At 71.6% G+C, this 81,990-nt stretch carries 82 protein-coding genes and 1 tRNA gene; 40 read left to right on the plus strand and 43 right to left on the minus strand.

Annotated elements, in window-relative coordinates; all coding sequences use genetic code 11:
- The first annotated feature begins 841 nt into the window (after window positions 1-841).
- Both IEY82_RS33540 and IEY82_RS33545 read left to right on the plus strand, forming a co-directional pair.
- On the plus strand, window positions 842-1,126 hold the full coding sequence (locus tag IEY82_RS33540) for a hypothetical protein (RefSeq protein WP_189128291.1): 285 nt from the start codon (window positions 842-844) through the stop codon (window positions 1,124-1,126).
- Window positions 1,127-1,992: 866 nt separating this feature from the next.
- Window positions 1,993-2,559, plus strand: coding sequence for a hypothetical protein (locus IEY82_RS33545; RefSeq protein ID WP_225264175.1), 567 nt, complete (start codon window positions 1,993-1,995; stop codon window positions 2,557-2,559).
- On the opposite strand, the gene IEY82_RS33550 is transcribed toward IEY82_RS33545, so the two are convergent.
- Window positions 2,549-3,124: a Uma2 family endonuclease gene (locus IEY82_RS33550; RefSeq protein WP_189128292.1), complete on the minus strand. Its 576-nt coding sequence runs from the start codon at window positions 3,122-3,124 to the stop codon at window positions 2,549-2,551. The genes IEY82_RS33545 and IEY82_RS33550 overlap by 11 nt on opposite strands.
- A gap of 58 nt (window positions 3,125-3,182) precedes the next feature.
- Window positions 3,183-3,788: a hypothetical protein gene (locus tag IEY82_RS33555; RefSeq protein WP_189128293.1), complete on the minus strand. Its 606-nt coding sequence runs from the start codon at window positions 3,786-3,788 to the stop codon at window positions 3,183-3,185.
- Between the two features lie 177 nt (window positions 3,789-3,965).
- Between IEY82_RS33555 and IEY82_RS33560 the strand changes: the two genes are divergently transcribed.
- Entirely contained in the window at window positions 3,966-4,730 is a 765-nt protein-coding gene (locus IEY82_RS33560) for a glucose 1-dehydrogenase (protein WP_263648797.1), read from the plus strand.
- A gap of 106 nt (window positions 4,731-4,836) precedes the next feature.
- Here the strand turns inward: IEY82_RS33560 and IEY82_RS33565 are convergent, their stop codons facing one another.
- Window positions 4,837-5,433, minus strand: a complete 597-nt coding sequence (locus tag IEY82_RS33565) for a DUF4126 domain-containing protein (protein WP_189128295.1) — start codon at window positions 5,431-5,433, stop codon at window positions 4,837-4,839.
- A 4-nt stretch (window positions 5,434-5,437) separates the two neighbouring features.
- A complete protein-coding gene (locus tag IEY82_RS33570; protein ID WP_189128296.1) occupies window positions 5,438-6,343 on the minus strand; it encodes a choline/ethanolamine kinase family protein in 906 nt (301 codons plus the stop codon).
- A 69-nt stretch (window positions 6,344-6,412) separates the two neighbouring features.
- On the opposite strand from IEY82_RS33570, the gene IEY82_RS33575 reads away from it, so the two are divergent.
- Window positions 6,413-8,800: a GcvT family protein gene (locus IEY82_RS33575; RefSeq protein WP_189128297.1), complete on the plus strand. Its 2,388-nt coding sequence runs from the start codon at window positions 6,413-6,415 to the stop codon at window positions 8,798-8,800.
- Here the strand turns inward: IEY82_RS33575 and IEY82_RS33580 are convergent.
- The 3 genes from IEY82_RS33580 to IEY82_RS33590 are packed head-to-tail and all read right to left on the minus strand — an operon-like array spanning window position 8,757 to window position 11,360.
- Entirely contained in the window at window positions 8,757-9,533 is a 777-nt protein-coding gene (locus tag IEY82_RS33580; RefSeq protein ID WP_189128298.1) for a GntR family transcriptional regulator, read from the minus strand. The genes IEY82_RS33575 and IEY82_RS33580 overlap by 44 nt on opposite strands.
- Window positions 9,534-9,549: 16 nt before the next feature.
- Window positions 9,550-10,674, minus strand: coding sequence for an NAD(P)H-dependent flavin oxidoreductase (locus IEY82_RS33585; RefSeq protein ID WP_189128299.1), 1,125 nt, complete (start codon window positions 10,672-10,674; stop codon window positions 9,550-9,552).
- A 59-nt stretch (window positions 10,675-10,733) separates the two neighbouring features.
- Window positions 10,734-11,360 (minus strand): DapH/DapD/GlmU-related protein, encoded by a 627-nt coding sequence (locus IEY82_RS33590; protein WP_308016014.1) that lies wholly within the window; start codon window positions 11,358-11,360, stop codon window positions 10,734-10,736.
- 139 nt (window positions 11,361-11,499) lie between these two features.
- Here IEY82_RS33590 and pyrG point away from each other — a divergent pair, with 139 nt between their 5' ends.
- The 12 genes from pyrG to aspS all read left to right on the plus strand — a co-directional run bounded on the left by pyrG (window position 11,500) and on the right by aspS (window position 25,039).
- Window positions 11,500-13,164, plus strand: coding sequence for a CTP synthase (gene pyrG, locus IEY82_RS33595; RefSeq protein WP_189128301.1), 1,665 nt, complete (start codon window positions 11,500-11,502; stop codon window positions 13,162-13,164).
- A gap of 35 nt (window positions 13,165-13,199) precedes the next feature.
- The gene (locus IEY82_RS33600) at window positions 13,200-13,808 is read left to right on the plus strand and encodes an NUDIX domain-containing protein (protein WP_189128302.1); all 609 of its coding nucleotides are present in this window, start codon (window positions 13,200-13,202) and stop codon (window positions 13,806-13,808) included.
- 15 nt (window positions 13,809-13,823) lie between these two features.
- A complete protein-coding gene (locus tag IEY82_RS33605) occupies window positions 13,824-14,729 on the plus strand; it encodes a site-specific tyrosine recombinase XerD (protein WP_189128303.1) in 906 nt (301 codons plus the stop codon).
- 116 nt (window positions 14,730-14,845) lie between these two features.
- On the plus strand, window positions 14,846-15,787 hold the full coding sequence (locus tag IEY82_RS33610; protein WP_189128304.1) for a ParA family protein: 942 nt from the start codon (window positions 14,846-14,848) through the stop codon (window positions 15,785-15,787).
- Window positions 15,784-16,596: a segregation and condensation protein A gene (locus IEY82_RS33615; protein ID WP_189128305.1), complete on the plus strand. Its 813-nt coding sequence runs from the start codon at window positions 15,784-15,786 to the stop codon at window positions 16,594-16,596. Before IEY82_RS33610 ends, IEY82_RS33615 begins: the two co-directional genes overlap by 4 nt.
- A gap of 415 nt (window positions 16,597-17,011) precedes the next feature.
- Window positions 17,012-17,545 (plus strand): SMC-Scp complex subunit ScpB, encoded by a 534-nt coding sequence (gene scpB / locus IEY82_RS33620; RefSeq protein WP_263648803.1) that lies wholly within the window; start codon window positions 17,012-17,014, stop codon window positions 17,543-17,545.
- Window positions 17,542-19,599: a pseudouridine synthase gene (locus IEY82_RS33625; RefSeq protein ID WP_189128306.1), complete on the plus strand. Its 2,058-nt coding sequence runs from the start codon at window positions 17,542-17,544 to the stop codon at window positions 19,597-19,599. Before scpB ends, IEY82_RS33625 begins: the two co-directional genes overlap by 4 nt.
- 67 nt (window positions 19,600-19,666) lie before the next feature.
- The gene (aroH, locus tag IEY82_RS33630; protein ID WP_189128307.1) at window positions 19,667-20,026 is read left to right on the plus strand and encodes a chorismate mutase; all 360 of its coding nucleotides are present in this window, start codon (window positions 19,667-19,669) and stop codon (window positions 20,024-20,026) included.
- A gap of 82 nt (window positions 20,027-20,108) precedes the next feature.
- Window positions 20,109-21,197, plus strand: a complete 1,089-nt coding sequence (locus IEY82_RS33635) for a prephenate dehydrogenase (RefSeq protein WP_189128308.1) — start codon at window positions 20,109-20,111, stop codon at window positions 21,195-21,197.
- Window positions 21,198-21,332: 135 nt separating this feature from the next.
- Window positions 21,333-22,049, plus strand: coding sequence for a (d)CMP kinase (gene cmk, locus IEY82_RS33640; RefSeq protein WP_225264177.1), 717 nt, complete (start codon window positions 21,333-21,335; stop codon window positions 22,047-22,049).
- A gap of 29 nt (window positions 22,050-22,078) precedes the next feature.
- On the plus strand, window positions 22,079-23,479 hold the full coding sequence (gene der, locus IEY82_RS33645) for a ribosome biogenesis GTPase Der (RefSeq protein WP_189128309.1): 1,401 nt from the start codon (window positions 22,079-22,081) through the stop codon (window positions 23,477-23,479).
- A gap of 297 nt (window positions 23,480-23,776) precedes the next feature.
- Window positions 23,777-25,039, plus strand: coding sequence for an aspartate--tRNA(Asn) ligase (gene aspS, locus IEY82_RS33650; RefSeq protein ID WP_189128310.1), 1,263 nt, complete (start codon window positions 23,777-23,779; stop codon window positions 25,037-25,039).
- Window positions 25,040-25,147: 108 nt separating this feature from the next.
- On the opposite strand, the gene IEY82_RS33655 is transcribed toward aspS, so the two are convergent.
- The 15 genes from IEY82_RS33655 to IEY82_RS33725 form a co-directional block, all read right to left on the minus strand.
- A complete protein-coding gene (locus IEY82_RS33655) occupies window positions 25,148-26,725 on the minus strand; it encodes an MFS transporter (RefSeq protein WP_189128311.1) in 1,578 nt (525 codons plus the stop codon).
- Window positions 26,722-27,372: an LppX_LprAFG lipoprotein gene (locus tag IEY82_RS33660; RefSeq protein WP_189128312.1), complete on the minus strand. Its 651-nt coding sequence runs from the start codon at window positions 27,370-27,372 to the stop codon at window positions 26,722-26,724. Before IEY82_RS33660 ends, IEY82_RS33655 begins: the two co-directional genes overlap by 4 nt.
- A gap of 60 nt (window positions 27,373-27,432) precedes the next feature.
- The gene (locus tag IEY82_RS33665) at window positions 27,433-27,891 is read right to left on the minus strand and encodes a MarR family winged helix-turn-helix transcriptional regulator (protein WP_189128313.1); all 459 of its coding nucleotides are present in this window, start codon (window positions 27,889-27,891) and stop codon (window positions 27,433-27,435) included.
- Between the two features lie 475 nt (window positions 27,892-28,366).
- Window positions 28,367-28,543, minus strand: coding sequence for a hypothetical protein (locus IEY82_RS33670; RefSeq protein ID WP_189128314.1), 177 nt, complete (start codon window positions 28,541-28,543; stop codon window positions 28,367-28,369).
- Window positions 28,544-28,552: 9 nt separating this feature from the next.
- Window positions 28,553-29,140 (minus strand): 4'-phosphopantetheinyl transferase family protein, encoded by a 588-nt coding sequence (locus IEY82_RS33675; protein ID WP_189128315.1) that lies wholly within the window; start codon window positions 29,138-29,140, stop codon window positions 28,553-28,555.
- Between the two features lie 21 nt (window positions 29,141-29,161).
- A complete protein-coding gene (locus tag IEY82_RS33680; protein WP_189128316.1) occupies window positions 29,162-30,118 on the minus strand; it encodes a hypothetical protein in 957 nt (318 codons plus the stop codon).
- Entirely contained in the window at window positions 30,115-31,449 is a 1,335-nt protein-coding gene (locus tag IEY82_RS33685) for an MlaD family protein (RefSeq protein ID WP_189128317.1), read from the minus strand. Before IEY82_RS33685 ends, IEY82_RS33680 begins: the two co-directional genes overlap by 4 nt.
- Complete coding sequence (locus IEY82_RS33690; protein ID WP_189128318.1) at window positions 31,446-32,465, minus strand: MCE family protein; 1,020 nt, start codon at window positions 32,463-32,465, stop codon at window positions 31,446-31,448. Before IEY82_RS33690 ends, IEY82_RS33685 begins: the two co-directional genes overlap by 4 nt.
- The gene (locus IEY82_RS33695; RefSeq protein WP_189128319.1) at window positions 32,462-33,490 is read right to left on the minus strand and encodes an MCE family protein; all 1,029 of its coding nucleotides are present in this window, start codon (window positions 33,488-33,490) and stop codon (window positions 32,462-32,464) included. Before IEY82_RS33695 ends, IEY82_RS33690 begins: the two co-directional genes overlap by 4 nt.
- On the minus strand, window positions 33,487-34,515 hold the full coding sequence (locus IEY82_RS33700; RefSeq protein WP_225264179.1) for an MlaD family protein: 1,029 nt from the start codon (window positions 34,513-34,515) through the stop codon (window positions 33,487-33,489). Before IEY82_RS33700 ends, IEY82_RS33695 begins: the two co-directional genes overlap by 4 nt.
- Entirely contained in the window at window positions 34,512-35,570 is a 1,059-nt protein-coding gene (locus IEY82_RS33705; protein ID WP_189128320.1) for an MCE family protein, read from the minus strand. The genes IEY82_RS33700 and IEY82_RS33705 overlap by 4 nt, the downstream gene beginning before the upstream one ends.
- Before the next feature lies 1 nt (window position 35,571).
- A complete protein-coding gene (locus IEY82_RS33710) occupies window positions 35,572-36,591 on the minus strand; it encodes an MlaD family protein (protein ID WP_189128321.1) in 1,020 nt (339 codons plus the stop codon).
- Window positions 36,592-36,594: 3 nt separating this feature from the next.
- Window positions 36,595-37,449, minus strand: coding sequence for an ABC transporter permease (locus IEY82_RS33715; protein WP_189128322.1), 855 nt, complete (start codon window positions 37,447-37,449; stop codon window positions 36,595-36,597).
- A complete protein-coding gene (locus IEY82_RS33720) occupies window positions 37,449-38,240 on the minus strand; it encodes an MlaE family ABC transporter permease (RefSeq protein ID WP_189128323.1) in 792 nt (263 codons plus the stop codon). Before IEY82_RS33720 ends, IEY82_RS33715 begins: the two co-directional genes overlap by 1 nt.
- A gap of 211 nt (window positions 38,241-38,451) precedes the next feature.
- Window positions 38,452-39,855, minus strand: a complete 1,404-nt coding sequence (locus IEY82_RS33725; protein WP_189128368.1) for an aminopeptidase P family protein — start codon at window positions 39,853-39,855, stop codon at window positions 38,452-38,454.
- A 174-nt stretch (window positions 39,856-40,029) separates the two neighbouring features.
- On the opposite strand from IEY82_RS33725, the gene IEY82_RS33730 reads away from it, so the two are divergent.
- The 4 genes from IEY82_RS33730 to IEY82_RS33745 all read left to right on the plus strand — a co-directional run bounded on the left by IEY82_RS33730 (window position 40,030) and on the right by IEY82_RS33745 (window position 43,722).
- Complete coding sequence (locus IEY82_RS33730; protein WP_189128324.1) at window positions 40,030-40,458, plus strand: CBS domain-containing protein; 429 nt, start codon at window positions 40,030-40,032, stop codon at window positions 40,456-40,458.
- 25 nt (window positions 40,459-40,483) lie between these two features.
- Window positions 40,484-40,981, plus strand: a complete 498-nt coding sequence (locus IEY82_RS33735) for an Rv1352/Rv1906c domain-containing protein (protein WP_504784269.1) — start codon at window positions 40,484-40,486, stop codon at window positions 40,979-40,981.
- A 64-nt stretch (window positions 40,982-41,045) separates the two neighbouring features.
- Window positions 41,046-41,828: a cyclase family protein gene (locus tag IEY82_RS33740; RefSeq protein WP_189128326.1), complete on the plus strand. Its 783-nt coding sequence runs from the start codon at window positions 41,046-41,048 to the stop codon at window positions 41,826-41,828.
- 28 nt (window positions 41,829-41,856) lie between these two features.
- Window positions 41,857-43,722 carry a thiamine pyrophosphate-binding protein gene (locus IEY82_RS33745; protein ID WP_189128327.1) on the plus strand — a complete coding sequence of 622 codons (1,866 nt, stop codon included), beginning with the start codon at window positions 41,857-41,859 and terminating at the stop codon, window positions 43,720-43,722.
- On the opposite strand, the gene IEY82_RS33750 is transcribed toward IEY82_RS33745, so the two are convergent.
- The 3 genes from IEY82_RS33750 to dhaK are packed head-to-tail and all read right to left on the minus strand — an operon-like array spanning window position 43,709 to window position 45,698.
- Entirely contained in the window at window positions 43,709-44,092 is a 384-nt protein-coding gene (locus IEY82_RS33750; protein ID WP_189128328.1) for a PTS-dependent dihydroxyacetone kinase phosphotransferase subunit DhaM, read from the minus strand. The genes IEY82_RS33745 and IEY82_RS33750 overlap by 14 nt on opposite strands.
- Entirely contained in the window at window positions 44,092-44,718 is a 627-nt protein-coding gene (gene dhaL / locus IEY82_RS33755) for a dihydroxyacetone kinase subunit DhaL (RefSeq protein ID WP_189128369.1), read from the minus strand. The genes IEY82_RS33750 and dhaL overlap by 1 nt, the downstream gene beginning before the upstream one ends.
- Window positions 44,718-45,698 carry a dihydroxyacetone kinase subunit DhaK gene (dhaK, locus tag IEY82_RS33760; protein ID WP_189128329.1) on the minus strand — a complete coding sequence of 327 codons (981 nt, stop codon included), beginning with the start codon at window positions 45,696-45,698 and terminating at the stop codon, window positions 44,718-44,720. Before dhaK ends, dhaL begins: the two co-directional genes overlap by 1 nt.
- Before the next feature lie 116 nt (window positions 45,699-45,814).
- Here dhaK and IEY82_RS33765 point away from each other — a divergent pair, with 116 nt between their 5' ends.
- Window positions 45,815-46,561: a lysophospholipid acyltransferase family protein gene (locus tag IEY82_RS33765; RefSeq protein ID WP_189128330.1), complete on the plus strand. Its 747-nt coding sequence runs from the start codon at window positions 45,815-45,817 to the stop codon at window positions 46,559-46,561.
- Here IEY82_RS33765 and IEY82_RS33770 read toward each other — a convergent pair.
- Together IEY82_RS33770 and IEY82_RS33775 are read right to left on the minus strand one after the other, a co-directional pair.
- A complete protein-coding gene (locus IEY82_RS33770) occupies window positions 46,558-47,364 on the minus strand; it encodes a serine/threonine-protein kinase (protein WP_189128331.1) in 807 nt (268 codons plus the stop codon). The two genes, IEY82_RS33765 and IEY82_RS33770, sit on opposite strands and share 4 nt — an antisense overlap.
- Before the next feature lie 56 nt (window positions 47,365-47,420).
- Window positions 47,421-48,728: an MFS transporter gene (locus IEY82_RS33775; RefSeq protein WP_225264182.1), complete on the minus strand. Its 1,308-nt coding sequence runs from the start codon at window positions 48,726-48,728 to the stop codon at window positions 47,421-47,423.
- A gap of 67 nt (window positions 48,729-48,795) precedes the next feature.
- Between IEY82_RS33775 and IEY82_RS33780 the strand changes: the two genes are divergently transcribed.
- The 3 genes from IEY82_RS33780 to IEY82_RS33790 all read left to right on the plus strand — a co-directional run bounded on the left by IEY82_RS33780 (window position 48,796) and on the right by IEY82_RS33790 (window position 51,522).
- Window positions 48,796-49,395, plus strand: coding sequence for a helix-turn-helix domain-containing protein (locus IEY82_RS33780; RefSeq protein ID WP_189128332.1), 600 nt, complete (start codon window positions 48,796-48,798; stop codon window positions 49,393-49,395).
- Window positions 49,396-49,522: 127 nt separating this feature from the next.
- Entirely contained in the window at window positions 49,523-50,149 is a 627-nt protein-coding gene (locus tag IEY82_RS33785) for a nitroreductase family protein (protein WP_189128333.1), read from the plus strand.
- A gap of 206 nt (window positions 50,150-50,355) precedes the next feature.
- The gene (locus tag IEY82_RS33790; protein ID WP_189128334.1) at window positions 50,356-51,522 is read left to right on the plus strand and encodes a PP2C family protein-serine/threonine phosphatase; all 1,167 of its coding nucleotides are present in this window, start codon (window positions 50,356-50,358) and stop codon (window positions 51,520-51,522) included.
- Here IEY82_RS33790 and IEY82_RS33795 read toward each other — a convergent pair.
- Window positions 51,517-52,512 (minus strand): GlxA family transcriptional regulator, encoded by a 996-nt coding sequence (locus IEY82_RS33795; protein ID WP_189128335.1) that lies wholly within the window; start codon window positions 52,510-52,512, stop codon window positions 51,517-51,519. The genes IEY82_RS33790 and IEY82_RS33795 overlap by 6 nt on opposite strands.
- A gap of 98 nt (window positions 52,513-52,610) precedes the next feature.
- Between IEY82_RS33795 and IEY82_RS33800 the strand changes: the two genes are divergently transcribed.
- The 4 genes from IEY82_RS33800 (at window position 52,611) to IEY82_RS33815 (ending at window position 57,685) form a co-directional block, all read left to right on the plus strand.
- On the plus strand, window positions 52,611-53,441 hold the full coding sequence (locus IEY82_RS33800; RefSeq protein ID WP_189128336.1) for a hypothetical protein: 831 nt from the start codon (window positions 52,611-52,613) through the stop codon (window positions 53,439-53,441).
- A gap of 143 nt (window positions 53,442-53,584) precedes the next feature.
- The gene (locus IEY82_RS33805) at window positions 53,585-56,002 is read left to right on the plus strand and encodes a glycoside hydrolase family 65 protein (protein ID WP_189128337.1); all 2,418 of its coding nucleotides are present in this window, start codon (window positions 53,585-53,587) and stop codon (window positions 56,000-56,002) included.
- A 29-nt stretch (window positions 56,003-56,031) separates the two neighbouring features.
- Entirely contained in the window at window positions 56,032-56,823 is a 792-nt protein-coding gene (locus tag IEY82_RS33810; RefSeq protein ID WP_189128338.1) for an HAD family hydrolase, read from the plus strand.
- A gap of 97 nt (window positions 56,824-56,920) precedes the next feature.
- On the plus strand, window positions 56,921-57,685 hold the full coding sequence (locus IEY82_RS33815; RefSeq protein ID WP_189128339.1) for a VOC family protein: 765 nt from the start codon (window positions 56,921-56,923) through the stop codon (window positions 57,683-57,685).
- Between the two features lie 40 nt (window positions 57,686-57,725).
- On the opposite strand, the gene IEY82_RS33820 is transcribed toward IEY82_RS33815, so the two are convergent.
- Window positions 57,726-58,727, minus strand: coding sequence for an ArsR/SmtB family transcription factor (locus tag IEY82_RS33820; protein WP_189128340.1), 1,002 nt, complete (start codon window positions 58,725-58,727; stop codon window positions 57,726-57,728).
- A gap of 219 nt (window positions 58,728-58,946) precedes the next feature.
- On the opposite strand from IEY82_RS33820, the gene IEY82_RS33825 reads away from it, so the two are divergent.
- Window positions 58,947-59,924, plus strand: coding sequence for an endonuclease/exonuclease/phosphatase family protein (locus tag IEY82_RS33825; RefSeq protein ID WP_189128341.1), 978 nt, complete (start codon window positions 58,947-58,949; stop codon window positions 59,922-59,924).
- Window positions 59,925-59,963: 39 nt separating this feature from the next.
- Here IEY82_RS33825 and IEY82_RS33830 read toward each other — a convergent pair whose 3' ends face one another.
- Genes IEY82_RS33830 through IEY82_RS33845 form a run of 4 tightly spaced genes read right to left on the minus strand, consistent with a single transcriptional unit; the run spans window position 59,964 to window position 63,604 of the window.
- Window positions 59,964-60,644, minus strand: a complete 681-nt coding sequence (locus tag IEY82_RS33830) for a hypothetical protein (protein WP_189128342.1) — start codon at window positions 60,642-60,644, stop codon at window positions 59,964-59,966.
- Between the two features lie 11 nt (window positions 60,645-60,655).
- On the minus strand, window positions 60,656-61,483 hold the full coding sequence (locus IEY82_RS33835) for a hypothetical protein (RefSeq protein WP_189128343.1): 828 nt from the start codon (window positions 61,481-61,483) through the stop codon (window positions 60,656-60,658).
- Entirely contained in the window at window positions 61,473-62,657 is a 1,185-nt protein-coding gene (locus IEY82_RS33840; RefSeq protein ID WP_189128344.1) for an ATP-grasp domain-containing protein, read from the minus strand. Before IEY82_RS33840 ends, IEY82_RS33835 begins: the two co-directional genes overlap by 11 nt.
- Window positions 62,654-63,604 (minus strand): NAD-dependent epimerase/dehydratase family protein, encoded by a 951-nt coding sequence (locus IEY82_RS33845; RefSeq protein WP_189128345.1) that lies wholly within the window; start codon window positions 63,602-63,604, stop codon window positions 62,654-62,656. The genes IEY82_RS33840 and IEY82_RS33845 overlap by 4 nt, the downstream gene beginning before the upstream one ends.
- Before the next feature lie 147 nt (window positions 63,605-63,751).
- Here IEY82_RS33845 and IEY82_RS33850 point away from each other — a divergent pair, with 147 nt between their 5' ends.
- The 6 genes from IEY82_RS33850 (at window position 63,752) to IEY82_RS33875 (ending at window position 69,346) form a co-directional block, all read left to right on the plus strand.
- A complete protein-coding gene (locus IEY82_RS33850) occupies window positions 63,752-64,774 on the plus strand; it encodes a GNAT family N-acetyltransferase (protein ID WP_189128346.1) in 1,023 nt (340 codons plus the stop codon).
- The gene (locus IEY82_RS33855; protein ID WP_189128347.1) at window positions 64,771-65,781 is read left to right on the plus strand and encodes a hypothetical protein; all 1,011 of its coding nucleotides are present in this window, start codon (window positions 64,771-64,773) and stop codon (window positions 65,779-65,781) included. Before IEY82_RS33850 ends, IEY82_RS33855 begins: the two co-directional genes overlap by 4 nt.
- A 48-nt stretch (window positions 65,782-65,829) precedes the next feature.
- Window positions 65,830-66,594, plus strand: coding sequence for a hypothetical protein (locus IEY82_RS33860; RefSeq protein ID WP_189128348.1), 765 nt, complete (start codon window positions 65,830-65,832; stop codon window positions 66,592-66,594).
- Window positions 66,591-67,808 (plus strand): hypothetical protein, encoded by a 1,218-nt coding sequence (locus IEY82_RS33865; protein WP_189128349.1) that lies wholly within the window; start codon window positions 66,591-66,593, stop codon window positions 67,806-67,808. The genes IEY82_RS33860 and IEY82_RS33865 overlap by 4 nt, the downstream gene beginning before the upstream one ends.
- Window positions 67,805-68,776 carry a glycosyltransferase family 2 protein gene (locus IEY82_RS33870; protein ID WP_189128350.1) on the plus strand — a complete coding sequence of 324 codons (972 nt, stop codon included), beginning with the start codon at window positions 67,805-67,807 and terminating at the stop codon, window positions 68,774-68,776. Before IEY82_RS33865 ends, IEY82_RS33870 begins: the two co-directional genes overlap by 4 nt.
- 102 nt (window positions 68,777-68,878) lie before the next feature.
- Window positions 68,879-69,346: a flavodoxin family protein gene (locus IEY82_RS33875; RefSeq protein ID WP_189128351.1), complete on the plus strand. Its 468-nt coding sequence runs from the start codon at window positions 68,879-68,881 to the stop codon at window positions 69,344-69,346.
- 132 nt (window positions 69,347-69,478) lie between these two features.
- Here the strand turns inward: IEY82_RS33875 and pruA are convergent, their stop codons facing one another.
- Complete coding sequence (gene pruA / locus IEY82_RS33880) at window positions 69,479-71,104, minus strand: L-glutamate gamma-semialdehyde dehydrogenase (RefSeq protein ID WP_189128352.1); 1,626 nt, start codon at window positions 71,102-71,104, stop codon at window positions 69,479-69,481.
- Between the two features lies 1 nt (window position 71,105).
- Window positions 71,106-72,023: a proline dehydrogenase family protein gene (locus IEY82_RS33885; RefSeq protein ID WP_189128353.1), complete on the minus strand. Its 918-nt coding sequence runs from the start codon at window positions 72,021-72,023 to the stop codon at window positions 71,106-71,108.
- 76 nt (window positions 72,024-72,099) lie between these two features.
- On the opposite strand from IEY82_RS33885, the gene IEY82_RS33890 reads away from it, so the two are divergent.
- Complete coding sequence (locus IEY82_RS33890) at window positions 72,100-73,194, plus strand: PucR family transcriptional regulator (protein ID WP_189128354.1); 1,095 nt, start codon at window positions 72,100-72,102, stop codon at window positions 73,192-73,194.
- A gap of 64 nt (window positions 73,195-73,258) precedes the next feature.
- Here the strand turns inward: IEY82_RS33890 and IEY82_RS33895 are convergent, their stop codons facing one another.
- The 3 genes from IEY82_RS33895 to IEY82_RS33905 form a co-directional block, all read right to left on the minus strand.
- Window positions 73,259-73,852: an FMN-binding negative transcriptional regulator gene (locus tag IEY82_RS33895; RefSeq protein ID WP_189128355.1), complete on the minus strand. Its 594-nt coding sequence runs from the start codon at window positions 73,850-73,852 to the stop codon at window positions 73,259-73,261.
- A 27-nt stretch (window positions 73,853-73,879) separates the two neighbouring features.
- Window positions 73,880-74,983: a glycosyltransferase gene (locus IEY82_RS33900; protein ID WP_189128356.1), complete on the minus strand. Its 1,104-nt coding sequence runs from the start codon at window positions 74,981-74,983 to the stop codon at window positions 73,880-73,882.
- A 121-nt stretch (window positions 74,984-75,104) separates the two neighbouring features.
- Entirely contained in the window at window positions 75,105-76,940 is a 1,836-nt protein-coding gene (locus IEY82_RS33905) for a SpoIIE family protein phosphatase (protein ID WP_225264184.1), read from the minus strand.
- 89 nt (window positions 76,941-77,029) lie between these two features.
- Here IEY82_RS33905 and IEY82_RS33910 point away from each other — a divergent pair, with 89 nt between their 5' ends.
- The gene (locus IEY82_RS33910; RefSeq protein WP_225264185.1) at window positions 77,030-77,716 is read left to right on the plus strand and encodes a GAF and ANTAR domain-containing protein; all 687 of its coding nucleotides are present in this window, start codon (window positions 77,030-77,032) and stop codon (window positions 77,714-77,716) included.
- On the opposite strand, the gene IEY82_RS33915 is transcribed toward IEY82_RS33910, so the two are convergent.
- Window positions 77,713-78,069, minus strand: a complete 357-nt coding sequence (locus IEY82_RS33915) for an STAS domain-containing protein (RefSeq protein ID WP_189128372.1) — start codon at window positions 78,067-78,069, stop codon at window positions 77,713-77,715. The genes IEY82_RS33910 and IEY82_RS33915 overlap by 4 nt on opposite strands.
- Window positions 78,070-78,250: 181 nt before the next feature.
- Between IEY82_RS33915 and IEY82_RS33920 the strand changes: the two genes are divergently transcribed.
- Window positions 78,251-79,021 (plus strand): SigB/SigF/SigG family RNA polymerase sigma factor, encoded by a 771-nt coding sequence (locus IEY82_RS33920; RefSeq protein ID WP_189128358.1) that lies wholly within the window; start codon window positions 78,251-78,253, stop codon window positions 79,019-79,021.
- A 14-nt stretch (window positions 79,022-79,035) separates the two neighbouring features.
- A complete protein-coding gene (locus IEY82_RS33925; RefSeq protein ID WP_189128359.1) occupies window positions 79,036-79,452 on the plus strand; it encodes an ATP-binding protein in 417 nt (138 codons plus the stop codon).
- A 73-nt stretch (window positions 79,453-79,525) separates the two neighbouring features.
- On the opposite strand, the gene IEY82_RS33930 is transcribed toward IEY82_RS33925, so the two are convergent.
- From IEY82_RS33930 to IEY82_RS33945, 4 genes are all read right to left on the minus strand, one after another.
- Window positions 79,526-79,723: a hypothetical protein gene (locus tag IEY82_RS33930; protein WP_189128360.1), complete on the minus strand. Its 198-nt coding sequence runs from the start codon at window positions 79,721-79,723 to the stop codon at window positions 79,526-79,528.
- 6 nt (window positions 79,724-79,729) lie between these two features.
- A complete protein-coding gene (locus IEY82_RS33935; protein ID WP_189128361.1) occupies window positions 79,730-80,482 on the minus strand; it encodes a hypothetical protein in 753 nt (250 codons plus the stop codon).
- A gap of 7 nt (window positions 80,483-80,489) precedes the next feature.
- The gene (locus tag IEY82_RS33940; RefSeq protein WP_189128362.1) at window positions 80,490-81,035 is read right to left on the minus strand and encodes a hypothetical protein; all 546 of its coding nucleotides are present in this window, start codon (window positions 81,033-81,035) and stop codon (window positions 80,490-80,492) included.
- A 67-nt stretch (window positions 81,036-81,102) separates the two neighbouring features.
- Window positions 81,103-81,528 carry a helix-turn-helix domain-containing protein gene (locus tag IEY82_RS33945; protein WP_189128363.1) on the minus strand — a complete coding sequence of 142 codons (426 nt, stop codon included), beginning with the start codon at window positions 81,526-81,528 and terminating at the stop codon, window positions 81,103-81,105.
- 92 nt (window positions 81,529-81,620) lie between these two features.
- On the opposite strand from IEY82_RS33945, the gene IEY82_RS33950 reads away from it, so the two are divergent.
- Window positions 81,621-81,694, plus strand: a tRNA-Pro gene (locus tag IEY82_RS33950).
- Window positions 81,695-81,990 lie beyond the last annotated feature (296 nt).

The raw sequence follows: 81,990 nt of genomic DNA on the forward strand, positions 1-81,990 counted from the left end.
CGATGCTGAAGCGCCCGCTTCCGGCCCTTTGGGCCTGCTCGCCGTAGCTGAAGCCGTCACTTGCCGGCACAGTGCGGGCCGGGCGCCGTAGCCGTGGCTCTTGCATTCGCGGACCTGGCCCGCTTCCTAGCAGCGGACAGGCCGCCGTCGCACGGGCGGATCTGGCCGATGCCGCGGCAGGTGCGACGGTGGAGGCTCCCGCTCATGCGGGGCGCATCTACGAACTCGTCGGTGAGTAGCCCATCGGCGGCACCGATCTGGCCCACGCGCACGGCCCGCACGTCACCCATGAGCCGGAGACCCTCGCCCAGGCCCGTATGCGTATTGCCGCTTCCGGCGCTGAGCCGTTCCAGGTGCCGATGCTGGTGGGCACCTACTCCGCCATCGCGCGGCCGGCTTCATGTCCCCGTACCGGCGGTGACCTGCGTCAACTGCTGGATCGCACATCCCGCTCCGCGCTCGCAGCAGCCCTCGAATAGCTCACACCGCACCAGTCCGCGCCGCCAGGAAATGCCATGCCCTGCGCAGCCGCTTCGGTGGTGGTGGAACTTGTCGAGTCGGTGTGTCCATGCCCGCACAGGTCTCGGCAGGCACTCCCGCCCCGTATCCAGGGGCGGTAGGTGCGCGTCGCAGTAGTGGCCTCCGTATCCGGAGTCGTCTGGTCGCACCGCGCGATCGCCGTGTAGGTGGCGGGCACGCCGTCTTCGCCGCGATCTCGCCGTCCCGGTCGGTCGACTCCGGGCGGATCTGGATGTGAACCGCACCGGGTGCGCGGCTGCTGACCCGCGGGGACATCCCGAACTTCTGGCTGCGGACAGCCGACGAGATCGGGCACGCTTGCGTGACCACCGAGTCCTACACCCGGCGGCCACCGCTGGAGACCAGGGAGTGGGAGAAGGTGGTCGAGGTCGCCTACGAAGGCCCGACCGGTTCGCTGACACTTATCGACGGCAAGGGAATCACGTTGCCCAAGCTGACGACCAGCGGTCCCGGGGCCTACCGAGTGCGGGTTCACCTGCGCGGTCGTGATCTCGTCTACCAGGCCCCCTACCCTCCGGACGGCGCCGTGGAGCTGCTGATCATGGTGTTCCCCGGCGAGTGGAGGGAGCCGACCGTACACCGGTGACGTCGTGCTTCAGAAGGCGTCACCGGATAAACAGGGCAGGGCATGCAGCGGGTTGCGGAATAACGTTCGTCGTCTGGCATGGCGATCGGGATCTCTGCCCGAGGTGGGCCGCGATCGATGGGTCCGACTCAGGGACCCTTTCCAAGGTCCCAGCGACACATCAACGGATTTAAGCGTAAGGGCGTCGCCAAGTAGTGCGGCCAGGCCCGCGAGCGCAAGAGCCACGGCTACGGCGCCCGGCCCGCACTGTGCCGGCAAGTGACGGCTTCAGCTACGGCGAGCAGGCCCAAAGGGCCGGAAGCGGGCGCTTCAGCATCGGCGGGAAGGAAGGCGACGGTCCCCGGCCCGTTCTGCGGTGGGCAGGCAGCACGGCGGGGGCGGTGAAGCGGAGGTGGGTGGGCGTTCCGGCCGACTTAAGACCGTGCCAAGTACCCCCGCGCCCGAAACAACGCCGAAGGCGAACATCACCAGACCCCAGGCAATCGCGGTCGGCCGGAACGCCCACCCACCTCCGCGGCCACCCAGACCAACCCAGACCAGGGGCCACCCAGACCAACTCAGAGCAGGGGCCACCCAGACCAACTCAGAGCAGGGGCCACCCAGACCAACTCAGAGCAGGGGCGGCCCAGGCCAGCTCAGGCCAGCTCAGATCTGCGGCCTCTGGGGCGACCCGGAGCAGCTCGGGGCCGGCCAAGGTGTACGGACGGTCAGGTTGGTCAAGGGGGCGGGCGTGCAGGTCAGCCCGGTCTCGCGGCGCCCACGGCTCGGAGATGGGCGGCGGCAACTCGGCAAACCCAGGCAGGGCACGGAGGGGTCGCCGATCAAGGAGGTGAAGGGCCAAGCCGGGCCAGGCTACGGTGCCAGGTATGCGGCGTTGTGATGCCTGCAAAAACTGGGAACCGGCCGGAGCCCCCGGCTGCGCCGGCTGCGCGGCCGTGGTCGACGAACTCGTCGAGGCGGGATGGCGGGAATTCGTGGCGGGGGAGTTCGCCGGGGCGAGCGCGGCCGAAGAGCGGGACCTCGCGGAGATGGTCGTCGACGAGCCCGACAAGCATCTGTGGCGGGTCGTCGACGCCGCCTACGACCGGCTGACCTGCGCCGAGTGCGGCGGCAGGCTGAGCCGGGGCCCGGCGGGCTGCACCGGGTGCGATCTGGCCAACGGCTTCAGGTACGTGGCGATCGAGATCGACCGTCCGGGAGTGCCCCCGGGCAACGAGCACGCGCTCAGGGTCAACGTGTCCGTGGTGCGCAGGCCGTACGGGATCTCGGAGGGTGAGCTGTTGCTGCGCCGGCTGTCGTTGCCGGTGCTGCTGGAAGGGCTGCTTCCCACTGTGAAACAGGCGCAGGCGACGAAAGCCCTCTACAACAAGGGCGCCGGCATCGACGAGCTCACTGCCGCCGTCTATGACGGGTGGGGCGGGGTCAGCCCATGACCCGGTCGAGGTCGAGATCGATCTCCACGTCGAAGCCGATGTTGGCGCACAGCCGCTTGCGGTGGATGCCGGTCGGCACGTAGGCCCGCACGACGGGTTCGAGCTCGAACGTGTAGACGACAGGGTTGGTGTCCTCCGCCTCCACTCGCCAGAAGTGCTGGATGCCGGCGTTGGAGTATTTGATCGGCTTGGTGACGCGGTCCCTGTCTCTGGACTCCTCCGACACCACCTCGACGACCAGGTGGACGTCCTCGGGCTTGAACGAGGTCACCTTCGGCGCGAGAGCCGACCGGTTGACCAGGAGAATGTCCGGCTCGGGCCGCTGACGCAGGCCCAGCGTGACCGCCATCTCGCGGGCGACGACGAACTGCTGGGGCGGTCGGAGTGACTGCTCCAGCAACCGGAGCGTGAGCATGTGGAAAGCCGTCTGTGGCGACATCATGATGAGGGACCCATCGATCAGCTCGACGTGCGGGGGCGCGTCGGGGGGAAGGTGATCGAGCATGTCGGCGGTCCAGCCGCCGGGAGGGCCGGGATAGAACCACTCCGGAAGGGCGGTGCTCATCGTGGTGCCTCCTCGGACATGTCACGCCGTGGATCCATCGTGTCACGTAAGGTAGCGCTCAGGGGAGATCTTTTCGTTCCTGCACGGTGCGCCTGTAGAGCTCGTCGATCTCGTCGAGCGGGTCGGGGGCGCGGCGGCGTGACTCGATCTCCAACTCGGTGCGCGAGTGGAGGTCGTCGATGCCGGTCGCGGTGTGGTGGACCTGGTCGCTGAGCAGGTCGGCGCGGATGCGGGCGCACATCGCGGTGAGTTTGGCCTGGTGCTCGCGGAGCCGGTCGAGGGTGACGTGGTCGACGTAGGGGGAGACGCGGCGCTGCTGGGCGTACATCGCGAGCTGCCCGTCGTGCACGTCGGCCTGGCGGACCAGGTCGGACAGCAGGTCGGGCAGGTCGCCGAGGCCCCAGCCCTGGCGCTGGGCCTGGTCGACGGCCTGGCGGGTCAGTGACACCTCGCGGCGCAGGTCGAGACGGAGACGTTCGACCTCGGCGGCGTCGCCGGTGCCCATGGCGTTGACGTGGGTGGTCAGCCGCGTCGTCGCCTGCCTGGCCTTGGTCGCCGCCTTCCGGCCCACTTTGACCAGGAAGTAGACGCCGACCCCGGTGAGCAGGAGGAAGAACGCCAGGATCACCAGCACGATGAGAAGGAGCTCGCTGATGGTGCCCACCTCCTGATTGGTCGCTGCCTTCGAGGATAGTGCGCCCGGCGGGTCCGTTGACGGGTGCGGCGGTGGCCCGGCGACTGCTCTTGATCAACTGGTGCCGCTGTGGTTCAGTCCTCGTACTTACCGCCACGGCTCGTCGGAGGTGTGGGGGTGCTCGCGGGATCCGGGTGAGGAGTGGGCATGCTGGACGGCAAGGTAGTGATCATCACGGGTGGCGCGCGGGGGATGGGCGCCGCGACGGCCCGGAGGTGCGTCGCCGCGGGAGCGCGGGTGGTGATCACGGACGTGCTCGCCGAGGAGGGCGCCGCCACGGCGAAGGAGCTCGGCTGCCGCTTCCTCGTTCACGACGTGACGCAGGCCGAGGGATGGGCCTCGGTGGTGGCGACCGTGCTGGAGGAGTACGGACGGATCGACGGCCTGGTCAACAACGCGGGCGTCTCCACGGTGGCCTTTCTGGAGGAGCAGTCGGCCGAGGACTTCGAGCGGGCGATCAGGGTGAACCTGGTCGGGCCGTTCCTCGGGGTGAAGGCGGTCATCGAGCCGATGCGGGCAGGGGGCGGCGGCTCGATCGTGAACCTGTCGTCGGTGGCCGGTCTCACCGCGCTCCCGGCCACGGGCGGCTACGGCGCCTCGAAGTGGGGGGTACGCGGGCTCACCAAGATCGCAGCCATCGAGCTCGGTCCGCGAATCCGGGTCAACTCGGTGCATCCCGGGATGATCGTCACCCCGATGACCCAGCAGCATGGAGCGGTCTCCGGCGAGGGCGCCTTTCCCCTCGTGGCGGCCGGACGGTGCGGGGAGCCGGAGGAGGTGGCCCAGGCGGTGGTGTTCCTGCTGTCGGACGCCGCCTCCTACATGACCGGAGCCGAGCTGGCCGTGGACGGCGGGTGGACGGCCGGACAGACAGCCCTGCTCAACTACTACATGGACGCCGCCAACTCCTGACGGGACGTGTGGGCGCGAGGGCGGGGGACCACGAGGCGCCCACACGTCGTTCAGGAGCGTACGACTCGCGCCCGCCGCGCGAGTCCTCCCGGCGGCGGATGCGGGGTCAGCCCGCGGAGCGACTCCGCCGCTCGGCCCGGCGGCGGCGCACCTTCCGGAGCGCCCACCACGCCAGCAGCGCCAGCAGGGCCAGCGCGACGATGACCAGAATCGGCAGGAACACCGCGACGAGGCTCATGCCGAGCGATCCGACGTCCTCCACGGTGCTCGCGACCGGCGCGCCGACTCCGGCCGTGCCCGCGTTGAGCACCGGCCGGGCCGTCGCCTTCAGAGCGTGTACGGCCAGCGCCACCACAATGCCCAGCAGCCACCCCGCCCACGGATTCTCGACCATCCATGTCGACTGGTCGAACTCGGCCGCCGCGTTCGTGGCGCTGAACACGACCCCGCCCGACGCCGGCCGTACGACCGTCTGGATCATGTCGTTCACCGTGTCGACGGCGGGCACCTTGTCCAGGACCATCTCGGTGGCGAGCAGCACCGCGATGACGCAGATCACCCCCCAGTTGGACAGCCAGTCGTAGCCGTCGGGCAGCTTCACCGCGTCGGTGAAGTTGGCCAGCACGCCCACGACCAGCAGCGGGATGTAGGCGTTCAACCCGGCGGCCGTGGATAACCCCAGCCCTGTCAGCGCAGCGAACATGGCCCTAGTCTGCCCGGATCGCGTCGTTCATGAGGCGTGGGAGGTCGGGCCCGGTGAACTCGGCGACGGCCCGCTCGTACTTCTCCATCCCCCACGACCAGAAGTCGAAGTCGATGGACTCGTTGGCGCCGTCCTGGATCGAGGCCCACAGGGTCCAGCCGTACTTCGACATGAGGCCGAGCAGCCGCGCCCGCGCGATCCGATTGCGCAGCCGGCGCCCGTAGTAGGCGGTGACGAGCTCGTCGAGGTGGTCGAGCGGCAGGTCCGACTCGCTCCAGATGTTGCCCAGCTCGAAGCAGGGGTCGTTGTTGCCGGCGTACTCGTAGTCGATCAGCCAGAGGCGCTCGCCGTCGTCGATGATGTTGCCGGGCAGCAGGTCGTTGTTACACGGAACGGTAATTTCCCGCCGTATTTCCAGACATTTCTGGATCTGGGCTACGTCGGGCATGAAGTCGAGATACCGCGCCGGTAGCCGGAACCCCCGCTCCCGCACGATGGCCAGGTAGCGACGCTGCACGTCGAACATGTCGAAGTCGCCGGTGAACCGGGGGCCCGCGTGCAGCCGCCGGCACGCCCCGGCCACCCGGGGCAGGTTCCGCGTGTCACGTAGATCGGCCTCGGTGAACGTCCGCCCCGGCAGGAAACCCACCACCAGCACCCCGGCGCCCGGCACATAGTCGTGAACCGCGGGCCCCACGCCCGCGCGGAAGGCGGCCAGGGTGTTGGCGTGCTCGGCGTCCCGGTCGATGGCCAGCAGCGCCCCGTCGCTGGCCGAGACGCGCACTACGTACGCGCCGCCGGGGACGGTCACCTTGTAGTTGCGGTTGGTCAGCCCGCCGGGCAGCTCCTCGACGGAACGCGGAACGCCGGACAGCAGGGGGATGCGGTCGAGGACCTCGCTCAGGGCCATGGTCGATGCTAGCTCCGCAACCCTAAACGGTCTAGACCTTTTAGTGCCGAAAAGGTTAACCTCGCGACCATGAGCGACTCGGCGCGCATCGTGATCATCGGCGGCGGCGTGGGCGGCGCCTCCGTCGCCTACCACCTGACCCGGCTCGGCGAACGGGACGTCGTCCTGCTGGACCGTGACGAGCTGACCAGCGGCTCCACCTTCCACTCCGCGGGTCTGGTCGGCCAACTCCGCGCCGACCCGACGCTCACCCGGATGAACCAGTACTCCGTCGAGCTCTACCGGGAGCTCGACGTCGGCTGGACGGAGTGCGGGGGCGTCAAGCTGGCCTCCACGCCCGAGCGGATGGCCGAGATCCGCCGCCAGATCGGCTGGGCCCGCGCGTCCGGGCTGCCGCTGGAGGAGATCTCCGTCGCCGAGGCCGTCGAGTTGTTCCCGCTCATGGACCCCGAGGGAGTCGTGGGCGCCGCCTACCTGCCCACCGACGGCCAGGTCGACCCCTCGCGACTGTGCTACGCCCTCGCGGCCGGGGCCCGCGAGGGCGGCGCGCGGATCCGTACGAAGACGCGCGTGCTCGGCATCGACGTCAAGGACGGCAGGGTCACCGGGGTCCGCACCGACCAGGGCGACCTCGACTGCGAGATCGTGGTCAACTGCGGCGGCATGTTCGCGGCCGAGATCGGCCGGATGGCCGGCGTGCGGGTGCCGATCGTGCCGATGTCGCACCAGTACGTGGTCACCGACGCCTTCCACGACCACGCCGGGCTGCCGACCCTGCGCGACCCCGACCTGCTCGTCTACTACCGCCAGGAGGTGCGCGGCCTGGTCATGGGGGGGTACGAGCGCACCTGCGCGCCGTGGACCGCCGGTCCCGGCCGGTTCGACGCCGTGCCCGGCGACTTCAACGGGCGGCTGCTGCCGGAGGACTGGCCGCGATTTGAGGAAATATCCGACAACTCCAGGATCCGGGTCCCGGCCATGGCCGACGTCGGCATCCGCAAACTGATCAACGGCCCCGAGGCGTTCACCCCGGACAACGAGTTCTGCCTCGGCGAGACCGAGGTCGGCGGGTTCTTCGTGGCGGCCGGGTTCTGCGCGCACGGCATCGCGGGCGCCGGCGGCATCGGCAGGGTGATGGCCGAGTGGATCGTCGAGGGCGAGCCCGGCATGGACCTCTGGCACATGGACATCCGCCGCTTCGGCCGTCAGTACCGCTCGCCGTCCTACACGCTCGCCCGCGCCGTCGAGAACTACGAGACCTACTACGACATCCGCTACCCCGGCCACGAGCGCTCGGCCGGCCGCCCGCTCAGGGTCTCGCCCGCGTACGGCTGGCACGCCGCGCACGGCGCCGAGTTCGGCGAGAAGGCGGGCTGGGAGCGGGTCAACCACTATCGCTCGAACGCGCCGGACGACGCCGGTGAGCGGCCCAGGGGGTGGGCCGGGCGGCTGTGGTCGCCCGCCGTCGGGGCCGAGCACCGCGCCACCCGTGAGGCGGCCGGGCTGTTCGACGAGTCGTCGTTCGCCAAGATCGAGGTCACCGGCCCCGGTGCGGCCGCCCTGCTGGAGTGGGTCTGCGACAACCGCGTGGCCCGCCGCGTCGGCGCCGTGACCTACACCCAGGCGCTCAACCGGCGCGGCGGCATCGAGTGCGACTTCACCGTGACCAGGCGGGCCGAGGACGAGTTCCTGGTGGTCACCGGCACCGCGTTCGGCTCCCACGACCTCGGCTGGCTGCGCCGGCAGGCCGCGCTGACCGGCGCCGACGTCCGGATCGCCGACGTGACCGGGCAGTACGCCTGCTTCGGGCTGTGGGGACCGCGTGCCCGCGAGGTGCTGTCCGAGCTGACGCCCGATCCGCTCGACTTCCCGTTCATGAGTTCGCGCGAGATCACCGTGGGTGACGTGCCGGTGCTGGCGTTGCGGGTGACGTTCGTGGGGGAGCTGGGCTGGGAGTTGTACTGCTCCAGCGAGTACGGGCTGGCGCTCTGGACGACGCTGTGGCGGGCCGGCGGGCCGTACGGGCTGACGGCCGCCGGCTACCGGGCCATCGACAGCCTGCGCCTGGAGAAGGGGTACCGGGTGTGGGGCGCGGATGTCGGGCCCGAGACCACCCCGTACGAGGCGGGGCTCGCCTTCTGCGTCAAACCGGACAAGGACTTCCTCGGCAGGGACGCGCTCGACCCCGAGCCCAGTCGCAGGCTGCGCTGCCTCACCCTCGGCGACCCGCGCGCCATCGCCCTCGGCAACGAGCCGGTACGCGTGGACGGCCAGGTCGTCGGCCGGGTCACCTCCGGCGGCTACGGCTACACGGTCGCCTCGTCCATCGCCTACGCCTACCTGCCCGCGCGCTGCGAGCCGGGCACCCGGGCGGAGGTCGAGGTGGAGGGCTCCTGGGTGGCGGCGGACGTGGTCAGGGACCCGCTCTACGACCCGGCGGGGGAGCGGGTGCGCTGACGCCGCTGCGCACCGAGATGCGCACCCGGTCGGGCCGGAACAGGTCGCGGGCGTACTCGACCGGGGTGCCGTCGGCCGCGTAGGCGGTGCGTTCGATCGACATCAGCGGCGTGCCGGGCGCGATGCCCAGCTCGCCCGCCTCGCCCGGCCCGGCGATCACCGGGTCGAGGTGCTCCACGGCGGTGCGCGGCTCCAGGTCGTACGCGCCGGCGAGCAGCGCGTAGAGCGAGCCGCCCAGGTCGGCGTCCAGGAAGCCGGGCAGCGCGGGGAAGAACGAGTGTTCGAGCGCCACCGGCGACCGCCCGGCGGAGCGCACCCGGGTGACCTCGTGCACCGGCTCGCCCTCGGCCAGCCGCAGGGCGGCGGCGACCCGCGCGCTCGCGGGCACGGTCGCGGCCACCAGGACCTTCGCCTCGGCGTGCAGGTGCGCCCGGCGCATCTGCTCGGTGAACCCGGTCAGCCCGGTCAGGTCGCAGTCGACGCGCGGCTCGGCCACGAAGGCGCCGCCGGACCTGCCCGGGACCCTGACCAGCACACCGTCGCGCTCCAGGGTGGCCAGCGCCTGCCTCAGCGTCATCCGGCTCACGCCGAGCCGGCCGGCCAGCTCCCGCTCGCCGGGCAGCCGGTCGCCGGGCGCCATCTCGCCGCCGGCGATCGCGTCGAGCAGCCAGCGCTCGATCTGCACGTGCGCGGGAACACCGGTGCCACGCTCCAGCTCGGGTGTCCCGACCACACGCGCATCGTAGCCGTCAGCCGGAGAGCCGGGCCAGCCGCTCCACGGCGTCGGCGAACTCGCTCACCATCTCGTACACCACCTCGCGGGCGGGCTTGATCTGGTTCATCTGGCCCACGACCTGCCCGACGAAGTAGTTGGCCAGCTCCAGGGCGCCCGGCTCGCCCCGTTCGGCGGCCGCGGTGACCCGGGCCATCGTGCCCTCGGCGACCAGCATCTGCAGCGGCATCGGGAGCGGCCCGGGGCTCTCCTGGCCGGAGTCCCACTCGTCGGTCCAGGCCGACCTGAGCTGACGGGCGGGCTTGCCGGTGCGCGAACGGGAGCGGACCGTGTCCAGCGACGAGGCGGTCAGCATCTTGCGCTTGACCGAGGGCGCCGTCTCGGCCTCCTCCGTGGTCAGCCAGACCGACCCGCACCACACGCCCTGCGCGCCGAGCGCCATCGCCGCCGCCATCTGCCGGCCGGAGGCGATGCCGCCGGCCGCCAGCACCGGCAGCGGCGCGACCGCGTCCACGACCTGCGGCACCAGCACCATCGTGGCGATCTCGCCGGTGTGCCCGCCCGCCTCGGTGCCCTGCGCCACGATCAGGTCGGCGCCCGCCGCCACCTGCCTGCGCGCGTGCTCGACGGTGCCGACCAGGGCCGCCACGGGCACCCCCGCCTCGCGGGCGCCGGTCACCATCTCCGGCGGGGGCGGTCCGAGCGCGCTGGCGATCAGGCCGATCGGGTGCTTGAGGGCCACGTCGATCAGGCCGGTCGCGCCCGCCGCCGTCACCCGCCTGCCGAACTCGTCCGGCGACCCGCCCATCGGCTGGACCGGGCCGGTCACGCCGTACTTGGACAGCAGATGCGTGACGAAGTCGCGGTGCCGTTCGGGGATGAAGTCGGCCAGCCGAGCGTCACGGTCCAGCGCGGAGGCGTCGATCTTGCCGGGGACGAGCACGTCCACTCCGTACGGGCGGCCGCCGACCCGCTCGTCGATCCAGGAGAGCTCGGTGTCGAGCTGTTCGGGCGTGTAGGCGATGGCGCCCAGCACCCCGAAACCGCCGGCGTTGGTGACGGCGGCCACCACGTCGCGGCAGTGGCTGAAGGCGAACAGGGGGAACTCGACGCCGAGGCGCTCGGTGATTGCGGTTCGCATGAACCGACGCTAACTGCCAGAACGATGTTCGGTCCAGATGTCCTGTCCGGGCCGGGTCGTCAGGAGGCCCCGCGTTCGACCGTCAGGGTGATGACGGGCGTGTGCCAGCCCTGTTCCGGGTCGTAGCCGCGTACCCGCCTGGCGGGCACCCCGGCCACCACGCTGTGGTCGGGGAACTCGCCGCGGACGACGGCGCCGGCCGCCACCACGCACTGGCGGCCGAGCCGGGTGCCCGGCAGGATGATCGCCCCCGTGCCGAGCCACGAGCCCGCGCCGATCGAGACCGGGTTGTTGCGCGGCCACTGCCGGCCGATCGGGACGTCCGGGTCGTCGTAGACGTGGTTCTGGTCCGTGATGTAGACGTACGGGCCGGTGAAGACGTCGTTACCGATGTCGATCGACTGGTGGGCCACGATGTGCGTGCCCCGGCCGATCGAGCAGCCGCCGCCGATGCGCAGGATCGAGCCGGGGCCCAGCTCCGCGCCCGGCCACATGCCACAGGAGATCGAGACCCGTTCGCCGATCAGCGTGTGGTCGCCGATCTCGGTCCACTGCTCACCGAAGATGGCGCCCGGCGGGAAGGCGATCTTCGCGCCCTCTCCCAGCCTGCCGAACTCGTGCCCTGCCGGGCTGGCCGGGGTGATGGCGCCGGCGTCGCGGATCGCCGTGTAGGCACGGTGGACCAATGTGCCCAATGTCCGGCGTACAAGTGACATAAAGCCCAAAGTTACCGCTTGGTCCGACCGTTCGGGCATGTCGGGGACGATGTTTGATATCCTGAGAGCCCGTGGACACTTGACCACACCTCGAGCCACGGGAGCCCCTTTGCGCAGCGCATCGCAAACCAAGCATCTGTTCGTCACCGGCGGTGTCGCCTCAAGTCTCGGCAAGGGCCTCACGGCATCCAGCCTCGGTCGCCTGCTCAAGGCGCGCGGTCTCCGGGTCACCATGCAGAAACTCGACCCCTACCTCAACGTCGACCCCGGCACGATGAACCCGTTCCAGCACGGAGAGGTCTTCGTCACCGACGACGGCGCCGAGACCGACCTCGACGTCGGCCACTACGAGCGTTTCCTCGACACCGACCTGCACGGCTCGGCCAACGTGACCACCGGCCAGGTCTACTCCAACGTCATCGCCAAGGAGCGCCGCGGCGAATACCTGGGCGACACCGTCCAGGTCATCCCGCACATCACCAACGAGATCAAGGACCGCATCAGGGGCATGGCCGGTCCCGAGGTCGACGTGGTCATCACCGAGGTGGGCGGCACGGTCGGCGACATCGAGTCGCTGCCGTTCCTGGAGGCCGTCCGCCAGATCAGGCACGAGGTCGGCCGCGACAACGTCTTCTTCCTGCACGTGTCGCTGCTGCCCTACATCGGCCCGTCGGGCGAGCTCAAGACCAAGCCGACCCAGCACAGCGTGGCCGCCCTGCGCAGCATCGGCATCCAGCCCGACGCGATCGTGCTCCGCTCCGACCGGGCCGTCCAGATCTCCATCAAGCGCAAGATCAGCCTGATGTGCGACGTCGACGAGGACGCCGTGGTCAGCTGCGTCGACGCGGCCTCCATCTACGACATCCCCAAGGTGCTCCACTCCGAGGGCCTCGACGCCTACGTGGTGCGGCGGCTCGGCCTGCCGTTCCGCGACGTCGACTGGAAGGAGTGGGAGCAGCTCCTGCGCCGCGTGCACCGCCCGGCCAAGGAGGTCACCATCGCCCTGGTCGGCAAGTACATCGACCTGCCCGACGCCTACCTGTCGGTCACCGAGGCGCTGCGCGCGGGCGGGTTCGCCAACGACGCCCGGGTCAACATCCGCTGGGTCAAGAGCGACGACTGCGAGACCGCCGAGGGCGCCGAGCGCGAGCTCGACGGCGTCGACGGCGTGCTGGTGCCCGGCGGGTTCGGCGTGCGCGGCATCGAGGGCAAGATCGGCGCCATCCGCCACTCCCGCGAGCACAAGATCCCGCTGCTCGGCCTCTGTCTCGGCATGCAGGGCATGGTCATCGAGGCGGCCCGCAACATGGCCGGCATCGAGGACGCCAACTCCGCCGAGTTCGACCCCGACACCAAGCACCCGGTCATCTCCACCATGAGCGACCAGGAGGACGTCGTGGCCGGCGAGCGCGACATGGGCGGCACCATGCGGCTCGGCCTCTACACGGCCAAGCTCGGGGAGGGCACGCTGGCCAGGCAGCTCTACGGCGGCAAGGCCAAGGCCGACGAGCGTCACCGCCACCGCTACGAGGTCAACAACGCCTACCGCGAGCAGCTGGAGCGCGTCGGCCTGGTGTTCTCGGGGGTGTCGCCCGACGGACGCCTGGTCGAATACACCGAGCTGCCCGCCGAGACGCACCCGTTCTTCATCGGCACCCAGGCGCACCCCGAGTTCCGCTCCCGTCCCACGCGGGCCCACCCGCTGTTCAAGGGCCTGATCGGCGCCGCGCTCGTCTATGCCGACAGCCGCGTCAGCTCCAGCGTGGCCAAGTGAGTCACGGCCTGCCCGCACCGGAGGAGAATGGGCCCGTGATCAGAGACACGCCCGAGGCGTGGGACGTCGTCGCCTCGAAGCACCGGTTCAAGGGCTACGTGATCGACGTGCGCACCGACACCGTGCGCATGCCGCGCGACGAGGTGGCCGACCGCGACTACGTGGTGCATCCGGGGTCGGTCGCGGTGCTCGCGCTCGACGCCGACGACCGGGTCCTGCTGATCCGCCAGTACCGTCACCCGACGCGCCACCTGCTGTGGGAGCTGCCCGCCGGGCTCCGCGACGTGGCGGGGGAGTCGCTGGTCACCGGTGCCGCGCGGGAGCTCGCCGAGGAGGCCGGCTACCGCGCCGCCACCTGGCACACCCTGGTCGACCTGTTCCCCTCGCCGGGCATGACCAACGAGCGGATCCGGGTGTTCCTCGCCCGCGACGTGTCGAAGATCCCCGACCACGAGAACGGCTTCGTCCATCGCCACGAGGAGATCGACATGCCGGTCGAGTGGGTGGCGCTGGCCGACGCCGTCGAGGCGGCGCTCATGGGAATGATCCACAATTCCCCGACCGTGGCCGGTATCCTCGCCGCATATGCGGCGTCGGTCGAGGGCTACGCCCTGCTGCGGCCGGCCGACGCGCCCGAGGCGTGACGGAAGGACCATTTCGTGGAGGCGGTGCTCTCCAGCTACCTCGCCCATCTCGCGGTGGAGCGGGGCCTGGCTGCCAACACGCTCGCCTCCTACCGTCGTGACCTGCGCCGCTACCTCCAGCACCTGCGGTCGCGCGGCCGTGACACGCTCCGCGACGTGGGCGAGGCCGACGTCCTCGACTTCCTCACGGCGCTGCGCGAGGGGGACGGCGACCATCCGGCGCTCGTGGCCAGCTCGGCCGCGCGAGCGGTGTCGGCCGTGCGCGGGCTGCACCGCTTCGCGCTGCGCGAGGGCGTCACCGCGCACGACCCCGCGCACGAGGTCCGGCCGCCGCGCCAGCTCCGCAGGCTGCCCAAGGCGATCGCCGTCGACGAGGTCGAGCGGCTCATCGCCGCCTCCGGCCCTGAGGGCGCGCCACTGACCCTCCGCAACCGCGCCCTCCTTGAGGTCCTGTACGGCACGGGCGCGCGCATCTCGGAGGCGGTCGGCCTCGCCGTGGACGACCTGGAGACCGACCAGGTGTGGCTGCGCGGCAAGGGCGGCCGTACCCGGGTGGTGCCGCTCGGCCGCTACGCCCGCTCCGCGCTCGACGCCTACCTGGTCAGGGCGAGGCCCGGCCTGCTCGCCCACGGCCGGGGCACCCCCGCGGTCTTCCTCAACGCCAGGGGCGGGCGCCTCACCAGGCAGGGAGCGTGGGAGGTGCTGCAGGCCGCCGCCGAACGAGCCGGACTGGCCGGGATATCTCCCCATGTTCTACGTCATTCCTTCGCAACCCACCTGCTTGACGGTGGCGCCGACGTTAGGGTGGTCCAGGAGTTGCTCGGCCATGCCTCGGTGACGACCACCCAGGTCTACACCCTGGTCACGGTGGACAGGCTCCGCGAGGTCTACGCCGCCGCGCATCCCCGTGCACGGCAGTGATCTATAGTCTTTTGCGGCGCGCGGCACTTCGGCGTGCCGCCTTGCCGCGTTAAGTAGTGACGCCATAGTGTCCGTCCGGACGGTCCGGTTCGGGATCGTCAGGGAGGTTCGAGCTGGTGACTGTGAAGACCAACGGTTCGACCCCGGGGACCCCCGACAACCCCTGGGGTGACACGAAGACCAACGCGCCCTCCACCGGCGTCAATCTGGGGCCCACCCGGCGCCCCCGGCCCGTGTTCCCCGAGCCCGTGCCGCCGGAGACGCACGGGCCGGCCCGCGTGGTCGCGATGGTCAACCAGAAGGGCGGGGTCGGCAAGACGACCACCACCATCAACCTGGGCGCCGCGCTCGTCGAATGCGGCCTCAAGGTGCTGCTGGTCGACTTCGACCCGCAGGGCGCGCTCTCCGTCGGCCTCGGCATCAACCCGTTGCAGCTCGACCTCACGGTCTACAACCTGCTCATGGAGCGCAACGTCACCGCCGAGGACGTCCTGCTGGAGACCGGCGTCGAGGGCCTCGACCTGCTGCCCAGCAACATCGACCTGTCGGCCGCCGAGGTCCAGCTCGTCACCGAGGTGGCCCGCGAGCAGGTGCTCGGCCGGGTGCTCAAGCCGCTGCTGCCGCACTACGACGTCTGCCTCATCGACTGCCAGCCGTCCCTGGGCCTGCTCACGATCAACGCGCTCACCTGTGCCCACGGCGTCATGGTGCCGCTGGAGTGCGAGTTCTTCGCGCTGCGTGGCGTCGCGCTGCTCATGGACACCATCTCCAAGGTGCAGGAGCGGCTCAACGAGGACCTCGAGATCGAGGGCCTGCTGGCCACCATGTACGACGCGCGCACCCTGCACGGCCGCGAGGTGCTCGCCCGCGTCGTGGAGGCGTTCGACGAGAAGGTGTTCCACACCGTGATCAACCGCACCGTGCGCTTCCCCGACGCCACGGTCGCCGGCGAGCCGATCACCACCTTCGACCCGTCGTCACTGGGCGCCAACGCCTATCGTGAGCTGGCCCGCGAGGTGCTGTCGCGCTGGCCGGCGCCTGCCACAATGGCCAGGTGACGCAACAGGAGGCGGCGGGGTTCCACGTTCACCTTGACGTCTTCGAAGGGCCGTTCGACCTGTTGCTGGGGCTCATCGCCAAGCACAAGCTCGACATCACCGAGGTCTCGCTCTCCAAGGTCACCGACGAGTTCATCGCCTACATCCGCTCCCGCGGCCCCGAGTGGGACCTCGACCAGACCAGTCACTTCCTGCTGGTCGCCGCCACGCTGCTCGACCTCAAGGCGGCCCGGCTGCTCCCCTCAGGCGAGGTCGAGGACGAGGAGGACCTCGCCCTCCTGGAAGCCCGCGACCTGCTGTTCGCCCGGCTGCTCCAGTACCGCGCGTACAAAGAGGTGGCCAAGCTCTTCTCCGGCCGGATGGCCCAGGAGGCGCTCCGCTTCCCGCGTACCGTGCCGCTGGAGCCGCAGTTCGCCGACCTGCTCCCCGAGCTGATCCTCGGCATCGGTCCCGACCAGCTCGCCCGCATCGCCGCGCGGGCCTTCACCCCCAAGCCGGCGCCCACGGTCAGCATCGGCCACATCTACCAACCGTTGGCCAGCGTGCGGGAGCAAGCCGCTATCCTTGTCCAGCACTTGCGGCGCATGCGCAGGGCCACCTTCCGGGCCCTGGTTGCCGACTGCGACGGCACCTTCGAGGTCATCGCCCGCTTCCTGGCCGTGCTCGAGCTGTTCCGGGAGTCGGCCGTCACCTTCGAGCAGGTCGAGCCGCTGGGTGATCTGCACGTCACCTGGACGGGCAGCGACGACGGGGACGTCGCGGTGGGCGACGACTACGAGGAGAGCGCGGAGAAGGCTGCTGATGACTGATCGCCCGGACGACGTTCCGCCCCCGCCGCGCAAGTCGCCTGAAGCGGGGCTGCCCGCCTGGATGTCCCTCCCCGGGTCCCTCGCCACCACGCAGGAGCCCCTGGCATCGGAGCCGGACCCGCCCGTGCCGGCGGATCCTGTGCCGACCGTTCCCGTGCCGGACGACTCGGTGCCGGACGACTCGGTGCCGGACGATTCTGTGCCGGACGTTCCTGCTTTGGGCGATGCTGAGCCTGCCCTGCCCGTGCCGGATGTTTCCGAGCTGGACCGTCCCGAGTCGGGCAGCGGCGCGGAGGCGGGGGAGAGAGGGCCCCGAGATTCGGCTCCCGGCCTGACCACGACCGGTGCGGCGGCCGAGGGCGCGTGGGGCTCGGCCGCGCCGTCCTCGACGTCCGACGGCGACGAGAGCCCGGGGTTGAGCGCCGCGCTCGAAGCCATCCTCATGGTCGTGGACGAACCCGTCCCCGAGATCACCCTGGCGCAGGTGCTCGAACGGCCCACCCACGAGGTGGTCGCCGCGTTGCGAGCGCTGGCGGCGGAATACACCGAAGCCGGGCGGGGTTTCGATCTGAGAGAAGTGGCGGGCGGCTGGCGCTACTACACGCGTCCGGCATGCGCGCCGCTGGTCGAGCGGTTCGTCCGCGACGGCCAGCAGACGCGGCTCACACAGGCCGCGCTCGAAACACTCGCGGTCGTGGCCTACCGGCAACCGGTGAGCCGCGCCCGTGTCGCCGCGGTACGCGGCGTCAACAGCGACGGTGTCATGCGGACACTCGTCGCCAGGGGCCTGGTCGAAGAGGCCGGCTCCGACCCGGAGAGCCAGGCAGTGCTCTACCGGACAAGCTCATACTTCCTTGAACGTCTGGGACTGAGGGACCTGAGCGAGCTCCCCGAGCTCGCGCCCTTCCTCCCCGACGACGTGGAAAACCTCGAGGAGACGACAAAGTGAACAACAGGCGCAGCACCCCGTCCGGTGATGGACGCGGTCGTGGACGCACCGGCGGCTCCAGCAGCCGTGGCGGGCGTCCCGCCTTCCGCTCGGACGACACCCGTGGCGGCTCCCGCCGCGAGGGCTTCCGTGGCGGTTCCCACCGAGACGACACCCGCGGCGGACCACGCCGCGACGACAACGACCGCGGCTCGGGCCGCGACTCCAGGGGCGAGTACGGCTCGGGCCGCGACTCGCTCCGTGCCGACCGGGGCGGTTCGCGCGCCCAGTACGGCGCCTCCGATTCCGGTGGTGGCTCCGACCGTGGCGGCTTCCGCTCCGAGCGGCGTGACGACCGTGGCGGCCAGGGCCGTGAAGGTTACCGTTCCGAGCGGCGCGACGGCGCCCAGGGGCGTGACGGCCACCGCACCGATCGGCGTGACGACCGCGGCGGGTCTCGTCCGGAGCGGCGTGACGGCGGCGAGCGGGGTTCCAGGGGTGAGTACGGTTCGGGCCGTGACTCGTTCCGTGCCGACCGTGGTGGTTCCCGCGCCCGGTACGGCTCCTCGGATTCTCGGTCGGAGCGTGGTGGTTTCCGTTCTGACCGGCGTGACGACCGTGGCGGTCAGGGCCGTGAAGGTTACCGTTCCGAGCGGCGCGACGGCGCCCAGGGGCGTGACGACGACCGTGCGGGTTACCGGCCCGAGCGGCGCGACGACCGCGCGGGGTTCCGTTCCCCGAGCGGTGAGGGCTACCGGCCGGAGCGGCGTGACGATCGCGGCGGGTCTCGTCCGGAGCGGCGTGACGGCGGCGAGCGGGGTTCCAGGGGTGAGTACGGTTCGGGCCGTGACTCGTTCCGGGCTGACCGTGGTGGTTCCCGCGCCCGGTACGGCTCCTCCGATTCTCGGTCGGAGCGTGGTGGTTTCCGTTCTGACCGGCGTGACGACCGCGGCGGCCAGGGCCGCGACGGCTACCGTTCCGACCGGCGTGACGATCGCGACGGCGGCCGTACGGACAGGAGCGGGTTCCGGTCCGAGCGCGGCGGCTACGGCGGCCGCGACCAGGCCCGTGAGGGCGGCTTCCGGGCCGACCGGAGCGGGCGGCGGGACGACGGCGGCCAGCCGGGCCGCGCACGCTTCGGCAGGTCCGAGGGCGGCCGTGACACGGGCGGGCGACGTGACGCCGGCCGGTCGGCCGGGCGTGACGGCGTGCGGACGATCGGCGGATCCAGGAGCGGTGGCTCGCCCGCCGGGGCAGGCCGTGACCGGTTCAAGACCGCCCGCCAGCCGATGCGCGACCGCGACTTCTACCCCGAGGGCTACACCGACGAGCGCGACACCACCGAGGTGCCCGACGGCGTGCGGCTGCAGAAGGTGCTCGCCCAGGCGGGCGTGGCCAGCCGCCGCGCCTGCGAGGAGATGATCGGCGACGGCCGCGTGACCGTCAACGGCCAGGTGGTGCGGAGGTTCGGCGCCAAGGTCGACCCTGCCGCGCAGGTCATCCACGTCGACGGCAAGCGCATCCCGACCGCGCCCGACCTGGTCTACTACGCCCTGAACAAGCCGATCGGCGTCGTCTCCACCATGGACGACCCGCAGGGCCGGCCGTGTCTGGCCGACTATGTGGAGGAGCTGGCTCCGAGGCTGTTCCACGTGGGCCGGCTCGACACCGAGACCGAGGGTTTGCTGCTGCTCACCAACGACGGCGAGCTGGCCAACCGGCTCACCCACCCCAGTTACGGGGTGCAGAAGAAATACTGGGCCAAGGTGCCCGGCCCGATCCCGCGTGACCTGGGCCGCCGGCTCAAGCAGGGCATCGAGCTGGAAGACGGCCTGGCCAAGGCCGACAGCTTCGCGATCGTGCAGGAGCACGGCCAGCAGGCGCTGGTCGAGGTGGTGCTGCACGAGGGCCGCAAGCACGTGGTCCGGCGCATGCTCGAAGAGGCGGGCCACCGGGTGATCGACCTGGCGCGGATCGAGTTCGGGCCGGTGAAGCTGGGCCGTACCAAGCCCGGCACCGTCAGGGCGCTGAGCTTGACGGAGGTCGGCGAGCTTTACGCCGCGGTGAAGTTGTAACCTGGCAGGACGCAGGAGCCCGTGCGGAGGCCGCACGGGCTCCACCGCTTATGGAGGGACGGTTCAGATGGTTCGGGCGATCCGCGGGGCGATCCAGGTGGCCGCCGACGACCGTGACTCGATCATCGAGGGGACCACCGTGCTGGTCTCCGAGCTGATGGAGCGCAACCAGCTGACCACCGACGACGTGATCAGCGTGCTGTTCACCGCGACGCCCGATCTGACGGCCGAGTTCCCGGCGCTGGCGGCCCGCAAGCTCGGCTTCCACGATGTGCCGTTGATCTGCTGCACCGAGATCGACGTGCCAGGGGCGCTGCCCCGGGTGGTCCGGCTGATGGCCCACGTGGAGACCGACCGGCCGCGGGCCGAGATCCAGCACGTCTATCTGCGAGGCGCCGTCGCCCTGCGCCAGGACATCGCCCAGTAGGGACGACGGCTTCAGTCGTCGACCAACGTCAGGCAGCATGAGCTGCACCACCCAAACAAGACCGAAAAATCAGGACATCGACATGGCCTCCGCACTCCGTACCGTGCTGGTAGTCGGCACCGGTCTCATCGGCACCTCCGTCGCCCTGGCCCTGCGCCAGCACGACGTCCGCGTGCTGCTCGCCGACCGGGACCAGGCGGCGGTGCGGCTGGCGCGGGAGCTGGGCGCGGGCGAGGACTGGCAGCCGGAGAGCGGCCCGAGGGCCGACCTCGCGGTGATCTCGGTGCCGCCCGCCCACGTGGCCACCGAGCTGCTCGACCTCCAGCAGCGCGACGCCGCCGCCTACTACACCGACGTGGCCAGTGTGAAGGCCGAGCCCATCCACCGGGCCGCCCAGCTCGACTGCGACCTGCGCACCTACGTCGCCTCGCACCCGCTGGCCGGACGGGAGAGGTCGGGTCCTGGCGCGGCCAGGGCCGACCTCTTCCTCGGCCGCCCATGGGCTCTGTGCCCCACGCCGGAGGCCGCGCCCGAGGCCAGAGCCGCCGTGCTGCGCCTGGTCGAGCTCTGCGGCGGCAACCCGGTCGTGGTGGACGCCGCCGAACACGACCGGGCCGTGGCCGTCGTCTCCCACGCCCCTCACGTGGCCGCCTCGGCCGTGGCGGCCCGCCTGGCAGACGCGCCCGAGGTCGCGCTCGGCCTGGCCGGGCAGGGCGTCAGAGACGTCACCAGGATCGCGGGCAGCGACCCCGGCCTGTGGCTCGGCATCCTGTCCGGCAACGCGGCCCCGGTCGCCGAGGTGCTGGAGGCGGTCTCCCGCGACCTCGCCGAGGCCGCGACCGCGCTGCGCTCCCTGGCAGGCGGCGACGGCACGGCCACCGACGACATCACCCACCTGCTCAAGCGCGGCGTCGCGGGCCACGACCGCATTCCCGGCAAGCACGGCGGCCCGGCGCCCGCCTACGTGGTGGTCCAGGTCGTCATCGGCGACCGCCCCGGCCAGCTGGCCCGCCTGTTCCAGGTCTGCGACGAGGTCGGCGTCAACGTCGAGGACGTCCGGCTGGAGCACGCTCCCGGCCTGCCCCTGGGCATCGCCGAGCTGTCCGTGCAGCCCGACGCGGCGGCCGTGCTCTCCCAGGCCCTGCGGGAGCGCGGCTGGCAGGTCCCCTGACGCCGGACGTCACCTCCCGACATGTACGCCGTGAGCGGCGGCGCCGAAGATCGGAATGCGCGAGCCCGGCCGGGCGGAGTGCCGGGAGGCGGTAGCCTCTTGAGGTTGGGTAAAGAACGTGGAGAAGGAGAGCCCGTGGCCGGTCTGGTCATCGCCATGGACGGCCCCTCGGGGTCCGGCAAGTCGAGCGCGTCGCGCGGGGTCGCCAGGGCGCTCGGCCTGCGCTACCTGGACACCGGGGCGATGTACCGCGCGATGACCTGGTGGATGCTGCGGCAGGGCGTCGATCTGGCCGACTCCGACGCGATCGTGGCCAGGGCGGCCGAGCCCGAGATCGTCTCCGGCACCGACCCCGGCGGGCCCACCATCCACGTCGACGGCATCGACGTGGCGGGTCCGATCAGGGAGACCGAGGTCACCGCCTCGGTCTCGGTCGTCGCGGCGGTGCCCGAGGTGCGTTCGCGTCTCGTGGCGCTCCAGCGGGAGATCATCGGCGACGGTGACATCGTGGTCGAAGGCCGCGACATCGGCACGGTGGTCGCCCCCGACGCGACGCTCAAGATCTACCTGACGGCCAGCGCCGAGGCCCGCGCCCGGCGCCGGCACGCGGAGCTGGCCGGCACCACGGTGGAGGCCCAGCAGGCCGCGATGGCCAGGCGCGACACAATCGACTCCACGCGCCGGGCAGACCCACTCTCGATGGCGGCTGGCGCCGTCGAGCTCGACACCACCGCGCTCAACCTCGAAGAGGTCATCGCGGAGGTGCTGAGGCTGGCCGAGGCACGACGAGGCTCCGGCGCCAAGGGCGACGGATCCCGGAGTGACACCGGCCATACATACGAGCGCACCTGAGGGTGCGGGACTCCTAAGGATGAGACAACGTGTCAACGGGGGATTGGGTCGAGGCTGAGCTCGACGATCTCGAGATTTCCGGAGAGCCGGCCGACACCGGCCCGGTTCCGGTCGTGGCCATCGTCGGGCGGCCTAACGTCGGCAAGTCCACGCTGGTCAACCGCATCATCGGCCGCCGCGAGGCGGTCGTCGAGGATGTGCCGGGCGTGACCCGCGACCGGGTCACCTACGACGCCAACTGGCGCGGCCGGCGCTTCACCGTCGTCGACACGGGCGGCTGGGACCCTGACGCCACCGGCATGAACCTCCGCATCGCGGAGCAGGCCCAGGTCGCCGTCGAGCTGGCCGACGTGATCGTGTTCGTGGTCGACGCGACCGTGGGCGCGACCGACGCCGACGAGATCGTGGGCTCCGTGCTGCGCCAGTCCGGCAAGCCGGTCATCCTGGCCGCCAACAAGGTCGACAACCAGCAGCTGGAGCTGGAGGCGTCCTCCCTGTGGGGGCTCGGCCTCGGCGAGCCCCAGCCGGTCTCCGCCCTGCACGGCCGCTCCAGCGGCGACCTGCTCGACGTGGTGCTCGACGCGCTGCCCGAGACGCCGCAGGTGACCTTCGGGGCCGAGCGCGGCCCCTACCGGGTGGCGCTGCTCGGCAAGCCCAACGTCGGCAAGTCCTCGTTGCTCAACAAGCTCGCCGGCGAGGAGCGGGTGCTGGTCGACCCGATGGCGGGCACCACCCGTGACCCGGTCGACGAGCTGATCGAGCTCGGTGGCCGGACGTGGCGGTTCGTCGACACGGCCGGCATCCGGCGGCGCGACCGCGAGCTGCAGGGCGCCGACTACTACGCGGCCATGCGCACCAGGGCCGCGCTGGAGCGCTCGGAGGTGGCGATCGTGCTGATCGACGCCAGCGAGCCGCTCACCGAGCAGGACCTCCGCATCATCAGCCTGGTGATCGAGTCGGGCCGGGCCATGGTGGTCGCGTTCAACAAGTGGGACCTGGTCGACGAGGACCGCCGCCACTACCTGGAGAAGGAGATCGACAGGCAGCTCGTCCGCACCCCGTGGGCGCTGCGGGTCAACATCTCCGCCAAGACCGGCCGCCACATGGACCGGTTGGTCCCGGCCCTGGAAAGGGCCCTGGAGTCGTGGTCGACGCGGGTGCCGACGGCCAGGCTCAACGCGTTCCTCACCGAGCTGGTGCAGCAGACGCCGCCGCCGGTCCGGGGCGGCAAGCAGCCCAAGATCCTGTTCGCCACCCAGGCGTCGGTCGAGCCGCCCAAGTTCGTGCTGTTCACCTCGGGCTGGCTGGAGGACACCTACCGCCGGTTCGTCGAGCGCCGCATCCGCGAGGAGTTCGGCTTCGCCGGGTCGCCGATCGAGGTGACCATGAAGATCCGCGAGAAGCGCAAGGGCGGCCAGGCCAGGAAGTAGCCGTCGGTAATGGCGTTGCCGCCGGTCCTGCCCGGCGGCTAGCATCCCTCGCAACACGTAGACGGAGACGAGTAGCCAGGAGCCCGCGCGGGCCGAGAGAGCCGCCGGCAGCTGCGAAGGCGGCCCCGCGCCCTCCCGGCGAAGACACTCCCGAGTGCGGGGAGGAAATGCCCCGCCGGTCTGACCCCCGTCATCGGGTCCTGGAGGCCGCCTCGGCGGCGAAAGTGCGGTGGCACCGGGAGTTCCCTTCTCCCCCGCACTCCCAAGGGGTCATGCACTTCCTCATGAGGAGCTGTGATGATCTCTCGTGTCCTGTCGGCGGAGCTCGCGGAGCATGCCGGAGAACGAGTGACGATCGCCGGCTGGGTCCATCGCCGCCGGCGACTGAAATCCGTGTCCTTCCTCGTGGTCAAGGACCGCTCGGGGGTCGCCCAGGTGGTGACGTCCGCGGCCCTGCCCGCCGAGGAGAGCGCCGTGCGGGTCACCGGCACCGTGATGGCCAGTCCGCGCGCGCCTGGCGGCGCCGAGCTCGTCGAGCCGGAGATCGAGGTGCTGGCCGAGCCGGTCGAGGCGCCGCCGTTCGACCTCTACCGGCCGGTCGTGCCCGCCGCGCTGCCGACGATCCTCGACCACGCGCCGGTCGCGCTGCGCCACCCGCTGCTCAGGGCGGCGCCGGAGATCTCGGCGGCCAGTGCCGCGGGGTTCCGGTCCACGCTCGACGGGCTCGGCTTCACCGAGATCCACACCCCGAAGATCGTCGCCTCGGCCACCGAGTCCGGCGCGAACGTCTTCGGCATCGACTACTTCGGCCGCCCGGCCTACCTCGCCCAGTCGCCGCAGTTCTACAAGCAGGCGATGGTCGGCGTGTTCGAGCGGGTCTACGAGGTGGGGCCGGTGTTCCGGGCGGAGCCGCACGACACCGCCCGGCACCTCGCCCAGTACACCAGTCTCGACGCCGAGCTCGGGTTCGTCCGCGACCATCGCGACGTGATGGCCGTGCTGCGGGAGGTCTTGGCGGGCATGCTCGACGCCGTACGGCGCCGCGCCCCTGGAGCCGTGGCCGCCTTGGGCCTCGACCTGCCCGGCGTGCCCGCCGAGATCCCCGCCGTGCACTTCACCGAGGCGCAGCGGCTGACCGGGCAGGACGAGCCCGACCTGTCGCCGGCCCAGGAGCGGTGGCTCTCGGACTGGGCGCTGCGGGAGCACGGGTCGGAGTTCCTGTTCGTGACGGGGTACCCGATGGCCAAGCGGCCCTTCTACACCCATCCCGACCCGGACCGACCCGGTTGCTCCAACGGGTTCGACCTGCTGTTCCGGGGGCTGGAGCTGGTGACGGGCGGTCAGCGGCTGCACCGCCACCAGGACTACCTGGACGCGCTGGCCGCCCGAGGGGAGTGCGCCGAGCCGTACGAGGGCTATCTGCGGACGTTCGCGTACGGGATGCCGCCGCACGGTGGCTTCGCCATCGGCCTCGAACGCTGGACCGCCCGCCTCACCGGCGCCGCCAACGTCCGCCAGGTCACGCTCTTCCCGCGCGACCTGCACCGGCTGACGCCGTAACACCATCCGGCACGGCAGGGCGCGAGCCATGCGCGCCCTGCCGTGCCCGCGCCGGGCGTCCGGCGAAGCGGAGCGGTTACCCGCGGGACGGGCACGCCTGCGGCCGGGCTAGAGCGAGCGCCTGGGCAGGAAGCCCGCGACGACCGCGCCGATCGCGCACAGCACCGCCGTCACCAGGAACATCTCGGTGTACTCGACATGCAGCGCGGCGTCGACCCTGGAGAGGTACTCGTTCATCTGCCTGGTGTAGACGTCGGGGTCGAGGCCGAACGGCAGCGGGGTGTCGAGATGGGCGGTCAGCGACTGGAAGCGGTAGAACCCCCAGGCCGACACGCCCGCGATGCCGATCAGCATGCCCATCATCCGCGCCACGACCACCGCGGCGGAGGCCACGCCGTGCTGCGCGGCCGGCGTCACCCGGAGCACCGCGGCCGAGACCGGGGCGATGACCAGCCCGATGCCGAGCCCGGCCACGAGCAGGTCGAGGTCGACCATGAGCCGGGCACCGGCCAGGTCGAGCGGCCAGCGGCTCATCAGCGCGTAGCCCACCGTGGCGATCAGCAGGCCCGCCACGCAGACGATCCGGTCGCCGAGCCGGCGGGCCAGCAGGCCGCCCGCGACCGCGCCGACGGGCAGCGCGATCAGGAATCGGCCGAGGACCAGCGAGGCTTCGAGAGCCTCCAGGTCCAGCAGCGTCTGCGCGGTGAACTGGACGAACACCATGGTGACCAGCAGCGCGGCCCCGGTCAGGAAGCTCACTCCCAGCGTGGCCAGCAGGGGACCCTTGCGGGTGGTGGACAGGTCGAGCAGGCGGACGGGGGAGCGGATCTCCCACCAGACGAAGGCGGCCCCGGTCACGACGCCGGCGGCGATCAACGGCGGTCCCCAGGGCGGCAGGACGGCATGGGCCGGATCGGGGTTGTAGAGGCCGGCCACGAGCAGCGCCAGCGAGAGGGCCAGCAGCGCGCCGCCCACGCCGTCCACCCGGCCGCCCGTCGAGCGGCGCTCGCGATCGGGCGGGGGGACGGTGAGGTGCACGGCGACGGCGGCGAGCGCGGCCAGCGGGACGTTGATCCAGAAGATGGCGTGCCAGCCGCCCAGCTCCACGCCGCGCAGCAGCATGGTGCCGGGGATCACGCCCATCAGGCCGCCGGTGAGGGGCCCCTGAGCGCCGTCCAGCCGCACGCCCGCCAGGGTGAGGGCCGGGGCCAGCGCCAGCACGCCGCCGTAGAGCGGGCCGAGCGCGCTGCCCAGCTCCTGGGCCGCCCCGACCGCGCCGAGCGCCACCGGCCGCTCCCGCTCGTCCCACAGGTCGCCGATGAGCGCCATCGTGATCGGCAGCAGGGCGCCGCCGGCCACCCCCTGCACCGTGCGCCCCGTCACGACCATGACCTCACCGCTCGCCAGGGCCGTCAGCACCGAGCCCACGGCGAACGCCGCCAGGCAGATGTGGATCAGCGGGCGCCGGCCGTAGCGGTCGGAGAGCTGCCCCAGCAGCGGCATCGCGGCCACGTAACCCAGCAGGAACCCGGTCACCACGGGCGTGGCCCGCTCCAGCCGGTTGAGCGGGATGCCGACGTCCTCGGCGATGTCGATGAGAACGGTGACGACCACGTAGGCGTCGAGCGCGGCGAGTAACACGACCGCCCCGCCGACACCGAGCGCGACCCGGCGGGCGGCTCTCATCCGCTCGTCGGGGGCGGGGTGATCGTGACCGGCGCGTCGTAGTCGCTGAACGACACCGTCACCGTGCCGTCCTGCAACGGCAGCTCGATCTTGGTGAGCCGGCCGGTGGCCTTGTCGATCCAGACCTTGCCGTTGACGCCCTGGGTGACACCGGGCACCAGCGCGCCGAGGACCTGGCCGGAGAACGTGGTCGCGACCCGGTAGGCGCCGCCCTCCTCGGCCTCGACGCGCGGGTCGGTGGCCGTGCCGAGCAACTGCGAGACGCCCTTGGCCGGGTCGAGGATCAGCGACGGGTCGTAGAGCTGTGCCAGGTCGGCGCGGGTGAGCTTCTGGAAGCCGCCGGTCGGGCCCTTGAAGTGGACGGTCTCGCCGACCAACGCGAAGGTGATCTCCTGGAGGTTGCCGAGCACCTCGAGGGTGATCGTGCCGTCGGCGTCGCCCGCCGCGGTGAGCCGGCCGTCGGCCTTCTTCACCGGCACCTTGGGCTTGCCCTCGGTGGAGATCGAGAAGGCGGCCGACTTGACCGTCTTCATCGCCTCCGACGCCTTCTTCGTCAGATCGGGACCGGCGGGCAACTCGGCGCCGCCGCCCGACGAGCAGGCCGGTAGAAGCGCGAGAACGACGACGAGCAGCAGCTTTTTGAGCATGAGCGGATCGTAGCGATCGGCCGGGAGCGATCGTGAGCCGTCACCGATATCGGTTGGGTGTCAGCGCAACTTCTTCAGGTGCTCGACGATCGGCCGGTACGCGGCCTCGAGCGCGTCGAGCTGCTCGTCGGTGAGCCGGTCGACGAAGTGCTCGCGCACGCTGGCCACGTGGTCGGGCGCCACCCGCTGGATGGTGTCCCAGCCCTCCTCGGTGAGCACCGCGAACGTGCCGCGCCGGTCGTCACGGCAGTCTTCGCGGGAGACCAGGCCCTTGGCCTCCATGCGGGAGATCTGGTGGGACAGGCGGCTGCGCGACTGGATCGTCGCGTCGGCCAGGTCGCTCATCCGCATCCGCCGGTCGGGACTCTCCGAGAGGTTGACCAGGATCTCGTAGTCGTTCACGGAGAGTGAGTGCTCCTGCAGATCGCGGTCGAGCCGATGCATGAGGAGTTTGTGCAGGGCCAGGTGGGTACGCCAGGCACGTTGTTCGGTGGGGGAAAGCCAGCGAGGCGCGCTCATCGAACTCCCCTGAGGCTGGAGACCCCGTCCTTGGGAGCGGGGAGGAAAGCCGGAACAAAACCGCAAAAACGAACAAGTGTACGATAGTTCGCGGATCTCGTGCTCTGCGGGCACTGGCCCGTGAGGAGAAGGGATCGGCCGACCGGGCCGAGGCGCGGCGGAACGTGAAGGCGGCCGGAAACATCCTCGCCGCCGGGCTGGTGGAGAGCTGAAAGGCCTGTGGAGCCGACGTAAGACCTCAAAGGGAAGTCCTCCTTCCTGGCAGGCGGCCGGCGGTGAAGCAGGAAATCTCGCCCGTGAGAGTGAGAATCCCCTCGATCACGAGAGGAGAAGGTCAAGATCCCCAATCTAACGCACACGTAGCGTGATCTGGTGGCGAAGTGGCCGACTGAGAGCCGGCGCACGCCGGCACCGCTGAGCTCGTCCGTCTCCGGGGCAGTGGGCGGGCTCTCCTCGATGCCGCCCCGAGCCGCCACTAGCTGAAGGCCATCACGATCGCCACGCCCACCACGTGCATGAGCACGACGGCGACGAGCAGCGAGATGAACACGAACTTGGCGGGCCCGTGCTCGAAGGTCTTGCCCTCCTCGAGCGGCTTGCGCTGGGCCATGCGGTCGGCGATCCGCTCTTCGAGGGGTTTGCGGTGGAACATACCTCCAGCTTAACCGGGAATCGGGCGCCTTTCCGCTGGGGTGTCGGTAACGATGGCCACCCTGACGTCCGTCTCGGCGGTCCACTCCAGCAGGTGCCGCCCGGTCCAGTCGATCTCCACCGACCCCAGCAGGTCCAGCGACAGCTCGCCGCGTTTGATCAGCGCCTCCTTGCGGGTCCAGTGCCTGATCAGCTCGTCGTTGCCGCTCACCAGCGCGCGCTCGCGGGGGGTCAGCGCCGTGGCGGCCAGCGCCTCGTTCAGCGGCCCGGCCGGCACCCGCTCCGCGTCCACGCCCACCCGCCCCCGACCGGCCGCCGCGCACACGTAGCCGCGCGTGTGGCTGAGGCTGACGCCCAGCGACGGAGCCTGCCGGATGTACGGGCGGCCGTGGCCCGGGCCGTGCACCGCGCAGTGCTGCAGCAACGTGAGCCCACCGGGCTCGATGCCCAGCACGTCGGCGGCGCACAGGCGTACGAGCAGGTGCGCGGCGACGAAGGCGCGGCGGTCGGCGTCGAAGACGAACCGGGCGGCGCGCTCCAGCTCGGCCGGGGTCAGCCACTGTTCGGGGGCGCGTACCTCGTCCGGGCGGCCGCCCATGGCCACGGTGACGATGACCGGTCAGTCCTTCTTCTTCGCGTCGGTGCGCGTGCCGTCGAGGTTGTACTGGTCCTCCTTGGCCGCGCCCAGCACGGTCACCTCCTGCACCTTCCAGACGCCCTTCTCCTTGACCAGGGTGACCTTCAGGTGTGACCCGGTGACCGAGCGGATCGCCTCGGCGGTGTTGACCTGTTGGTCCACCACGACGATGGCGTGGGCGGTGGCCTCGTCCACGTCCGACAGGTAGACCTCGCGGACCGTGGCCCGGGACACGGCCTTGAGCTTGACGATGACCTGGGCCATCGCGCCGCCGAACGCCTCGTCGTAGGTGGTCAGGAAGTCGCCCGTGGCCTGGGCCATCAGGGTGGAACGGGTGGTCTGCAGGTCCTGGTAGTCGTAGCTGAGCAGGGACTGGCCGAACGAGGAGGCCGCGCCCGACACCTCCAGGCGCAGCGCGCGCTCGGACTCCAGCCTGGCCAGCGCGTCGTGCGCCCGGTCGGCCGAGACCCACTGCAGCACGGCTGTCGCGGCCAGCGCGGCGGTCAGCATGGCCGCCAGCGCCCCCATGACGCGCGCCCGCGTCACCCGGACCCGCCCCGTCGCCTCGCCGCCTTCCGTCGCCTCGCCGCCGCTCGTCTCGCCGCCTTCCGTCGCCTCGCCGCCGCTCGTCTCGCCGCCTTCCGTCGCCTCGCCGCCGCTCGTCTCGCCGCCTTCCGTCGCCTCGCCGCCGCTCGGCTCGCCATTGCCGCTCGCCTTGCCGTCGCCGCGCGGCTCGCCGTCTTCCGCCGCCGTGGTCTCGTCCTCGGGGGAGTCCGTCGCCGCGGACCGTTCGCCCTTGGCCGGTTCTGCGGGCCGTCCGGCCTCGGCCGGTTCGGCCGGCCGGCCGGTCCCGGCGGAGTTGGTCGTGGGCTCGGCGGCGGGAGCGGGCTCGGTCTCGGACGGCTGCCGGCCCTCGGTGAGGTCCTGCTGGGTGGTCACGTGCTCTCCTTACGGCGGCGGGCGGCCCGGCCCGCCGCGATCCAGCCCACGATGCCACCGGCGACCACTACGGCGAGAAATATCGCGACGATCAGCGGCGTGGTGTTCAGCGGGGTACGGGACGTGGCGCCGGTGGTGGCGGCCACGCCGGACGGCGAGCTCGACTCCTCGGCCTCGGCCTCCGGGCTCGGCGCGGGCTCGTCGGTGTCGGGCGGCGTCGTGGTCTCGGGCTGCCCGGTCCGCTTGTCGAGCCGCACGTCCTCGACGGGGTCGTCCGCGACGGGCGCGCGGTCCGGGCAGGCGCGCAGGCGTGGCACGGTGGGCGGCCCGACGGTGTACTCGTACTCCTCGGCCGGCTGCGGCCCGCCCGGGACGCTGAAGACGAACGCCACCTTGCCGTACACGGTGTCCCCGCGCTTGTCGCTGATGTCGTCGGCCAGGGTGAGCGCGGTCGGCACGACGCTCAGCATGCGGTGCGTGTTGCGTTCGGTCTGTGCGGAGAAGGCCGGTTTGTGGGGCAACCCGGCGGCGGTCAGCAGGCAGGACAGGCCCGGCCGGGCCCGCTTCAGGGCCTGGTCGAGCCGCCCGAACACGCCGGGCCCCTGATCGAGGAAGGCGTTGAGGTCGGCGCGCGAGGCGCGCAGCGAGCCGGTCACCGTGGAGAGATCGGTGATGCCCGAGGCGAGCTTGTCCTTGCGGCCCGCCAGGGTGTGGGTGAGCTGGGTGAGCTGCACCGACAGCTCGTCGAGCGTCTCGGCGTTGTCCGCCAGCGTGCCGGTCAGGTCGTGAGCGTCGTCGATGACGCTCCGGATGGACCCCGACCGGCCGTCGAGCGCCACCGCCAGCTCGTGCGTGATCGTCTTGGCGTCGCGGGGTGGCACCGCGTTCAGCAGCCTGCCGACGCCCTCGAACAGCTTGCGGTAGTCCAGCGGCACGCTGGTGCTGGACAGCGGGATCACGTCGCCTGCCGCGAGCGACGCCCCCGTCACGCCGGTGGCGGGCGGCGACAGCTCCACGTACGGCTCGCCGATGGCGGACTTGCGCCGCACCTCGGCCGTGCTGCCCTTCGGCAGCCGGATCTCCCGGTCGATGTCCAGTCCCACGACGATCTTGCCGGTGGCCAGCCGCACCTCGCCGATCCTGCCCACCCGGACCCCGAGGTAGGCCACGTCGAACCCGCGCATCAGGCCGGGGGAGGAGCCGAACTCGGCCGACACCCGGTAGGGCCGGGTGATCGCGTCCACCTTGATGATGGTGCTGAACGCCCAGACCGTCATCACGACGCCGAGCAGCACGAAGAAGCCGAGGTTGAGGTAGATGCGGTTCTTCATCGCGGCGGCTCCCAGAGCAGGCGGAAGTCCTCCTGGGGGGTGGCGGCGGCACGGGGTTCGTTCCGGGTGGTGCTCCCGCTCTTCGGCGGGAGCAGGCCCTTCAGCCACACGTACGTCATCACCTGCCCGTTGACCGTGATCGGAGGCGCGTCGATGAACTTCTGGACCTCGGCCACGAGCGCCTTGAGGTCCTCCTTGCCGCGCAGCATCGAGGAGTTGACGGCGTCGAGCCGGCGCAGCAGCGTGCGCAGCCGGGCGGCGTGGCGGGGGTAGACCGTCAGGTTGGCCTCCTTGGCGAGCCGGGTCAGCGCCACGACGGTCTTCTTGATGTGCTTGCGCCCGTGCGCGACGCGGGCCGTGGCCGCCGCCAGCGTGCCGGGCAGCCGGTCGAGCTCGTCACTGCCGTTGGCCAGGTCGTCGCCCAGCTCGGCCAGCGCGTCGATGGTCGTGCCCAGGTCGCGGCGGGCGGCCGCGTAGGCGTCGGTGACCTCGGCGGTCTGCTTGATCAGCTTGTTCACGGCGTCGCCCTTGCCGGCGAACGCGGTCGAGGCGGCGTCGAGGATGGCGTTGACGTCCTGCGCCCCGAGTGCCTCGATCAGCGGCCCGGCCTTCGCGGTGACCTGCTCGATGTCCGGCTCGACCGACGTCTCGGTGATCGTCGCCCCGTCGCCCAGGTACGGGCCCCAGGTCAGGTCCTTGCCGGGCGGCGGGGTGAGCGAGATGTAGTTCTCGCCCAGGACCGACGTCTTGGCGACCGTGGCCGTGCTGCCGACGGGCAGCCGGTGGCGCTCCTGGACCGACATCGTCACCCTGGCCCGGTAGCCTTCCAGCCGGATGCCGGTGACCGTGCCCACCCGTACGTCGGCGATCTGCACGCTGTGCCCGGCCACCAGGCTCTGCACGTCGTCGAAGGTGGCGTTGAGCGTCAGCTCGCCCGACGTGGCGCCGAGCGTCTGGATCGAGCACGACGTGGTGAGGGTCAGGGCCAGGATCGCGCCGCACAGGCGGGCCTTCATCGCCGCCCCTTCCGTTGTTCGAAGGGGCAGTTGCTCAGTCCGGACGGCAGGCACGGCACCTTGCCGAGGTCGAGCGCGTCGAACAGCGGACTGAGCCAGGCCCTGGTCATCGCGTTGAGCACGACCCGGATCTTCAGCACGTGGTGCTCGCGGTCCCAGGAGTCGATCAGGATGTCGGCGAAGTCGGCGGCGCCCTTGACCGCCTGGGCCATCGACGCGCTGTTGGCCCGTACGGTCAGCACGAGCTCGGCCAGGGTGCTGGTCGCCTGCGGCAGCCGGGCCGAGTACGCCTCGATGATCACGTCGCCGCGCCGGACGAAACCGGCCATGCCGGAGACGAACCCGCGCAGCCGCCCGCGCTCCTCGGCCAGGATGGCACTGGCCTCGGCGAAGGAGTCGATCGCGTCCGTCACCTGGCCCTGGCGCCGGTTGAGGCTCGTGGCCAGTCTGTTCAGGTTCTTGGCCAGGTCGATCAGCTGCTGGTCCTGCCGGGCCAGCGTGTTGGTGAGCTTCGCGGTGTCGGCCAGCGCGTTGTTGATCGTTTTGCCCCGGCCCCTGACCCCGTCGGCCAGGTCGCCCGCGACGTCGCCCACCTTGTCCGCGTCGAGCGCGTCGGTCAGCTTGGTGAACGCGTCGAGCGCGTCGTCGATCTCCACCGGCAGGTCGGTGCGTTCCAGGGGGATGGTCGCGCCCGCCGCGATCCGCTGGTCGCCGGGCTTCCACGGGGGATAGAGGACCACGTTGCGCTCGCCCAGCGTGTTCTGCGACGCGACCACCGCCTGCACGTTCGCCGGCAGCGGCACCTCCCGGTCGACCGACAGCTCGACCCGGACCCGGTCGCCCTCGATCCGGATCCGCTCCACGTAGCCGGCGTCCAGACCCATCACCTTGACCCGCGCCTGCTCGTACAGGGCGGGCGCCTTGCTGAAGATCGCCGTCAGCCGGTACGGCCGCGCCCCCAGCGGCACGCAGCCGCCGGTGGCGATCAGCAGGGCCCCGGCCAGCAGGATCACGAGCGCTCTCATCGGTCGTTCTTCCTGTCCTTGGCGATGGCGGCGAGCACCTCGGGGTTGATCGGGCCGAGGCCGGAGGCGATGGCCTCCAGCCACGGTCCCTGCCCGCCCATCGTGGACAGGCCGGAGAAGGTGGGGCCCGCCCAGGCCAGCAGCTCGTTGAACCGTTCGTTGCCGCCGCTCAGCCTGGTGGTGATCGCGCCGGTGTCGTCGAGCGCCCGGACCAGCGACCTCTCGTGCCGGTTGATCAGCCGGGTGGTGCTCCGCACCAGGTCGCTGCCGTCGCCCAGCAGCGTGCGCAGCTCGTCGCGGCGGCTGCGCAGCTCCTTCAGCATGACGTCGATGGCGTCGATGAGCCGGCCGAGCTGCTTGTCCTTGCGTTCCAGCACCTTCGTCACCCGGGTGCCGTTGTCGAGCAGCCGCTGCAGGTCGGGTTCGCTCCTGCTGATCGTGTCGGACAGGTCGCCGATGTTCTTCAGCAGCCGGGTGATCCGGCCGCGGTCGCTGGTGTCGATCTTGCCGAGCTCGGTCACCAGGTCGTCGACGGCGTCGGTGTCGAGCTTGTCCACCAGCCGGGTGGCGTCCTTGATCGCGTCGTTGACCAGTGTCGGCACGCCGGTGCGCTCCACCGGGATGCGCCGCGCGCTCTCCGGCAACTGGTCGACGTACGGAGCCGACACGGGGCCGGTCAGCTTGACGTAGCGGCCGCCGAGCAGGTTGGACAGCGTGATGTCGGCGCGGGTGCCGCGGCCGAGCCGCACGTCGTCGTCGACCCGCCAGGTGACCACGACGTTGCCCTGGCCGTAGTCGGCCCGCACCTCGGTCACCTCGCCGACGCGCACGCCGGCCACCCGGACGTCGTTGCCGGTGCGCAGGCCGCCCGAGTCGACGAACGTGCCGGACATCGTGTAGCCGCCCTCGAACAGGCCGAGGCTGCCCACGAGGAAGGTGGCCACCAGGATCGTGCCGAGCACCGCCAGCGACACCAGGCCGACGGCGACCCTGTTGCGGTCCCGGAAGGACTTGATCGCCATCATTCACCCACCATCAGTCTGCGCAGCTCCTTGGTGCTCTGGATCTTGGTGGCGCCGCGCAGCGGAGGTGGCGTCCGCATGGGGTACGGGCAGGGCGAGGGACCCAGCGCCAGGCAGGGGACCGCGGTGACGAAGTAGTGGCCGCGGCCGACGCTGCTGTAGGCACGGGCGAACAACGGCTGCATGGTGTTGACCGTCCGGTCGAGATCCTTCACGTTCCGCCTGACGCCGCCGGTCAACTCGGTGAGGCGGTCGACGACGGCGCCCAGCTCGTCGGCGTTCTTGCCGATCACCTCGTTGGAGGTGTGGAAGGTGGCCGAGAGCTCCACCAGCGAGTCGTCGATCAGCTTGCGGTTGTCGGCGAACGCCTCCGAGAGCGTGACCAGGTTGTCGACCAGCCGCTCGATCTGCTTGTCGCGCCTGGCCACCACGCCCGAGACGGTGGCGTAGTCCTTCAGCAGCCCCTCGATCGTCTCCTTGCGCTGGGTGACGGTGCCGGTGATGTCGTTGACGTTGTCGAGCAGCCGGGGGATGTTCTCGTCGTTGCCCTTCAGTGACGTGGCGGCGGCGGTCAGCAGCTGGTTGATCTGCTCGGGGTCGAGGGTGCGGGTCAGCGGCCCGAGGTCGCTCACCAGCTCGCCGATGTCGACCACCGACGAGGTGCGGGAGATGCGCGAGCCGGGCGCCAGCATGCCGGGGGCGGTGCCGGGCAGCAGGTAGACGACCCGCTGGCCCACCGCGTTGCGCCACCGGACGGCCGCCTCGGTGTCGGCGGGCACCCTGACCGCCCGCTGGACCTCCAGGGTCACCTCCGCTCTGCCGTTGACCACGCTGATCGTGTCGACCTGGCCGACCGGGGCTCCGGCGATCTTCACCTGGTCGCCCTCGGTCAGTCCCGACACGTCGTCGAAGGTGGCGATCAGCCGGTAGACGTCCGCGGTGTTGACCCGGACGATCTGCGCGGTGATGAGCACGATCAGGGAGAAGGTCACGCCGGCGAACAGCAGGACGCGGACCAGTGTCCACCGGCGGGCCGCGCGCTCCTTGGAGACCGCCATCTCAGCGCCTCCCGTCGCTCGGTCCGCAGGCGCCGACGACGAGCTCGCAGACGTCGGTCGCGACGAACGCCTCCGCCTGCAGTTGGCGGGTGCCGTTCGGGCCCGGCGCCTCGATCAGCTCGTTGAGCAGGTTGATCAGTTTGTTCAGGCCGCGTACGCCGTCTCCGGCCAGGCCGAGCTGGGCGTAGATGAGCGCGGCCACGCGCTCACCGGAGTGGACGCCGGCCCGCAGGTTCGGCCGGTGCTTGCGCAGCCCGTGCGCGGTCAGGTCGGAGACGGAGGTGATCTCCTTCAGCAGGACCCGTACCTTGTCGGCCCGCTCCAGCAGGTCGGGAGTGATCACGTTGACGTCTGAGGAGATCGACACCAGGTCGTCGCCCTTGTCCGACAGGGCGGTGGACAGCCCGGCGCTGTCGCGCAGGAACTGCCGGGCGCGGGCGCGCTGCCGGTGGGCGACGCCGACCACGGTTCCCGCGTCGTCGATCAGCTCGCGCAGCCGCGTGCCCTCGCCGTCGAGCCCCCTGGCCAGGGTGTGCACGATGACCGTGACCTCGCGCGGGTCCACCGCGTCGAGACCCTGGTAGGCGTCGCCGAGGGTGTCGGACAGATCGAGCGGGTCGCGCGTGTCGGTGATGACCGCCCCGGCGCTCAGGTAGGGGCCGGTGGCCTCGCCGGGGCCCGGCTTGAGGTCGACGTACTTGGGGCCGAAGACCGACGCGGGCTCCACCGCCGCGACCGTCGTCCGCGGCAGCCGTACGCCCGGCTCGACGTGCATGGTCACCACGGCCCTGCCCGTCCGGTCGAGCGACACCCCGGTCACGTCGCCCACGGTGACGCCGCGGATCTTGACCGAGGAGTTGGTGTCGAGGCCCTGCCCCGCCCGGCCGAACACCGCGTCCACCCGGATGCCGCGCACCTCCGTGGCCGCGCGCACCACGAACAGCGTCGCCGCGGCGAACAGCACGACCACCGCGAGCGCGATGCCCATCCGCAGCGGCAGCGAGAACCCGTCACGTCCCATCGCTCACCCCGTCAGTTTCACGCTGCCGCCGCCACCCCAGAACAGGTACGACAGGAGCAGGTTGAGCAGGACGATGGTCACGATCGACTGCCGGATCGCGCGGCCCGCCGCCACCCCGACGCCCACGGGGCCGCCGGTGGCGTGGAAGCCGTGGTAGCAGTGGATGACGATGACGGTGAACGCGAAGACCGCCACCTTGGCGACGCTGAACACGATGTCGCTGACCGGCAGGTACAGGTAGAAGTAGTAGTCGTAGACACCGGGCGCCAGCCCGAACAGGGCCGTGCACATCAGCCGGGTGGCGAAGAAGCTGGCGAACAACGCGATCAGGTAGATCGGCACCAGCGCCATCAGCGCGGCCACCACGCGGGTGCAGATCAGGTAGGTGAAGGCGTTGATGCCCATCACCTCCAGCGCGTCGATCTCCTCAGAGATCCGCATCGCGCCCAGCTCGGCGGTGAACGACGAGCCCACCTGGGCCGCCAGCGCCGTCGCCGCGATGATCGGGGTGATCTCGCGGACGTTGGCGAAGCTGCCGACCAGTCCCATGAACGACTCGGCGCCGATCGCCTGCAACCCCTGGTAGCCCTGCAGCCCCACGGTCGCGCCCACCACGAACGCCATGGTGAACACCACGAAGATCATGCCGCCGCCGATGACGGTCGCGCCGACGCCCACCACCACGTCGCTGACCTGCCGGATGACGACCTTGAAGTACTTCAGCCGCAGGATCACGTCGCGGACCGAGTAGAACAGCACCCTCCACACGAACAGCGGCCAGTCGGCCAGCGTGGCGAACCGCTCGGCCCAGTCGCGGCCGCGGCCCGCGAACCGGAGGCCGGCCGTACGGGTGACCATCACAGCGCCTTGGGCGGGTAGGCGAGGAAGTAGACCGCGGAGATGACGTAGTTGAACGCGAACACCAGCATGAACGTGACCACGGTGGCCTGGTTGACCGCGCGGCCCACGCCGACCGGGCTGGTGGCGCAGGTCATGCCCTTGTAGCAGGCGACGGCCGCGGCGATGAAGCCGAAGATCCACGCCTTGAACAGGGTGACGTACAGGTCGGAGCCGACGACGAGGGAGAGGGCGCCGTCGAAGTAGGCGCCGGGCGTGACGCCCTGCACGACCACGTTGAAGAAGTAGCCGCCGCTCGCCCCGGCCAGGATGACCAGCGGGCACAGGCAGACCGCGACCGTGCTGGCCGCCCACATGCGGGGCGTGACGAGGCGGTGGATGGGGTTGACCGACATGACCTCCATCGCGCTCAGCTCGTCGCGGATGTGCCGGGCGCCGATGTCGGAGGTCATCGCGCTGCCGCCGGCTCCGGCGATCAGCAGGGCGCTGGCCAGCGGCGCGACCTCACGGATGAGGCCCACGAAGACGGCGCTCCCGGTGGCCGAGGCGGCGCCGAGTTGCCAGGCCAGCTCGCCGACCTGGAGCGCCACGGTCGCGCCCAGCGGGAGCGAGACGAGCAGGACGGGCACACTGGTGACACGGGCCAGGAACCAGCACTGGTCGACGAACTCCCACCACCAGTGCCTGACGTCCCAGCTGCGGCGTAATCCCTCCAGGACGATGACGAACAGCTCACCCACCTGGCCCAGCGCGGACCCGGCGCGGCGGCCGAGGTATCCCGACAGGGCCATCAGCATCCCGCCCGCGCGCGTGTTGCCGTCATGACCACCCTCGTCACCCGCTGACTACGGATCAGTCACCCTACTGACGAGTTGTCCAGTAGGTCGATGCCTGGCGGGAAATTTGAGGAGAAGGTATGAGACGCACGTCACATCTTGTCAGTACTCCATGAAACGTGACCGTGCCGTGACGCGCGCGGCGATGGGAGCGCCGGACGGGCTCTCAGGCTCGATCGTGGGCGAGCTCCGACATCCAGGTCTCCACGTCGTCCGGATGGCGAGGCAGCGCCCCGGACATCAGCCGGGCGCCGTCCGACGTGACGACCAGGTCGTCCTCGATGCGGACGCCCAGACCACGAAACTCCTCGGGCAGGGTGAGGTCGTCCGGCTGGAGGTAGAGGCCGGGCTCGACGGTGAGCACCTGGCCCTCCTCCAGCACGCCGTCCAGGTAGACCTCGGCGCGGGCCTTCGCGCAGTCGTGCACGTCGAGGCCCAGCATGTGGCCGCTGCTGCAGAGGGTGTAGCGCCGGTAGAGGCCCGACTCCATGAGCAGGTCGGGGGAGTCCTTGAGCAGGCCCCACTCGTACAGCCCCTCGCAGATGACGCGCATCGCCGCCAGGTGGAAGTCGCGGAAGCGGGCGCCCGGTCTGAGCGCGCCGATCGCCGCCGTCTGCGCCTCGTACACCAGCTCGTACACCTGGCGCTGGACGGGGGTGAACCGGCCCGACAGCGGCAGCGTGCGGGTGACGTCGGCGGTGTAGAGCGTGTCGGTCTCCACGCCCGCGTCCAGCAGGAGCAGGTCGCCGTCGCGCAGCCGGCCGTCGTTGCGGATCCAGTGCAGCACGCACGCGTGCGCGCCGGAGGCGACGATGCTCTCGTAGCCCGTCGCGTTGCCGTCGAGGCGCGCGCGCAGCCCGAACACACCCTCCAGGTAGCGCTCCCCGCGCGGGTGACGGAGAGCCCGCGGCAGGGCGCGCACCACGTCCTCGAAGCCGAGCGTCGTCGCGTCGACCGCGGCCTGCAGCTCGCCGGTCTCCCACTCGTCCTTGACCAGCCGCATCTCCGACAGGAACCGCTCGAACTCGGCGTCGTCCGCGCCCGCCGGCACCGCGGCGTCCACCGACGCGTCCACCCCGCGCAGCACCCTCGCGGGCCCCTTCAGGGCCAGGTCGCGGACGTGCGCGCAGTCGATCTGGTACAGCTCCGCCGCCTCCGCCAGGGTGGGCCGGCGGCCCACCCAGAACTCGCCGTAGCGGCGGTCGCGGTAGAACTCCTGGCCCTCCTCGCGCGGCGAGCGCGGCCTGAGGTACAGCCTGGCCTCGCCGGACGGCTCGATCACCAGCACGTCGTCCGGCTCGCCCGCCCCGGTCAGGTACGCGTGGGCGCTGTGCGGCCGGAACCGGAAGTCGGAGTCGTTGCTGCGCACCTTGAGCGTGCCGGACGGGACCACCAGCCGCTCGCCGGGGAAGCGCGCCGCCAGCGCGGCACGCCGCTTGGCCGCCCACGGCGCGACCGGCAGCGGGAGCACGTCCGCGCGCCGGGTGTCGGCCCAGCCCGTACGCATGAACGCGGCCAGCTCGTCGGTGATGGGGAGATCGTGACTGCCGGTGTTGAGCTGCTCGGTCATCATCGTTCCTGGGGCTGGGCGGGCAGGGTGCTATTTCACACTTTAAAGCCGTCGTACGACAAGCAGCCTACGGGAACGCTTGACGCTTTCCTCCTGCCGTTGCTTGCCTGAGAGGGGACGGGCACGGGCTTAACGCCCATCCTCACCGGGTAACTGAGAGCCGAGGTGGTGCACATGCTCATTGGGACAATCCTGCGCGACAAGGGCAGTGACGTGACGACTGTGGCGCCGGAGGCCACGGTCCGCGAGCTGCTCGCCCAGCTCGCCCGGCACAACATCGGAGCCGTCGTCGTCTCGCCCGACGGCGACACGATCGTCGGCATCGTGTCCGAGCGCGACGTCGTACGGCGGCTGCACGACCGGGGCGCCGGCGTCCTCGACGAGCCGGTGTCGGCGATCATGACCTCCGAGGTGCGGACCGTCGGTCCGCGCGACAACGTCGAAGAGCTCCGCAAGACCATGACGACGCACCGGTTCCGGCACATGCCCGTGGTCGAGGGCGGCCGGCTGGTCGGCATCGTGAGCATCGGCGACGTGGTCAAGAGCGCCATCGAGGAGCTGGAGACGGAGAAGGCGTCACTGGTCGACTACCTGCACCGTTGACACGGGTGGCACGCTGGTGCCCGTGATGTACGGAGCTCCGCCCGAGTTCCCCCGGGCCACCCGCAGTCCGACGATCATCCTGCTGGTCTCCGGGCTGACGGGGCTGCTGGGGTTTCTCGTCGGGTTCTTCGCGGGCCTCGGCACCGGTGAGACGTCCGCCGCGCCCGCGCCCCGCGTCACGGTGACGGTCGAGCAGCCGGCCGAGCCCACCGGCTCCCAGCCGCCGGCCATCGCCACGACCGGCCCGCCCGCCACTACCCCGCCCGCGACCAGCGCGCCCCCCGGCGCGCCGGCGGGCAACCGGACCCTGGTGGTCGGCGTCGACATCCAGCCCGGCACCTACCGCACCGCCGGACCCGCGGCCGGGCAGCCCGTCTGCTACTGGGCGAGGCTCAAGAGCACCACCGCGCGTGCCTCCGACATCATCGCGGCCGACATGCCCCAGGGCGCGGCCACCGTCACCATCGCACCCACCGACAAGGCGTTCCAGACCGGCGGCTGCGCCGAGTGGACCAGAGCCTGACGGTTGGCACGGCGGCCGCCCGCGTAGGAGGATTCTCCCAGGCCATCCCACGTAGGAGGACGAGATGTCGGTGTTGCGGAGCTTCGTGGACAGCGTGCGGAACGGCGCGATCGAGGTGATCGACCTCACCGCGCCCCTGTCGTCCGAGACGCCGATCCTGCAGTTGCCCGAGCCGTTCGGCAACACGATCCCGTTCCGGCTGGAGGAGATCAGCCGCTACGACGACCGGGGCCCGGCCTGGTACTGGAACGACATCCACACCGGCGAGCACTCCGGCACTCATTTCGACGCACCGATCCACTGGGTGACGGCCCGCGACGGCGAGGACGTCTCGCAGGTGCCGGTCCGCAGCCTGCTCGCTCCCGCCGTGGTGCTCGACTTCTCGGCCGAGGCGGCCAAGGACTCCGACTTCCTGCTCCAGGTCGACCACGTCAAGGAGTGGGAGCGGGCCAACGGGCCGCTGCCCGACGGCGGCTGGCTGCTCTTCCGCACCGGCTGGGACACCCGTTCCGGCGACCAGGCGGCGTTCCTCAACGCCGACGAGAACGGCCCGCACACGCCGGGCATCTCCGTCGAGTGCGCGCGCTGGCTCGCCGAGGAGACGCCGATCCTCGGGCTGGGCGTCGAGACCGTCGGCACCGACGCGGGGGCCGCCCACTCGTTCGACCCCGCCTTCCCCTGCCACTCCTTCCTGCTGGGGGCCGGCAAGTACGGCCTGACCCAGCTGCGCAACCTCGACCGGCTGCCGGTGACCGGCGCCGTCGTGGTCGCCCCGCCGCTGCCCATCGTGGGCGGCTCGGGCAGCCCGGTCCGCGTGCTGGCCCTGGTGGAGCGAGGCGCGGAGTGAGCCCCGCCGACGGCCCGGGGCGGGAGCCGTGACCGTCGCCGAGGCCGTCGGGCGGGCGCTGGCCGCGCTCGGCGTCCGGGCCGCGTTCGGCGTGGTGGGCAGCGGCAACTTCCACGTCACCAACAGCCTCGTCAAGCACGGCGTGCGCTTCGTCGCCGCGCGGCACGAAGGCGGGGCGGCCACCATGGCCGACGCCTACGCCAGGATGAGCGGCACGATCGTGGTGCTGTCGGTGCACCAGGGGCCCGGTCTGACCAACGCGATGACCGGCATCGCCGAGGCGGCCAAGAGCCGCACGCCGATGGTGGTGCTCGCCGGCGAGGCCACCGACCTACGCTCCAACTTCCACATCGACCAGGACGCCATGGTCCGCGCGGTGGGCGCGGTCCCCATGCGCGTCACGGCCGCGCACGAGGCGGTCGAGCAGACCGTGGCGGCCTTCCGCACAGCCTGGCACGACCGGCGCACGGTGCTGCTCAACCTGCCGCTCGACGTGCAGGGCGACCTGGCGCCCTGGGGCGGGCGGCTCGGCGAGTTCTTCGACCAGATCATCGCCGGCCAGCGCGTGGCCGCCGCCCACCCGCTGGGAGCATCCGGTCCGGCCGGAGATCCCGTCCCGGGCGCGGCACAGGCGCCTGCCCAGGGTGCGGAAGCACGCGCGAGCGCTCCGGTCTCGGCCGCTCCGGTCTCGGGCGGCCCTGCTTCGGGCGCTCCGGCGCGGCCGATCGGCGACGCCGCCGACCTGGCGCGGCTGCTGGCCGGCTCCCGCAGGCCGGTGTTCGTCGCGGGCCGGGGCGCCCGGCACGCGCGGCGCGAGCTGGAGGAGCTGGCCGACCTGACGGGTGCCCTGCTGGCCACCTCCGCCGTGGCCAGGGGCCTGTTCCGGGGCAGCCCGTGGGACCTCGACGTGAGCGGCGGGTTCGCCACGCCGCTGGCCGCCGAGCTGATCCGCGACGCCGACCTGGTCGTCGGCTGGGGCTGCGCGCTCAACATGTGGACCACCCGACACGGCCACCTGATCGGCGAGCACACCTCGCTGGTCCAGGTCGACGTGGACGAGGGCGCGATCGGCGCCCACCGGCCCGTCCGGCTCGGCCTGGTCGGCGACACGGCCGCCACCGCGCGGGCCGTGACCGCGGCCTTCACCACCACCGCCGACGCCACCGCCGACGACAGTGTGGTCGCCGAAGCCGAAGCCGAAGCCGAAACCGAAACCGAAACCGGCGCAGGGGGGCGGCGTTACCGCACGCCCGGGGTCAGGCGTCGTATTCAGGCCGAGGGCCGGTGGCGGGAGGTCCCCTACGACGACGAGGGCGGCGACGGGCGGATCGACCCGCGGACCCTCACCATCGGGCTCGACGACCTGCTGCCAGCCGAGCGGATCGTGGCCGTCGACTCGGGCAACTTCATGGGCTACCCGTCGATGCTGCTGGACGTTCCCGACGAGTACGGGTTCTGCTTCACCCAGGCGTTCCAGTCGATCGGCCTCGGGCTGGCCACCGCGATCGGGGCGGCTCTGGCCCGGCCCGACCGGCTGCCGGTGGCGGCCCTGGGCGACGGCGGGGCGCTGATGGGCGCCGCCGAGTTCGACACGGTGGCCCGGCTGGGCCTGCCGATGGTGATCGTGGTCTACGACGACGACGGCTACGGCGCCGAGGTACACCACTTCGGGCCGCACGGCCACCCGCTCGACCTGGTGCGCTTCCCGACGGCCGACCTGGCGGCGGTCGCCCGGGGATACGGCTTCGACGCGGTGACGGTGAGGGAGCGGGGCGACCTGAGCGGGGTGGCCGACTGGCTGAAGGGGCGGCGCGACCGGCCGCTGCTCATCCACGCCAAGGTCACCCGCGAGCACCCGTCGTGGTGGCTGGAGGAGGCGTTCAAGGGCCACTGACCTTCCGATACGTCCACGCGTCGGCGGCGGCGGCGAGCACGTCGGCGAGCGGCGCGCCCGCCGCGGCGCTGACCGCCGCCGCGATCGCGCCCTCCACGAACGGCACGTCGGCCAGCTCCACCCGCCCCGGTTCGGTCAGAAGCCGGGCCGTCAGCACCGAGCCGCCCAGGTCGGGGATGAGCACCAGGCCGTCGCCCTGGTCCACCGACGCGAGCGCCCGCTCGATGAGGTCGAGGCTGGTGCCGAGCCCGCCGTCGTCGGTGCCGCCCGCGCCCACCACGGGGGCGTCGGCGCCGGCGATGCCCCTGGCCAGCGCGGCCGTCTCCGCCGCCAGCCCGGCGCTGTGCGCGACCAGGACGATCCCGACCATCAGCTCACCCCGCCCGCCACGGTCGCCAGCGACGCGACGATGAGCGCCGACGAGGCCGCGCCGGGGTCCTCGTGGCCCACACTGCGCTCTCCCAGGTAGCTGGCCCGGCCCTTGCGGGCCCGCATCGGGATGGTGGCCAGCGCTCCCTCCTCGGCCGCGCGCGCCGCCCGCTCGAACGCCTCCAGCGGCTCCAGCCCCTCTCGCACGGCCAGCGCCAGCGCCCGTGACGCGGGAGCCAGCGCGTCGATCATGGTCTTGTCGCCCGGCGCGGCCTTGCCCAGCCGCTCGACCGCGACGACTCCCGCCTCGAACGCCCCGGCGAACCGGGCCAGCGTCACCGGCTCCTCCAGCGTCTTGCCCATCTGCCGGAACGCGGAGCCGTACAGCGGGCCCGAGGCGCCGCCGACGCGGCGGATCAGCGTCGTGCCGGCGGACACCAGCGCCTGTACCGGTGAGGCGGGCGGCCAGTCGGTCAGCGCCGCGCGCACCTCGGCGAACCCGCGGTCGAGGTTGGCGCCGTGGTCGGCGTCGCCGATCGCCGCGTCGAGCCGTGTCAGCTCGTCGCGGCGGAGCCGGACCACCTTGGCGGCGTCCTCGAACCAGGCGACGAAGAAGGCGGTGTCCATCACCGTCCCCATCGGAGCCCCGGCGTCTCGACCGGCGCGTCCCACAGCCGCGTCAGCTCGTCGTCCAGGCGGCAGACCGTGACGGAGAAGCCCTGCATGTCGAGGCTCGTCACGTAGTCGCCGACCAGCGACCGGGCGATCCTCGCCCCCTTGCCCCTGATGAACGCGTCCACCTCGGCGAACACGACGTACAGCTCCATCAGCGGGGTGCCGCCCATGCCGTTGACCAGGACGAGCAGGTCGCCCTGGAGCGGCAGGTCGCCGTGCACGGCCTCCATGGCGACCGCGGCCAGCTCGCGGGCCGGGGCCATCGGCGCCCGGCGGCGGCCCGGCTCACCGTGGATGCCGATGCCCAGCTCCACCCGGTCGTCCGGCAGGTCGAACGTCGGTTTGCCCGCCGCGGGTGTCGTACAGGAGGTGAGGGCGACGCCGAACGAGCGGCTGCGGTCGTCGACCTCGGCCGCCACGCGCGCCACCACGTCCAGTGGCGCGCCCTCCTCGGCCAGCGCGCCGGCGATCTTCTCGACGAACAGGGTCGCGCCGGTGCCGCGCCGGCCGGCCGTGTAGAGGGAGTCCTGGACCGCGACGTCGTCGTCGACGAGCACGCTCGCCACGTCGACGTCGTCGCACAGCTCGGCGGCCATCTCGAAGTTGAGCACGTCGCCGGTGTAGTTCTTGACGATGTGCAGCACGCCGGCGCCGCCGTCGACCGCCCGGGTGGCGTCGATGATCTGGTCGGGGACGGGTGAGGTGAAGATCTCACCCGGGCAGGCCGCGTCGAGCATGCCGTGGCCGACGAAGCCGGCGTGCAGCGGCTCGTGCCCCGAGCCGCCGCCGGAGACCAGCCCGACCTTGCCCGCCCGTGGCCCCGAAGCGCGGTAGACCACCTGGTCACGCACCCGCAGCGACGGGTGGGCCGCCGCCAGGCCCCTGAGCGCGTCACCGACGACGGAGTCCGCCGCGTTGATGAGTTTCTTCATAGAGGGGAAGATGTGCCCGTTTCAGGCGCCTGGCAAGCGCCGAGGCGGGCCGGTGCGGACCTCGGACGGCGTGGTCCTGCTGCCCAGCACGGTAAAACCTAGGCTACCTTCTGCACATGGCTGAGATCGTGTACCCGCCGGTGATCGCCGCCGCGCGGACCCTCTTTCGCGTGCTCGACTACCGTTTCCACCTCGAAGGGACCGAGCACGTTCCGCGCACCGGAGGAGCGGTGCTGGTGAGCAACCACATCAGCTACCTCGACTTCATCTTCGCCGGGTTCGGCGCGCTGCCGGCCAAGCGGCTGGTGCGGTTCATGGCCAAGAAGGACGTGTTCGACCACCGGATCTCCGGGCCGCTGATGCGGGGCATGCACCACATCCCGGTCGACCGGGGGGCCGGGGCCGGGTCCTACGCGACGGCGCTGCGGATGCTGAAGGCCGGTGAGGTCGTGGGCGTGTTCGCCGAGGCGACGATCAGCCGGTCCTTCACGGTAAAGGAGATCAAGAGCGGCGCGATCCGGATGGCGCAGGCCACCAAGACGCCGGTCATCCCGGTGGCGTTGTGGGGCACCCAGCGACTGTGGACGAAGGGGCGGCCCAAGGCGCTGACGCAGCGCCACGTGCCCATCACGATCATGGTCGGCGAGCCCATGTACCCCAAGCGCGGCGAGGACGTCGACAAGCACACGGTCGATCTGCACGAGCGGCTCACGGCGATGGTGGACCGGGCGCAGCGCACCTACCCGGAGATCCCGCAAGGGGTCTGGTGGCAGCCCGCGCATCTCGGTGGCACCGCGCCGACACCGGAGGAGGCCGCCGCGATGGACGCGGCCGAGGCCGAGGCCCGGTCCAGAAAGTCCTAGATCGCCGCCTGGTAGCTGCTGGCGCGCATCCCGGCGAGCAACCCGGCCGTCTGCTCGGGGGTGAAGCGGCGCACCGGATCGTGGTGCAGCAGCCCCTCGATCAGCGGCCGCATCACCCCGGCCCGGCGCGGCGGCGGGAATCCGCCGCTGCGCGCCATGCCGAGCACGCTCGCCGCGTCCTGACCCGGGTAGGGCGGCCGGCCCTCGATGGCGCTGTAGAGGGTGGCGCCGAACGACCACATGTCGGCCTCCTTGCTGGCCGGGCCGCCGTGCAGGCGTTCGGGCGCCATGAACGCCGGGGTGCCGCGCAGCCTGCGGGAGTTGGTCATCCGGATGTCGCCCTCGGCCGTGGCGATGCCGAAGTCGGTCAGCACCACGCGGTCGCCGGTGAGCATGACGTTGGCCGGTTTGACGTCGCGGTGCAGCACTCCGGCCTGGTGGGCGGTGCGCAGCGCGGCGAGCAGGTGCTGGCCGATCGCGGCCACCGACTGCGCGGGCAGGGTGCCGACCTGGGAGAGCAGTTGGTGCAGGGAGAGCCCGTCGAGGTACTCCATCACGATCCAGAGCTTGCCGCTCTTCTCGATCAGGTCGTGCACCGTGACGATGTTGGGGTGGGTGAGCCCGGCCGCCATCCGCGCCTCACGGAGCACCCGGCGGCGCACCATCTCCACCTCACCGGACAGGGTCAGCTCCTTCAGCGCCACCTCTCGATGCAGCAACTGGTCGAAGGCTCGCCAGACGACTCCCATACCCCCACGACCGGCCTCCTCACTGAGAAGGTACCGTCCGCCGATCTCCCGCATGCCATCCCCTCAACGCTTGGGGCAATGATGACATCTCACCACAAGACATAGTGTGCCTAACGTGATCCGGATGTGTCGGTAAGCAAAGGATCACTGGTCAAAGGTATCGAAATTTGATGACGTACGACACGCCACAGGAAGGCGATCGCGACCAGGCAGAGACCCGTGGCGCCGAGGAAGACGGCCGGCAGCCCGGCGCTCTCGGCCACCACCCCGCCCAGCGCCGCCCCCACCGGCATCCCGCCCATGCCGATCAGCCGGTAGGCGGAGTTCACCCGGCCCAGCAGCTCCGATGGGATGAGCCGCTGCCGGGTGGAGACGACGAGCACGTTCGCCACGGAGCTGGTCACTCCCCACAGCACGGCGGTCGGATAGAGCAGCCATCCGACCGGCGCGAGCACGGGCACGAGGTAGAGCAGGAAGTTGGCCAGCCAGGCGCCGATCAGTGTCCGGCCGTCGCCGGCCAGCCGGATGATCCGCTCCGCCACCAGCGAGCCGGCCACCGCCCCCGCCGCCATCGCGGTCATCATCAGCCCGTAGGCGCTCGGCTCCAGCCCCATCCGCGACTCCTCGCCGACGACCCAGAGCACGAACACGGCGAAGTAGGCGGAGGTGGCGAGGTTGAGTGTCCCGGCGGTGATGGCCAGGGTGCGCAGGAACCGGTGCGACCACAGGTAGCGCAGCGACTCGGCGATGTCCGCGCGCATCGACCGTCCGCGTGCCGTCGTTGTCGTCGCTGTCGCTGTCGCTGTCGCTGTCGCTGTCGCGGACGCGGGCGCGGGCGCGGGCGCGGGGCGGAAACCGCCGCGCATGCCCAGCAGGAGCAGGCCCGCGGCGCCGTACAGGAGGGCGGGGCCGCCGAAGACGGCGGCGGGCACGAGCATGACCAGCAGGCCCGCCAGGGGCGCGCCGACGAACTCGTTGCCGATCGTCTGCGCGCCGACCACGCGGCCGTTGGCGGTGGTGAGGTGGTCCGGTGACACGGTCATCGGCAGCACCGACTGGGCGGAGGTGTCCGCGAAGACCTCGGCCACGCAGGCCAGCAGCAGCGCCGCCAGCAGCAGCCACAGGTTCAGCAGGCCGAGCGCGGCCAGCGCGGCGGCGCCCGCGAGTAAGGCCGCGCGGACGATGTTGGCCAGCACCATGATCCGCCTGCGGTCCGCCCGGTCGGCGATCGCACCCGCGAGCAGCGCGAACAGCAGCCACGGCAGCGTGGCCGCCGCTCCCGCCAGCGACACCTCCGTGGGGGAGCGGGTCAGTGTCACGGCCAGCAGCGGCGCCCCGACCTTCAGCATGCCGTCGGCCAGGTTGGACAGCGCGGTCGACGACCACAGGAAGGCGAACGATCGCCCGAGACTCCGCATCGAGGACTCCGATAGTATGTAAGGGAAAGTGTGCATAGGTTCCTTTGCAAAGATAGGTGTGCACGGCATGGCAGGCAAGCGCTTCTCCGTCCGGACCCTCGACGCCCACGCGCTGAAGTCGTTCGCGCACCCCCTGCGCCTGCGCCTGTACGAGCTGCTCGAGGAGCACGGTCCATCGACGGCCACCCGGCTCGCCGGGCTGGTCGGGCAGAACACCGGGGCCACCAGCTACCACCTCAGGGAGCTGGCCCGGCACGGGATGATCGAGCCGGTTCCCGAGTTGGGGAAGGGCAAGGAGAAGTTCTGGCGGATCGTGCCCGGCGGGTTCTCCTACGGCAAGGCTCCGGCCGACGACCCCGAGACGGCCGAGGCCGTGTCGCTCCTGCTCGACGACCTCCTCCGGCAGCGCGCCGCCGAGCTGGCGCGCTGGCGCGAGGAGGAGCGGGACACTCCCGAGGAGTGGGTGCGGGCCAGCGGCCTCGGCCGGAGGTCGATGCGGCTCACCTCGGAGGAGACGGTGGCGATGCGGGATGAGGTGTTCGACGTGCTGGAGAGATACCGCCGGCTGGCCGACCGGCGCGACCTGGCGTCGCCGGACCGGCCCGACCCCTCGCTGGAGCAGGTGGTGGTCCACTTCGACGTCCTCCCGGTGGGAGCGCGCGCCTAGGGTCATCCCCAGGTCCCACCCTGACGCGCCGCCGCCGGCCGGTCCCTAGTGTCCATGCCGATCGGAGGCTGTCGAACGAAGGGGCCGGTCATGCCGCGCAGTGACGACCATCCCGCCCGCCCGGCCCATGAGGGCTGAGACGGCGCCCGCCCCGAGCTCCGCGGGCTCCGCGAGCTCCGCGGGGCGGCGCCATCCGGTGCGCACCGACGTTCCGGGCCCCCTGGCCGCCCTGCACGCGCTCATCAGACGGCACCGCCCCGACGGCCCCTACGACGGCAGGTCGCTGCGCAGGGACCACCTGGACGCCGTCCTCACCACCGCCTGCGGCTCGCACACGGGCTCGATCGAGGTGCGGCCCGCCGTGTTCGCGGTGGACGGCCTGCCGCCCGGCGTCTACCGCTACGCGGCCGACGAGCTGGAGCTGGTACGGCAGGGCGGCGCGCACACCGACGTGCTGGCCGCCGCCCTGCCCGCCGACCGGGCGACGATCGGCGGCGCCGCCGTGTTCGTCTGCCTGACCGGCGTGCTCACCCGCCACGAGCACAGGCACGGCCCGGGCGGCTACCGGCTGCTGGCCGCCGAGGCCGGACACCTGTCGCAGCGGCTGATCCTCGCCGCGACCGCGCTGGGCGTGGTCGCCCGGCCGTTCAGCACCTTGTTCGACGACCTGCTCAACCCGGCGCTCGGCCTCGACGGCGACGGTGAGCGGTTCGTCCTCGGCGTCCTCCTCGGTCACGCGGGCGAGGCCGGATAGGCGCGGGCGAGACCTCCGGGCCCACGGGGCATGGGCCCGGAACGGCGGCCCTCCCACTCCAGGCTGGTGGGGCGGGAGGGCCGGGCCGATCCCGGGGCTGACCTGCGATGACGCGTGCCGCAGGGTGCGGATAGCATCCTGGCATGACGCTTGTGAGGCCGCGGCGACGCGCACGTCCGGCGGCCGGGCGCAGGGGGAGACACGCGATGGCCGACGAAGGTCCGGCACTGCTGAAGGAGCTGTACGAGCACGCGCCGTGCGGCTACCTGTGCGGTCTGGCGGACGGCACGATCATCGCGGTCAACGAGACCTTCCTGGCCTGGACCGGTCACCGCAGGGAGGCCCTGCTGCGCGGCGTCCGCTTCCAGGAGCTGCTCACGATCGGCGACCGGATCTTCTACGAGACCCACTACGCCCCGCTCGTGCTCCGCGCGGGCGGTGTCCACGAGATCGCGGTGGACCTGCTGTGCAGCGACCGCGCACGGCTGCCCGTTCTGGTCAGCTCCGGCTTCGCCGAGGCGGCCGGCGGCCTGCCCGCCACGATCCGCGTCTGCGTGTTCCGCGCCACCGAGCGCCGCGAGTACGAACTGCTGCGCGCCCGCCGGCGCGCGGAGGAGTCGGAGGACCGGGTCCGCCTGCTCGCCCGGACCCTGCAGCAGAGCCTGATCCCGCCCGCCCTGCCGCGCATCCCCGGCCTCGACGTGGCGGCCGCCTACCGGCCCGCCGGGCGCGGCGACGAGGTGGGCGGCGACTTCTACGACCTGTTCGAGACGTCGCCCGACGACTGGGGGCTCGTCCTCGGCGACGTCTGCGGCAAGGGCGCCGAGGCCGCCGTCGTGACGAGCCTGGCGCGCCACACCGTGCGGGCGCACGCCGCCGAGGTCAAGCATCCCGCCGCCGTCCTGCGCGAGCTCAACACCGCCCTGGTACGCCAGCGCGCCGACCGCTTCTGCACCGTGGTCTACACCCGGATCCACCGCGTCCGGCCGGGCGTCTTCAGCCTCACCGTCTCGCTCGGCGGCCATCCCCAGCCGCTGCGCGTGAGCGCGGACGGCGAGGTGACCGCGATCGGGCATCCGGGGACCGTCCTCGGCCTGTTCGACGACGTCACCGTCTACGACGAGACGGTCGAGCTGTGCCCCGGCGACGCCGTCCTGCTCTTCACCGACGGCGTCACCGAGGCGCGCGACGGCGCCGACCTGTTCGACGAGTTCCGGCTGACGAGCCTGCTGGCCGGCGCGCGGGCCCTCGACGCCCGGGGCATCGCCGACCGGATCGTGGAGCGGGTCCTGGCCTTCCAGAACGGCCGGGCCTGCGACGACATCGCCCTGGTCGTGCTCAAGTCACCGCGCGGCCCGGCCGGGGCGTCATGAGGCGGCCGCCCTGAGACGTCGCGCCGGGGAGGGCCGCGACTGGGTCGCGCGGTAGTGCGACGGGGAGACGCCGTAACGGTCGGCGAAGGCCTGACGCAGGGTCTCGGCGCCGTTGAAGCCGCACCGGGCGGCGATGGCGGCGACCGGCAGGCGGGTGGCGACCAGCAGGTGCGCCGCCGCCTCCGTCCGGGCCTCGCGGACGAAACGGGCCGGCGTCCGGCCCAGGTGCCGCAGGAACAGGCGCGACAGGTGGCGCTCGCTCACTCCCGCGACGGCGGCCAGCGTCGCGGAGCCGAGATCGGTGGCGAGGTTGCCGGTGACGTGGTCGACGATGCGCCGGACCAGGCCGTCGCCCGGCGGCGGGGCCGCGGTGAACATGCTCATCTGCGCCTGGTTGCCCGGCCGCTGCAGGTAGGTGACGAGCTGTCTGGCGACCTGCCGGGCCAGGTCGGCGCCGTGGTCCTCCTCGACGAAGGCCAGGGTGAGGTCGAGGGCGCTGGTGACGCCGGCGGCCGTGGAGACCTGGCCGTCCCTGACGAAGATCGGATCGGGGTCGACGGCGACCGCGGGGTAGCGGGCGGCGAGGTCTGGGGCCCAGTGCCAATGGGTGGTGGCCCGCCGTCCGTCGAGCAGGCCGGCCGCCGCCAGGATGCTCGCTCCCGTGCACACGGACGCGACGCGGCGACTCTCCCGGGCCAGCCGCCGTACGTGCGCGACGAGACCGCGGTCGGCCGCCGCCGCCTGATGCCCGATCCCGCCGCACACCAGGAGCGTGTCGAGCGGCCCGGTCACGCGTTCGAGGGTCTCCTGGGCCTCGATCGTGAACCCGGTCCCCCAGGTCACCGCCTTCCCGCCGGGCGTGGCCAGGCGCACCTCGTACGGCGGGGCCGCCCCCACGAGGTTGGCGATCGTCAGCGGCGTGGTGACGCAGGCGAAGTCGAGTAATTCCGCGCTGTCGTAGGCGACGACGATGATCCGGCGAGCATTCATGCCCCACACCGTATGTCAGAAGGACCGGTATCCCAAGATTCCGGACACGTCGTCTGGCTTGCGTTGGCTCGCCGGCGAGCCGGCCCGACAGTGGGATCATGACGACCGAGACAACCCCTCGTATCGCCGCGAGTGGCGCCCGTAAGAGGTTCCTGTGGCACTACCTGGAGATGGTGCTGGCGATGTTCGCCGGCATGCTGCTCTTCGCGCCGGTCTGGGACGCCCTCACCGCGGGCTCGGCGCTGTTCGCCCGCCCCGACGTCGACGTGCTGGTGATGGCCACGAACATGACGCTCGGCATGTCCATCTGGATGCGCTACCGCGGCCACACCTGGGCGCCGATCGCGGAGATGGGCGTCGCGATGTACGCGCCGTTCGCCGTGCTGCTGGTGCCGTACTGGCTGGGAGCGCTGTCCGAGGGCGGCCTCATGATGGCCGGGCACGTGCTGATGTTCCCGGCGATGCTGCTGGTGATGCTGTTGCGCCGAGCCGAGTACAGCGCCCCGCACGCGGGCCCCGCGCCGCTGCCGGGCGGGCCGGTCGTCGCCGCGCTGGTCCAGCGGTGGCCGACCTGGCTGGGTCTGCTCATAACCTTCGACTCCTGGTTCGCCCCCGGCACACCGCCCCCGGTGCTCCTGGTGGTGCTGGCGGGCGCGTACCCGGTGATCGGCCTGTTCCGGCGCACCCTGCGTGACCGGCGGCTGCTCGCGCTCCAGCTGGCCGGGCTGGCCGGCTACACCGTCCTGGCGCTGGTGGCGATGTCGGCGGACCCCGTCACCGCCCGTTACCTGATCGCGGCCGGCTGGCTCGCGCACGTCCTGTGGGACCTGGGCCACTTCGTCGCCAACCGGGTCGTGCCCCGTGGCTACGCCGAACTGTGCATCGCCATAGACCTGGTCATCGGCCTGACGATCCTCTTCCTGCTGTGATCACCTGACCGTCCGGCTCCACACCTCCTGCCCGATATAGACGGTTTTGTCATGGTTTAGTGGGTACGCTCTGAACCCCGAAGGACGCGATGCCCCGGTCCATCCCGGCGTGTCGACGGCTCCGGACGCGCTCGGGGGGCGCCATGCAGGGTTACGCACTCACCTACGACCACTTCGACCCGGAGTCCGAGCTGCTGCGCGAGGCGATGACCTCGACGGGCAACGGCTACTTCTGCACCCGCGGGGCCGCCGAGTGGGAGGACGTGGGCGCCGTCCACTACCCCGGCACCTACGCCCACGGCGGCTACAACCGGGAGACCACGATCTTCGACGGTCACCCGGTGCTGAACGAGGACCTGGTCAACCTGCCCAACTGGCTGGTGCTGAAGCTGCGCATCGAGGGCGAGCCCGCGGTCCGGATGTCCAACGTCCAGGTGCTCGGCTATCGGCACACCTACGACATCCGCCTCGCGCTGGTGCGGCGCGAGCTGCGCTTCCGCGACTCCGCCGGCCGCGTGACGAGGCTGACCAGCCGCCGGTTCGTGAGCATGGCGCACAGCCACCAGGCCTGCATCGAGTGGACCCTGGTGCCGGAGAACTGGTCGGGCCGCGTCGAGGTGGTGACCGCGCTCGACGGCCGGATGACCAACCACATCGTCGCCCGCTACCGCGAGCTGGAAGGGCGCCACCTCGACCCCGTGTCACCGCGGACGTTCGGCCCCGAGGTCATCGCCCTCAAGGTGCAGACCCGCCAGTCGGACATCTACATCGCCCAGGCGGCCCGCACACGGGTGTTCCACGGCGAGGAGCCCGCCGCGGCCGAACGCCGCCTGCACCAGATGCAGGACTACATCCAGCAGGTGCTCGCCTTCGACGTCGAGCGGGGCCGTCCGGCGCGGGTGGAGAAGCAGGTCTCGCTGTTCACCTCCCATGACAACGCGATCACCGAACCCCTCACGGCCGCCGGCCGCCACGTGCTGCGCTACCCCGGCTTCGCCGAGGCGCTGCGCGAGCACGAGCTGGCCTGGACCGAGCTGTGGGACTGCTGCGACGTCCAGCTCCCTCGCGAACCCCGCGCGCAGCTGCTGCTGCGCCTGCACATCGCCCACGTCCTGCAGGTCTGCTCGCGGCACACCGCCCGCCACGACGCCGGGGTGCCCGCCCGCGGCCTCAACGGCGAGGCCTACCGCGGGCACGTCTTCTGGGACGAGCTCTACGTCTACCCGTTCCTCAACCTGCGTCTGCCCGAGATCACCCGCGCCCTGCTGCTCTACAGGTACCGGCGGCTGACCGAGGCGCGGGCGGCCGCCTCGGAGGCGGGATACAGAGGCGCGATGTTCCCCTGGCAGAGCGGCAGCGACGGAACGGAGGAGACCCAGCGGGTCCACCTCAACCCGCTGTCGGGAGAGTGGGAACCCGATCTCAGCCACAACCAGCGCCACGTCAACGCGGCCATCTTCTACAACGTCTGGCGCTACTTCCAGGCGACCGACGACCTGGAGTTCCTGCGCGACTACGGCGCCGAGATGATGCTGGAGATCGCCCGCTTCTGGGCGTCGATCGCCCACTACAACACGGACAGGCAACGGTACGAGATCCACGGCGTGATGGGGCCCGACGAGTTCCACGAGCGCTACCCCGGAGCCGAGGAGCCGGGCCTGCGCAACAACGCCTACACCAACGCCATGGCCGCCTGGATCGCCGCGACCGCCCCGCTGGTGCTCGACCTGCTGCCGACCAGCCGGTCCGCGATGCTGCGCCGGCACCTGGAGGTGACCGACGAGGAGCTGGCGACCTGGAAGGACATGAGCCGCCGGATGTACATCCCCTTCCACGACGGCGTCATCAGCCAGTTCGAGGGCTACGCCGAGCTGGAGGAGCTCGACTGGGACCACTACCGCGCCAAGTACCCCAACATCCAGCGCATGGACCGCATCCTCAAGGCCGAGGGCAAGGATCCCAACCGCTACAAGGTGGCCAAGCAGGCCGACGCCGTGATGCTCTTCTTCCTGTTCGAACCCGACGAGCTGCGGACGCTGTTCGAGGGGCTCGGCCACGCCTACGACCGGGACCTGGCGCGGCGCACCATCGAGTACTACGACGAGCGCACCTCCCACGGCTCGACGCTCAGCCTCGTCACCTTCGCCGGCGTGCTGGCCGGACTCCACCCGCCGACCTCCTGGGACCGGTTCATGGTGGCGCTGGAGAGCGACGTGAGCGACGTGCAGGGCGGCACCACCCAGGAGGGCATCCACATGGGCGTCATGTCCGGCACGCTGGACCTCCTGCAGCGGAGCTTCGTCGGCACCAGCGTCACCGGTGACATCCTGCGCCTGGAGCCGCGGCTGCTCGACCGGCTCGACGGCGTCTCGTTCCCGGTGCGGTTCAGGGGGACCTCCGTACGGGTGGCCGTCGACGGAGACAAGCTGACGGTGCTCGCCCACGCCGAGGGGTTCCGGGGGCCGCTGCGGGTCGCCGTCGGCGACGAGACCCGCGAGCTGTCCCCGAACGGCATGTGCGTCTTCACCCTCCCCCCGCAGGAGTCGTCGGCGCACCAGTGATCCGTGAGCGACGGCAGAGGGGAGCCGGCATGCCCACAGGAGGATTCGAAGGAGCGATCTTCGACGTCGACGGCGTCCTCGTCGACTCGCCACACGAAGCGGCCTGGAAGGAGTCGCTGCGCGAGCTGATGGAGGGCCCCTGGGCCGACGTCCGCGACCGGAGCCGATGGTCGGACGACCGGTTCACCCCGGAGGTCTACCAGCGGGTCATGTCGGGCAAGCCGCGGATGAGCGGGGCCCTGGCGGGCCTCGAGTACTTCAAGGTGCCCGATGCCGAGGACCGGGTCGAGACCTACGCGGCGCGCAAGCAGGAGCTGCTGATCCGGCTCGTCGAGGCCAGGCGGTTCAGGGCCTATCCCGACGCGTTGCGTTTCGTCCTGGCCGTCCGGGCGGCGGGCATACCGACGGCGGCGGCCTCGTCGTCCAGGAACGCGGGACTCTTCCTGCGGCAGATCCGGCTCGACACGTTCGCCGAGGAGCACGGCCTGACGTACGACTTCGTCCGGCCGGGCCTGACCCTGCTCGACTTCTTCGACGCCGACATGTCCGGGCACGACGTGGCGCACGGCAAACCGGATCCGGAGATCTTCCTGGACGCGGCCGCGGCGCTCGCCGTCGCACCCGATCGGTGCTTCGTGGTCGAGGACGCGGTCAGCGGGATCCAGGCGGCCAAGGGCGGCGGGATGGCCGCGCTGGGGGTGGCCCGGGCGGACGACGAGCCGCTGCTGACCGCCGCGAACGCCGACCTCGTCGTCACCACTCTGGACGAGGTCGACGTGCCCGCCCTGTCGGAGCATCGCCTCACGAGCCGCTCGCCCTGACGGCACGGGCGCCGCCGGGCCGTGACGGCACGGCGGGCTTCCGCCTTCGGCCGTACCGGGGAGGGGGCCACCATCACACAGTGACAAAGGAACGCATATGCTCACCACTCAGTTTGTGCCCGGCTCACCGTGCTGGATCGAGCTCGACAGCCCGAACATCGACGTCACGGAGCGGTTCTACGGCGGCCTGTTCGGCTGGGAATTCCAGGAGCAGGTGCCCGAATACGCCTTCTGCCAGATCGGCGGCAGGACCGTTGCCGGGATCGGTGCGCTCATGGGGGAGGCGGTCACCTCGGCCTGGATCCCCTACTTCCAGGTGCGGGAGTGCGAGGCCACCACCCGGGCCATCGAGCTGGCGGGCGGCGCCGTGCTGATGCCGCCGGTGGACCTGGAGCCACAGGGGGAGATGGCGCAGTTCGATGACCCGGCCGGCGCCCGTTTCGCGATCTGGCGTCCCGCCGGAATCCCCGGCGTGGAGCTGGTCAACGAACCCGGCTCGCTGGCCTGGATCGAGCTGCACGTGCCGGACACCACGGCCATCCGCGGCTTCTACGAGTCGGTCTTCGGCTGGCGGTTCGAGGACGTGCCGATGGGGGACACGACCTACGCGTTGATCTCACCGGCCGGCTGCGCCCCCGGCGCGGACCCGTCCGTGGGAGGCGTGACCCCGCTCGGACTCGGTGACCGGCCGCACTGGCTGGCCTACTTCGCGGTGTCCGACTGCGACGCGACCGTGGCCGGCTGCCGCGAGCTCGGCGGCACGGTGCACGCTCCGGCGGAGGACGTGAAGGGTGTGGGCCGGATGGCGCTCCTGGTCGACCCGCACGACGCCCGTTTCGCCGTCGTCTCCGGCTCCCCCTGACGCCGTGCCGGGCGGGGGCCGGGCGGGGGCGCGGGAGGGGTCAGGCGGAGAGGTGGCCGGTGGAGCCGTCCAGCAACGCCGCGCCGAGCGGGGTGAGCGTGTGAAGGACCGCGATGCCGTCGCGGCGGGTCTCGATGAGCCCGGCCTCGCGCAACACGGTGGCGTGGCGGCTGGCCGCCGCCGGTGAGATGCGCAGCATCCGGGCCAGCTGCGTGGTGGTCGCGCTGCGGTCGAGGGCGTGCAGCACGGCCGAACGGTTGGCGCCCATGAGCGCGCCGAGGTCCCGGCGGTGAGTCACCGGCTGCCGCCAGCGGTGCCGCTGTTCGATGGGATAGATCAGCACCGGCGGCAGCTCGGGATCGGCCAGCGTCAGAGGGGCACGGTGGCAGAAGTAGGAGGGCACCAGCAGCAGGCCGCGTCCGCCGAGCACCAGGTCCTTGTCCACGATGTAGTCGGTCTGCAGGACGGGGGGCGTCCAGCGGAACAGTGGCCGCATCCCGGCGAAGAGCCCGTCGACCCCGCCGCTGAGCATGCTGTGGGCCCGGCAGGCGCGGTCGACGGCGACAGCGGCGGTCATCAGCTCGTGGAAGGGGGCCACCGCGGCCTCGTGGTAGTCGCGCAGCGCGGCCACCAGTCCCTTGAGCGCGCCGAGGTCTCCCTCGGCCAGGGGCCGCACCCAGCCGGGCAGACTGTGGTGGCGGGCCAGTCGCCACAGCTCGGCCGCCAGCCGCCCTCGGGGCGTGCCGAGCAGCGCGGCGAGCCCGCGTTCGATGCTGAGCAGCCCCTCATGGGGGGTGAGGAAATCGGGGAAGTAGGGCCCGCTCGGCACGAGTGAGTCGAGGAGGCGGGCGCCCTGTCGCATCTGCGCGGTCCTGGCGGGTTCGGCATGGAGTTCTTCGAACCAGGGGCGGAAGGCCAGCGGACGGACCCGGTCGCGGAACCGGAACCGGGTGAGGATCATCTCCCAGAGAGGGTCGTGCGCATCGGCCAGCGTGACGCGCGCGAGGTCGTCCGCTGTGAAATGGATTCGTAAGGTGCCCATTCATCTCCCTTACGCCTCGACTGCCGTTTTATTCGGCACCTCACCATGTCAGACTGCGGCTAGTCAAGATCTTTTATGGTGATTTGTCGCTTTTTCTCTAGGGGGTAAAGGCTCTTTCCGTCCCTCCTTTTCGTCTTCACGATCGGACATCAAAGGCGTCGAAAGGCGCTTGCCCCCTGCCTGATGGAGGAAGTGCTCGTGACATCCCCGCATGTCCGCATGGTCCGACGCCTGATGACCGCCCTGGCCGCCGCGTCCGGCCTCGTCCTCGCCCTGAGCAGCGTGCCCCCCGCCGCCGCCGCCACCGCCGCCCCCACGGAGACCGTCCAGCGGCTGCCCGCGCGGAGCACCGCCCCCATGGGCGCCCAGGCCGGGGTCATGACGGCCAAGGCCCGCGGCGGCAAGGCCAGGCCGGCCGCCGCACCGGGCGTGCGACGGACGGACGGGGGCGCCACCGCGGCCGCGCGCCCCTTCAGGGAGCTCCACCTCAACCTGTGCAACAGCGGTCACGCCGGCTGCTACGCCGGCGGCCAGGCCATCTTCGAAGGCGGCGACCTGATCTACCACCTCGCCCCGGACCTGGTGACGTTGAACGAGATCTGCTCCAACGACCTGCCGAACTACCTGCATCCCTCATTGGCCGAGGCCTGGCCGGGCGACTGGACCTACTACGTTTTCTATCCGGCCATTCACCGCCAGACCGGCAATCCCATCACCTGCACGAACGGCGACAGCTACGGCAACGCCGTGCTCGGCAGGGTCCCCGCGGCGCAGTGGCGGGGAGTCAACGGCTGGGCGGGCCGCTACACGACCCAGGACTCCGGCAACGAGATGCGCACCTTCGCCTGCGCCTACGCCATCGGCGACCACCTGTCCTGCGCCACCCACCTGAGCTCCTCCAGCGAGCCGATCGCCCTGGCCCAGTGCCAGGCGCTGATGTTCAACGCGGTGCCCTCGATCAGGTCGCAGGAGGGCGTGTCCGGCAAGACGGTGGTCGGCGGCGACTTCAACCTGGAGTACGACACCGCCGACCCCGAGAACGTCCAGAAGTGCGTGCCGTCCGGCAACGTCCGCAAGGGCGACGGCGACGTGCAGCACGTCATCTTCACCAACGACTTCTCCTTCGTCGGTACCAACAAGTACGGGCTGACCCACACCGATCACGACGGATTCCTGGTCCGGCTGACCAAGCCGTGACCCCGTACCAGACAGAGGTCTGACCGCCAGGCCGGGGCGTCACCCGGCGGTGCGGGGGCGCAGGCGGCTGCCGAGCGCGGTGAACAGCCGTCTCGGCAGCGCCAGCGCCAGCACGGCCAGCACCACGTGCACGGCGATGAAGGCGAAGGCCTCCTCGCGGGTGGCCACGTGGCCGAGCCGGACCGTGATGTGGTGCGCCCAGCCCCAGACCTCGGGGATCCCGTCCAGGCTCCGGTTCATCAGCACCGCCATCAGGTCCTCCAGGCCCGACATCTGCAGGATCGTCATGGCCGCGCCGGTCCGCAGGACCCCCTCGCGCGAGCCGCCGCCGAGCCGGTAGGCCAGGGTGAGCGCGACCATGAGGAACGGCACGGACACCACGACGTGCAGGTAGAGGTCCTCGAACACGGCCTTCCCGTCGGCCATGTCCATGGCGGTGATGAACGTCGCCGGCACGAAGTAGCACAGGAAGGCCAGGAAGACCGCGGGCACGGCCACCAGGTGCAGTCGCAGCCGCCGAGCCCAGGCCACGTCCAGCCAGGCGACGGCGAAGAAGGCGGCGATCTGGGGTGTCAGCTTGGCCAGCAGGATCCAGAGAGAGGTGATCTCCTGCTCGTAGGGGATGACGAACCGGACCATGGCGGCCAGTGCCACCGCCAGCGCGCCGATGGCCAGAGCGACGCGGTTGTCCCGCCAGAATGAGGAGGTTGTGCTCTGCATGCGATCCCCAGTCAGTGTGTGGTGAGGACGGGGGTGCCGTGGTCGGCGCAGACGGCCGTGGCCGGCGTCCCCGTGGTGAGTGTCGTGGCGCCCGGTGTCCCGGAGCCGTCCGGGAGCACGTCGAGCAGTACGGGCCTGCGCCGCCGCAGCGCCGTGACGGCCCACGCCCTCCCGGCCGGGCGGGCGTGGAAGCGCCGCCAGAGCAGGTGGGCCCGGCCGCAAGCCGGGTGGGTGGCCGCGAAGTAACCGAGGTGCGGGTCGTACAGGACCCCCGGGCGAGGGTCCTGTACGGCGCTCGCGGCGGTCATGCGTTCGACGGCGTGCGCCCGGACGTCGTCGAGCTCGGGTCCGAGCGCCTCCAGCGCGGCCCGCTCGCCCACCACGATCACCTGCCCGGCCTGGGCCGGAGCCCCGAGCAGGGCGAGCGCGGCGGCGTTCAGCGCGCGGCGGCGGTCCTCGTCGACGACGTCGGCGCCCGGCGCGAGCAGCGCGCCGTACCGAGGGCCGCGCGGCCCGAGCGCCCGCCGGTCCAGCACCGCGGCGCGCACCTCGGCCACGGGCGTCCGGCGCGACGCGCCCGCCAGGGCGAGCGCGTCGCGCAGGTCACGCCCGTCGCCGATCCACAACGAGGGCTCCCTGGACGGGTCGAAGGGCCGGGCGAACGGGCACAGGCGGTGGAGCTGGCCGCTCAGGGCGGCTGACGGGGTCGGCTCCGGCTCCGCCAGGGCCCGGCCCGCCGCCACCCACTGGTCCCGGTAGAACGGCACCCGCCGGAAGGCCGACGCGACGACCTCACGGTAGGCCCGTTCCCAGCGCGCCGCCGAGAACCTAACCGGCATCGACGCCGACCCGCACCAGGTCCTCGACGGCCGCCAGCACTCCGGCGACCTCGCCGGCCGAGGTCCCCGAGGCGAGCACGTAGCCCAGCTTCGCCCGGCACTCGGTGAGGGGCGCGACCCGCTCGCCCGGTGAGACGGTGACCAGCACGTCGGCCACCCCGGGCAGGTCGAGCGCCGCCCGCACGCCGTCCAGCGCGACGAGCGTGCCCGCCCGGTCGGCGCGCAGCATCCTGACCGAGGCGTGCCGGGCCGGACCGGGCGTGAGCTCGGGCCGCTCGCCGATGGCCAGCAGCACGGCCGCGGCCACGGTGTCGACCCCGTACATCAGGCCGAGCGCCTCGCCCATGCCGTTGCCGCCGATCCGCGCGCCCATCTCGATCAGCACCACGCCGTCGCCCGTGACGAACAGGTCGAGGTTCAGCGGGCCGTCGGTGTAGCCGACCTCGGCGCAGACGAGTTCGAGCTGGCGGATGACCTCCGCCGTCAGCTCCGGGTCGCGCGGGGCCATGTCGTGGCCGATCGCCACGACGTGGGGAGGCGCCACCACCCGGTCGCTCAGCCCCAGCAGGGCCACCCGGCCGTCCTGGAGGAACGCCTCTCCGCACAGGTCCCGGCCGACGACCAGTTCCTCGGCGATCACCGTGGCGGTGGGCGAGACGGCGGCCGCGGCCTGGACCGCGGCGGCCAGCTCCGGGGCGGCGGCGCACACCGTGATGCCCCGCGAGCTGCCGGAGTCCACCGGCTTGACGATGACGGGGAAGTCCAGCCGTACGGCCTCGCGCAGGACGTCGACGGCGGGGCCGCCGACGTGGGCGGGCCCGGCCATGCCGAGCCGGGCGCAGACCTCGCGGAAGTACGCCTTGTCCGTCGAGGCCCGCAGCGCGGCGGGCGGCAGCCCGCCGGGCAGCCCGAGGCGGCCGGCCACCGCGGCCAGGGCGGGCAGGTTGACGTCCGACCCCGGGGCGAGCAGTCCCAGCACGCCGTCCAGCTCGCGCAGGGCGGCGGTGACCGCGTCCACGTCGCGGGTGCTCACGTGCAGGAACTCGTCGGCCTCGGGCACCGCGGGAGCGTCGGCGCGCATGTCGACGCAGACGGTGGTCAGCCCGAGTCGCCGGGCGGCTCGGAAGGCGCTGATCGCGCCGTCCGAGCCGCCCAGGATGACCAGTCGTTTCACGTGCCGGCCGCCGGCTCCGGGGAGTTCCAGTGGGTGCCGTGGGACTTGACGAACCAGTCCACGGTCCGGGCCATGCCGTCTTCGAGCGAGACGAGCGAGCTCGGCTCGATGCCCACCGACCGCAGGGTGTCGGTCCGGGCGGTGACGGCCGTGTCGGGCGTCTCGCCGGGGCGCATCGGCAGGTCGGCGATGGGCACCCGCTCGTAGCCGCGCTCCACGCACAGGTCGATGATGAGCTCGGCTACCTCGCGGATGGTGGAGGAGGTGGTCGGGCCGACCTCGACGACGTGGTCGAGCACCGTGCCCGCCGCGGCCGTCTCGAGGGAGGACACCAGCGCGCGGGCCACGTCGCCGACCCACACCATGTCCGAGACCTGGGTGCCGCCGCCGTACAGCTCGACCGGCATCCCGCTCAGCGCGCGGCAGATCACCGCCGGGGTGATCTTGCGGACCTTGCCGGAGGCGAAGGGCGGCGCCGCCTGCTGGCGGGGACCGTAGGCGTTGACGACCCGCACGTTGTTCACCCGGGTGCCGCGGTGGGCGTTGAACATGCGGACGAAGCGCTCGACGGCGGTCTTGGAGATGGAGTAGCTGTTGTCCATCCAGTGGTTGCCCACGCAGATGTAGACCCCTGGCAGGTCGTACTGGGCGACGGCCTCCAGGAAGTTGAGGCCGCCCACCAGGTTGGTCTCGGCGGCGGGGCGGGGGTTGGTGATGGTCTCCTGGGTGCCGAGGACGGCGGCCAGGTGGATGATCGCGTCGCAGTGCGCGGCCAGCTCGGTCATGGCGGTGGCGTCGCGGATGTCGCCCCGCATGACTTCCCAGGGGAGGTCGCGGTCCGCGCGTCCCCGGTGATCGAACACGAGCGGAACGTGGCCGCGGTCCGCGAGTTCTTCGCAGACGTAGCGACCGATGAACCCGTTTCCGCCGGTAACTCCGACCTTCATGCCACCTCTTGAGTGTGAGAGCCGTGAAAAGTGAGCCGTCCTCGGATGAGGCACGATATTGATCACAGCAGAAGTATTCTGTGAAGATCGTCATCGATTGATGGTTTGTGTCCATGTTGTGATGATTTCGCCGTGGGGGATTGCCGAGTGGAACTGTCCGTGCTGGATCCGTGCCGCGATCCCGAGCCGCCCGGCTGGGAGGACTTCCGTGAGACCGAGGGCCTGACCGCCATCTGGTCCTACGACGTCCTCGCCGCCTCCTCCGAAGGCTCATGGGAGCGACCCCTGCTGACCGTGTTCCGGGACGATGAGCGGATCGTCGGCGCGGTCGGCGCCGTCTACGTCGGGCTGCGCCGGCCGAGGGCCGATCGCCCCCCGCGCCCGCGCCGGGAGCCGATCCTCCTCGACGTCCGCCTGCCCGGCCACTCCAACAGGCCGACCTGGCACTTCAGCGCCGACGTGCCCGACGGCACCCGCCGAGACCTGGTCCGGAGGTTCGAGCGGGCGGCGAGGCGGCACCTCGGGCTGGGGCTCGCCGGCGTGCTCTACCGCATGGTGGACGAACCCCAGCTGTCCCTGGTGGCCCGCCGCGGTTCGTTCACGCGAGACTCTCCCGGCACCACCTTTCTGCGGCTGAACTGGTCCACGACAGAGGGCTGGATCAGCTCGCTCAGGAAGAAACGCAGAGCCTCACTGCGCCAGCAGATCGCCGCCATCGCCCAGGCCGACGATCTGGAGGTGCGCGAGGGAGGGCAGCGCCGCGACCTTGATCCGGTGGAGCTGGCCGAGCTGAACCGCCTGCACACCGACCGGCTGGCCACCCGCTTCGACCCCCGTCACCCGCTGCCTCCCGCGTACTTCGACAGCCTGCTCCGGCGCGACGACGTCACCTTCATCTCCTACCACTCGGAGGAGCGGTTACTGGCCTTCGGGATCGTTTACGAGCACCCGAGCTCGCCGGTGAGCGGCCCCTGGGCGGCCCTGCGGCCCGAGGAGGGCGGTCGCAGGGACCTCTACTTCGACGTCCAGGTCCGCATCGTCCGGCGGGCGATCGACGCGGGCGCCAAGCGGGTTCTCTTCGGCCGGGGCAGAGCGGAGATCAAGAAGACCCTCGGTTTCGAGTACGTCCCGATGAAGCTGGTCGCCGTGCCCCGGTGGGTGATGGGATGAGCCTCACCCTGCAGACGTTCGACCCCCGCCACGACCCCGAACCCGACGGCTGGGAGCGCCTGCGCGCCGCCGCCGGCCAGAGCGTCACCTGGCGCTACGACCTGCTGCGCGCCTACGCCTGGGCCGCTCAGGCGCCGCTCCTGCTCACCGTGCTGAGCCGGGCGGGCACCCCGGTCGGCGCCGTGGCCGCCTCCCTGCGCGGCGTCCGGCCGCGCCGGGGCGCCTACGCCGACAGTCGCGACCCGGCCGGCCTGCTGGACGTGCACGCGCCCGCCAACCGCTCCCAGAAGGGGTGGTGGTTCACCGGCGACCCCACCCCGGGCGAGCGGCGGGACCTGCTGAGCTTCTACCTGCGCGGCGTCCGCCGCGAACTCGGCCTCGGCTGGCGGGGCGCGGTGTGGCGGGAGGTCTCGCCCGGCGAGCCGCGACACCTGCCGGGCCGGGTCAAGGTCAGCCTCCCCACCGAGCCGCTGGCCAGGCTGGCCACCCCCTGGGCCGGCATCGAGGAGTGGTACGCCCTGCTCGACCGGGCCCGCCGGGACTCGCTCCGGCGGCGGGCCAGGAGCTTCGCCGCCGACCTGTCCATCCGGGTCGGGCCGGCCCGCGACCTGGTGACCCCGGCCGAGGCGGCCGACCTGCGCGCCAGGAACGACCTCAAGCACCGCAGCGCGCTCTTCCCGGTCGCCCCGCTGCCGCTGCCCTACTTCGAAGCCCTGGTCGGCGGCGAGGAGGTGGTGGCCATCGCCTACCGCGACGGCGCCGGGACCCTGCTCGGGCTCTCCCTGATCCTGGACCACCCCGCCTGGCCCATCTGCCTGAGCTGGGGCGCCCTGCTGCCCGAGGAGGGCGGCCGCAAGCATCTCTACTTCGACGGCTACGTCCGCATGGTCGAGTGGGCCATCGCCTCGGGCAAGACCGGACTCGTCCTCGGCAAAGGGCAGGCGGAGTCCAAGCGCGCCCTCGGCGCCGACCTGGTCCCCTCCGCCGCCCTGGCCGTACCCCTCTGATCCGTGGACACCCTCTTGACCTGCGTGCAATGCGGGCATCCGCATCCCGTGCCGATCAAACGGCCGCTGCGCCCGCTCCGCTACTCCTGCCGATCCTGCGGCGCCCTCTACCGCCCGGGCCCCGCCCCGTCCGCGTCGGCCGGCGCCGGGCCGCCCGAGCTGCCCGCGCCGCCCGAGCCGGTGGCCGACGACCCGCTCGCGGCGTACCTGCCGGGCAGGATGGTCCGCTGGGTACGGGAGGAAGCCGGCCCGGAACCGGTCCCCGAGGCGCCGGACCGGGCCACGCTGGCCGGCTGGTACAAGGACTTCGACGCGCTCACCGCCGCAGCCCGGACCTCGCCCGAGGCCCGCGCCAGGTTCGACCGGCTCAGCGAGATCCCGCTCGACCAACTGCCCGCCAAGCCGCCGGCGTTCTCCAAGGTGTGCGCCGCGCTGCACGCCACCTGCTACGACACCCGTCTGGCCGTCGCCAGGCTGGGCGGCCAGGACGAGCCGTTCGTCCTCGAACGCGTCACCCACCTGCGGCGCTGGCTCGCCACGGCGGGCCGGTCCACGACCTGGCCGGAGGCGCCCCAGGCCGCCGAACCCGCCCGCGAGGCGGTCGAAGGGCTGCTCACGCTGCCCGCCTCGTTCACCACCGAGCAGGTCAGGACCCTCTTCACGGCGCTGTTCGGGGTCGACAAGGGGCCGTCCCTCCCCGGCGTGCGCGACCGGTTCGGCGACGAGCGCATCCAGCGGGCGCTGCTCACCTACCTGGAGACCGGTGACCGCCCGCTGCGCCGGCTGGTCCGCGACGAGCTGGACGCGCGGTGACCACGGACGCCGTGGGCGCGGACGCGGCGCACCGCATCGGCCCGCGCCGCCTGCTGACGCTGCTGGGCGGCCGCGCCACCTTCCGCCTCCTGCTGTACGTCTCGGCGGGTGTGCTGGTCGCCGCGTGGAGCCGGGAGGACTTCAACGTCTACGCCGCGGCCGTGGGCGCGGCCGGCTGGCTGGCCATGGTGGTCCAGTCGGGCCCGGAGAAGGCGGCTCTGACGCTCATCCCGCGCGCCCGCCGGACCCGCGACCAGCTCATCGGCCCGCTGCGCGCGATCGTCGGGTACGTGCCGCCGCCCTTCGCCGCGGCCGGGGCCGTCGCCTTCGCGCTGGCGCCGGACTCGGCGGTCACGGTCTACCTGCTGGCGATCGCCTACTACATCAGCCTGGGCTGCGGCATGCTGGGCGTGGCCCTGCACCGCGCGCTGGGCGGCTACGGTCGCGACACGGTCCACTTCTCACTCCTCGGCCTGGGCATGATCGGCATGGCCGGGCTGGCGTTCACGGCCGGCATCGGGCCCGCCGGCTACCTGGCGGGGCTGGTGGCCCTCATGACCGTGCTGAACATCGCGCTGCTGCGCGGCCTGCCGCGCGGCTCCGGCGCCCGCCCGCGCCGGGCCGTGCGCCGGCTGCTGGCCGGGACGGTGGCGCTGATGGGCGCCGCCGACGTGATGGCCAACGCCATCGTGGGCACTCTCTTCGTGGAGCTGGCGCTCACCTCCCACGCCGGCCAGAGCGGCGACCTCTACCTGATGATCCTCGGCTGGGGATTCGCCACCTCCGTGGTCTACACCGTGCAGCGGATCTACCAGCCGCGGCTCGCCCTGCGGATGGTCTCGCCGGACGCCCCCGAAGCCCGCGCCCTGGCCCGCCGCATAGCCGGCCTGGCGGTCTGGGGGAGCGCCGTCTGGCTGGTCCTGGCCGGCGCGGCGCTGGCCGGCGGCCTGGCGGGGACACGCTCCCTGGTCGCGCTCGGCGTGCTGATGGCGACGCTGCTGCCCGCCAACGCGCTGGCCGGCTTCGGGATCTTCGTGCTGGAGAACGCCGGCGGCACCGGCCTGCGCGGCAGCGCGCTGGCCGTCGTACTGGCCTGGGCGGTGGTCGCCGCGCTGGGCGCGCTGGTGATCCCGCTCGCCGGCGCCGCCGGAGCCGTGTACGCGCTGGGAGCGCAGGGACTGGTGCTGGGACTCGCGCTGAGGAGACGGATGTGACGACCGGACTGACCGTTCTGGTGCCCTGCTTCAACGAGGGCGCGCAGGTCGAGGCCGCCTACCACGAGCTGGTCGCGGAGCTGAAGGAGATCGGCGAGCTGGAGATCCTCTTCGTCGACGACGGGAGTTCCGACGACTCCCTTGAGCGGATCCGCCGCCTGGCGGAGACGGACCCGCGGGTCCGCTACCTGTCCTTCACCCGCAACTTCGGCATCGACGCGGTCATGGCCGCCGGGTTCCGCTACGCGAGCCGGCCGTGGACGGTCCAGTGCGACGCCGACCTCCAGGTGCCGCCGGCGGAGATCTGGTCCCTGCTCGCCAAGGCCGCCGAGGGCTACGACGTGGTCTTCGGCGAGCGGATCGGCCGGCGCGACCCGCTCGTCCGCCGGGCCGGCTCGGCGGGGCTGCACTGGGCGGCCCGGCGGATCTTCGGCATCGGCATGCCGCGTGGCGCCTCCACCTTCCGGCTGGTGCGCACCGGCCTGGCCCGTACGATCACCGACCTGCGGCTGCCCTGGTTCATCCCGGCGGTGCCCCTGGTCGGAGCCCGCTACACGGCCACCCCGGTCGCGCACCGGCCCCGGACGGCCGGGCGGTCCAAGCTCCGCCTGGCCAGGCTCGCGGCGCACTCCTTCGAGCTGTTCTTCGGCTTCTCCCTGCGGCCGCTCGTCGCGTTGTACGCGGCCGGGGCGCTGGGCGGCGCGCTCGCGCTGCTGCTCTCGGCACTCGGCTACCTCGGGGTGGCGGGCGGCACGGCGTTGCCCGCGACCCAGCTTCTGCTCACCGGGGTGACCCTGGCGGCGCTGGCGGTGCTGGGCCGCTATCTCCACCGGCTGCTGCGCGAGTCGGACCGGCTGCGCACCTACTACGTCCGGGACGCCAACGTGCCGCTGCTGCCGGAGGACACGCTGACCGGCGGCCTGCCCGGCCCGCCGCCCCCGACCCGGACGGCTCCTGACCGCCTGTGACGGCACGGACGTCGCACTCGCCTGTTAGACCTGCGCTGACCTCGGCGGACGACTGCCGGGTGGCGGAACCTCCCCGCCATCCGGCATGAGAAGATCGGCACCGTGTCGCGAGATGTCCGGCGTCTGCTGATCGTGCACCACACCACCTCGCCCACGCTGCGGGAGCTCTTCGAGGCGGTGCGCGAGGGCGCCACCACCGACGAGGTCGAGGGCGTGGAGGTGGTCACGCGCGCGGCGCTGGCCGCCACCGCCGTCGACGTGTTCGAGGCCGACGGGATCATCCTGGGCACCCCGGCCAACATCGGCTACATGAGCGGCGCGCTCAAGCACTTCTTCGACACCGTCTACTACCCCTGCCTGGAGGAGACCCGCCGCCTGCCGTACGCGCTGTACGTGCACGGCAACAACGACACCACCGGCGCCGTCCGCGCGGTGGAGTCGATCGCCACCGGCCTCGGCTGGGAGCGGGTCCAGCGGCCGGCGACGGTGACGGGCGCCCCCGGCAAGGACGCGCTGGAGGCCTGCTGGGAGCTCGGCGCCACCGTCGCCGCGACGATCAGCCCCGTGTGAGGAGAATCGCGGTATCCGATGTGGATCGCGTACCCGTCGGCCACGCACGTTCCGCGGGGGGCGGCCCCCGCATGACGACGCCCGGGTCTCGCAGGTGAGACCCGGGCGTCGTTCCTTGGCTGCCGCGAAGGGTCAGCCCATGTGCGGGTAGCGGTGGTCGGTCGGCGGGACGAACGTCTCCTTGATCGTGCGGGCGTTGACCCAGCGGATCAGGTTGAAGATCGAGCCCGCCTTGTCGTTGGTGCCCGAGGCACGGGCCCCGCCGAACGGCTGCTGGCCGACGACCGCGCCGGTCGGCTTGTCGTTGACGTAGAAGTTGCCCGCCGCGAAGCGCAGCCGCTCCGAGGCGGACGCGATCGCGTAGCGGTCCTGGGCGATGACCGACCCGGTCAGCGCGTACGGCGAGACGCTCTCCATCTGGTCGAGCACCGCGTCGAAGTCGGCGTCGTCGTAGACGTGCACGCCCAGGAGCGGGCCGAAGTACTCCTTGACGAAGATCTCGTCGGTCGGGTCGGCGCACTCCATGATGGTCGGCTTCACGAAGTAGCCGGCGGAGTCGTCGTACGAGCCGGTGATCAGGTCGATGCCGGACGTCTCGCGGGCCCGGTCGATGGCGGCCTTGTGCTTGGCGAAGGCCCGCTCGTCGATGACGGCGCCCATGAACGTCGACAGGTCGGCCGCCACGTCGCCCACGGTCAGCGACTCGGCCATGCCCACGAAGTCGTCGCGCATCCGCGTCCAGAGCGAGCGCGGCACGTAGGCCCGCGACGCGGCCGAGCACTTCTGCCCCTGGTACTCGAACGCGCCCCTGACCAGCGCGGTCGTCAGCACACCGGGGTCGGCCGACGGGTGCGCGAGCACGAAGTCCTTGCCGCCGGTCTCGCCGACGAGGCGCGGGTAGCCGTGGTAGGAGGCGATGTTCGCGCCGACGGTGCTCCACAGGTGCTGGAAGGTCGGGGTCGAGCCGGTGAAGTGGATGCCCGCCAGGGCCGGGTGGGTCAGGGCGACCTCGGAGACCGCCTGGCCGTTGCCGGTGACCATGTTGATCACCCCGGGCGGCAGGCCCGCCGCCTCCAGCAGCCGCATGGTGAAGTGCGCGGCGAACTGCTGGGTGGGCGAAGGCTTCCAGACAACGACATTCCCCATAAGAGCGGCGGATGTCGGCAAATTTCCGGCAATGGCGGTGAAGTTGAACGGCGTGATCGCCAGCACGAACCCTTCGAGCGGCCGGTACTCCATCCGGTTCCACACCCCGGGCGACGACACCGGCTGCTCGGCGTAGAGCTGACGGGCGTAGGCCACGTTGAACCGCAGGAAGTCGATCAGCTCGCAGGCCGCGTCGATCTCCGCCTGCTGCGCCGACTTCGACTGCCCCAGCACGGTCGCCGCGTTCAGCGTCGCCCGCCACGGCCCGGACAGCAGGTCGGCCGCCTTGAGGAAGATCGCCGCCCGCTCGTCGAAGGAGAGCGCCCGCCAGTCGGGAGCGGCCCTCAGCGCGCTGGAGACGGCGTCACGCACGTCCTGAGCCGTGGCGTCGTTGGCACGCCCCAGGACGGCGGTCTTGTTGTGCGGCTGCACGACGTCGATCGGCGTGCCCCCGCCGAGCCGCCGCTCACCGCCGATCGTCATGGTCAGGTCGATCGACGACCCGGCCAGCTCCTTGATCCGGGCCTCCAGCGAGGCCCGCTCGGCGCTGCCGGGCGCGTAGCCGTACACCCGCTCGTTCGCGGGCACCGGCACGTTGCTGATGGCGTCCATGTCACTTACCCCCAAGGGCACGAAGGAAGAAGGCGATGTTGGCGGGGCGCTCCGCCAGCCGCCGCATGAAGTAGCCGTACCAGTCGTCGCCGTAGGGGACGTAGACGCGGACCGTGTGGCCGGCCCCCGCCAGGGCCTCCTGCCGATCGGTGCGGATCCCGTACAGCATCTGGTACTCGTAGTCGCCGGGGGTCCGGCCGGACCGGTCGGCGAGCAGCTCGGTGATCGAGATCATGCGGTCGTCGTGCGTCGCCACCATGGGGTATCCCTTCCCCGCCATGAGGATCCGCAGGCACCGTACATAGGCCTTGTCGACGTCCGTCCTGCTCTGGTGGGCGACCGCGGCGGGCTCCCGGTAGGCGCCCTTGACCAGTCGCACCCGGCTGCCCGCCGCGGACAGCTCGCGGCAGTCGTCCTCGCTGCGGAACAGGTAGGCCTGGATGGCCACACCGGTCGACGGGTGGTCGGCCCGCAGCTCACGCAGGATCTTGAGGGTCGAGTCGACGGTGGTGTGGTCCTCCATGTCGAGCGTGACGGTCGATCCGCCCGCCTCGGCGGCGGCGCAGATCCGCCGGGCGTGCTCGAGCGCCTTCCCCTCGTCGAACGCCTGCCCGACGGCCGACAGCTTCACCGACACCTCGGCGGCGCCCCCGAGACGCAGGGGCCGCAGCGCTTCCAGGAGCGTCACGTACGCCTGCGCCGTGGCCGCCGCGGCGTCCGCGTCGCGGGTCTCCTCGCCGAGATGGTCGACGGTCACGGTCAGCTTCGCCTCGCGGAGCCGTACGACGGTGTCACGGGCCTCCTGGACCGTCTCACCGGCGACGAACCGGTCGACGACCTTGCGGGTGAGCGGGAACCCCGACACGGAACGCCGCACCAGCCCGCTCCGGGAAGCGGCAAGAAGAAGTTGACCGACCATGTCTCCAGCCTAAAACCGCAGCTCACCGGGCAGCCATCGACGTGCGTAACGCCAGGTGTGGCAGGCTGTCATACACATGGACAAATCGGCTGATCTGCAGGACACCGTCGACGAGATCGCCCGCCTGCTGGGGGCGTCCGCGACGCTGGAGGACCGCTCGTTCCGCCTGCTCACGTACGGGGCGCAGCACGGCGACATCGACACCGTGCGCCAGGAGTCGATCCTGCGCAGGCGCGCCACCCCCGAGGTCCGCGACTACTTCGAGCGCTACGGCATCGCAAGGGCCGGCACCCCCGTCCGCATCCCGGCCGACGCCGGTCTCAAGGTGCTGGCCCGGGTCTGCTGGCCGCTGCGCTACCGCGAGGTGACCTACGGCTACCTGTGGCTGCTCGACTCGGGCAGTCTCACCGACGAGGCGCTGCGCCGGGTGGAGCCGCTCGTCGCCCGGGCGGCCGCCGCGCTCGCCCAGGAGGCCCGCGGCCGCCAGGACCTCGGCAGTGGCCTGCGCACCCTGCTCTCCGCCGACCCCGAGGAACGCGCCGGCTCCTCGATCGAGATCGAGGGCCCGGTCACCGCCATCGCCGTGCGCGAGTCCGAGGAACGCGTCGCCGCGCTGTGGACCCTCCCGCGTGGCGTGCTCGCCCAGGCCGGCTCGCCGGTGGCGCTGCTCGTCCCCGCGCGCCTGGCCGGCGAGGTCGCCCAGACCACCCGGAGCGCGTACGGCACCGCGGCCGGCATCGGCGGCCCCCGGGACGATCCGGCCGACGCCTGGCAGAGCTGGCGGGAGGCGCGCCTGGCCCTGCGCGTGGCCGAGCACTTCCCCCGGTTCGCCTCCCTTGCCTGGTGGGAGGACCTCGGCGTGCACCGGCTCCTGGCCCGGCTCGGCCAGGCGGATCTGCGGGAGCTGGCCGGCGAGGTGGCGGCGCTGGACCCGGCGCAGGCCCACACCGTCGAGACCTACCTCGACCTCGGCGGCCATGCCCAGAAGACCGCCGCCGAGCTCGGCATCCACCGTCAGACGCTCTACTACCGCCTCGGCAGGGCCGAACGCCTGCTGGGTCGCGACCTGTCCGACGGCGACGACCGCCTGACCGTCCACCTCGGCCTCAAGGCGGCCCGCCTGCGCCCGCGCGACGGCGGGGGAGCGGTCCGGCCATCGCCGACGGGGTAGACGGCATCAGGCGCGGCGGACGGGGCCGGTCGCGGTCGATGGGCTCTGGCGAGTGCGGATGCGGTCAGGCGAGGTGGCGCAGTGCCGCCTCGTCGCCGGGGCCGCCGCGGCGTGCCAGCCCTTCGGCCACCCGCCCGCGGAACGCGGCGTCCCGGTGCCCGTCGTACTTGAACTTGCCGCGGACCTCCTCGACGGCCAGCCGCAGGCCCCTGATCCCCGACAGCAGCCGGGGCATCTCGGCGGGGTCGCCCGCGTCGGGCTCGAGATCGGCCAGCTGGTGGCGCAGGATCTCCAGCTTGCCGTCGTCGTCGGTGACGATCTCGGCGTGGCAGGTGAGCTGGACGGAGGAGTAGTAGGTGGTGGGGACGCCGAGCCTGGGATCGGTGCCGGGCTCGGCGCGCCACGCGCCGGGGATGTACGCCCACGGTGCGCCGACCGCGAGCAGCACCTTCGGATTCTCCTCGATCGCCGCCCACACCGGGTTGGGCCTGGCCAGGTGGAGCAGCACGGTCCGGTCGCCGGCCAGCGCGAACTGCGTGGGCACCACCACCGGGACGTCCCGGCCACGTCCGGCGGCGATCAGGTGCCCGAACTGGTTGTCGCGGACAAAGGCGAGGGACTCCGCCTCGACGACGGAGTCCCAGGGATGGATCAGCATAGGCAGACGATAGGGCCTGCGGTGCCGTCAGGCGCAGGCGGCCTCGTACACGCGGACGAGCTCCTGGCTGACGCGCTCCCACGAGTAGCGGGAACGGGCGCGGTCGGCGCCGGCGTAGCCGAGGGCGGTCCGCAAGGTCGGGTCGGTCAGCAGCTCGCGGGCCAGCCGGGCGGTGCGGGCGGGCCGGTCCGGCGGCACCAGCAGGCCGGTCACGCCGTCGATGACGGAGTCGAGGTGCGCGCCGACGGCCGAGGCGATCACCGGCACGCCGCAGGCCATCGCCTCCAGCGCGACGATCCCGGTCGAGGCCTCGCGCGGCACGGACACCACGGCGTCGGCGCTGCGCATGAGCTTCGGCACCGCGGCTCGCTTGACCTGCCCGAGCAGGGTGACCCGGTCGGCCACGCCGAGCTGCTCGGCCAGGGCGCGCAGGCGGCGTACCTCCCTGTCGTCGTCGAGCTGGTCGGGGTCGGGTCCGCCGGCCAGCACGAGCTCGACGTCCGACAGGCCCTGCAGCGCGCGGACGATCGTGTGCGCGCCGCGGTCCGGTGAGAGGGGGCCCACGTGCAGCAGCCGCTTGCGGGTGCCGCGCGCGGCCGCCGCGCCCTGGCGGTGGAAGCGCTCGGTGTCGACGCCGTAGGGGACGATGGCGATGTTGTTGCGCGGGACGCCGAGCCTGATCAGCGCCGACTCCTGGTCACCGGATCCGGCGATCACGGCGTCGGCCCTGCGGCCGAGCGCCCGCTCCAGCTTGAGATGGGTGGGGTCCACGGTGTGGAAGGTCTGCGTCACGGGCACGTCCAGACCCTTGGCTCCGGCCACCGCGGCGAGCCCGCCGGTCCAGGAATAGGCGTGGATCACGTCCGGCCGGTCCTGGTGCCAGCGCTTCATCAGGTGGTTGCCGACGTCGTTGAGATAGGGGACGACGTCGTCGGCGGTGAGGCTGCGAGCCGGGCCCACGTCGATGTGCTCCACCATGACCCCCGGGGCCACCCGCGTCCTGGGCTTGCCCTCGGCGCTGTCACGACGGGAGTAGATGGTGACCTGGTGGTCGCGGCCCAGTTCGCGCGCCACGGCGTGGAGGTTGTGGCGCTTGTTGCCGGAGACGGAAGCGACGATCGCGATATTCATGGCACACCTCAGCGTGAAAAAAAGCCTTCAAGGTGTGCCTGCGTCTTAGGCACGTCTGTCTGCTCCAAGACTTTACCCAAGAACCGGCCAGACGCAAACCCCGACAGATCAGACTTCTCGGTCAGACGCCTCGAAGTGCCAGGATGACGATCTCGTCCCACACCTGCCCGCCGGAGAAGGCGTGCCGGTCGGCCTCGATCGCCTTGACCACCGTGGCAGGCGCCTGACCTGTGCATCTGCCCAGCACGTCGGCCAGCCGCTCCTCACCGTAGGGCTCGCCCGTCTCGTTCCTGGAGGAGATCAGACCCTCGGAATAAAGAACCAGAGTCTCACCCACACCGACGGTGAGATCCTCCACACCGGTCTCCGCCTCGGGCGAGATGCCCAGCGGCACCCCGCCGCCCGAGGCGAACCGCACCCCGCCGTCGGGATGCAGCAGCGCCGCCGGATGGTGCCCCGCCGACGACAGCCGGATCTTGCGCCCCTGTACGAACCCCGTGACCGCCATCACGAACATGCCGGTGCCCTGCTTGACCAGGGCCTCGTTGACCTTGCGCACCACCACGTCGGGGTCGGCGTCCCAGGCGCTGAGCACCCGCAGGCCGCCTCGCACCATCGCGCTGACCGACGCCGCCTCCTCGCCCTTGCCCGCCGCGCCGCCCAGGGCGAACCCCCAGCCACCCGTCACGGGGAACACGTCGTAGAACTCGGCGCCCACCGACGTGCCGGGGTTGTAGATCGCGCTCGCCTCGTAACCGGGCACGTCCGGCAGGTTGCGCGGCGCGACGCTCGCGGTCAGCGCGTCCGCAGCCCGCGAGCGGCTCTGGAAGCTGCTCTGCGCGCGCACCGCGAGCCCGAGCTGCAGCCCGACCTCCTGGATGACACCCAGGTCGGCCAGCGTGAACGGCGGCCGGTCACCCGCCCTGACCAGCGTCAGCGTCCCGTCGTTCGAGCCGATCGGCACGCACAGCAGCGACCCGGCCCCCATCGCGGTCAGCAGCGGCCCGTCGGCGCAGAAGCCCAGGACCGTCTCGTCGTCGATCATCTCCTGAACCACGCCGGAGCCACGCTCCAGCACCTGGGCCACCACCTGGCTCGCCGCCGGATCGGCGTCCTCCACCTGCCGCAGCAGGCCGCCCAGCGGCTGGTTCTTGGGCGCGACCACGATCGCCCGGCGCGGGAGCCCTTCGCGCACCATGTCCGCGACCACCCAGTCGGCCCACTCGGCCGCCAGCAGCCGCGTCGCCCTGGCCAGCGCGATCGGCTGCCTGAGCGCGTCCTCGTCGAGCAGCAGCGCGCCCATCCTGGCCAGCAGATCCTGGCGTCTCGAGGCCGCCATCAGCAGCGCGCCGTCTGACTGCTCCGGCCGCCCGGCGCCCGGACCGGGCAGCTGCACCTCGGTCGGCAACGCCACGGCGGCCACCATCTGCTGCGGCTCGCCCGGCATCGTCAGCCGGGTCAGCGCCAGCTGCACGGTGTGGGTCCTGCCCTGGTGCGCCAACCGGGTCTCGAACGCCGCCGGCTGCCCGGTCTGCAGCACCGACGTCAGGTGCGAGCGGAACGCCGCCCGCCTCGACACGTCGACCAGCAGCGGGAACGACCGGCCCACCAGGTAGCCGTCGGGGCTGCCCAGCACCCGCGAGGTCTCCCCGTTGATGCGCCTGACCACCCCGCCGCCGTCGAGCACGATCACCGGCACCGGGAAGGCCTTGAAGACCTGGCGCAGCAGCTTGAGCTCCCGCTGCGGGCCCTCCTTCTTGCCGCCCGGCCGCCGGGTCGCCGCCTTGCGCAGCTCCTCGCGGGCCGCGGCCAGCAGCTCGGCGGCGGTGTCGAGCTCCGCCAGCGCCGCGTCCAGGGTCGGGGCGAGGTCGGAGGGGTACGCCGTCCTCGCCTCACGCAACGAGGAGACACGCACGGTGAGTGCGTTCAGGGCGTGTTCGAGGTCGGGCATGGTCATCCTCTGACGCTACGCCACGGGGGATAATGCTAGCTACTAAGGGGTAGGGGCACTTTGCTATGGAATCAACGGCAATGATGACATCCGGGTTGGCGCGGGATCTAGCCGCGCTGGGACGCCTCAACCAGGACACCTCCACCGAAAGTGTGCTCCGCGGCCTCACCACCGCCCTCGCGGCCGGCGTGCCGGGCTGCTCGGGAGGCTCGGCCGAGCACTGGCGCGACCACCGGGTGCTGGTCTCCGGCTCCCACAGCGAGCTGATCATGCTCGTCGAGGGAGAGCACGACCTCGGTGAGGGCCCCGGCATCGAAGCACGGCAGACCGGCGGCCGCGTGGTCGTGACCGACGTGCTGACCGACGGCCGATGGCCCGGATACGCCGCCCTCGCCACCCGCTGGAGCGTGCGCTCCGTGCTGGCCCTGCCCATCAAGGCGCGCCCCGCGCTCCTGGTCGTCGGCCTCTACTCCGTACGCCCCGGAGCCTTCACCCCGCAGGCCGCCCACGCTCTCACCGGGATGCTGACCGAGCAGGTCGGAGTGGCCATGGCCAACATGTCGGACTTCGAGGACGTACGGACCGACGCCGCCCAGCTGCAGGAGGCCCTCGCCGGCCGGGCCGTGATCGACCAGGCCAAGGGCATCATCATGCAGACCAGTGGGTGCACCGCCGAGGCCGCCTTCGAGGAACTGCGCCGGATCTCGCAGCATCACCAGGTCAAGGTGGCCGACCTGGCCCGGCTGCTGGTCGAGGAGCACCAGCGCAAGTCGCGCCGCTAGCCAATGGCGGCCAAGGCGTCGTCCAGCGTGTCGTAAAGCGGCAGCCGCTGGGCCAGCCCAGTGATCCACATCACCTTGGACTTCGAATACTCGACGCCCACCAACGCGAACTTGGCCCCAGAGGCCAGGCTGTTCTGCCACTGGTGGACGATCAGCCCCAGAGCCCGCGAATCCATGAAGGTCACCCCGGCCAGGTCCAGAATCAGGTCCGAGCCGGCCAGGGACAGATAGTCGGCGAACTGCTCCCGCGTCGTCGCGTCGAGCACGCCGTCCACCTTGACCACAGTGATCTCGTCCACGGTCGACGAGCTGAGGCTCAGGGCGGCGACCGAGCCCTCACCGTTCTCCGGCATTGTCACGCAGGCAACCCTACTGTCACTGCGGCGGAGAGGAATACTTCCTCGCGAAGGGGGGATAGACTGGGGCGAAGTCCAGCAGAGGGCTTTCGTCTCGTATTACCGCGAGATGTGCCTCTGGCTGGGCTTTTCCCGTTCGGCCGAGGCGCTCCCGCGAAGCACGTCAAGAGGAGCAGCGATGGCTGTGCAGGAGTACGTCCTCGAAGAGATGACCGCCGAGCAACTCCTGGCCGAGATGGTCAGAGAAGGCACCCCCGACGGCCAGAGGGAACGGCTGCGCGAGCGAATCGTCGAGATGCACCGCCCCTTGGCCATGGAGATCGCCCGGCGCTACCGCTACCGCGGTGAGCCCATGGAAGACCTCCTCCAGGCGGCGTACGTCGGGCTCATGAAGGCCGTCAACGGCTTCGACCCGACACTCGGCCACGCGTTCAGGGGCTACGCTGTCGTCACGATGACCGGAGAGGTCAAGCGACACTTCCGCGACCGCACCTGGGCCATCCGGGTGCCGCGCGTCTACCAGGAGCGGCGCTCCGAGCTCAACAAACTCGTCGCCGACCTCAGCCAGGACCTGGGGCGTTCCCCCACCGTGGCGGAGCTCGCGGCCAAGATGAACATCTCCGAGGAGGACGTTCTGCTGACACTCGACGCCTCCGCGGCCTACAGCACGCTCTCGCTGGACGCCCCCCTCGGCGCCGACGACGACGCCGCCTCCCTCGGCGACGTCATCCCGGAGGACGACGACACCCTGAGCACGATGCTCGACCGCGAAGCGGTCAAACCGTTGATCGACGCGCTCCCGTCGCGCGAGAAGCACATCCTGCTGCTGCGGTTCTTCGGCAACATGACCCAGGCGGAGATCGCGGCCGAGTTCGGCATCTCGCAGATGCACGTATCGCGAATTCTGCGTAAGGTGCTGGACCAGCTACGCACAGAACTCGTCGGTTAGGGGCGGATCTCCGGGTGGACGAGGACCTTGATCCTCAAGTCACGGGCTCGACGAGCCCGCCACCCGGCGCGCCCGTGAAGGTGCTCCGCTTCCGGCTGCCGGACCTGCCCCAGGTCCGGCACTTCGCCGAGACCGAGGCCCGCACGGCTGGCATGCCGGAGGAAGCCATCGGCGACTTCGTGATCGCCGTGAACGAGGTGGCCACCAACGCCGTCACCCACGGCACCACGGACGGCCGGGTGCGCCTGTGGGTCGACGACGGTGACGTCGTCGTCGAGGTGCACGACAAGGGCGAATGGAAGCCCGGGCCGATGCCCGGGTCGGTGGGCGGGATGGGGTTGTGGGTGGCGCGGCTGCTCGCCCTCGACCTCAACCTGCAGGTCGGGAGCGGTGGGAGCACGGTCACCATGCGGTTCCCCGGTGAGTCCTGACGCTTTCGCATGATGATGCCCGGCAGCCCGTGCCGGGGGTTCGCGCACGGGATGCCGGGCATCGGCGTGGTGTCTACCGGCGGGTACGCCCGCGCCAGCCGCCGGTGGAGCCGCGGAAGCTTGCCGTACCTATGCCTGCCTGATGCAGCGCCAGCAGCGTCAGGCCGAGCAGCATGAACGTCGTGCCGGAGATGCCCGCCGCGATCCGCGCGTTCAGCAGATCGAGCAGGAAGCCGAGTCCGAAGATGATCGCCGCGACGATCGCGAGCATGTCACGTCACCTCTGTCCGGGGCCGGAGAACGACAGCAGCCGTTCGAGTACGTTCCGGTAGTCGCGCAGCGCCAGGCGGAGCTGCTCCGTGTCTTCCTTGTCGGCGCTCTGCCAGCGGCCGCGCAGCTCGCCGGTGTGGCTGGTGAGGGCGGTCGTGAGGGAGTCGACGACCTCGCCGACCAGCCCGTCGGCGCGCTGGACCGCGTCACGGGGATCGTCCACGAAGGACGCCTGCACGTCACGCCAGCGGCCCTGCACCTCGGCCGGGTCCTGGTCGAACAGGACCACCTCCTGAGGGGCGGCGTGGGTGGGCGTGCCGCCCACCACCGGCTCGTCGTGCGCCTGGTCCGCCACGGGCTCGTCGTGCTCGCCGTGCTCATCGTAGGCCGGCCGCTGGTCCACCACCGGGCCCGGATGCACGCGGGTCTGCTGGTGGTCGGGGTCCAGATCCGTATCGGCCGTCGTGTCATCCGCCCGGCCGTAGGGGTCACGGTAGGGGGTGTCCTCGAACCGCTCCTCGCCCGCGTCGTTCACCCGAGCGTGCTCGTCATGGGGGTCGCCGGTCCGCGGATCGTCGTTCGGGTCACCGGCCCGCGGATCGTTGTCATTCGCCCGCACGTCGTGATCGTTCGGTTCGATCACTCGAAGGTCGTCGTCCGCCCGTACATCGTGGTCGTTCGCGGGGGAGTGGGGGTCACGAGTGTTGTCGTCATCGGCCGCGTCGGCCCGTTGCGACGGCACTCTCAATTCATCGCCCATGATCGCTTCACCGTCCTCGTGTGGTCTCGTTCAGCAGTTCCTCGAAGAGCGCGCGATAGTGGACCATCGCCTGGCGGAGTTCCTCCGTGGAGGCCTCCTTACGGGCCGCACGCCCGCTGATCTCGTGCGCCTTGCGGTAGTGGTCGAGCGTGGCCGCATGGCCGACGGACAAGTCGGAAAGCCGCTGCTCGAAGTCCTCCGTCGGGTAGCCCCGGTCCGCCATGACCGACGTGACCAGCTGGTCCGCCTCGGTCACCGCGAACCCGGGGGCGTCGACGAAGCGCTCCTGCACCTCGGTCCACCGGTTCGCGTAGCTGTCACGCGACTCCACCGGCAGGGGCCGGATGTCGAGTTCCGAGTAGCGCTGCTCGCGGGCGAGCAGTTCCTGCTCGGCCTCCCGCTTGTTGTCGTGCTCGCTCATCAGCCGTTCGTACTCGGGGCCGAAACGTGTGCGGAGCCGGCTACGGCGCTGCTGCTGCAGCACCACGTAACCGACTGCGGCGACCGCCACCACCGCGACCACGACGACGGCCACCCAGATCAAGGTGGACATGATGTTCGCCTCCGGTCTTCGTGTAGAGACCAGCGACTGCCCCTGATCGGACTCTCGAAACGCTGTGTCAGCGGCCTTCCAGCGCTTCTCGCGCCGCCGCGAGCACGCCGGCGACATGTGAGCCACCAGGTGAGGCGGGAACCTCCCGGAACCCTTCCGCCGGGTCGTAATCCACGTCGAGACCGGCGTCGACGAGCCGCTGCGCCCACCGCAGAGCCGTGTTCAGCCGCTCGGAGGCGGGCGGCTTGCCCTGGGCTGCCGCCGACAGATTACGCAGATTGGTCGCCGGCCCCGACTGCATGTGCGCCCTGGCCACCTTCCACGGCACCGCCCGGCTGTGGTCGAGCATCGGCTTGGCCAGCCCGGCCGCCCGCTTCGCCTGCAGCACCCCCGACTCGCTCACCCCGAAGCGCGCGGCCAGTTCCTGCACGGTCAGCCCCTCGGCGACGAGCCTGGTCAGCTCGTCCCGATCGATCGTCGGCCTCCGGCCCACCGGCCCTCCTCGCTCCCGCCCGCTGAGTACGCGTGCGCCTTCGATGTGCGCTAAGGTTATGACGTCTCGCCCGCAAGGGCGGTCAGCACGACCGGGACGTAGCGCAGCTTGGTAGCGCACTTGACTGGGGGTCAAGGGGTCGCAGGTTCAAATCCTGTCGTCCCGACTGCGTTTTCGCAGCTCGGAAGCCTGATCACTTTTTAAGTGATCAGGCTTTTTCGTTGTCTGACCGTCATCTGACCGTGGTCCCGAGCCTGCCGGACCGTTCTGACCGCTGCCCGTCCATGTCTGATGTGACCAGCGCGTTCGCGGTTAATGCCGCCGGCCGCGCGTATGTGTTCAAACGAGGTTCCTCGCTTAGGCCGCGTTTCAAAAGGATCTTTGAAACTTGCGGCGTGGCGGTGATCGATAACCGACGAGGTCTCCGGTAGTTGGTTCAACGACCAAGAAGAGCCAAGTACC

It is taken from the genome of Nonomuraea cavernae (assembly GCF_014646355.1).
In the GTDB taxonomy this organism is placed as follows: domain Bacteria; phylum Actinomycetota; class Actinomycetes; order Streptosporangiales; family Streptosporangiaceae; genus Nonomuraea; species Nonomuraea cavernae.

Bases quoted from the DNA above. Each gene is read 5' to 3' on its own strand.
- IEY82_RS33665 (WP_189128313.1), bottom strand. From the start codon at position 27,891: ATGAGCGCGCCTCGCTGGCTTTCCCCCACCGAACAACGTGCCTGGCGT.
- IEY82_RS33570 (WP_189128296.1), bottom strand. From the start codon at position 6,343: ATGGCCCTGAGCGAGGTCCTCGACCGCATCCCCCTGCTGTCCGGCGTT.
- IEY82_RS33765 (WP_189128330.1), top strand. From the start codon at position 45,815: ATGGCTGAGATCGTGTACCCGCCGGTGATCGCCGCCGCGCGGACCCTC.
- IEY82_RS33675 (WP_189128315.1), bottom strand. From the start codon at position 29,140: ATGGGCGGCCGCCCGGACGAGGTACGCGCCCCCGAACAGTGGCTGACC.
- IEY82_RS33690 (WP_189128318.1), bottom strand. From the start codon at position 32,465: ATGAAGGCCCGCCTGTGCGGCGCGATCCTGGCCCTGACCCTCACCACG.
- aroH (WP_189128307.1), top strand. From the start codon at position 19,667: ATGGTTCGGGCGATCCGCGGGGCGATCCAGGTGGCCGCCGACGACCGT.
- IEY82_RS33845 (WP_189128345.1), bottom strand. From the start codon at position 63,604: ATGAAGGTCGGAGTTACCGGCGGAAACGGGTTCATCGGTCGCTACGTC.
- IEY82_RS33775 (WP_225264182.1), bottom strand. From the start codon at position 48,728: ATGCGGAGTCTCGGGCGATCGTTCGCCTTCCTGTGGTCGTCGACCGCG.
- IEY82_RS33720 (WP_189128323.1), bottom strand. From the start codon at position 38,240: ATGGCCCTGTCGGGATACCTCGGCCGCCGCGCCGGGTCCGCGCTGGGC.
- IEY82_RS33725 (WP_189128368.1), bottom strand. From the start codon at position 39,855: ATGACCGAGCAGCTCAACACCGGCAGTCACGATCTCCCCATCACCGAC.
- IEY82_RS33900 (WP_189128356.1), bottom strand. From the start codon at position 74,983: ATGAATATCGCGATCGTCGCTTCCGTCTCCGGCAACAAGCGCCACAAC.
- IEY82_RS33705 (WP_189128320.1), bottom strand. From the start codon at position 35,570: ATGGCGGTCTCCAAGGAGCGCGCGGCCCGCCGGTGGACACTGGTCCGC.
- IEY82_RS33545 (WP_225264175.1), top strand. From the start codon at position 1,993: ATGCGGCGTTGTGATGCCTGCAAAAACTGGGAACCGGCCGGAGCCCCC.
- aspS (WP_189128310.1), top strand. From the start codon at position 23,777: ATGATCTCTCGTGTCCTGTCGGCGGAGCTCGCGGAGCATGCCGGAGAA.
- IEY82_RS33835 (WP_189128343.1), bottom strand. From the start codon at position 61,483: ATGCCGGTTAGGTTCTCGGCGGCGCGCTGGGAACGGGCCTACCGTGAG.
- IEY82_RS33790 (WP_189128334.1), top strand. From the start codon at position 50,356: ATGGCCGACGAAGGTCCGGCACTGCTGAAGGAGCTGTACGAGCACGCG.
- IEY82_RS33695 (WP_189128319.1), bottom strand. From the start codon at position 33,490: ATGAGAGCGCTCGTGATCCTGCTGGCCGGGGCCCTGCTGATCGCCACC.
- IEY82_RS33815 (WP_189128339.1), top strand. From the start codon at position 56,921: ATGCTCACCACTCAGTTTGTGCCCGGCTCACCGTGCTGGATCGAGCTC.
- IEY82_RS33795 (WP_189128335.1), bottom strand. From the start codon at position 52,512: ATGAATGCTCGCCGGATCATCGTCGTCGCCTACGACAGCGCGGAATTA.
- IEY82_RS33825 (WP_189128341.1), top strand. From the start codon at position 58,947: ATGGTCCGACGCCTGATGACCGCCCTGGCCGCCGCGTCCGGCCTCGTC.
- IEY82_RS33830 (WP_189128342.1), bottom strand. From the start codon at position 60,644: ATGCAGAGCACAACCTCCTCATTCTGGCGGGACAACCGCGTCGCTCTG.
- IEY82_RS33670 (WP_189128314.1), bottom strand. From the start codon at position 28,543: ATGTTCCACCGCAAACCCCTCGAAGAGCGGATCGCCGACCGCATGGCC.
- IEY82_RS33770 (WP_189128331.1), bottom strand. From the start codon at position 47,364: ATGCGGGAGATCGGCGGACGGTACCTTCTCAGTGAGGAGGCCGGTCGT.
- IEY82_RS33915 (WP_189128372.1), bottom strand. From the start codon at position 78,069: ATGCCGGAGAACGGTGAGGGCTCGGTCGCCGCCCTGAGCCTCAGCTCG.
- IEY82_RS33660 (WP_189128312.1), bottom strand. From the start codon at position 27,372: ATGCTCAAAAAGCTGCTGCTCGTCGTCGTTCTCGCGCTTCTACCGGCC.
- IEY82_RS33685 (WP_189128317.1), bottom strand. From the start codon at position 31,449: ATGAAGAACCGCATCTACCTCAACCTCGGCTTCTTCGTGCTGCTCGGC.
- IEY82_RS33700 (WP_225264179.1), bottom strand. From the start codon at position 34,515: ATGATGGCGATCAAGTCCTTCCGGGACCGCAACAGGGTCGCCGTCGGC.
- IEY82_RS33905 (WP_225264184.1), bottom strand. From the start codon at position 76,940: ATGACCATGCCCGACCTCGAACACGCCCTGAACGCACTCACCGTGCGT.
- IEY82_RS33715 (WP_189128322.1), bottom strand. From the start codon at position 37,449: ATGGTCACCCGTACGGCCGGCCTCCGGTTCGCGGGCCGCGGCCGCGAC.
- IEY82_RS33550 (WP_189128292.1), bottom strand. From the start codon at position 3,124: ATGAGCACCGCCCTTCCGGAGTGGTTCTATCCCGGCCCTCCCGGCGGC.
- IEY82_RS33565 (WP_189128295.1), bottom strand. From the start codon at position 5,433: ATGTTCGCTGCGCTGACAGGGCTGGGGTTATCCACGGCCGCCGGGTTG.
- IEY82_RS33635 (WP_189128308.1), top strand. From the start codon at position 20,109: ATGGCCTCCGCACTCCGTACCGTGCTGGTAGTCGGCACCGGTCTCATC.
- dhaK (WP_189128329.1), bottom strand. From the start codon at position 45,698: ATGAAGAAACTCATCAACGCGGCGGACTCCGTCGTCGGTGACGCGCTC.
- IEY82_RS33890 (WP_189128354.1), top strand. From the start codon at position 72,100: ATGGACAAATCGGCTGATCTGCAGGACACCGTCGACGAGATCGCCCGC.
- IEY82_RS33920 (WP_189128358.1), top strand. From the start codon at position 78,251: ATGGCTGTGCAGGAGTACGTCCTCGAAGAGATGACCGCCGAGCAACTC.
- IEY82_RS33820 (WP_189128340.1), bottom strand. From the start codon at position 58,727: ATGGGCACCTTACGAATCCATTTCACAGCGGACGACCTCGCGCGCGTC.
- IEY82_RS33730 (WP_189128324.1), top strand. From the start codon at position 40,030: ATGCTCATTGGGACAATCCTGCGCGACAAGGGCAGTGACGTGACGACT.
- IEY82_RS33740 (WP_189128326.1), top strand. From the start codon at position 41,046: ATGTCGGTGTTGCGGAGCTTCGTGGACAGCGTGCGGAACGGCGCGATC.
- dhaL (WP_189128369.1), bottom strand. From the start codon at position 44,718: ATGGACACCGCCTTCTTCGTCGCCTGGTTCGAGGACGCCGCCAAGGTG.
- IEY82_RS33780 (WP_189128332.1), top strand. From the start codon at position 48,796: ATGGCAGGCAAGCGCTTCTCCGTCCGGACCCTCGACGCCCACGCGCTG.
- IEY82_RS33710 (WP_189128321.1), bottom strand. From the start codon at position 36,591: ATGGGACGTGACGGGTTCTCGCTGCCGCTGCGGATGGGCATCGCGCTC.
- IEY82_RS33575 (WP_189128297.1), top strand. From the start codon at position 6,413: ATGAGCGACTCGGCGCGCATCGTGATCATCGGCGGCGGCGTGGGCGGC.
- IEY82_RS33930 (WP_189128360.1), bottom strand. From the start codon at position 79,723: ATGCTCGCGATCGTCGCGGCGATCATCTTCGGACTCGGCTTCCTGCTC.
- IEY82_RS33750 (WP_189128328.1), bottom strand. From the start codon at position 44,092: ATGGTCGGGATCGTCCTGGTCGCGCACAGCGCCGGGCTGGCGGCGGAG.
- IEY82_RS33560 (WP_263648797.1), top strand. From the start codon at position 3,966: ATGCTGGACGGCAAGGTAGTGATCATCACGGGTGGCGCGCGGGGGATG.
- IEY82_RS33935 (WP_189128361.1), bottom strand. From the start codon at position 80,482: ATGGGCGATGAATTGAGAGTGCCGTCGCAACGGGCCGACGCGGCCGAT.
- IEY82_RS33805 (WP_189128337.1), top strand. From the start codon at position 53,585: ATGCAGGGTTACGCACTCACCTACGACCACTTCGACCCGGAGTCCGAG.
- IEY82_RS33785 (WP_189128333.1), top strand. From the start codon at position 49,523: ATGAGGGCTGAGACGGCGCCCGCCCCGAGCTCCGCGGGCTCCGCGAGC.
- IEY82_RS33655 (WP_189128311.1), bottom strand. From the start codon at position 26,725: ATGAGAGCCGCCCGCCGGGTCGCGCTCGGTGTCGGCGGGGCGGTCGTG.
- IEY82_RS33855 (WP_189128347.1), top strand. From the start codon at position 64,771: ATGAGCCTCACCCTGCAGACGTTCGACCCCCGCCACGACCCCGAACCC.
- IEY82_RS33810 (WP_189128338.1), top strand. From the start codon at position 56,032: ATGCCCACAGGAGGATTCGAAGGAGCGATCTTCGACGTCGACGGCGTC.
- IEY82_RS33885 (WP_189128353.1), bottom strand. From the start codon at position 72,023: ATGGTCGGTCAACTTCTTCTTGCCGCTTCCCGGAGCGGGCTGGTGCGG.
- pruA (WP_189128352.1), bottom strand. From the start codon at position 71,104: ATGGACGCCATCAGCAACGTGCCGGTGCCCGCGAACGAGCGGGTGTAC.
- IEY82_RS33800 (WP_189128336.1), top strand. From the start codon at position 52,611: ATGACGACCGAGACAACCCCTCGTATCGCCGCGAGTGGCGCCCGTAAG.
- IEY82_RS33895 (WP_189128355.1), bottom strand. From the start codon at position 73,852: ATGCTGATCCATCCCTGGGACTCCGTCGTCGAGGCGGAGTCCCTCGCC.
- IEY82_RS33940 (WP_189128362.1), bottom strand. From the start codon at position 81,035: ATGTCCACCTTGATCTGGGTGGCCGTCGTCGTGGTCGCGGTGGTGGCG.
- IEY82_RS33585 (WP_189128299.1), bottom strand. From the start codon at position 10,674: ATGCGAACCGCAATCACCGAGCGCCTCGGCGTCGAGTTCCCCCTGTTC.
- IEY82_RS33735 (WP_504784269.1), top strand. From the start codon at position 40,484: ATGTACGGAGCTCCGCCCGAGTTCCCCCGGGCCACCCGCAGTCCGACG.